Consider the following 115343-nt stretch of genomic DNA (forward strand, 5'->3'; position numbering starts at 1 on the left):
ATGGTTAATCTATGAATAGAGTCAATGCGATCTAGAAATTTGAGAAGTTGCATTGATGTGTAAAGAAAAGGTATCTAAATGGGATGGGAATGCAAAGAAATATAATAGTTAAGTTAGAGAATCGTGTAGGGGCAAACTCATAAAATTTAGGTGCCTTTTAATAATAGAGAAAGGAGGAGTAATTTGAGAAAAGGAGTAAAGCAGCTTGGTAAATTGTGTTTAGTAAGCGGTATTATTTTTACTCAGATCAGTCCTTTGGGTGTTGTATCAACTACTGCTTATGCCGTTACAGATCAAGAGGTATCAACCTTTGTTATACAAGCTGACAAGAATAAAGCAAAAGTAGATGAGGATATCGTATTAAAGGTTGAAAACTTCGGTCCTCAAGCTGAAAAAGTTGAATTGCGATTACCTGATGGAGTGAATTTCAATGAAGAAGCTACAAAAAAATTGAATGAAAACAACAAAGCGATTGAATCTATTCGTTTGGTAGATCATTCAATCATTCAAATTCAAAGAGATTCACAAAGTAAGGAATTAGGTAAAGCCGTTTTATCAATTAAGGCAAATAAACCAGGAGATTTTACATTTGTAGCAAAAGTACAGCGTGAAGGAAATGAGTTAAGGACAAAAGCAGTAAATCTTAATGTTTTGGAAAATGATAAGAAGGTTCTTGATCAGAAAGAAACGAAGCAGTTGGATAACACCTTAAAAGAGAAAAAAGCAAAATTGAAGAAAGAGCCGGAAGAGGTTGGGAAGAAAACCAACACTGAAAGGTTAGACGTTCATCCAAAAGAAGAGGTATCTAGCAAAGTAAAAGAAAAAGCTAACATTGAAGAAAATGTAGAAGATACTTCAAACAAAGAAGTGTCAAATAAAGTGGATGAAAAGGCTGTTAATGGTAAAGGATTAAATGAGAAATCGAATGAAAAGACTGTTAATAGTCAAGATTTAGATAATAACTCAGAGGAGAATCCTGTAGATTCCAATCATATAACGACTGCGGAAGAAGAATCGAATGTTGCAAAGGATAAGAATACAGAAATAGTAGAAAGTGAAAGTCAAGTTGATACTGCTCCGGTAGAATATGCCGTTGGATCTTATCAAAGTATACTTAAGTACCCAGGTGTGAAAGTAATTAATGAAAGAACAGGAGAAGGTCCTTCGATTCCTGGGAAATATGCTTTTCAATTAAGATGGAGTCCAGACGTAAGTTATGAAGTTTCGGGAACTTCGGGCACTTATAGTGCTTATTATAGGTTTCACAATGGTAATGCTAATAAAAGTGCCTATGTACTTATAAAAAATGTTGGGGTATACAATGGAGCATGGATGGATTTACGTATAAATATCTTATCTGTTAATGGTGGTTATATAGATGTATATCGTCCGACTACACGAGGTGCTGCCGATAATTTTTTAAGGATTAATTACCATGGTGCTAAAGGTTCTAGTGCTAATATTTCTTATGAATTTCTAAATCATAAAACTGGAAAACCAACTCCCGTATCTTCGATGTGGAACTTTAAGAGATTAAATAGTTATAAATCAATAGACTTACGAACAGATGGAAACTACTTAACTAACCTATATACGTACGATACAACTGCTATTGCATATCAAGAGAATAGCGATAACACAAGTAACTTTGTTGGGACTGTTGGTGGAGAAAAATTAAATACAAATATGACCATTATATATGATGAGATTGCTGAGCTACCTGTTCGTTTAAATTTAGAAAGAACAGTAGGTTATTTAAAATATGATCGTGATGCAATTTCTAAAGTTGAGATGCCAGCACCAGATGTTGAGGGTGGAACGACTGAAAATGATTCTCGCGAATTTTACTATCATATTTATCAAAATGTACCTTCTCAATCATCCAAATCATATTATGCAAAATCGTTATCTATTGAAAGTGAAGTAGATAAAAGCTTCAAGATTAAAAATGTAGTGGTAACTGATGAAGAGTATAACGATGTTAGTAAATATTTCGATGTAGCAATAATGGGTAATAAAATTATTGCTACAGCAAAATCAAATGTAGTTGGAACAGATCAATTCAATGATAAGTTTTATAGACTTAAGGTAACTGGGGCGATTGTAGAGAATTCGGATTTCATGAAGTACTACAAAAACGGATATCTCGAAATTCCCGTTTCTGCCAAAAACTATGTAGATGGCGATAAAAAGGGACAATTAAGTAACCAGGACATCGCAAAAGTAAAGTACAAAGGTACCCCTACAGGAAAAGCAGTTCCACAAACTGTTAAAGTTGGAACAGATTTATCTAAAATGGATATTTCAAAATTTGTAACAGGCTTATCTGTAGATACAGATGCTGATATTGACAAACCGGTATCTGTGATTAAATTAGAAAATATTCCGAAAACGGATATTCCTGGAGATTATTCTGTTACAGCTGTAATTCGAACTGCGCAAGGAGTAGAAGCAAAAATAAAAGTTCCAGTAAAAGTAATAGAGGGAACTTTGAAGTTAGTAGATGTTCCGAGAACGATTTCTTTTAAGGATTTGACTATTCAATCTAAGCTAACGACTTACAATCCGACTTCAGTGAATGGAAAAGTGACAGTAGCAGATGGAAGAGCAAATAAACAAAAGTGGTATGTATATGTAAAAGAAACAAAACCACTTACGTCTAAAGAGAATGATCAGTTAGTAGGAGCGATGATTTACACAAAAAATGGTACTGACTATACATTAAATAAGGATAATATAGAATCATTTTCACATACTTCCAAAGATGATAATGACTTTGTAGTGAACTGGGCGCAAGATGAAGGGGTTCGACTTCAAGTAGCACCAGGACCAAATGTGAAAGTGAATACAAAATATCAAGGTGAGTTAGAGTGGACATTAACAGATGCTCCTATTTAAGAGGAAATATCTAAAAACAATTTAGATATAAATTTTAAAAAGGGAGAGAATGTGATGATAAAAAGAGGCTTATTCTTGATGGTGTTTATGTTTGCATGGTTAACAAGTTTCTCATGTTATGAAACTGTATTGGCAGATACGATGAGTTCAAAAGCAGGAATTACTTTTTCGAATAGTTATATTCCTTCTACAATCATCGATCCAATCATACCAGATGGTTCTATTTTAATAGACCAAATATCTGATGACCAGGTGAATGAGAAGGTGTTACCAAAAACAGGTGGGCATTCGTCCTTCCCAATTCAATATGTGGGGTTAGGAAGTGTGTTAGCAGCTTTAGGTATTTTCGTAATACTAGTTAGAAACAATAATAGGGAAAATAGAAACAATGTTTCTATTTAATAAATAAACTTACAATAATGGAGGCAAGTTATGAAATTAGCAAAATTAGCATTAGCAGGTGCAGTATCATTAACAACATTAGCAGGAGGAACATCAGCATTCGCAGAAGAAGCTGGAAAAATGAACTCTTTAACGGATGTAACTTTTACAGAAAATAAAGAAGTTACAAAACCAATTAACCCAATCGATGAAGAGGAAGAAGTAACAACACCTGGAAATCCAGATGATCCAAAAGACCCAAAAGATCCCAAAAACCCAGATGACCCAGAAAATCCAGATGATAACAATCATGAAGATGGAACACAAGGTCCATTAAGTATTGACTATGTATCTAACTTCCACTTTGGTAAGCATGACATTTCTGGTAGTGACAAAGTTTACTATGCAAAATTAGATATAGTAAAAGGTAAAGATGGCGGAAATAAAGAGGTTCCAAACTTCGTACAAGTAACAGATAACCGTGGTACGAACAAAGGATGGAAACTAACTGTAAAACAAAACGGTCAATTTAAAGCAGGTAACGAAGAATTAACAGGTGCTGAAATGAAGTTAAGCAATCCATTTGTAAACTCTGCAACGGATAAAAAATATGCTCCAGAAGCAAAAGAGGTAACATTAAATCCAGATGGCTCTACACAAGAAGTAGCAACTGCTGCAGCTGGTAAAGGTATGGGAACATGGACAACTGCTTATGGCCAAAATATTGAAGAAGGTTCAAACAGCATCAGCTTATCTGTACCAGGTACAACTGCAAAAGTAAAAGATGCGAAATATAAAGCATCATTAACTTGGACTTTAGAAGATACACCACAATAAGCTAGAACAAATTAAAATAAAACGAAATAGTAAATAAAAAAGGAGATAAAGAATATGAAATTAACAAAATTAGCGTTAGCAGGCGCAGTATCATTAACAACATTAGCGGGAGGAACATCAGCTTTCGCAGCAGAGAAAGATGGAGGAACGCTAAATTCAAACGCATTTATCAAATTTGAAAAAAATACAACTACTGTAGATCCAACAAATCCAACAGACCCAACTGAAGTAGTAGATCCAGTGGTTGATCCAGAGAATCCAGATGATACTCATGATAAGGGAACGAACGGCCCATTAAGCATTGATTATGTATCAAACTTTAACTTTGAAACACAAAAAGCATCTGGTAACAATGAAGTATACTATGCAAAATTAGATACAGTGCAAAATAAAAAGGGCGAACAAAAAGAAGTACCAAACTTTGTACAAGTAACAGATAACCGTGGTACAAACGCAGGATGGAAATTGTCAGTAACACAAAATGGTCAATTTAAAACTGAAAAGGGTGCTGAATTAACAGGTGCTGCTTTAACATTAAAAAATGGTACATTAAATTCAGCAGCTGGAAGCGATGCTCCAACAGCTGCACAAAATATCGCATTAACTCCAGGTGTAGCATCTGATGTGACAACTGCTGGGGAAGAGCAAGGTATGGGAACATGGACAAACGCTTTTGGTAAGGACGCAACTCAAGGTAAAGAAAGCGTAGAGCTAACTGTACCAGGTAAAACGAAAAAAGAGCAAGATAAATATAAAACAACTCTAACGTGGGAATTAAAAGACGCACCTATGTAATATTGCCTATGTAGGTACAATGAACAAAGAGATAAAGATAGGTTTCCTATCTTTATCTCTTTCGTTTGTATATTAAATGATGAAATATAGGAGGAACATAATATGAAGTCTATGAAAAAAATACTTGTTAGCTTATTAACTATTGTATTTCTTTTTAATATTGCAGGCATGAAGGCACATGCAGCAGAAATGAAATTTGCAGTAACAGCAGTGATTCCAGAAAATCAGGTGGATAAAAATCAGACGTATTTTGATTTAAGAGTGGAGCCAGGGCAAAAACAAACGCTTCAAGTGCAAATGAAAAATGATACGGATAAAGAAGTTGTCGTAGAAACACATGCAAATACAGCTATTACAAATAGTAACGGAATTACTGATTATAGCATGATTGACCCTCAACTCGACTCTACTCTTAAAATCCCATTTTCCAAAATTGCCAAAGTACAAAAAGAGACAAAAATCCCAGCTAAAAGTACAATAACATTAAATGTAAATATTGAAATACCAAATGAATCTTTTGATGGTGTTATTTTAGGTGGATTGTATTTTAAAGAAAAAGAAGATGAAAAAGAAAAGAAAAAGTCTAAAGAGGTACAAATTGAAAATAAATATGCATATGCAATTGGTGTTGTATTAAGAGAAACAGACACCGTTGTAAAACCTGATATGAAATTAAATGACGTAAAGCCAGGACAAGTAAATGCACGTAACGTAGTAACAGCGAATTTACAAAATATCAAACCAGCTATGTTAAAGAATTTAAGTGTAGATGCAAAGGTATATACGGAAAAAGGAAAAGATGTTCTGCATGAAACAAAAAAAGAGAATTTACGTATGGCACCGAATTCCAATTTCGATTACGCAATTAGCTGGGATAATAAGGCATTAGAGCCAGGCACATATCGCTTAGAAATGAAAGCAACTGACGGAGATCAAAAGTGGGAATGGACAAAGAAATTTACGATCGAAGGGAAAGAAGCGAAAAAATTAAATGACAGAGCAGTAGAAGCGAAAAAAGATTATACACTTTACTATATTATTGGAGGAGTGTTGTTACTAATCTTATTACTAGCGTTTGTGTTTTGGTTAGGAAAGCGCTCGAAGAAAAAAGAGGAACAGAAAGAAAAATAAGTTAGAGCTTAAGTAGAGGGAGCTTAATATCTCCTTTACAAACACTGCCTATAATTTAGGTAGTGTTTTTTTGTTTAGGGAGAATTGATGTAGAAAGAGAAATGATACATTGGAGAGGCGAAACAATTGTATTACATAAATGCTAACTTCGGAAATTGCGCAGCTACCCTTCATTGTTGCGAAATAACATTGCGCCCGCGCGAAAAGAGTTTTCGGTGAAATGGTTGCAACCTAACAGTATAATGTAATTAAAGGCAAAACAATCACTCGCGAGAATTAAATTACTTAATTTACTACCTTGAATTAAGTGATTTAGTAACTGTTTTGACGTATCTTTACTTCTCTATCAAAGTGTGAATAGAGTTTACAAGTGTGTTGGGTATCTAGTGCTTTTACTATTTTCAATTTTACCCCTAAATAAATTTAAAATACGAAAACTAGATACCCGAATCTTTCCTGCTTTTATAAACTTTGTAACAAGAACTGACGTTACCCTTGTTATTATTGATAAATATAAGTTAGGAAAATTTTGAGTAAGTGAGTTACTCTAATCTCTTAAATTTCTATACATCGTAGTGATAGAAATTTCTACTTACCTTTTTCATCTGTTGTTAATTTAGAAAAGAGCCTTCTATATGGAAGGCTCTTTTTCGTATTTGTATAGCTATAATAATTGCAGTTTGTACGTGTGTTTTAGTAGTTTGAAATAATAAATAAAATGTAAAGGTTTTCATTTTGTATTGTCAAAATAATGTCAAATTCATATTATTGGAAAAGTAATACATTTATAATATAATAATTAACAAGATATATTACACCATGTTAATTAACTAGGTGTAATATATCTTGTTAAATTACATAATAACTAGCTTTATTGTACACGATTTTGACATAAAGGGATGATTAGTTTGAGTACAGATGTAAAAGCAAGCAACGTGAAAACTAAAACAAAAGGAGCCGATCTTGTTGTCGATTGTTTAACAGAGCAAGGAGTTACGCATGTTTTCGGTATTCCAGGGGCAAAAATTGATTCTGTGTTTGATGTGTTAAAGGAACGTGGACCAGAGTTAATCGTTTGTCGTCATGAACAAAATGCAGCATTTATGGCAGCGGCAGTTGGAAGATTAACAGGAAAACCAGGTGTATGTCTCGTTACATCAGGACCAGGAACATCAAATTTAGCGACAGGTCTTGTTACTGCTACGGCAGAGAGTGATCCCGTTGTTGCTTTAGCGGGTGCAGTGCCGCGTACAGATCGTTTAAAACGTACGCATCAATCTATGGATAATGCTGCACTATTCGAACCAATCACAAAATATAGCGTAGAAGTAGAACACCCTGATAATGTACCAGAAGCACTGACAAATGCATTCCGAAGTGCAACTTCTACTCATCCGGGCGCAACGCTTGTGAGCCTTCCGCAAGATGTGATGACTGCTGAAACGTCTGTTTCATCTATTGGTACGCTTTCTCAGCCGCAACTTGGTATCGCTCCCACACATAAAATTACAGCAGTTGTAGAACAAATTAAATCTGCAAAATTACCAGTTATTTTACTTGGTATGAGAGCGAGCACAAATGAAGTAACAAAAGCAGTTCGTGAATTAATTGCTGATACACAATTGCCTGTTGTTGAAACATATCAAGCAGCTGGAGCAATTTCACGTGAATTAGAAGATCATTTCTTTGGACGCGTTGGATTATTCCGCAATCAACCAGGTGATATTTTATTAGAAGAAGCGGATCTCGTGTTATCTATTGGGTATGATCCAATTGAGTATGATCCGAAGTTTTGGAATAAGTTAGGTGATAGAGAAATTATTCATCTTGATGATCATCAAGCCGATATCGATCATGACTATCAACCAAGTTCTGAATTAATTGGTGATATTGCATTAACTGTAAATAGCATCGCGCAGCAATTACCGAAACTTATTTTAACAACGAAATCAGAAGCGATATTAGATCAATTACGTGCGAAATTATCAGAACAAGCCGAAGTACCAGTTCGCGATTCAGAAGGGCTTACACATCCACTGCAAGTCATTCGTACACTTCGTTCCTTAATTGATGATGAAACAACGGTGGCATGTGACATCGGTTCCCATTACATTTGGATGGCGAGATGTTTCCGTTCATATGAACCACGCCGATTATTATTTAGTAACGGTATGCAAACGTTAGGTGTTGCACTTCCATGGGCAATTGCAGCGACATTAGTGGAACCAGGTAAGAAAGTTGTTTCTGTTTCTGGAGACGGCGGTTTCTTATTCTCTGCAATGGAATTAGAAACAGCGGTACGTCTTAATGCTCCGATTGTTCACCTTGTTTGGAGAGATGGTACATATGATATGGTGGCCTTCCAACAAATGATGAAATACGGCAGAACATCAGCAACGGAATTTGGTGATGTTGATATTGTAAAATATGCAGAAAGCTTCGGTGCTACTGGACTTCGCGTCAATCAGCCAGAAGAGTTAGAAGATGTGTTAAAAGAAGCATTGAAAGCAGAAGGCCCTGTAGTTGTAGATATTCCAATTGATTACCGTGATAACATGAAATTGAGTGAAAAATTACTACCGAACCAATTAAATTAGTGATAAAGGGGTAGAAAAACATGAGTATGGCACAGTTACTAGATATAGATGCCAAAAAAGTGAAAATGAATAATGAAGTATATCAAACATCAACAATGCTAGCTTTATTGGATGGTATATATGATGGGATCATCAATTTTGAACAGTTAAAAGAACACGGTGATTTTGGCATCGGTACATTCGATCAATTAGATGGTGAAATGATTGCTTTTGATGGGGAGTTTTATCATTTACGTTCCGACGGTTCAGCAGAAATGGTAGCGCCGGAAGAGACAACGCCGTTTGCGACTGTAACGCATTTTGAAAAAGAAATGAGCTATACAATTGAACGTCCGATGAATCGTGAAGAAGTAGAAGCTTTATTACAAGAACTGATGCCAAGTAAGAATTTATTTTATGGTATCCGTATGGACGGCACATTTCGTGAAGTAAGAACGAGAACAGTTCCGCGTCAAGCAAAACCATATACACCGCTTGTTGAAGTAACAAAATCACAGCCGATTTTTTCTTTCGTAAATACAAAAGGAACAATGGCCGGATTTTGGACACCAGATTATGCGCAAGGTATTGGGGTAGCGGGTTTCCACTTGCATTATATTGATGATGAGCGAAGCGGGGGCGGACATGTTTTTGATTTTGTTGTAGACAACTGTACCATCCAAATTTGCCAAAAAGCACATATGCATTTAGCACTCCCAGAAACAGCTGATTTTATGGCAGCGAATTTATCGAGAGAAAATCTTGAAAATGATATTGCGACTGCAGAAGGTGCGGAGTAAAAAAGAAAGCGATATTTTGAAAAGATTCTTTTTCATGAAGAACCTTTTTGTGTTATGAGAAATGAGATTTAAGAGTATAACTATGTTTCGTGAGATCATATAAAGAAACTTGTTATATGTGGAATCTGATTGTTTGTTAAAAATTTGATTGGTGGAAATCTTGGATAAGTGTAACCAAAAGCTGTATTCATTAAAGATCTCCTATATTTTGTTGTCTATAAACCCTATATACCGTAGACTCAATAGCGTGAAAAGCGACAAAAAACCTCCTTACGTATAAGGAGGTTTTTTGCTTATTTTTTATTTGAAAGTCACTCTTATATCATATATACGTTTTACTTCGAAATAAATGGATGTTTATCAAAATAAAACCGCCAAGGATAATGAACAGCTTCTTCTGCATAATCAATATTGATACGGGGTCCAGCCATAATCTCATATTGAGAAGATAAGTGTTCTTCTTTAGAGACTAATTCAATATATAATTCATCACCTTGCAGTGATAAGCCGCGTTCTTCTAACGTAATGCCAAGTGCACGGCATAGTTTCCCAGGGCCATTTGTTAAGTTTTTGTATTGTGCTTTCGTAAGCTCTGTTTTACCATAACGCGCCATTTTCATTTCTTCTATTCCATCGACGGGTTCTAGTGCCCGGATCAGAACGCCTTGCGGGGTGCCGACTGGAGCCGTGATGACATTAAAACAATGGTACATGCCATAAATAAGATATACATAAGCATGTCCTGGTGCGCCAAACATAACTTCCGTCCGCTCCGTGCGTCTTCCGCCATAGCTATGTGCCGCTTTATCATCTGGTCCTTTATATGCTTCGACTTCTACAATGAATCCACTTCGCTTTATCCCATCGACTATATGTACAAGCTTATGCCCAAGTAGCTTTTTAGCAACTTCTAATGTATCGCCCTCATAAAAAGAAGGAGGTGCTTTCATATCGGTATCTCCTTTACTAATGATATACGTATATATTAAACCAAATTTGTGTGCGAGATTCTAACTCGTTCTAATTAATAAATTTCTTTCATAAATTAGGGATAGGGTAAAAGCAGCTAAGAGGAGGGAATACGACATGATTTATCGCTTGTTGGCTCTTAATATAGATGGGACACTCGTGCAGAAAAATGGGAAGATACCAAAAGGAACACGAGAAGCTCTTGATTTTGTAAAGCGAAAAGGTGTGTATGTTACGCTGTTTACAAGCAGGCACTTTCAATCTGCTCATAAAATAGCGAAGTCATTAAAACTAGATTCCATATTAGTTACGCATAGCGGCGCTTTTATTTCTGCTTCATTAGATAAACCGCTCGTTCAAAAACGATTATCAGAAGAAAAGACGTTTAATATTGTGCAAGTACTGGAACATTTTGAATGTAATGTCCGGATTTCACATGAACGTTTTTCTATCGGTAACCGTGAGCGCAATACACCGAATTTAATTGCCCGTACTGTATTATCAAGCACAGAACCACTATTTTATCCTGTTCAATTTGTGGATTCATTAGGTGATGCACTTCGCGATCAGCCTGTTGCAGCTCCGAAAATTGATGTTGTGTTTTCAAGTAGAGGAGAAAAAGACCGTGCGCTCAAAACATTGAAAAAAGCATTTGAAAATGTGGAGTATATAGAATCTGGTGGGGGAAGGATAGAAATTCTTCCGCTGCATGTATCAAAATTAAGAGGGTTACAATTATTAGGAGAACACCTTGGAGTAGAACTGAGTGAAATGGTGGCAATTGGAGATAGTTTGGAAGATTTAGATGTCATTGCGAGTGTTGGATTGGGAGTGGCAATGGGGGATGCACCTATTCCAGTGAAGCAAGCAGCAGACTGGATTACGCGTTCCAATGGTGAAAACGGAGTGGAATATATGATTAAGGAACATTTCCGAAAGCAATTTCCAATTCCATTTTTAAAAAATCATTCACAGGTTCATAAACGGTGATAGGGTTTCTAAAAAACGTAGCTTAAAAGCTACGTTTTTTAGTGTCTTTATTCCACAGTTTTGTGAGGCTTTTCCGGGAAAATGAGGTAAAAGCTTCTGTATTGACCTGTACACGCCCTTCAAGTAAACTAAAGAGAGTTTACAAATGAAAAGGTGATAAGTGTTGTTAATTTCAATAAAAACGTTACAAGATGATCGTTTTCTACGTCCGCTGCAAAATATTAGCGGCTTATTTTTTGAAGAAAGCACGATAGGATTTGAGAAAGAAGATGCGAATCTTATTGTTGAAATACAGATAGAAGGAAACGTGACAGCTTCAGCTCGTTTAACAGACGCCCAGACTGGTGATATATATGAAGAAACGTTTTCAAAAGATTTATCTTCTTTTACAGAAGAAAAAGAACGTATGAAACAGGTAAAGCATGTCGTTTCTTATGTGTATCTTTCTGTTTTACAGCAGTTAACTGGAATTGAACAGAGCTGGGGAATTTTAACAGGGGTGCGACCAACGAAACTTCTTCATAAGATGCTTCAAAATGGTATGTCAAAAGAAGAAGCGCATAAAGAACTTCGTGAAAGCTATTTAATTCATGAAGAAAAGATTGAACTTCTGCAGCGTATTGTTGATTGCCAATTAGCAGTTGTTCCGGATTTATATCGTTTAAAAGAAGAGGTAAGTATTTATATCGGTATTCCGTTCTGTCCGACAAAATGTGCATATTGTACATTCCCGGCGTATGCGATTAATGGACGTCAAGGATCAGTGGATTCTTTCTTAGGCGGTTTGCATTATGAAGTTCGTGAAATTGGTAAGTTCCTAAAAGAAAAAGGTGTTAAAGTTACAACGATTTATTACGGCGGCGGTACGCCAACAAGTATTACAGCAGAAGAGATGGACATGTTGTATGAAGAAATGTATCAATCATTCCCAGATGTAACAAAAGTACGTGAAGTAACGGTTGAGGCAGGTCGTCCAGATACGATTACGCCAGAAAAGCTAGAAGTATTAAATAAGTGGAATATTGACCGCATTAGTATTAATCCACAGTCGTATCATCAAGAAACGTTAAAAGCAATCGGGCGCCATCATACGGTGGAAGAAACGATTGAGAAGTATCATCTGGCACGTCAAATGGGAATGAACAATATTAATATGGATTTAATTATTGGTCTTCCTGGTGAAGGATTAGAAATTTTCAAACATACGTTAGATGAGACAGAAAAGTTAATGCCAGAATCATTAACAGTTCACACATTATCATTTAAGCGTGCTTCTGAAATGACGCAAAACAAGCGTAAATATAAAGTGGCAGGCCGCGAAGAAATTACCGCGATGATGCATGAAGCAGAAGAGTGGACGAAGAATCATAATTACGTACCATATTATTTATACCGCCAAAAGAACATTTTAGGTAACTTAGAAAATGTTGGCTATGCAATGCCTTCGCAAGAAAGCATTTATAATATCGTGATTATGGAAGAAGTACAATCGATTATCGGTCTTGGCTGCGGTGCATCAAGTAAATTTGTGCATCCAAAGACAGGGGCAATTACGCATTTCGCAAACCCGAAAGATCCGAAATCATATAATGATGGTTATATCAAATATACAGAAGATAAGCTTGAAATTTTAAAAGAGCTATTTTCTTAAGAGAAGGGACTGGCCTGAAGTTTCGCATGTTGCGAGGCTTTAGGTTTCAGTCTTTTTTTTTATAAAAACCATTTCTTTTGGGTAGGAGAGAGCGTCCGCCCATGCATAGAAGCGGTCAGTGCCTTTTTTAGCGCCATATCAAGTAAAAACAAAGGTGGAAAATGAGTGGAAATCTGCTTTTGTTTTTCAAAGCTGTGATTTGGATGCTAGAAAATCAAAATGAATCTATGTTTGTAAAACAGTGTCGAGAATGATCAGAAAAAGAAGGTAAAAATGTAGAGGAAATGTCAACTTATAGACGAAATGATAGATTTATGAAAGTTAAAAGGGGGTATAGTTTGGCATGTATATGACGATTGGGAGGATTTTTGATTTAACGGTTGGCAAGTATCCGAATAAAGAAGCGTTAGTAGAACCAGAAAGGAATATTCGCTGGACGTATAAAGAATGGGACGAACAGGTAAATAAAACGGCGCATGCTTTGCTTGCAGAAGGTGTGAAAAAGGGAGATACCGTATCTGTTTATTTATATAACTGCCGTGAATTTGTAAACGTTTACCTCGCTTGCGCTAAGATCGGCGCAATCTTCAATCCGATTAATTTCCGCTTAAAAGCAAAAGAAGTAGCTTACATTCTTCAAGATGCGTCTTCAAAAGTTGTTGTATTCGAAAAAGCTGTTGAACAAACAGTTGCGATGATTGAACGAGATTTTCCAAACAGTTCTTTTTGGTACATAGAAGATCATGCACCTTCATATGCTGCTTCTTATCATGAAAAAGTAAATGCAGCGTCATCTGAACCGGTGGATATTGTTATTGAGGAAACAGATTATTGCTCAATGCTTTATACAAGTGGTACAACAGGTCATCCAAAAGGGGTTCTGCATCGTCATCGTGAAATGGCTGAACATAGTATGATTTGTACGTATTTCTTAAAATATAACCGTGATAGCGCCGGTCTTGCTGTAGCACCGATGTACCATTGCGGTGAATTAAATGCTGGTATTATACCAAGGATTCAAGTTGGCGGGAAAAATATTATTTTACACCATTTTGATACAAAGACGGTATTACATACAATTGAAAAAGAAAAAATCACGACATTCTTTGGTGCGCCAACGATGTGGAATATGATGTTACAAGAAGATTTGTCACAGTATGAATTAAGATCGATGAAAATTGGGATATACGGCGGAGCAGCGATGGCACCGGCACTTGTAAAAGAATGTAAAGAACGTTTGCATATTGATCTTGTTCAAATTTACGGAATGACAGAGATGGGTCCGGTTATTGCATTCTTGGTAGAGGAAGATCAAATTACGAAAGCTGGTTCAGCTGGAACACCTTGTTTTAGTCACGAAATTCGAATTGTAAAACCGAACGAAGAGGGACCGGCAGAACCAGATGATGTACTGCCGCCGTATGAAGTCGGAGAAATTATTTCACGTGGACCAACGATGATGGCAGGATATCATAATCGCGCGGAAGCGACAGCAAAGTCTATATATAAAGGGTGGTACCATTCAGGTGATCTCGGTTATTTTGACAAAGATGGTTATCTATATGTAGCAGATCGCGTTGACGATATGGTGATTAGTGGCGGAGTGAATATCTATCCGCGTGAAATTGAAGACTTCTTGCATAGCCATCCTAGCATATTAGATGTGGCTGTACTTGGTGAACCGGATGAGTTGTGGGGGGAACGCGTTGTTGCGGTAGTGGTCAAAAAAGAGGAACATATTACAGCAGAAGATTTAGAAAGGTATTGCAAAGAAAGTGATGAATTAGCTGACTATAAACGTCCGCGTCACTATATATTTGCAGATGAGCTACCTCGTAATGCGAGCGGGAAATTGCAGAAGTTTGTGTTGAGAGAATCACTAAAGGGTGCTAAAAAGTAAAATAATAGCTTTTCAATTTGTTTTATTACAAGTTAAGATATTTTTTGAAATTCTTTGTTAAAGAGAAGATTTATAAAATGTTGCATATTATAAAAAGGATAGAGAAAGCAGAAAATATTTATGCTTTCTCTATCCTTTTTTGTACTACATATAGCTTTATTATCATAACGTTTAGGTTTTACTACACTAGAATTTTTTTAAGAACGTGCAGTGTTTTCTACAAATTCTTTTATTTTCATGCTTAATACTGAATGTGTACTTTAGTATATGAGTTTGTATTCTCCTTTAAGAAAGTTCATTTCACGAACAATTATATAAAAATATTAATATGAGTTATTTTAACGGTAATTATTAGACTTTTATGATATTTTACTTGTTTTTTGTTCGGTTCTTGTTACAATAGTAGTTTGGTTCATATGAAACTAAAAACTACTAAAAGGAGAAGTATTAAGAAATGTTTAAAAAATCTGCATCAATTGTCTTAGCATCTAGTATACTTTTTATTCCTATAAAAGGACTAGCTGAAACCGTACCAACTTACAATACAGCAACTACAACAAATAACACTGTCCCCCCAAAAAAACAATCTGGATGGATTCAACAAAATGGTACATGGTATTACTTCAATCTAGATGGAACTGTAGCAAAAGGTTGGTTACAAAACAGTGATACTTGGTATTTCTTAAATTCAAGCGGAGCTATGCAAACAGGATGGGTATTTGATGGTAGCGCTTGGTATTACCTAAATTCTAGTGGAGCTATGCAAACAGGATGGGTATTTGATAGTGGAGCTTGGTATTATTTAAGCTCAAATGGTGCTATGAAAACAGGGTGGCTTCTCGAAGGTAACCAGTGGTATTACCTAAATTCTAGTGGAGCCATGCAAACAGGATGGGTATCTGATGGTAGCGCTTGGTACTATCTAAACTCAAATGGTGCTATGAAAACAGGATGGCTTCTTGAAGGTAACCAGTGGTACTACTTAAATTCAAATGGCTCGATGAAAACTGGTTGGCTACAGGAAGGAAGTGCATGGTACTATTTACAGTCAAATGGTGTTATGCAAACTGGATTCGCTTCTATTAATGGAGAAACATACTATTTCAATAACAGTGGTACTTGGATTCCTAAAAATAAAATTACCGCTACTTCATACATAAATCTTGATTTAACGTATGCTTCAAATGTTACTGGTAAAGAAATTGATGCCGATATTAAAAAGTATCAACCAGATAGTCCATTAATTGGACATGGAGCTGACTTTGTTGCAGCTCAGGCTAAGTATGGTGTTAACGCGCTTTATTTAGCGGCACATGCTATTTTGGAATCTGGATATGGTAAATCTGAAATCGCATATCGCAAACATAATTTATTTGGTTTGCGCGCTTATGATTGGGATCCGTTTAAATATGCGAAATATTTACCAACTTTCGGTGATAGCATTGCCTATAATGCCGATTATGTAAGAGATAAATATTTAGAGGAAAATGGATCATATTATTATGGGCCTACATTACAAGGGATGAATGTGATGTATTCAACAGATCAGGAATGGTCTACCAAAATCGCAAAAATTATGGAACGTATTAAACCTTTCCAAAAGCAAGATTATTTATATGCAACAAAATTACCTAAAAATCAAAATACATTAAATGTTGACGGACTTTCAAATAACATTCCATATAAAACATATCAACAAGGGGCGACAGCAAAAGCGAAACAAGCTACTTCTTATTACGTGGTGCCATATCCATTTGATGGAGAAATTAAAAGTCAGTCTGTTACAGCAAACGTCCAAGGTACATTAGCATTAGGCAAATCGGTATATGTTTATCGCGAGGATCCAAACGGATGGATTGAATTTTCATTTGAAAAAAATGGGGATAAATACTGGGTATTAAAAACTGGATTAAACATGTAGACGGCACAACTTTTAGGAAAAAGCTACAAGAGCCATAGCTTCTGAGGAAAGTATGATGCATTTTTACTTAAGTAAAGATAGAAACTCCAATCAGCCGAGCGCCTTTTTCAAAAAGGTCTTGGCTTTTTTGTATGCGTTCATTCTTTTTTTGAATAGAACCGGTGCACATAGTGTGAAAAACAATGTACCATTTCTTCTTTCGTACATTCACCTTGTATGTACGAATTTTGCCACCATATTTGATTCTTGTGTATGAAAGCGGGGTGGAAATATGTTTCTTATTACATGAGGCTATGTAGAAGTCTTATCAAATAAAAAAGTACAACACTACATATGAGTGGTGTACTTCTCTATATGATGTACAATATGAAAGACAAGATATCAGGTATATAACCATCATGTACAATCACTTATCTTTCGTTTTTATTTGCGTGAAAAACCTTCTTCATCAAGGTATTCTGCAGCTTCTGGATAAGAATTAAATGTTCCATCTAAATTCACGCCAGCATATACATTCCACATATCATCTTCTTGGATAAGAGTAAGGATGTGTCCATCTTCATTCTGCCATTCTTCTTCTTTAGTAGGTGCAGCTTGTGCTACAACTTCTTCTGGCTCTTGAGATAGAAGTTCAATTGATTTTTCAATTAATGAGCGTAATTCGTCTGCTGAAAATTCACGGATGTTAACCATGCCTTTATCATCTGTTTTATAACCGCTAATACCGCCTGCGTATACAAAGCCATTACCATTTGGATGTAAATGATAAACGACGTTCTTTTTGTCTAAGCGGCTTTCTTCAAAGTGAAAGTTCACACGTTTTAATGATACGTTCTTTCTTTCCAACTCTGGGAAAGATTCGATAATCGATAATTTTTCTTCAAAAGTTAGCATAATGCCTCCAAATATATAGTAAAAGATTTAATCTGTTCATTATAGCACAGTCGCTTATCTTTCCAAAGGTAGAATACATGAATACGGTTACTTCACGAGACTGTAAAGAGTTTCTTCTAAAAGTCACTGACGAATGCGCTTTTCGGACGTTACAATGGTACGTGGACATTACCCGCATTAACTGATAGTAACACTCCCACCTTAGAAGTCGGTGAGAGCAAGGAAGTGAGGTAGGAGATGAACTGCCGGTAAATGCCCGATTGGTGTGGGCTAATAATTAGTGGGGATGAAGAAAACCCCCCACTGATTAAAGTCTCACTTTATATTGCGGTGATTTTTTTATGGTTCAAAAGATAGCAAAGGAGTGCTTAGCAGGTTTTACTGTTGCGATTGCATTCGGGATTGCAGTGACAGGAACATCTATCTGAAGGTGCGTTAGTTGGATTTAGGTGCGAGTGTAACGCTTGAACATGTACAACTACATATTGAACAGACACTGTTTAGCTTGACGAATGATAAGCAAAGAGAAAAGTTGAAAATGGTGAAAGAGCGGTAGAGGTGTAAGAGAAAAAGCGTCTTTCTGAAAGAGAAGAACGCTTTTTTCTTTGAAGAATGATACATTATACACTTTGTGGAACGGTTAAGTACTGTGCAATATATAAGCACATTTCCTTTTCGAAATTACTATATGTATATAAGAAGATTTCAAGACCTTCTCTTTGATAAATATGTATAGGATCTTCCTGTTGATATTGCCGTAATTCGATTGCTTCTTTTAAATTATGCATCGCATCTAAATAATTTGCCCAGTGTTGATCGAGAGAGTGTAAGCCTACTTGTTGTAATGCTTGTTCTAGTTCTGTACGATCATGTAGCGCGCGCACTTGATCCAAATAGCTTGCAATTGTATTTGCTAACAATTTATTGAGCGCTTCAATTGAGTTCACCGTGCTTGCTGACAATGTTGGTAGTTCTTCTATTGGCATAATAGATTGTAATTCTTCTATTAATGCAGTGAAATTCCATTCTTCTGGAATCATTTCTTCCAGAAGGTATTTTTTAGCGGTAGAATCAATTGTATGCTCTATCATTGGAAGTGCTGTTTCGGTTATACTTGTTTCTTCACGTAAGAAACGATTGCGAAGTTTATAGATTACATGTCGATGATCATGAATAACGTCGTCTAACTTTACATGATATTCACGAATGGAAAGGTGAGTGCCCTCACAAATGAGTTGTGTACGATTCACTAAATCATGTATTTTTGGAGTGAGAATGAGTCCGTTATCGTCCGTTTTTAATGATTTCTTTAGTTTTGCTACTTCTTCTTGAGCAAAGCGCTGGAACATATCATCTTCTAATGAAAGGAAAAATTGTGAACTACCAGGGTCACCTTGTCTACCAGCTCGACCTTTTAATTGGTTATCGACACGTCGAGATTCATGACGTTCTGTCCCGATAACATGTAGACCTCCAAGTTCGGGTACACCGTCTTCTAATAAAATATCTGTACCGCGACCAGCCATATTTGTAGCGATTGTAATTTGGCCTTTTTGTCCAGCTTTTGCAATGAAAGCAGCTTCTTGTTCTGTGCTTTTTGCATGTAGTAATTGATAAGATAAATTTGCTTTATCTAAATAACGAGCAGTCACTTCCGATTGCAGGGTGGATCTTGTTTCGATTAAAATAGGCTGACCTTTGGCATGTCGTTTCATAACTTCTTCACGAACTGCATTATACTTATTATCAGCCGTCATATAAACTAGGTCTTTTGCATCTTCACGAATGATAGGACGATTTGTTGGAATTGGTATAATATCCATACCGTATACATGATTAAGCTCTTTTTCCGCTGTACTTGTCATTCCGGATAAAGTCGGGTACATACGAAAGAAATTTTGAAGTGTAATAGACGCTTGTGTCTGATTTTCTTCTGTAATTTTCAAGCCTTCTTTCGCCGCAATTGCTTGATGTAAGCCATTGCTTAATGAACGTCCGTCCAGTACACGTCTTGTAAACATGTCAATCAGCATAATTTTGTTATTGTGCACGATATAATCAATATCTCGTTGGAATGTAACATATGCATACAAAGCTAGTGTCATATAATGATAAAGACGTTGATGTTTCATATTATATAAGTTATCAATATGAAATAAATCTTGTATTTTGGTTATTCCCTTATGTGTAAATTTAGATGACTTTGTCTCTGCATCATATGTATAGTGAATGGTGTCTTGAAATGACTTGATTGCTTTTGCGCATAAGTAATGTAATTTAGAACTGTCAGTTTTTTGTCCAGTAATAATGAATGGAGCTTTAGCTTCATCAATTAAAATGTTATCAATTTCATCAATAATTGCAAAATGATAAGGGCGTTGTACCTGTGAGAGCGATGAAGTTTGCATGTTATCTCGAAGGTAATCAAGGGCAAATTCAGCTCCGGTTCCGTATGTAATATCGGCTCCATATGCATGTTTTTTTTCAAGAGGTTCCATTTCTGGAATGTTTAATTCGACTTGTAATCCAAGAAATTCGTGAATCTGACCGATTAAATTTTTATCACGTTTTGCTAAATATTCATTCACTGTAATAACGTGTACACCTTTTCCTTCTAAGGCACGTACATAGGTTGGCAGGGAAGAAGTGAGTGTTTTTCCCTCTCCGGTTGGCATTTCTACAATATTTCCTTCTAATAATATGAGTCCTCCAATTAACTGAGTATCATAATGGCGTAATCCAAGTACACGCTTTGCCGCTTCACGAACGACAGCAAATGCTTCCACTTTTATATCATGAATTGTTTTTCCTTTTTGAAGAATCCCCTTGAAAATCGTAGTTTTTTCGCGTAATGCCATGTCAGATAGTGTTTCCATTTGCGGTTCAAGTGCATTAATTTCACCAATGAGTAGTTCATATTTCTTGAGCTTGCGTTTTGGTGAGTCCCCCAATATTTTTTTGAACGAATTCAACATGCTATTTACACCCCTCTTACTGACAATAGCCTCATTATAGCACATGTTATTAGGAACAAGTAGAAGTAGTAAGTAGAAGTAAAAGGCGAATGATGATATATGGAAAATTAAATATAAGTCCTTTTGTCCGATTTATCCCGCATTAACGGGCAGTAAGACCCCCACCTCAAGATTCAGAGTGAAAAGAGGAATCTTGAGGTGGGGGATGAAGAAAACCGCCACTGATTAAAGTTTCACTATATAGTTTTTAGAAAATAAAGTGATAGTAGTGCTGTAAAAATGAAAAGTAGCATCCAAATAAATGGATGCTACTTTTGAAGGTTTTTTAGTCTGCTCTTAAATCAACAATGACGTAGGCTAATATGACGACAAAGAAAATACTAACAGCTGGTGCAGTTAATACATGTCCAGCCGTAAAGGCAATACCTAGTGCCAGTACAATCACGCTGGCAAGTAGCATATATCTTACAGTCATAATCGATTTGAAGTTCGTAATGACACGGATGAATAATCGAATTCCAAAATAAACAAAAGGTAACAGATAAAGCAAGAAACCAATGATTCCAAATGCAAAGAATAAATCATGAAAGTCCATTTCAATCAGCTTAATTGTATTTTTATCTGCATAGTTTCCTGAATACCCCATACCGAGTAACTTTTGTGATGTAGGGGCTTCTTTATAGTATTGTTTATACATTTGTAAGAATTTATCACGGTCACTATAAATTAAACTATTCATTTCTCCACTTGTTAATTTTCCTTCTGCATCTTCAGGATCCTCTGTAATTACCTTGCCGTCTTTTCTTGCTTGTTCTTCGCTTGCTAATTTTTTATCTTCATATATTTGTAAATGAATGCCCATATTTTTGGCGATAGGAGTAAGTGGTGTGACTGCCAATAAACCGCCTAGTACAACGAGAGCAACAAGGGCATTAACAAGATGTGCAAACCCTTTACCTACTTTTTTACGATTCATTATATACTCAATAAAAGAAAAGAGAAGTGCAATGCCAAGTGTAAGGACAATTGCGCCATACCCTACTTTTGTTCCAACCATAATACTGGCATACATCGCTAAAATTGTTGGAATCCAGTAGTATATTTTCGAAAAAGAAGTTGTTTTTTGTACAGAGTAGAGTACAACCATTGGGAACGTGATTGCTAAAATAGAACTCAATTCATTTCCCGCAAAGAACCATCCTCTAGAGCCGATTTTGTCGTACGAGTAACTTGAGAAATCTGTTCCGGATGCTATAGATACAACCATAACCATACTTACAATTAGCGCTGCATATAAGAAATATGTAATGAGTTTATCTGAAGCATAGTGTTTATCTTTTAATTCTTTAAATACAAGAATGTATCCAAACAGTAAAACGATTGGATAGGTACTTTTTAAAATAAATTTAATTTCCTCGCCAAAAGAAATTGGTTGTTTGACGATCAGATTGTTTACAAGACCGGCAGCAAGCATGATGCCAAGTAAGACTAGATAGAAAACGTATTTCTTATTACCAGGTTGTTTCCAATTGAAAAGTAGATATCCTAGAGCGAGAGTCATAAAGGCAAATCTTACTACAATTCCGACTGTCGCACTCATGTGTAATGTGTAAATAGAAAAAGATGTTAATAAATCTAAAATTGGTTGCAACACAATGAATAGTAACAGGAAATGTGGGAAGTAGTTATTCGTCTGGTTCAACTTGTTAACCATGGTTTCCTCCATTTCTTCATTTTTACATGATAAGGTTCATACATCAAAATAAGAATACACCATTTTATTATAACGGTAAATAGAAGCGGATATGCGAAAAATATGTTTTAATTCAGTTGCTTTTTTACATGATAATGGTAAGATTCCTAAATTTTCGGGAATATTAGACAGAAAATTACGAAAAAAGAAGGGTTTTCTACCTCTTTTCTTTAATTATACAAGTATAATCTTTAGAGAAGAAAGAGGGATATATAATGGAAGTAAAAAGTAAAGCAGAGTCTGTAGTTGTGAAATATGAAGGACGAGTAGCAACAATTATGATGAATCGCCCAGAAGTATTAAATGCATTAGATGAACCTACGCTCAAAGAATTATTAACAAAACTGAAAGAAGTAGCTGAGAGCTCCGTTCATATTGTCGTACTATGCGGAAATGGACGTGGTTTTTCTGCGGGTGGAGATATTAAATCTATGCTTTCCAGTAATGATGAAAGCAAGTTTGAAAGTATTATGAATACCATTTCTGAAATAGTTGTTACATTATATACGATGCCAAAACTAGTGATCAGCGCAATCCATGGCCCAACTGCGGGACTTGGCTTAAGTATTGCTTTAACAGCTGATTATGTATTGGCAGATATTTCATCGATCATTGCGATGAACTTTATTGGAATCGCTTTAATACCAGACGGCGGAGGGCATTTCTTCTTACAAAAACGTCTCGGTGAAAATACAGCAAAACAAATCATTTGGGAAGGGAAAAAGTTATCTGCAACAGAAGCGCTAGAACTTGGATTAATTGACGAAGTGATCGGAGAAAACTTCCAAGGTGCTGTGAAACAAAAAATCAATGAATGGCTTCAAAAACCAATTAAAGCAATGATTCAAACGAAACAAATTTTATGTGAAGTCAATCGCTCAAACCTAGAACAAACACTGCAACTAGAAAAGCGCGGACAATACGCAATGAGAAAAACAGCTGATCATAGAGAGGGAATTGCTGCATTTTTAGAAAAACGTCCGCCAGCGTTTAAGGGGGAATAAAAGGGAAGAAAGTGTTAACACATTTTAGTATAATTGTGTTAGCACTTTTTTATTGGGAGATATAGATGAGAAAAAGAGTTATTGTGATGATACTTTTATTTGTTATGTACATTACGTTGCATAGCACTCCTAGTTTAGCAGTCCGAACGGCTATTTTTCTTTCGGGACATCCTACTATTGCTTTTCAGGGAGAAATTCAAAAGAGATCGAATCCATATCAAGAAGCGATACCAGAATCACTGCGGGTGATATATGGAGAGGAGCAAGAGGGTTATGATGTATATTATTTCCCTAGTCCATATGCGAAGGAAAAAGAGCGAGGCTGGGGAAGTGCGTACGTAAAGAAAGTATGGTTTATGTACAATGCGGAATTAGGTGAATTGTAAGGAATGAAAGGGGCGATAGAGAGACTATGTCAACTTATAACAAGCTAGTTAGAGATCTTGTTCCAGAAAAGATTTTAATGTCTGGAAAAACATATACGTCGAAGAAATTAACAGGTCAAGCATACATAGAAGCATTAGCGAAAATCGGGACAGAAGAAATCCGTGAATTTGCCTCAATGAAAGAACGAGAGCACGCACTAGACTCACTTGCGGATGCACTAGAAATCATTATTTCGCTAGCGCGTGCAGAAGGAGCAACATTAGAGGATGTTGAACGTCTCCGTAAGCAAAAAGAAGAAGAGCGCGGTGGGTTTGAAAGAGGAATCTATTTGCTGGATGTTTCGGAGGAGTAGTTTGATAGAGGGGATCTATTTTAGACAGGGAGAGAATGACATGGAAAACAGCAAACACTTGTATCAGGTTGGGGACTATCGTCTATGGCTAAACACTGAAACAGGAGCCCTGCAAATGAAACTTGATGGGAATAGAGAATTGTACAATATACCGAAGAATACGAAATTGTACGAGCGGCTATTAAATGACTTTTTCAGCAAGCCAGTAGAGCAGGAAAATAAGTAGTTAAGACAATTGATAGTTGCATATAATAGATGAACAGCTCCCTTTTTAGAAAGAAGGAGCTGTTTATTTTAATTTTTCCGGATTTTTGATTTTAATTGAAGCAACTTCCCGCAATCTAAGCAAACGGTATAGATTTTCTGTGAACCAATACCCATTTTTTTATGTAAAGGACGAAGATTGATATAATTTGTTGCTTGTACAAATGAATTTCCTCCGCAATTTTTGCAATGCATGCTATTCACCCTCTACTATTTATAATATTAAAAAATTTGTAATTCTGAAATGGTTAGGGAAGTATTTTTTGTTTTACTGACATTATATAATTTTAGAAAAGAAATATACAAAGATCCCCAACGTTATTAGTAGTGGTTTCATAACAATTCCGTTATACTGAATATTAGAAAAACGAAGTGGAGGGACCAACATTGGCACATCATGCAAAAGAAACAATGGAACTTATTAAACAGCTTGTTTCCATTCCAAGTCCATCTGGAAACACGGGGAAAATCATTCATTTTATTGAAAACTACGTAAAAGAATGGAATGTAGAAACGAAGCGTAACAATAAAGGTGCGCTTATCTTAACGTTAAAAGGACAAAATGACGAGCAGCATCGCTTACTAACTGCTCACGTTGATACATTAGGCGCAATGGTAAAAGAAATTAAATCTGACGGTCGCCTTCGTTTATCGATGATTGGCGGATTTCGCTGGAACTCTGTTGAAGGAGAATATTGCGAAATTGAAACAGCGAGTGGAAAGACATATACAGGTACAATCTTAATGCACCAAACATCTGTCCACGTTTACAAAGATGCAGGCGAAGCAAAACGCGATGAAAAAAATATAGAAGTTCGCATTGATGAGCGCGTATCTTCAGCGGATGAAGTTCGTGAGCTCGGAATTGAAATAGGGGACTTTGTCTCATTTGACCCACGCGTCCAAATTACAGAGAGCGGCTACATAAAATCGCGTCACTTAGACGATAAAGTAAGCGTGGCAATTCTACTAAAATTAATTAAAAGATTACAAGACGAAAATATCACATTGCCATATACAACACATTTCTTAATCTCTAATAATGAAGAAATTGGCTATGGTGGTAACTCTAACATCCCAGAAGAAACAGTAGAATACTTAGCTGTTGATATGGGGGCACTGGGAGACGGGCAAGCATCAGATGAATACACAGTATCTATTTGCGCGAAAGACTCTAGCGGTCCATACCACTACGGTTTACGCAAACATCTAGTAAATCTTGCAAAAGAAAACAATATTGAATATAAAGTAGACATCTATCCATACTACGGATCAGATGCATCCGCTGCAATCCGCGCTGGCTTTGACGTGAAGCATGCACTAATAGGAGCGGGAATTGATTCTTCTCACGCATTCGAGCGTACACATGAAAGTTCGATTGCGCATACAGAGGCGCTTGTGTTTGCTTATGTGATGTCTGAGTTGATTAGGGAATAATAGAATAGAAATTAGGAAGAGCTAGCTGATTGAAAGTGCTGATGTAAGGGCATTTTCAATCAGCTTTTTGTTTTAAGAGATTAAGAGAGGATAATACTAGTTATTTTAAATTCGAGATAGTATTGTATGTTACGGTTTAATTATTTTTAGAGGGAATAGTATGAAAAAAGTATTGGCGGGAGAAATAGCTGTTAGTTTTTTACTAGCAGGATGCGAAGGTGATGAAAATACTAGAAAATAAGGATATTAATTCTAGTAAAGACAATAAGAACGAAGCAAAAGTGAGCTAGGAAATACAAGGATCACAAGTGAATCCGCAAGTACAGAGCCGTTACACCGTTGCGATGAATCCTTTTGAAGAGGATACTTATACATTGTATGTGTTTGCGAATAATGAAAAACATGAAACACAGGTGGATATATGTGCAGGGGCTACAGCTGGGGATGAGATATGCAAAGGGACATATCAACTTGCACTTCAATCGACGAGTTCCGTATTGTATTTACAAGAAGCACAAATGGAGACAACGTGCTGCAGAAGCAATTTACTCCGGAATTTTAGATTACTATGAGTGGAAAGGGAATGACGTTTCGGCTTACCGTTTATAATAGATAGAGAGGCTCCCGTGATGGGGAGCCTCTTTTTTGTGTGGCACGGTGAAATTTGACGGGCAGTCGATATCGTTTTTATACATGCTTATCTGCCTGATCTAGCAGGTTTGCCAGTATCATGCTATTTTCCTGATCTGCATCATACTGCACAATATCGTCATACTCAAATAGCTCGAATTCTTCACCAAATTCCTGTTTCATGAATTCGATAAATTCGCTAATGTTTTTCTCAATCTCTTTATTGCGGCGAAACTCCATCATAATCGTCCGAAATCTGTGCGGGGGAATATCGCATTTAATATGATAAGACTTGCTAATACTAAAAGAATCCCCTGAATCGTATAAACTGTATGTATACAACAGAAACTCAGCTCCTTTTCTTACATGATATGTATATCGTTCCCGTTTTTATGAGATGCTTATTCGCAAAAAGAGGCTACTCCGTTTGGGTAGCCTCTTTTTGTATGACGGAATTTGTCGGAAGGTCGATATCTTATGTCGAATCGCCGATATATTTGAAAGAACGATCGATATCGTTTTATCGATAAATTATGATGAGTTACTTTTCCTTAAGTTCTTCTTGTTTGGCTGCTAATAAGTTACGTAAAACATGCCCTCGGTAGCTTTCTAGTTTTCTTCCTTCTAAATAACGAACACCTAATTTTTTTAATTCGGCTACGTACCATCCTTTTGATCCAAAATGCATGGAAATCACTTCCTTTTTTCTTTTAAACAGTATATGTCTTAGAATTGATAAATTTCGCTTTTTATAACAGATAACTGACTTTAAAATAAATGTTGAATATTCTGTCAATTTATATTATGATTAGCTTATTATCCGATGACAGCGATTAGCCTCTCTGCATGCCCGGATACAAATTCGTTCAATTTCATAGAAGATAATTGGCTTCTTTCCACTTGAACTTCCTTAGCAGGAAGACGAGCCATAGGGATAGAGACAGTAAAATCCAATGTAACTTTTACATTGTTTTTCTGGCTCTTTTTATTTTTTTCAGAAAGCGTTATCACAAATGGTGATGTTTCAATCGTATGAAGGATTTATGAAAATGAATACTTATAGGTTGGTGATCTTTTTGGCGAAAGAAAAACAGGAATTGCAAAAAGACTTGAAAACCAGACATATCACGATGATTTCAATTGGCGGGGTAATCGGGGGCGGATTATTTGTAGGAAGTGGAGCAATTATTCAATCAACAGGTCCAGCTGCCATTTTGTCTTATATGATTGGGGCTTTAATGGTTGTGCTTGTGATGCGGATGCTTGGAGAGATGGCTGCGGTAAATCCTGATAGTGGTTCTTTTTCAACATACGCCCATAAAGCAATTGGGCCTTGGGCAGGCTACACAATCGGTTGGTTATATTGGTTCAATTGGCTCATTATTATCGCAATTGAAGCAGTGTTGTTAGGGGTGATGATTAACAATTGGTTCCCAGCCATACCAACATGGATTGCGAGTTTGTTCGTGCTGATTATTATGACAATGACAAATATTTATTCAGTGAAGTTATATGGAGAGTTTGAATATTGGTTAGCGTTTATTAAAGTTGTAGCCATTCTAGCATTTTTAGCGTTAGGAATTGCGATGATTTTTGGAGTGGTTCCTGGTGTGGACAGGCCAAGTCTTTCGATTATTACTGAAAACGGAGGCTTTTTTCCAAAAGGGATTATGCCTGTACTACTTAGCGTTGTATTTATTTCTTTCTCTTTATCGGGGAGTGAGGTAGCTGCGATTGCGGCTGGAGAATCTGAAAATCCAGAGAAGAATGTAATCAGGGCGATTAACAGTGTTGTATGGCGCCTTATAATTTTCTTTGTAGGATCTGTATCGATTTTAGTTATTTTTATGCCGTGGAACAACGCAGAATTATTAAAACTGCCGTATGCAAGTTTATTTCAGATGGCAGGAATCCCTGCAGCTGCGGAAATGATGAACGGAGTTGTGTTTCTGTCGCTCCTTTCGGTTATGAATTCCGGCATATACACGAGTTCCCGTATGTTATTTTCGCTTGCGAAAAAGGGAGACGCTCCTTCGGTTTTTTCAAAGTTAAACAGCCGCGGGACACCGGTTTGGGCGATCTATGCAAGTATCACATTTGCCTTCATTTGTGCCATGCTCAAGTTCATCTCTCCTGATAAACTATTTGCTTTTTTAGCGAATAGTTCAGGCGGCGTTACGATGCTCATGTATATGTTCGTTGCCGTTTCTCATATTCGCTTACGAAGAAAAGCGGAACGGGAAGATCCAGGAAAACTAAAGGTGAAAATGTGGCTCTTTCCTTATCTCACTTACGCTACACTTGCGATGATTATTATGATATTTGTTGCACAAGCATTTATCGCGGATATGCGTATGCAATTTTATATGACAATGCTAGCGGCTGCTATCGTAATCGCAATCTATTTCCTCAGAGATAGAAATAAGCGAATACCAATAGAAGAAGAGTTTTCGATTATAAAAGATTCAAAGGTTAGCATAGAGAAGGAGTAAGAAAGGGGTATATTCCATGTTAAAAGAAGAGCAAAATATTGTAACGACAAAATCTAATCAATTACATGAAAGAAGAAATAATGCGGTGCCTGGAGGGTCTTATAATATTACGCAGTTATATGTGAAATCGGCAAAAGGGGCAATCATCACGGATGTAGATGGCAATGAATTAATAGATTTTGCAGGAGGGATTGGTATGCAAAATGTTGGGCATTGTCATCCGAAGGTCGTACAAGCCATTCAAAGCCAAGTGGAATCTTCTATTCATAGTTGTTTTCATGTAGCGCCGTATGAAAGCTATATTGAATTAGCTGAGAGAATGAACGAGTTAACGCCAGGAGATTGTAAGAAAAAAACGATGTTTGCTAATAGCGGGGCAGAAGCGGTAGAAAATGCGATAAAAATCGCAAGAAAAGCGACTGGGCGCAGCGCGATTGTTTCATTTGAGCGTGCGTATCATGGACGTACACTCATGACAATGTCGCTTACGAGTAAAGTAAAACCGTATAAACATGGATTTGGTCCATTTGCATCAGATGTGTACAAACTACCTTATCCATATTATTACCGTGCGGAAAACGATTTGTCGCAAGAAGAAATAGATGCGCAAATCTTAGCGTATTTTGAACGTTTTATGTTAGAGGAAGTAGCAAGTGATAATATCGCTGCCATCATTTTAGAACCGCTTCAAGGTGAAGGTGGATTTATCGTTCCAAGTACTACGTTTATACAAGGCGTCAGAAACCTTTGCGATAAATATGGAATCATTATGATTGCTGATGAAATTCAAACGGGCTTTGCTCGTACAGGAAGTTTGTTTGCAATGGACCATTTTGGCGTGGTGCCTGATTTAATGACATTTTCAAAATCGATTGCTGCCGGGATGCCGCTTAGCGCAGTGACAGGAAGAGCAGAATTGATGGATGCTCCTGAGCCAGGACAACTTGGCGGTACTTTCTCAGGAAGCCCAGTTGCTTGCGCAGCTGCACTCGCTGTTTTAGATGTAATTGAAGAAGAGCAGTTAGTAGAACGCGCGCGAGTAATCGGTAGCCGTATGATGGAAGTGTTCCATAGTTGGAAGGAAAAATACGAATGTATTGGAGATGTGAGAGGTCTTGGGGCTATGGTAGCAATCGAGCTTGTAAAGGATCGAAATACGAAAGAACCGGCAACAGAAGAAGCAAAAGCGATTATGCAAGAAACACATAATAAAGGGGTAATCACAATAAGTGCTGGTATTTATGGAAATGTCCTTCGTTTCTTACCGCCGCTTGTTATAACAGATGAACAACTGGAGGAAGGGCTTCACATTCTTGAAACGGCAATTACGAAACTATCAAAATAGGAAACGATGATGGAGGCAGAGTAATGAGGTTTTTCAATTATATAAACGGTCAGTGGAAAGAGCCATCTACGAATCAATATTCAAAGAACGATAACCCGCATAATGGAGAAGTGTTAGGTGAATTTCCATTAAGCTCAAGAGAGGATACTGGGGCCGCGATTGCGTCAGCGAAAGAAGCGTTTCAAAGTTGGCAAGGGTTATCATTTCATGAGCGAGCGAGTTATTTATGGAAAGCAGCAGCAATTTTAAAAGAACGAGTGACGGAAATCGGTCAAGATTTAACGAGTGAAGAAGGAAAGACACTTGCCGAAGGGATAGGAGAAACGAAGCGAGCAATCAGCATTTTGGAATACTATGCGGGGGAAGCAAATCAGCCGGTAGGAGAAATGATTCCGTCTGCAAACCCGAAAACAATGCTTTATAGTAAACGTGTCGCAGTAGGACCAGTTGGGCTCATTACACCTTGGAATTTCCCGATTGCGATTCCAGCTTGGAAAATGGCGCCGGCACTGATTTATGGAAATACAGTTGTCATTAAACCTGCTGAAATTACACCAAAATCAGTCTATCATCTTGTGAATGCTTTTCATGAGGCGGAAATTCCGGCGGGGGTGATCAATTGTGTATTTGGAAAAGGATCAGTCGTTGGAGCAGAATTAACAGAAAACCCTGATATAAAAGCGATTTCTTTTACAGGTTCGAATGGTGTTGGAAAAACGATTCAACAAACAGCGATTGCAAGTAGAAAGAAAGTGCAGTTAGAAATGGGAGGAAAAAACCCATTAGTCGTATTAAAGGATGCTGATACCCAGAAGGCAGTCGATATTGCGATAAGAGGTGCATTTATGTCAACGGGGCAAAAATGCACAGCGACAAGCAGAGTGATTATTGAAGAGGAAATTTATGAGGAATTTCGAAATGAGCTCCTATTACGTACAGAGGCACTGAAAGTTGGAAATCCATTCGAACAAGATACGTTTATGGGACCATGCGTATCTGAGAACCAACAGCACTCTGTTTTATCGATGATTGAAGTAGGAAAGAAAGAAGCTTCTTTACTTTGCGGAGGCAAAGTACCAGAAGAAGATGCGTTAAAACAAGGATATTATGTCCTGCCGACTATTTTTGAAGATGTACCGCAAGATGCACGAATTGCGAAAGAAGAAATTTTCGGCCCTGTTATTTGTTTGTTTAAGGTGAAGAATTATCAGGAGGCGATTCATTTAGCGAACAATACAGAATATGGATTGAGCGCATCTGTTTGTACAAATAACCTCAGCCTAGCCCAGCAGTTCATTGACGATATGGAAGTTGGAATGGTTCATGTTAATTCAGAAACGGCAGGAGCAGAGCCGCAAGTTCCGTTTGGCGGAATGAAAAATTCGAGTGCGGGACCAAGAGAACAAGGAAAAACAGCTGCAGAATTTTATACGAGAGTAAAAACAGTATATATCGATCAAGTATAAGTTATTAAATGGGGGATGAACATGCGTAAAGGTACTTTTTTCATGGCAGGACACTCAAGACTTCCGAAAGGGATGGCTGTACGCAGTGTCTATGAAACATTAACAATTACAATAGAGGCAGATCACAAATATCACGTTATTATTGAAGCATCATGTACCCTTGCTACAGAACATGGGAGAGATTTTATTGCTCAAATTTTAAGAGGACATAGTTTACGAGATGGGATTGAAGAGATCACGCAAGAAATCTCGCACCATTATCAAGGAAAAGCACAAAATGCGATTATTAGCGCTTTAAAAGACTTGTACCGCCAATATACAAGCTATGTAAACGGAGAAAAGCCACAAGAAGAATATGAAGAAACAAATCTATAACAAACTGCCTAGTTTATTGCACTTTACTTTCTAAAGAGCATTCATAAACAAGAGCCAGTTATATTTCAGCTTATTTAGTGAGCGGAATATAACTGGCTTTTATTTTTATATCATGAGGAGGAAGGAAAATGTCAAAATCAAACCAAGGTGTAAAACAAAAAAGAAGATGTATGGAAAATGGTGTGGTGAAAACTTGTAAGATGTGTAAAGCGTGTGCAGCGATAAAGGAACTACCAAACGAACAAAAATTAAAATTGCGAAAGAAACATATTGACAGTGTAAATATTTTGAATTATCATTTAATTATAAAGTGATAAGATCCATATGAGAAATTAGCCTTCTCTATATCCGATCTTCATATTCTGTTTGCCCATATTTGAATAAAAAAACTGTCTATTATTACTGTACTTTAAGAGATTAAAGAACACTCGTAATGTAAAGCCAGTTGTACGTTTTCTACAATTTGTATTGTAGATGCGTATGACTGGCTTTTTTGCTTACTTAAACTAAAGGAGGAAATAACATGCCAGTGATTACGAAGCAAGAAGTGAAGATGAAGTTTGCAAAGAAATATGAGGGTTATGAAATTGTGCCTCATCCAGAACATAAACGTTTGTATCATATTGTGTTAGACGGGGAATTGCTTCAGCAATTTTTCCAAGAGGTAAAAGACCATTCGGAGCAATCACTGCAATACATTCCGTATTCTCGTTTTATCCTTGCTGATGGAATGAAAAAGCTCTTTGGTGAATCGTTTATGGAGAATGTTCGCGGTATTATTCATGATCGGGAAACAGGCGGATTTACAATTGGTGTACAGGGTGAAACGACAGATGCAGGAGATTATGTGAAGTTTGCAACGGCATTAACACATTTAATCGGTACGTCTAACTTTGATGCGATGACAGGAACATACTACGCAAGATTTAATGTAAAAGATACAGACAGCAGTGATTCGTATCTGCGCCAAGCGTATCGGCTATTCACGCTTCATACAGATGGAACATTTGTTGATGAACCGACAGACTGGCTTCTGATGATGAAAATAGAAGAAAAGAATGCAGTAGGGGGCGAATCACGTTTGCTTCATTTAGATGATTGGGAGGAGCTTGATAAGTTTCGTAAGCATCCACTCGCATCTGTTAAAATCACGTACAAAGCACCGCCAAGTAAAAACACACAAGAAATTGTATACCGTGAAACATTCTTTGATGTAAACAATGCGCCATGCATTTGCTTTATCGATCAATTTGCTTATCCAGATAATATTGAACAGGCAACATATTTGAAGGAATTATCAAGCTCTGTGGAGAATTCACCAGCAACGCACGCATTAAAATTACCAGTTGGTGATCTCGTACTTTTAAACAATCTATTTTGGATGCACGGGCGCGCTCCTTTTGAGAAAAATAAAGATTTATATCGCGAGCTTATGCGTCAACGCGGTTGCTTTTCTAAATAATAGATGTGGCGGGTCTTACAATAAGGCCTGCCTTTCCTAATATATAAGGGGGAAGTTATATGTATGATTTTCTAATTATCGGCGGAGGAATTGTTGGCCTTTCAACTGGAATGGCGTTAACGAAAAGATTTCCTCATGTCAAAATCGCAGTCATCGAAAAAGAAGACGAACTTGCGCATCATCAAACAGGACATAATAGCGGTGTCATCCATTCCGGCATTTACTATAAACCAGGCAGCTATAAAGCAAGATTCGCAAAAGAAGGAAACGCAGCGATGGTAGAGTTCTGCAAAGAAAATGGCATTGCCTATGACATGTGCGGCAAGGTGATTGTAGCGACCGAACAAGAAGAACTTCCTCTTTTACATAACCTGTACGAAAGAGGTCTACAAAATGGACTGAACATTTCTAAAATCAATCAAGGAGAATTAGCGGAAATCGAGCCTCACGTAAAAGGACTGGGAGCCATTCGCGTTCCTTCTTGCGGCATCGCCGATTATAAAGGAGTCAGTCATACATTTGCACGTTTTATAGAGGAGAGCGGAGGAGAAGTGCACTTAGGCACAAAAGCAGAACAAATTTTTGAGCACAAAGACTTCGTGACAATTGAAACAAACAAAGGCGCATTTGAAACGAAATTTCTCATTAACTGCGCTGGACTACATAGCGACCGGATCGCCAAAAAAACAGGAATACTAACAGACATGAAAATCGTCCCGTTCCGAGGCGAATATTACGAACTCGTTCCAGAAAAACGTCACCTCGTCAAACACTTAATTTACCCTGTTCCAAATCCAGACTTTCCGTTTCTTGGTGTTCATTTTACAAGAATGATAAATGGGGACGTACACGCTGGGCCAAATGCAGTCTTAAGCTTCAAACGGGAAGGTTATACAAAAAAAGACTTTGATATAAAAGATTTCATTGAAACAATGACATACGCCGGCTTTTGGAAAATGGCAATGCCAAATATGAAAGAAGGCCTAAAAGAAATGGTCCGCTCTTTCAGCAAACAATCCTTTCTTAAAAGCTTGCAGCGCTTAATACCAGAACTTACAGAGAAAGATATTGTTCCGACTCATGCAGGCGTCAGAGCGCAGGCGATTTTATCGAATGGAAATATGGTAGATGATTTTTGCATTATCCCTGGTATAAATTCCATGCATATTTGTAATGCACCGTCTCCAGCGGCAACAGCGAGTTTGAAAATTGGAGAGGAAATTGTGGGCAAGGTGCCAGATATAATTTTAGACCGGATTTTCTTGTCAAAAGCTACTTTTTGAGGTAGCTTTTTAATTTTTTTTTGGTAAATAACAAAATTTGTTGAATTACGGATATATATTGAGAAACAAGCGATATCTTTGAAAAATAATTAATATAGGAGGGTAATACTCAATATTTCTGTATGAAATAGGATGTATACGGATATTTTCGAAATATTTATGAGGTGTAATTCCTTCTGTGAAAGCGCTTTATTCATTAACATACAATCCATATCGTTAGACAGGGAATTGATTTTATGAAACAATAGTAACAGGTAAGGAGAGGGTGCTTTTCCTTAAGTGCTTCGTATTGAATTTATTCTATAAGAGAAAGTGTGCTTAATGATTTTAAATGAAATAAGGAGCTGTTTTGATTATATGCAACAAAAAAATGATTTAGATTTTGGACCTCAAGATGTAAATGTAGTGAACCCAAAACAAGCCAGGAAAGCCGTTGTCGCTACTGGTATCGGGAATGCGATGGAATGGTTTGACTTTGGATTATATGCGTATTTGGCGGTTATTTTAAGTCAATTATTCTTCTCTGGTGTTCACAATAGTGGCTTACAGCTTGTACTAACATTTGGTACATTTGCTGCTGCCTTCTTAGTGAGGCCGATTGGTGGTATTTTCTTCGGTAGAATTGGTGATAAATATGGCCGAAAGATTGTGCTGAGTACAACGATTATTTTAATGGCACTTTCCACATTATTCATCGCGCTACTACCAACCTACGAACAAATTGGGATTTGGGCACCGATTTTATTATTAGTTGCTCGTATGGTTCAAGGATTTTCCACAGGAGGCGAATATTCAGGAGCGATGGTGTATATCGCTGAATCTTCTCCTGATAAGAAGCGTGGTATACTCGGTAGTGGCCTTGAAATTGGGACGCTTTCTGGTTACATCGCCGCTTCAGTAATTGTTACCGTTTTGACGGTAGTGTTAACAGATGAACAAATGCTTAGCTGGGGATGGCGTATCCCGTTCTTAATTGCTGCACCAATTGGTTTGGTCGGTTTATATTTACGCCGCCATTTAGATGAATCTCCTATATTCCAAGAGATGGAAAAGGCACAAGAGAATTCTGAAGAAGATGAACAATTTTCGTTCATTGATATTTTGAAATATCATAAAAAAGACTTTCTTTTAAGCACAGTAATTGTTGCCTTCTTTAATATTACGAACTATATGATCCTTTCTTATATTCCTTCTTATCTAACACAAGTATTAAAAATCAAAGAAACGACTGGTTTAATCATTATTTCAATTACGATGGCACTCATGATTCCACTGGCGCTTTATTTCGGGAAATTAAGCGATAAAGTTGGTAATAAACGTGTAGTACAATTCGGATTACTCGGTTTGACATTATGTTCAATTCCTGCCTTTTTACTAATCGGCAATGGACATATTGCGGCTATTTTTATAGGTATCTTTATTTTAGGTTTCTTCCTTAGTGTTTATGAAGGAACACTGCCTTCCTTATTACCATCTCTCTTTTTCACAGATGTACGTTATCGTGCACTCTCGATATCATTTAATATCTCCGTATCCATCTTTGGTGGAACAACACCGCTCGTATGTTCATATTTAGTTCATGCTACTGGAAATGCACTAGCACCCGCATTTTATTTAACTGGTGTCAGCTTAATTGGCTTACTTGTATTTAGCCTACTATTTATCACAACGTCAGGTCGCGCACTAAAAGGTTCGTACCCGACTGTAGAAACGAAAAAAGAAGCACACGAAATAGCGAAGCAAGACCCAGAAGAAGCACTTTGGTGGCATGAAGAATCTTTAGGAATTGAAGCAGAGAAACAATCATAATAATGATTGTTTGAATTTTCAATATAAATAGGTTGAAGGTTACTGCATGCAAAATATGAAAGGTGACTATTCGTTCAATTTTGAACGAATAGTCACCTTTTTTTCTTTATTCCTTTTTTATTTGGTTCTGTTGATCAGCTTAAAATTTATACTCTTTTATTAGAAAAATATGGGTATAATCAAATTGTGTAGAAAAATGTGAAACTTGAAAGGGAGGGGATCGTGATGCAGTTAGAACAACAAGATTTGTTCAAAGGGGAAAGAGTTGTTATGGAGCGAAAAGCGAATGCAATGATTGATTTTGAAGAATTTGGTATGAAAAAAATGAAATATAACCCTTTTAGAAAACAGGAAGCAATTGGCGGAAAGTTATATGTAACGAACTATCGGCTTATTTTCAAATCACATGCTATAAATCGTGTAAGAGGGATGTACAGTATCCTACTACCTATGATTCAATCTGTTAAGGATGCGTCTTTTCTTGTGGTTAAGAAAATTGAAGTGTTATCAAAAGATCATACGTACATATTTGTCGTTTGGGGAATTCAAGAGCTTTTAGAGGAAATAGAAAGAGTGAAGAGCAATCTTTCGGTAGAAGAGAAGATGTGGCTAGAAAATATAAGGGAATCTGATGAAGAAAAATGTGGGGAAGGATTAAAGAGATTCAAAGAGATGGAAGAGATTGTGGAAATAATGGAGCACTTGTATTAAAAGTAGTCGGTAAATATACAAAAACAAAAATCCCTCTTATTACAAATATCAAATGTAATAAGAGGGATCTTTTTATGATACAGCTTGCTCTTCTTTTTCTACACGGTGATCTTCCCAACACTCTGTGTTCTGTAAGCCAGGAATAGAATCAGCTTGGAAAACGGGTGTCTTTCCAGCTTTCTTTTGCTTGATATAGTCTGCTAAAGCGGCGTATGCAAATTTACCAAGAAGGGTAATGGCAATTAAATTTGTAAATACCATAAGACCCATAAATAAATCCGCCATATTCCAAACTGTTTGAAGCGTCGCAACGGAGCCGAATACAACCATCGCAACCACCGCAACGCGATAAATCATTAACCATGCTTTACTTTCTTTAATGAATGCAATATTTGTTTCACCATAGTAGTAGTTTCCTAGTAATGAACTAAACGCAAATAAGAAAATAATAATCGCTAAGAAACTGCTTGCCCATGGACCAATTTGTGAACTTAATGCGTTTTGTGTTAACTCAATTCCTTCTAAATTCGCTTGCTTATATACTCCAGAACATAGGACTATAAATGCTGTTGAAGTACATACTAAAAACGTATCAACGAAAACGCCAAGCGCTTGAACAAGTCCTTGTTTTACAGGATGCGAGACATCAGATGTAGCGGCAGCGTTTGGTGAACTACCCATACCCGCTTCCGTGGCGAATAAACCGCGCTGAATACCGAACTTCATTGCTGCCCCAATGCCACCCGCAACTGCTTGATCTAAACCAAATGCACCTTTAAAGATTTCCAAGAACACATCAGGTAATGCATAGAAGTTTTTAATCACAACAAAAACAGCTACGGCGATATAAACAATAGCCATTGGCGGAACAATCGTTTCTGTAATACGTGCAATGCTTTTAATACCACCAAAAATAATAATCGCAACGAGTATAGCCATTGCAATTCCTACGATGTAACGTTCTAACCCAAAAGCATTTTCAAATGCTAATGTTACTGTATTTGCTTGTACAGAGTTGAAAATTAACCCATAAGTAACGGTAATCAGAAGTGAGAACCAAACGCCCATCCAGCGTTTATTTAGCCCCTTTTCCATATAATAAGCGGGACCCCCGCGGAATCCACGCCCGTCTTTTACCTTATAAATTTGTGCAAGCGTACACTCTACAAAACTGGTAGCGGCTCCAATAATCGCGATGAACCACATCCAAAATACTGCACCAGGTCCTCCCATCGAAATCGCTAGTGCTACACCAGCTAAGTTTCCGATACCAATACGAGCTGCTGCACTTAAACAAAATGCTTGGAAAGGAGAGATACTATCCTTCTTCTTTCCTTTTTTGTTAAACCCATTACTGATTAACCGTATCATGTCACCAAAATGGCTAATTTGTACAAATTTTAATTTGAAAGAAAAATAAAGCCCGAGGCCGATTAACATTACAATAAGAATATATGACCATAAAATGTTATTCGTTATCTCAAGAAATCTACTAAAAGTATCGATCATGTAATGCACTTCCTTTTTTAGTTATAAGAAAAGTATATTTTAAAAATATCGTAGAAGCAAATCGAGTGTGGGAGAATGTTGATTTATAAGGGTTTTTAATATTTTTCTGGCTTTTTTGTTTTTTCTGAAATAACTGCATGGATTGGGGGGAGATGGCGAATTTTGTCGTTTGGTCGATATGTTGTGTCGAATCGCTGATATATGATGAGAAACGGTCGATATATTTGGGAAAGCGCTGATATATTTGGGGGAATGGTTGATATCGTTTTATCGATTGATAAAGATGTCTCAGAATTAATAATATCGAAGAATGAACAAAGGATTCTTTGTCTATTCCTTTTCTGTAGAGATGCTGTATAAGTATCGTACGGAAAAAAGGTGTAGAGGGAAATGACTGGGAGAATAAAAAGTTTATTACCTGAACAATCCCTTGATAAACAAGGGATTGTTAGGATGAATTATGATAGTTAAGAGTGCCTTGAACCAGATTTGCGGACAGCTAACGTATCTTTATCAGTCAGCTCAGCTTCAATGTGAGAAGTTTTCGAAGACTCCCCCATGCGCCAATAAGTGATAAAGCTTATCGCAATACAACCAGCTACATAGAAGTAGAAAAGCGATTCGTGTCCAATACTCTTCAGCCATAACGCAATGAACTCAGCCGTTCCGCCGAATACCGCAACAGTGATTGCGTAAGGGAATCCCACGCCAAGGGCACGGATTTCAGTTGGGAAGAGCTCAGCTTTTACAATCGCATTGATAGAAGTATAACCAGTAACAATAATGAGACCGACCATCATAAGTAAGAAAGCAACGATAGGATATGTCGTTTGCTCCATAATTAGGAACAACGGCACTGTCAGTAAAGTTCCCAATATGCCGAAACTAATTAATAGCGGACGGCGTCCAATCCGGTCAGATAACATACCGGCAATCGGTTGAAGTACGACGAATACCAATAGGGCGATAAAGTTAATCCAGCTAACGACTTCCTTAGGAAGACCTACAGTATTCACCATGAACTTTTGTAAATACGTTGTGTACGTATAGAAGGCAACAGTTCCACCGAGCGTTAGCCCGACTACTGTTAATACTGCTTTAGGATGTTTCATTAAAGTTTTAATGGTTCCAGCGCTTTCACGGCTTTTAGAATCCATTTTTGAGAACTGCTCTGATTCATCCATCGTGCGGCGCAGCCACAATACAGCTACTGCTCCCATTGCTCCAATAATGAAGGGAATACGCCAGCCCCAAGATTTCATATCCGGCTCGCTGAGTATTTGCTGGAGAACGATCTGAACACCAAGTGCGACCAGCTGTCCCGCAACAAGTGTTACGTATTGAAAGCTCGAGTAGAAACCACGGCGACCGCTACTAGCCATTTCGGATAAATATGTAGCAGAGGTTCCGTACTCTCCACCTAATGATAATCCTTGAAGTAGACGTGCAAGAACGAGAATAATAGGGGCCATTATACCAATGGTGCTATAACCTGGCGTACAGGCAATGATTAGAGAACCACCAGCCATAATGGTAATAGAAAGCGTCAATGCAGCACGTCGACCATAACGATCCGCATAACGGCCCATCAACAGACTTCCGAGCGGGCGCATCAAGAAGCCAACGGCAAAAATAGCAGCCGTATTAAGCAATTGACTGGTCGGGTCTCCCTTAGGGAAGAACTCGGCCGAGAAATACACGGCGAAAGCAGAATAGACGTACCAGTCGTACCATTCAATCAGATTTCCAACTGAACCTTTGAAGATGTTTCCTGTGATGCGTTTTGTATTTGCGCGATGGGTGGATTGAGCCATGATTAAGATCCTCCTTTGAACAAATTTCTTTTCTACATTTGAAAAACATCATCATGAATTAAAAAAAATGAAAGCGGATTCAATGTAAAAAGAATTATAATATTCTGTCGAATTAATCGCAATATAATGAAAATTTTGTTCTTTTTGTACTTTATGTACATGGACATTTCTATTTTCGAAAAGGCAATTAATTTTTGTTTTTTAGGTATCTAGTTTGTGATAGATACCGTTATTCATGTTCCTTTGATTAAAAAGGAATCCAATTATATCCAAATAAGATTCGTGTTATAAAAAGGTTGATTAATGGTGGATTTTATAATAATAATTAAACAGAAGATTAATATTTTAGAATATTCTTTTAAATAGTAGATGTATATGTCGATAATTTTTTGTTAAAGGGTGTAAACATGAATAAATCGCTTAAATTTTCATTACAAACGAAGATACTCACTTTAATTATTACGCTCATTTTATTTGTTGTTTTTCTTTTGTCAGGAATATTTGTTTACATCCAGTCTGTTGATACGAAACGTCAAGTTGAACAGCTGGCCCTGCAGACGGCTAAATCTATTTCTTTTATGCCAGAGGTTAAAGAAGCATTTCACACTGGTCATTCTAAAAGTTACATCCAACCAATCGCTGAACAAGTTTGTGAGCAATCAGGCGCAGATAATGTAATCGTGGAAGATCGTCATGGCGTTGTCTATTCACACTCCGATCCCGATTGGATTGGTAGAGAAATAGACAATCTGTATAACGATCAAGCACTCAGTTTTGGAGGGTACTATACGCTAGAAGGAACAGGAACAACTGGTCCTGCTTTAATGGCGAAAGCACCGATTATTGTGGATTATGGGGACTATGATCAAGTAGTAGGGGTCGTTACAGTAGAGTTTCTGAAAAAAGGTATCCAGTCCAATATATTGAATCAAACGAAAGAAATTATTCTATTCTCGTTGGCTGTCTTGCTAGTTGGAATAGTTGGAGGGACGCTTTTAGCGCGAAGCATCCGAAAAGATACGCTTGGTCTTGAACCGAATGAAATTGCTTCGTTGTACCGAGAGCGTAATACGATACTGCTATCTATAAAAGAAGGAATCATTGCCATCGACCAAAAAGGGCTCATTACGATGATGAATACTTCTGCGAAGGATATGTTGAGTTTAGATAACGATTATTTACACCGACATATTACGGGAGTTTTTCCAGATTCTCATATGATGAGGGTACTTGAGATGGGGATTATGGAAAACAATCAAGAAATTCAGTTTAAAGATAAAGTGTTCATTTTAAATATGACACCTATAGTGGAAAATAGCCAAACTGTTGGCGTTGTATGTAGCTTCCGAGATAAAACAGAGTTACAAAGATTAATTGATACGATCTCTGAGGTGAGAAAATACTCAGAAGATTTACGTGCTCAAACTCATGAATTCACAAATAAGCTTTTTGTGTTATCAGGTTTACTTCAATTAGGTCATTATGCAGAGGCATTTGAATTTATCCAACAAGAATCTAGCGTTCATCAAAGTCAGAATCATATTTTATTTCATCAAATTCTTGATACAAAAGTACAGGCTATTCTACTCGGGAAATTGGGAACAGCGTCTGAGAAGAAAATTCAGTTCAATATTGAAGGTGATAGCACGCTTAATCCATTGCCAGATCATATTGAAATCTCACATCTTATCACTATCCTTGGAAACATGATTGACAATGCATTTGATGCGGTTAGTAATCAATCGGAAAAATGTGTCTCTTTTTTTGTTACGGATATTGGCAATGATGTTGTCTTTGAAGTGATAGACAGTGGAATAGGTGTGCCAAGTGAAAATATAGATACGATCTTTGAAAAAGGTTTCTCCACGAAAGGAAACAATCGCGGTTACGGATTATCGAATGTGAAAGAAATGGTAGACTCCCTTCAAGGAACGATTGAAATCACTAACTCAAAAAATGGAGGAGCTATTTTTACAATCTATCTTCCTAAGAAATTGGAGGAGAATAGATAAAGTAGGAGGGGGATGTACATATGTTGAAGGTTGCAATTGTAGAAGATGATTTCCGAGTAGCACAAATTCAGGAAGGCTTTTTATCAACAATAAAAGATATAAAAGTGGTAGGGAAAGCATTGAATACCAAAGAAGCAATGGAACTGTTAGAAAAAGAAGAAGTTGATTTACTTTTATTAGATATCTATTTACCAGATGGAAATGGTACAGACTTGTTGCCGAAGATTCACGTAAAGTTTCCAAACGTTGATGTGATTATGGTTACCGCAGCTAATGAAACAAGTATGCTCGAAAAAGCGATTCGAAACGGAGTATGTAATTATTTGATTAAACCTGTTACGCTCGAAAAATTCGTTCGTACTATTGAAGATTATAAGAAAAAGAAGCAACTATTAAATAGCCAGAGTGAAGTCAATCAGCCGTTAGTTGACATGTTTTTTGGTACTGCCCAAACAAACGATACTACTCAGAAAAACTTACCTACAGGTGTTGATCCGCTATCACTGCAAAAGGTAAAAACAATCATACGGGATTTAAAGGGCGGCATTACAATAGAAGAAATGGGAGAACAGATGGGAGCTTCACGAACAACCGCAAGAAGATATTTAGAGTATTTAGTTGCGACGAATGAATGCACAGTAGAGTATACATATGGCATTATCGGGCGTCCAGAACGTAAGTATCGCCTTGTATGAAACGGGGGATAGGAATCATAATCATGAGAAAAAGATCGTTCGCATTCATATGGCTACTTGCAGGGGCGATAGCAGGATGTTCTTTAGAAAAGCCCCAAACTACTAACAAACTAGACATAGACCAAGTGGAATTCGTTGCACCCAATGTTGCAGGTGCAGGGTGGGACTTAACAGCACGAGCGATGCAAAAAACATTGCAAGAAGAGAAAATTTTCACAAAACCAATTGTTGTAACGAACAAAGTAGGCGGCAGCGGTGACGTAGGATGGAAATATACAAAGAAAAAAGGCGGTCATGTACTTGCGATTAATTCGAGCTTACTCATAACGAATCATCTATTAGGTCACAGTAAGCTAACATATAAAGATTTCACACCGATTGCTACTTTAGCGGCCGAATGGGAAGTCGTGGTAGTGTCAAAAGATACTAGCATAAACAACGCAAAAGAGCTAATGGAGAAACTAAAGAAAGGCAAAAATAAGATGAAAATCGGCGTTGCCCCCGGTTTAGGCAATGACGATCACTTATCATTTGTACAAGTAAGTAAAGCATCTGGAATCAACCCTGCGGAGCTTAATTTTTTCGTCTATGAAGATAAAGAGAACGTGATAAATGCTTTAATTGATAAGCAAATTGATGTAGCGACACTAACCTTATCAGAAGCAGAAAAACAATACAAAGCAGGAAAAGTGAAGATATTAGCCGTATCCTCTCCCGAAAGGTTAAAAGAACTACCAGAAGTTCCAACTTGGAAAGAACAAGGGATTGATGTCGTATTTCAACATTGGAAAGGAGTTATGGGACCTCCTGATATGACAGAAGAAGAGGTTGCTTATTGGGATGGGGTTATTGGGAAAATGGTTGGAACAGATACGTGGAAAAGTATTTTGGTGGAGAAGGGATGGGGGAATTTTTATAAGGATAGTGGGGAGACGAGGTTGTTTTTGGAGCAAAAGAGTGAGGTGTATGAGGGATTGATGTATGGTTCGGGGCTGGGGGAATAATGGATAGTATTTCAAATGATAAGGTGTAAAAGTTATTTAATCATACGGTGTAGCGTATGATTTTTCTTTTGTAGATAGTTTGTTAAAATAGTAGTAATTGTAATTAATTGTAACTGTGGGGGTTAAATCCTAAAAATTTGTTTATAAGGTATGAAGAAAACTATATTCTTTTTATAAGTTTGTCCAATTTGTAAAATAGGATATAACTATGTTTGTGTTGTAGAAGAGGAGCGATTGTGTTGAAAAAAATTTGTGAAAAAATTCTAGAATTTCGTGATCAAAGAGATTGGAAACAATACCATAATGAGAAAGATTTGGCCATTTCAATTTCATTGGAAGCAAATGAGTTACTTGAAAATTTTCAATGGAAAAGTAGTGAAGAAGCGCTTGCTACATCTCGACAAAATATAAAGGAAGAGATGGCTGATGTATTTATATATTTAATTCAAATGGCCGACAAAATGAATGTAGATTTGGAGGAAGAAGTTCTTAAAAAGTTAGAGAAGAATGCAAAGAAATATCCGGTTCCTCAAAGAAGAGAAGGAACCGTCAAATAATTATTTATAATATATAAATATAAAACCTAAGCTGGTAACAGCTATCCTTGAATGGAAGACAAATAAGGATTTGGATCTATATTGTTTCTATGTGACAAAGGCTGGAGAAAGTAGGAAAGACCTATTATAGAAATTTAGGATCTTCTAATGTGTCGCTGTATATTGTGTTTGATGGAGATGCACAAGAACCAGTTAAAGAAACGATTCGTATCTATCAACCATAAGAATGAGGAGAATTATGTGAATTATTGTAAATGATGCAATGAAATAAGTTCTTAAAGATATTGTCGAATCTCTAAGAAAATAGTTTTGGACAACATGTGGTGTAGAAACAATGGAGGAGTTGGCTGTGAATTTAAGGAGTAATTTGATGTATACGGTTTAGGGAGAGGAAATAGAAAAATGATTATATATGAAGCAACTAAAAGTGAATTTCTAGAAGATGTATTTCATGATGAATTGGTTACAAATATTTGTAGTAATTATAATGAGAAAATTGGAAAGATAAATGAGAGAGAAGTAAGGGCATGGGATAATTCCATGCAGTATATGTATAGAGTGCTAAGCGATCAAGAAATACCTGATAATGCTGGAGTTGCGATTGAGTTTAAAATTCCCCATACTTCCAAGCGAGTTGATTTTCTTATTACTGGTACTGACAATAATGCTAGTCCATCTGTTGTGATTGTGGAGTTAAAGCAGTGGGGAAGTATTGAAAAAATTGAAGATAAAGAGGCTATTGTTAAAACAGCTATGAATAAGGGGATGGTTGAGACAACTCATCCATCGTACCAAGCCTGGTCTTATGCTGCTTTAATAAAAGACTATAATGAGAATGCACAGCAAGAAAATATGAATCTTTATCCATGTGCATATTTGCATAACTATATTAATTTAGGAGAAGTTGATCCTCTAACTGATTCTATTTATGAGTATTACATTGAAAAAGCTCCTGTTTTTGTTAAAGGTGATTCTGGAAAATTACGTGATTTTATTAAAAGAAATATTGTGTATGGAGATAACAAAGAGAACTTATATAAGATAGAAAAAGGTCGGATAAGACCTTCGAAGTCACTGCAAGATGTGCTCAACAGTATGTTGTTAGGGAATCAAGAATTTATCATGATTGATGGTCAAAAAGTCGTTTATGAAACAGCTCTAAAACTTGCAAATAAGGCAATTCGGACGAATACAAAACAAGTTTTAGTAGTGGAAGGTGGTCCTGGTACAGGGAAATCTGTCTTAGCTATCAATTTATTAGTAGAGGCAACAAATCGTAGCTTAGTAGCTCAGTATGTAACGAAGAATGCAGCACCAAGAAATATATATGCAACGAAGTTAAAACAAAGTTTTCGTAAGGGACATATTGATAATTTATTTAAAGGTTCAGGGAGTTACATAAATGCACCTACAAATGAATTTGATGTTCTTATCGTGGATGAAGCTCATCGACTTAATGAAAAATCTGGCATGTTTAATAATCTAGGAGAGAATCAAATTAAAGAAATTATAAATGCTTCCAAGCTATCTACATTTTTTATAGATGAAAGACAACGAGTTACTTTAAAAGACATAGGTAGTATTAGAGAAATTGAAAATTTCTCACAAGAGATTGGGGCAAATATAACAAAATTAAAACTAGATTCACAATTTCGATGTAACGGATCTGATGGTTATTTGAGTTGGCTTGATGATGTTTTACAAATTCGTGAAACAGCTAATTCTAACTATATCGGTACTAATTATGATTTTCGGGTATATTCAAATCCTAATGACTTAAGAAAAGAAATTGAGTTACTCAATGAAAACAACAATCGCTCCCGATTAGTAGCAGGATATTGCTGGGATTGGATTAAAGAAGGAAAGACAAATACGAATATGCATGACATCGTGTTACCTAATTATAATTTTGGGATGAGTTGGAATTTAAATAATTCTGCAACTTGGGCAATCGATAAAAATTCTATTCATGAGATAGGGTGTATTCATACATGCCAAGGTTTAGAATTTGATTATGTTGGTGTCATTATAGGTGATGATTTAGTCTTTCATGAAGGAGAAGTACTTACAGATTATACGAAACGTGCAAAAACGGACAACTCCTTAAAAGGTTTGAAAAAAATGTTGAAAGAAAAACCCGAGGAAGCTGAAAAACTTGCAGATGAAATTATTAGAAACACATACAGAACTTTAATGACAAGAGGGCAAAAAGGCTGTTTCATTTATTGTACCAATAAAGAATTAGAAGAGTATTTCAAGAAGAGATTTAATGAAATTCAACAAAATTATGGTGTGAATGAATTCTTTAGTAGACCATCTAGCGTGGCGGAGAATAAAGGAGGTTATAAAAAAGAGGGAATAGATCAGTAGACGGAATTGTTTTTTTTATGACTATTTTTAATGTTTTCTTAACTAAAATTGTTTAACCGAAATAGATTAGCAGCTAAATTTGCTGTACTTATCTAGTCTCCATCATCAATCACCCTTTCATTCTATATTTATTTCTATTAGTATAAAGGGGATGAGAATAGTGGGCTAATTAATCTGAAATAGTAAATGAGATAATAACAATGACACAGGTTTGATCCCACTGATTAAAAAACATATTAGTTGTTAAAATATATAGAAGGAATCTTTTGTATGATAGAGTTTCTGTTAAGTCAAGGAGGACGCAATGAAAAAGAATATTTATGTTGTTGGAGCAGTAATTATTGAAGATGAGAAAATTTTATGTGCACAAAGGGGACCATCTAAAGCGCTGCCTCTTAAATGGGAATTTCCAGGTGGGAAAATAGAAGAGGGAGAGTCACCTCAAGAAGCATTGCAACGTGAAATTAATGAAGAAATGCATTGTAAAGTGCAGATTGGTGAAGAAATTGAGTATACTGCTTATGAGTATGATTTTGGTATTGTGCATTTGAAGACTTTTTACTGCAAGCTGATTGAGGGAAGCCCAGTGTTAACTGAGCATGTAGCGATGAAATGGTTATATCCAAATGAACTTGCCTCTTTAGATTGGGCACCTGCTGATATTCCGGCTATTGAGAAGTTATCAAAGGGATCTTTTGTGAAATAATGTTATAAAAAATACATGAAGCTATTCACAGTATGTGGATAGCTTCATGTATTTTTTATAGTAAATTTGCACCCTGAAACAGTGAGTATTACAATTAGTATAAAAATTTGTCAAAAATGGTGATCATATGGAGAATTTTATTCGAAAGTTAGAAGCATCTTTATATAGAGGGTTTATCGATCAAAAATCTAGTCAATCTGGGAATTATAAACCTAAGTTGTTAGTAAACAATGCAAGAAAAAATGAACATGTTTTAACTTCATTGCTGGAAGAGCTTGAAAATAGTACCTCCTTTATTTTTTCAGTCGCTTTTATTACAGAAAGTGGCCTGGCTACTTTAAAATCCCATCTTCTCGATCTGAAGCGAAAAGGAGTTAAAGGGCGAATATTAACATCAACGTTTTTAAATTTTAATCAACCAAAAGTATTTAGAGAACTAATGAAAATAGAAAATGTAGAAGTAAGATTAACAAATTTAGCCGGTTTTCATTCAAAAGGATACATATTTAACCATAAAACTCATTATTCGTTGATTGTTGGAAGTTCTAATTTAACAGCGCATGCGTTAAAAGTAAACTATGAATGGAATGTAAAGCTAACATCGCATGAAAACGGAGAGATTGTTCATCACTTCAAAAGTCAATTTGAAGAAGTGTGGAAAGACGCTCAAACATTAACTACAGAGTGGATTAATAATTACGAAAAAATTTACAAGCAAATTGATAATAAAGTAGCGGATCAAGTTATAGAATTACCTGGTCAATATAGTAATTCTATTGAGGAAGCTTTGAAAGTTGTTCCAAATAAAATGCAACAGGCAGCGCTGCAAGAAATACAGGCTGTTAGAGATGCTGGAAAAGACAAAGGATTGGTTATTTCGGCAACCGGAACGGGTAAAACATACTTGTCAGCATTTGATGTGAGACGTTTTGCACCTAAGCGTATGTTATTTATTGTTCATCGTGAGCAAATATTACTTAAATCAAAATCAGATTTCCAAAAAGTTCTTGGTGGTATTGATAACGATTTTGGAATATTCTCAGGATCGAATAAACAAACAGATGCCAAATATTTATTTGCGACCATTCAGACCATTTCAAAAAAAGATAACTTATCTCAATTTGATCCAGAGGCATTTGATTATATTTTAATAGATGAAGTTCATAAAGCTGGAGCACAGTCTTATCAAGACGTAATTGAGTATTTCAAACCTAAATTTTTAATGGGGATGACCGCTACACCTGAACGGACAGATAACGTCAATATTTATGAGTTATTTGATTACAATGTTGCATATGAAATTCGGTTACAGGAAGCACTTGAAGAAGATATGCTTTGTCCGTTTCATTACTTTGGAGTAACGGATTTTGAATATAATGGGGAAACGATTGATGATACTACAGTTTTATCTAAGCTTGTTACTGAAGAACGCGTAAATCATATAATTGAAAAAGTTCAATACTATGGTTTTTCTGGTGAAAAAGTAACAGGATTGATGTTTTGTAGTCGAAAAGAAGAGGCAGAACAATTATCCCGTGCACTAAACGAAAAGGGTTTCCGCACAGTAGCATTAACAGGGGACCATTCTCAAGAAGAAAGGGCACTTCAAGTAAATCAATTAGAAAACGGAATGCTTGATTATATTTTAACTGTAGATATTTTTAATGAGGGAATTGATATCCCAAGTATTAATCAAGTGGTCATGTTAAGGCAAACTCAATCTAGTATTATTTTTATTCAACAGCTTGGACGGGGACTTCGTAAGCATGATTCCAAAGATTTCGTTACGATCATTGATTTCATTGGTAATTATAAAAACAACTATTTAATTCCAATGGCGCTTTCAGGTGATAAATCACAAAACAAAGACAATATACGTAGACGTACAAATGATACAAGCTATATTAAAGGTATTTCAACGGTTAACTTTGAAGAAATAGCAAAAAAACAAATCTTTAAGGCTATTAATAATAGTAATTTAACTGCATTGAAAATTTTAAAAGAAGCTTATGTTGAGCTAAAAAATAGAATAGGTAGACTCCCATATCTATACGATTTTATATTAAACCACTCTATTGATCCTACTGTACTTGCGGAAGGGTATTCGAACTACTATCAGTTTCTATTAAAAATGAAAGAAGAAGTTCCTGTACTAACAGATTATGAAAATAAAGTTTTAACAATGTTTTCATTAGAAGTATTGAATGGAAAACGTAAACATGAAATTATTTTACTAGATTTGTTATTACGCCAAGAAAAGGTTAACCATGATGAGTATCTTAATTATTTAATAGAATCTAATTGTCAAACAGACGATGCTACCATAGCTTCAGTTCAACGTATTTTTGATTTATCATTCTTTACGCAAAATAGTAAGAAAAAATATGGAGAAAAACCAATTGTTACTTATTCTGAGCATAAAGACTATATGTTTAATGATTCAATCCGTGAGAGTTTAAAGCGAAATAATTATTTTAAAGAAATGATTATTGATATTATTCGAAGTGCAAAAGAAAAAAATGAATTTTATCAATGCGATAAACCGCTTACTTTGTACAAGAAATATTCAAGGAAAGATGCTTGTAAATTATTAAATTGGGATAATGATGAACACTCAACGATGTATGGATATAAAACTAAACATCATACTTGTCCAATATTTATTACGTATCATAAAAAGGATGAGGTAGAGTCTAGTGTGAATTATGGTGATGAGTTTCTCAACCAAGAAGTTCTTAAATGGTATACCAGAAGTAAGAGAACATTGAAGTCCCCAGAAGTCCAAACGATCATTGAGGCAGAAGAAAACAACATTGACATTCACATTTTTGTAAAAAAGGATGATGGTGAGGGGAGTGACTTTTACTATTTAGGTAAAGCAATTCCTGATAAAAAGAGCGTGGAACAAACGGAAATGGAAGATAAGAAGTCTGTTGTTACAATGAATATGATTATGGAGCATGCTGTTGAAAATAAAATTTATTCTTATATTAAGGAAGGACATGCTTTGAGTTGAATTTAAGCGATATGACCATTCATGATAAGAAGCTGCTAAATAATTAATTGATGAAAAGGTCTTCTAACAAATTTATGATAAATTTGTTAGAGGACCTTTTCAAATTTTAGGAATGCTGTATGGATGCGTATAGGAGAATAGGGTTCGTGTTATAATTGAAGAAAAATCCAATCGGAGGAATCCCAATGCCAACCCACAACAAACTAGTCCGCGACCGCATCCCAGAAATAATCAAACACAACGGAAAAACACCAATAACAAGAATACTAAATGATAAAGAATACATAGAAGAAGTAGGCAAGAAAATAGGAGAAGAGTTAACGGAGTATTTAGAAGCAGAAAGTAAAGATCATAAGGTAGAAGAACTAGCCGATCTATTAGAACTCATAAACACACTAGCTCAGCACGAAGGTGTAACACTTGAAGATGTGGAAAAAATACGGGAACAAAAAGCAGAACAACGCGGTGGTTTTCAGGAGCGAATCTTTTTAGTTGAGGTACATGATGACTAAAGTTTAGCTTAACCTTTAAAGCATATATTGGCTTAAAATTGTCCGAATATTTCACAAGCTGTTATAAAATAGATATATAAGATGCGAGAAAGAGCAAGATTTAACGGGGAGGCTTCCAAATGTATACGGACGAAGGAGGAAATTTACAACTAACGAGTCAAGCTCTTCAGATAATGAATAACGGAATTGCGGTTACAAACAATGATGGAACAATCACATTCAGCAATCCAGCATTTTGCAGCATGTTAAACAAAAAGGAAAAAGAAGTAATAGGTAAGCACATATCAATGATTATCCCTAATCGTAAAAAGCTAGTAGTAAATCAAAATGATGGTTTGCATCAGTACGAGTATAAGATTGGCAACCAAGTGTTCATCGCGAATGAATCTCCTGTATATCAGGATGGAAAAGAAGACGGAACAATTGTCATTCTAGAAAACAAGGAAAAAAGCGTGCAGTCCTTAGAAAGGACCATCAGCCGATATGAAAATGCTTTGAATTTACTGTCGGAGTGTATTATAGGGGTGGATGAGCAAGGAATCATCAATTTTTTTAGTGGTGCTTATGCACAATTTTTAGGAATTGATGATCCGAAGGAAGCGATTGGGAAGCATTGTACGGAGGTTGTTGAGAATACGAGGATGCATATTATCGTGAAAACGGGACAGGTGGAAATTGGGCATATTCAGCGAGTTAATAGTCAGAATGTTATTGCAAATCGCATTCCTGTTATGAAGGAAGGGAGGGTTATTGGTGCGATTGGTAAAATCATGTTTCATGATATCCAGCAGTTTAAAGTTTTGGCGGATCAGATTAGCACAATGGAATCGAAGTTATCATACTATCAAACTGAGTTAAAGCGACTGCAAGAAGGAAGGTTTTCGTTTCAAAGTATTGTAGGAGAGAGTGCGAAAATGGAAGAAGTGAAAGCGATGGCTTTGAAGGTTTCGAAAAGCCGGTCTACGGTTTTGATAAGAGGCGAAAGTGGAACGGGAAAGGAGCTTTTTGCTAATGCAGTTCACCATGCGAGCCCGCGTGCTGATGGTGCGTTTATTCGGTTGAATTGTGCTGCGATTCCGAGGGATCTTTTAGAAGCTGAATTGTTCGGGTATGAAGAGGGTGCTTTTACCGGTGCGAAAAAAGGTGGTAAGCCAGGGAAGATTGAGTTGGCTCATAAGGGAACTTTGTTTTTGGACGAGATCGGAGACATGTCTTTGGACATGCAGGTGAAGTTGCTTCGGGTGCTGCAAGAGAAAGAGATTGAAAGAATCGGTGGCACAAAAACTCACAAGATTGATGTCCGCTTTATTGCGGCGACACATCGGAATCTCCGTGAAATGGTGCAAAGGGGAGAGTTTAGAGAGGATTTATATTATAGGCTACATGTGTTTGGAATTGATATTCCTCCGCTAAGAGAGCGAAAGGAAGATATCGTACATTTAACGGAATTTCTAATTCGGAAATTGAATGAGGAGCTTAGTAGTCGTGTTCTTTCATTGGACGGCAGGGTAAGGGACATTTTTATGGAGCATGATTGGCCGGGGAATATTCGGGAGCTAGAGAATGTGCTGGAGAGAGCGATGAATGTTGTGGAAGGAACGGTTATTCAAGTGCAACATCTTCCTGTTTATTTACGGCAAAAGAATTTGGAAGAAGCGCTAAGTTGTGAGGGATATCAAGAGAAGAACGAGATAAGCTATTCACTGCAGGCGGAAGTGGAATCCGCTGAGAAAAGGGTGATTGCGAGGGCTTTGGAAAAGACAGATGGAAATATAAAAGAGGCAGCGGAGCTTTTGGGGATTCATCGGGCCAGCTTATATCGAAAAATAGAAAGATACGGAATGTGATGAAGGGATGTAAAGGGCAAATAGGCCCTTTTTTTGTTTGGTTCACAGTAATACATGCTGTCTCGTTTTTGCGACGCTTTCTTATATATGCGACATGATCGCTACCATTTGTAGCATATATGCGACATGTGAAGGTGGATATGTAAGGGCGATCGGGGAGCTTGTCCTTGAAGGAGTAAGGAAATGGGCAATGAGTCGATTTTTGGCATAACTCTTGCTATATAAAGTGAAACTTTAATCAGTGGGGGTTTTCTTCATCCCCCACTGATTATTAGTTGAACCAATCGGGCTTTTACGGGCAGTTAATCTCCCGCCTATCTTCCTCGCTTCTTTCTAAATCTTGAGGTGGGAGTCTTACTGCCCGTTAATGCGGGATAAATGAAAAGAATTGTAATAGGAAGGGGATGGAATCTAGTGCTAGAGAATCAGAGTTTGCCACATTTTCTTATGCAAAGTATCGACAAGTCGCCTAATAAGGTGTATTTACAATTTGAAGAACAAAGGGTTACGTATGAGGAGCTTTATCACCGAATTACAAGGGCCGCAGCGGGACTTTGTGAACTTGGTATTCAAAAAGGTGACAAGGTTTGTATTATGCTTCATAACAACCCTGAATATCTGGATGTATGGTTTGCTTTATCTTTTATGGGAGCAATTGCGGTGCCTCTTAATGTGCATTTAAAGGGAGAAGGCTTGCGGTATATTGTATCTCACTCTGATTGTAAGTTAATCATCGTTGATAAGGAATTTGTTCCTCAAATTGCTTCTTGTTTACCATTTATACAAAGGGAAATTTGGATTGTTGTTTACGGTAATAATGAAAGCGCAATCATATCGGATAATGGTGAAGAACGACCGGTAATCGGATTGAAAGATGTATTGCATACAAATCATCACTATCTTCCAAATGAATCTGTTTCTTCCTCTTCTATCAACAGTATCCTGTACACCTCTGGAACGACTGGATTACCGAAAGGGGCCATGTTAAGTCATTCTGCTTATGTCCATTCTGCAAAGTCATTCGCTACCTATATGGTTGGCGCAAATTCGCAAGATATTTTATTTACGGCGCTGCCGCTATTTCATATTAATGCTCAAGCTCATACAGTACTCGGTGCGATTTCTTCCAATGCGACGATTGCGCTTGGAAAGAGGTTTAGTGCTTCACGTTTTTGGGATGAAATTCGCAGTCACGGCGCAACGATTTTCAATTCTTTAGGATCTATGATTCCGATTCTTTGTAAGCAACCGGAAAAAGAAAACGATTATGAAAATCCAGCAAGGGTGACAGCTTGTGCCGCTACGCCTAAGGAATTTTGGAAACCGTTTGAGGAGAGGTTTGGCGTTCGGATTGTAGAAGGTTACGGATTAACGGAAACGACAGGGTTTTGCGTAACGAATCCATTGAACGCGAATAAGCCACCTTCTATCGGAAAACCGTATTCCTACGTAGAGACGAAGGTTGTGAATGAAGGTGGAAACGAAGTGCGGACTGGTGAAATCGGAGAGATTTTTATTCGTGCTTTACAAGGAAAAACGTTCATGGACGGTTACTATAAAATGCCGGATAAAACAGAAGAAGCGATGGAAGGAGGATGGTTCCATACTGGGGACCGCGGTTACCAGGACGAGGAAGGCTACTTATACTTTTGCGATCGAATCAAGCAGTGTATTAGAAGGCGCGGAGAAAATATCTCGTCTTGGGAAATTGAAAAGGTCGTGAATAACCATCCGAAAGTGCTTGAATCCGCTGCGATCGGTGTTCCATCAGAAGTGGGAGAAGAGGATGTCAAATTATATGTGATTGTAAAACAAGGGGAAACGCTGTCCCATGAAGAGATTATTGATTGGTGCCAAGAACGCATGGCTTATTTTATGGTGCCACGATACGTTCAGTTCAGTGAGTCTTTCCCAAAAACCGCAACGGAACGGATTCAGAAGTTTAAGCTGCAGGAAGAAGGAATCGGTACTGCGTGGGATCGCGAGCAGGCCGGATATGTCATTAAAAGAACGAGTTAAAGTACCTCATTACATATTGGAAAGAAGGGATTACATTGGAAAATAAGCGAGTTGTTTCATGGTCTAAAGAAAAGGGAATCGCCACTATTATCATTGATAACCCTCCTGTGAATGTACTGAGCTACGCGGTGATTGAGCAAATGACGGAGGTTGTTGATGAAATTGAGAGAGATGATGAAGTCATTGTTGTGCTTCTAACTGGCGCTGGAGAAAAAGCTTTCGTTGCTGGTGGGGACATTAAGTCATTTCCAGAATGGATTGGAAAAGGAAGTGAATATGCAGAGGGAAAAGCATTGTGGCTCCAGAACCCGTTAAATAAAATAGAAAGCCTGCCGAAGCCTGTCATCGCTGCGATTAATGGATTAGCGCTTGGGGGCGGGTGTGAATTAGCCCTATCATGTGATTTACGGATTATGGAAGACCATGCCAAAATCGGTCTTCCGGAAGTGACGCTAGGTTTGTTTCCAGGTGCGGGAGGAACGCAGCGTTTGCCTCGTTTAATAGGAGTTGCGAGGGCAAAAGAAATGATGTTTACTGGTGAACCGCTTAGTGCTGAAGAAGCCCTGCGAGTTGGTTTGGTGAATCATGTTGTTCCGCGCGGCGAAGCGTTGAATAAAGCAAAAGAACTGGCTGCGAAAATGGCTCGATTTTCTCTTCCTGCTTTATCGTTGATGAAGCAATCTATTAATAAGGGATTATCTTATTCTCTTGAAGAAGGATTGAAAGTAGAAGCTGAAAATTTTGGCCATGTCTTTCAAACGAGTGATGTAAAAGAGGGAGTGGGTGCTTTTATAGAAAAGAGAGTACCGCTTTTTCAGCATAAATAAAAAGAATACGATGTCTACCTTTGGTAGGCATCGTAACAACATATGTAAGCGTAAAACAAATTTGGGAGAATTGAGGGGGGACTACAGTTATGGATTTATTGATTGTGTTGTTATCGCTCGGCTTGCTTATATTTGTGGCTTATCGAGGATTCTCGGTCATTTTATTCGCTCCGTTATGTGCTTTGCTAGCGGTGTTTTTGACTGATCCAGCGCACGTTTTACCGTTCTTTTCTAATGTTTTTATGGCGAAGATGGTCGGATTTATAAAATTATACTTTCCTGTGTTTTTGCTTGGAGCGATATTCGGTAAAGTGGTTGAAATCACTGGAATCGCAGAAAAAATCGCGAAAATCATCATCCGTTTTATAGGTGTGAAAAGAGCGATTCTTTCCATCGTGTTAATGGGGGCGATTCTTACATACAGTGGCGTTAGTTTATTTGTCGCAGTATTTGCGATTTATCCATTTGCGGCGCAATTATTTCGTGAAGCAAATATTCCAAAACGTCTTATTCCAGCAACAATTGCATTTAGTGCATTCACGTTCTCTATGGATTCGCTTCCTGGATCACCTCAAATTCAAAATGTGATTCCAACTACGTTCTTTAAAACAGATATTTATGCAGCACCTACATTAGGAATCATTGGAGCATTATTCATTTTTACATGCGGCATGCTGTATTTGGAAAGGTGTAGGAAGAAGGCGGCGGCTAAAGGAGAAGGTTATTTCGGAAAAGGTGATGTCGCTTCTGAAATGGCTGCGACAACTAGCGCGCAAGCGGCACCAACACCGATTGTTTCAGGTGATGCAATTCCAGCTCGTTACTGGTTGGCTTTTCTACCGCTTGTACTAGTTGGAGTGATGAATAAAGTCTTTACAGAATTTATTCCTGTTTGGTATACAAAGGGATTTGATTTTGCGTCCATCGGTTTGAAGGAGTACGGAACAATTGATATGGCACAAGTTGTAGGTATTTGGTCAGTGGAAATCGCACTTCTTATTGGTATACTAAGTGCTATATTATTAAACTTCCAAGCGGTAAAAGAACATTTTCAATCTATTACAAGCGTGGGTGTAAGTGGTTCAATCTTAGCTGCGATGAATACGGCAGCCGAGTATGGATTCGGTGCTGTTATTGCGGCTTTACCTGGCTTTGTTATGATCCAAAATTATTTGACTGGGACATTTTCCAATCCTTTAATCAACGGAGCGGTTATGACAAATATATTATGTGGGCTAACAGGATCAGGATCGGGCGGAATGAGTATAACATTAGGGTTAATGGCAGACAAATATATTGAAGCAGCAGCGAACTTTGGTATTCCATTAGATGTGCTGCATCGCGTCATTGCAATGGCGGCAGGAGGTATGGATACTCTTCCTCATAACGGGGCAGTTATCACTTTACTTGCAGTGACAGGATTAACGCATCGGGAAGCGTATAAAGAGATTTTTGGTATTACGTTAATTAAGACGGCTGCGGTTTTCTTCGTTGTTGGCGTGTATTTGATGTTTTCTATTGTATAAGCGTAAGCAAGCCATCATTTTATGGAGTGATGGCTTGTTTGTGTGTCTATGTATATGAAAAGGCCTTCTTTTAAGCCATTGCCAATATATCATCATAGGAGGCTTAGTTAAGCTGTAATTTTTAAAGTTGTTCCTTTGTTTAATAAGGAAATGGGTTTAACGCAAAGCATGGTAGGTATCATCGCAAACTTTAGTTAATGACGATATAAAAAACAGAATAGATTTAAAATTGGTCTGTAATTTTTGAAAAAATTCCATCTCCCCTCTTGAACTTCCCCTAACGTCACCCTCTACGATAAAAAAAGGGGGGATTCTATGAAAAATACCACAAAAGAAAAAACAAATATCATCATCATGTTACTATTCTCGGCTATTGTAGGCATTTTCTCACCACTACTTATGTACATTACGCTAGCACGTAAAAATGAAGTATACAAATACCATTGTCGAAAAGCTTTCAATTTTCATTTGCTGATATTTCTTTTATTCAATATTAGCTCACGTATAAGCTCAGTTTTATTCTGGATTGTGTTTGTTTTTGAAGTAATCCAAGTAGGAATCGTCGCATGGAAAGTAATCCGTAATGAGCCGTACCGATACCTCATTCGCATTCCGTTATTTAAAGAAGACAAATACGCTATGGAAGGAGAATAAGTGATGAAAACAGAAGTGGAAACAAAGAAAAAGAGAGTTGTTATTGTGATAATGGCTTTTCTTGCTGCTGTTTATTTGATGATGCGAAATAGAAACAATGATCTGTACGATGGTGATGAGGAATATGATAGTTGTGGAAATTCAACTCGAAACAATTTCAAGTTGTTATTGCTTATAGTAATGTTATTCCAGTTTGGGCTGCGACTGAAGAATTATACAGGTATATCGGCAAATGTTTCTGCAATGATTCAACATGCGATTAGAAAACGAAATATTGAGTTGTAAATAAAATTTGAAAAGTAGGTGAAACCATGTCCTGAACTATTAGCGAATTTGCCAGTATAGCTGATGTAACAGTACGAACGCTTCGGTATTATGACAAAATTAATCTATTAAAGGCAGGCGATTATACAGAAGGTGGACACCGTTTATATGTGAAAGATGATTTGTATATATTGCAATAAATTCAAGCGTTGAAGCACTTTGGATTTTCACTAGGAGAGATTCAAAATATCATTTTCCAAAATGATATTCCTAAGGAGAAATTTATGGAGCGAGTCCATTTTCAACGAGAGTTACTTTTGGCAGAACAAGAACGAATTACGAAGGTACTCAAACATATGGATGAAATGGTAGAAGTAGTAGAGAAGGAAGAAAGAATCGATGTATCTTTATTTTGTTCTTTCTTGCAAACATTCATAATGGAAAAGGAAAATAGAGAGTGGTTAGAAGAGCGAGGAATACAAGATGTTGATGATAAGGAACTAAAATTGAAATTCAATCAGCGGTTTATGAGTTTAATTAAGCAGGTAAAGAGATATAAGGAAGAGAAGAAGGATCCATTGCACGCTGATGTTCAAGCGGTTGTGAAAGAGCTTTATCATATAATAGAAGAAATCATTCAAAGTGCAGGTGTATCACAAGCTACCTTTGTAAATATTGCAACACAAGATGATATTCCACTAGCTGAATTCCCTACCCTGTTAACAAAGGAAGAAGAGCAATATTTAAAGGAAGCGATGAAGGGGATTTAGTGATAAAAAGGTACCCTAATGAATCCATACTCCATTTTGAACTGCCCCCCGAATCGTGGACAATAAAAAAGACCATGATTCGGGGGCAGTTCATTTGGTATAGTGATTTTTTAATCATTAACTTGCATAATTCATGTTTTTTATAAATTATCAAACGTCTTAAATATTTTATCTACAACATTATCTGCTGTAATGTCAGTAAGCGGAATACGTTTACTGGTTATTTTTTTTACTCCCCAATAATGCTGATTACTGGCTTCCTGATCTCTTGCAGTGATATGTAAATAGGATTCATTTTCTTGAATATTCATAATATCATTTCGTCGTAGAGGATAATAAAATCTCCAGTGATTAGCTGGAGAGCAGCCAGATTTCCACTCTTGCAGATTATCATATTCGAATTTAGAAAGTCGTATACAAGGAAGGTCCGTTAACCTTTCTAATTCAGATTCTACATTATACAGTTCAATTTCCAGTACATAAATAGGACCATCTCGCCATTCATTTTCCAACTGAATATCATTTTTATTTTGAAATAACACTATGAAGTCTTGAATAAACCAACCCGAAGGACTACTATCCGATTTGTAACGTAAAAATTTATCTACAACATTTATGTAATTACTTTTCTCTGGTCCGATTATTTTACAATAATCTATTAGTTTTTGAACATTTTCATATGACTGATAAACAACATGGAATGCATTCCGAATATTTTCAGCTGAACTCATGATATAATCCCCCATCAATTATTAATTCCGTATGAAACCTAATTTTAACTTTATTATCAATATCGAAAAGGAAATATTCGTCACCATTTATTGATTTCGGAACTTCAATATTCATATTTGTAAAATCTTCGAATCCTTTTCGTTTGAGCAGTGCAATTATATCATTAATAATAACTTGGTAATATGAGTCTGTTACATGTAAGCTTTTTAGCTGAAACAAAATATCCTGCCATGATATATAACCAAACTCAACATTATTCTCTAAAATATTTCGCTTCAAGATATTTTCATAAATTTCTTTACAAGAATGGCGGTCAGCAATAAATAGAAGAATCTTCTTCTTGTGTTTTCCTTTTTGTGACAAAATTCGAGATTCACGGGCTAACTGGTTGATACTTTTTTTCATTTCTTTTTTATTTGTATCTTCGTTATCTTTATTATTTGAAATATCATCATCTGAAGATAATCCACTTATATACTTCACTTCAATCCCTATGATTGTATTTTGAAATTCAATAAGTGCATCAATTTCACCTTCTTGATTATATGGCCAAAATTGTATTTTATCAGCCCAAAATTCACATTTTATATTTCTAATTTTGTCACCAACGAATTTTGGATACACTCCATTTGCAAGTATTTTCCCCATTGCAATAGAAAAAGGGAGGTATCTTAATACCCCAAACACATTTCCAGTCAAATTATCTTCTAGCCGTTCCGTTAAATTTGAACCAGAACGGCTTATTTTTCCTTTTATTTCAGCTATCATTATAATTCCCCTAACATCGTTATTAAACTTCTCTGAATCATATAGAATTCAATAGATAAACAGTTTTTAAAAATATTTTTCATGGATGAGATCCCAATTAAATACATAGTTATTCTTTAATTGAATCAAAGGATTATATGGATTCACTGTATTATATTCTAGTACGGAACTGGCCTTATAAAAAATCCCTAGTGTTTTCAGAATAGCTATCTTGATTTACATAATGTAGATGATTGCTCTCTACTATAAAGAATTCAAAATTATATTGATTAGAATAAACATATTCTTCTAAATTCATAAGATCATTATAAGAAAACTGAAATTGAAAAGATAATCTTTAACTGTTTCGGACATCTCAATCTATTCAATTTTGTTTCTAAATTCTTTCATCTCAAGAGGGAACGTTTTATTAGTATTGAAAATAGGTTTAGTCACCTATATTTTACTAAATAAACGGAATCAAGAGTGTCTTGTCTATAGAAAATATTTGGTCGTTAGGAGCGCATTGATGAAGGTAAACTTTTTGTTTTGTTATCAGCATATATTTCTTAGTCATTATAAAACAATCAACAGTTCTACCTGGTATATTAAGTGTTTTATAATATTCCATTTTTATTTGTTTAAAGCAAGTGCAAATATTTATTTACCATTAAATCCTCGTGATAAGGATCAAATTAATATTATGTTAGAACATGTGAATTTTGTTGCGGATATCAAATTGTTGATTTAAGTAGCATATGAAGAAAGAGAGTAAGGTTTTAGGTTAGTTCCAAGTAGGTTACTGCATATAGTGGGGATTTATAAAATGAATGAAAGAGGGATGAACTCTATGAAAAAGACGTTAATCGTAGAAGAAATATCCCTGTATTTTAGATGAAAAGGTGTTTTCTTTAAACATGGATATTAAGAAAGAAGACAAGGATCTTTTATGCGAATGGACGAAGGAGATTTGTGAGTATCGTCTTCATGTGTATTTTGAAAGAAAAAACATGATATCAAAATGAACTGTTTCCTGAATTGGAAATGTTTATTGGAGGAACAGTATGATTAAGAAAATTTGCTATATACTATTTTAGTGCTAGGAGCATTAATGGGAAGATGAATATTTTTAATCATGTATGAAAGATAGAGTTCAAGAAAAAATAAATTTGTGCAAGTAATTAAAAATTTAAAGGTTTCTAGTCTGAGACATTAATACAAATGAATAGCATATTTCCATCCCCCCCAGTAATCATTACTGGGGTTTCCTATAATAAAACAACCCCTCCCAAGCCCCTTACAACCCCATCCCCACCCCCTCTCAATAAATAAATCACTACAAAGAAACAAAAACAAAACAAAAAAACTACTACAAGCATTCCTTCGAAGTAAAAGTAGTCGTAGTCATTTTTTTTAAAATATAAAATAAACCCGCCAAAATTCCTTCTTCATTCCTATATACATGATGGAACCATCAATTACATATGTTTCATTAAGGGAATGGGAGGCATAAACATGGCAGTATACCGTAATGTACAGGTGAATTTTTGGCAGGATGATTTTGTTTTGGATTTGACGCCGGAGGAGCGGTATTTTTATATTTATTTGCTGACTTGTTCGAAGACGACGCAGTGCGGGATTTATCCGCTTCCGAAGCGTTTGGCGGAGATGGAGACTGGCTATAATCGGGAGACTGTTGAGAAGCTATTGCAGCGCTTTGTTGAGTATGGAAAGATATTATATGATGCGGAGACGAAGGAGTTATGCATCCTAAATTGGCTGCGTTATAACCCGATTACGCATACGAATGTGGAGAAATGTGTATTGCGTGAGCTGAAGACTGTGAAAAGTAAAGAGTTTGTCCAAATGTTTCTTCGGAAGTGTTTGGAGGACGAGATGAGTATTCCGCTACTTTTAGAGCAATTCGGTTCGCCTTATGATGTGTCTGATATTGTTACAGAGGAACTGATTAATCAGTATGGGGCAGAGGAACAATGTGAGGAAGAGGAGGAAGAAACGGGAAACGGTGTATTTCTGTTTTATGAACAGAATTTCGGTAGTTTGTCGCCTTATGTGGCGGAAGAATTAAGTGAGTGGGTGACAGATTTATCGGAGGAGCTAGTTTTAAAAGCACTTCAGATTGCTGTTGAAAATAATAAGCGGACGATTGGTTATGTGAAGGGAATCTTGCGGGAGTGGCATAGAAAAGGCTATATGAAGCTTAGTGAAGTGGAACAAGCAGAAATGAAGTTTCGGAAGAAGGAGCCGCCTGGTATGCAAGAGACGGAGAAGTTTTTGGCGGAGTGTGAAGAGTGGGAGAAGAATACTCCGTCTGAAGAAGAGTTGCAGAAGTTCTTGCAGGAGCATGGGTGGCGGCCATGAGCATTCAAAATATCGAGGCGGAACAGACAGTATTAGGTTCTTTATTGCTTGAGGGAGAACTGATTCAGGAATGTCGTCTCACTGAGCACCATTTTTCTACGGCGGTGCATCAAACGGTATTTCGGTTGATGCGAGAAATAGAGGAAAGTGGACAAAAGGTTGATCTTGTTATGCTCGTTTCTAAGATGAATCCCGACTTTTTGAAGCAAATTGGTGGGATGGAGTATTTTGTAAATATAATTGAAAGCGTTCCTACTACAGCTAACTTCTCATATTATGAGGGGCTTGTTCGGAGTGCGTGGAAAATGAATCAGGCGGGGAGTGCAGCACATAACATGTGTGAACGGCTTCTTGCGGAGAAAGATGAGAAAATAATCGGTGAGACGATTACAGTGCTTTCTAGGCTAGAGGAAGAGGATTGTACGTTAGATTTTGATTTGAAAGATATGTTAGTCGGCCTTTATGAAGAGCTCTATCAAGATACAGAGGAACTAACGGGCATTGAGACAGGTTTTTCAGCACTAAATAAAATGACGTGTGGCTTGCAGGAAGGTGACTTCGTTGTGATTGGGGCACGCCCTTCGATTGGAAAAACGGCGTTTGCCTTAAATATTGCGCTTCATGCGGCGAAATCGGATGCGGCAGTTGGATTGTTTTCTCTAGAGATGAGCAATAAGCAATTGCTGAAACGAATGCTTTCTTGTTTGGGCGGTGTATCAGGAGAACGGCTGAAAAATCCGAAGCATCGTTTTACGATAGACGATTGGGGGAGAATGAGCCGGGTCTTTGCAGAGATTGGGGATCTGCCCATGGAAATCTATGATAAGGCCGGCGTTACAACGCAAGAGATTTGGATGCAAGTGCGCAAGTTAAAACGAAAGTATGAGGATAAAAAGCTGCTTGTGATGATTGATTATTTGCAGCTTATTACAGGTGATTCAAATTATAGAGGAAACAGGTTTCAAGAAATGAGTGAAATTTCCCGTAAACTGAAGTTAATGGCACGTGATTTAAATGTGTGCGTTGTAGCGCTATCGCAACTCTCCCGCGGAGTGGATTCACGTCAAGATAAGCGTCCGTTTTTATCTGACTTAAGAGAGACAGGGCAGATTGAGCAGGATGCGGATTTGATTATGCTTATGTACCGAGAAGATTATTATGATAAAGAGACGGAGCATAAAGATATTACAGAAATTCAAGTTGCGAAGCATCGGAACGGACCGATTGGGACGATGAAACTGAGATTTTTGAAGGAGTTTGGGAAGTTTGTGGAGAGGGAAGGCTAGACTTGTTTTTGAGGTTTTTAACAGTACCCGGAAAGAAGTCCACTTCCTCAAGCACGTGCAGGACATAGTCTGGTGGTAGGGAGGGATGAATGTTAGTCGTGCACAGCGCGAAATTCTCGTCTCCTTTTTCTGTAAATTCATGTATACTAGTGGTAGAAAAAGAACATACATTCGTACGTTTGTTTTTATGAATTTGAAACACAAGTAATGAAAAAGAGGAAGGTGATGACAATGTTGCTAAGCCAAAAATATGAAATATTTCTAACAAAAGGACAGAAAGAAATGTTAGAACGGTGGCTGGAGAAACCGTAAAATGATTGATTTCTATGTACAACTATGCCGTGTTATTTTTAAAAGGTATAAGGGTCTAGTTAAATATATTAGTTAACGTTTAATGAGATTAATATGATTTTACATGCGCCATTCATGGGGGCGGGAATTTATAGTCACAATATTGATAATAAACCGTTCAAAGTCAAGAAGGTAACCATGATTCTAGTAAGTAGTGCAATATCAGCAGCAAATATTTTATCGAATGCCATGGAAATCCTATACTATAAATTAGTAATAGAATAATAGTAATAGAAATAACTAAAAGTATAGTTCCGGAGATACGCCATAAGCTTCTTTTATGAATCTTTCCTGATTTGGCCTTTACTAATTGATAAATAAAGGTTCTGGTGCAAGATTACCATTAAATTCTCTTATATCATTGTTATGATAGAAGGGGTATGTTAATGTATTGAAGGGGGTGGTTTTATGAAGTTTGGTAAAAAAGGATTATTGATTGCAGCAAGTTTAAGTCTTTTTGCTTTATCTGCGTGTGGAAAATCTGCAAAAGAAACAGTCGTTTCTTCAACAGAAAGCATTTTAAATGCAAAACAAATGGAATCAAGCGGTTCAGTTTCTTTTAAATTCGATTCTAATGCGAAAGATATGAAACCAGAAGATAAAGCGGCAATGGATATGTTAAAAAACGTATCAATTACAGTTGATTCAAAAACAGATAAAGATGCAAAAAAAGATGAAATAACAATTGGTGCAAATATTAAAACAGATGGAATGAAAATGGATATATCGATTCCAATGTTTATGGATGAAGGGAAAAAGGCTTTATATGTAAAAGCGAATAATGTAAAATCACTATTACAATTAGCTGGTATTCCTGGTGATAGTTTTTCTACGCTAGAAGGAAAAGTTATCAAAATGGATATGAAAGATTTAGGAGAAGTAGATACAAAAGAATCTATGGAAATCCAAGAGAAAGTACAGAAAGCGTTATTAGATGCAATCAAAGCGCTTCCTGAAGACAAATTTACAGAAGAAAAAGATACATATACTGTGAAATTAACAGGTAAAGATTTAAAAACAGTGATTGAAAAGGTATTTGATGAAATGTCTAAAATGGAAAACTTCACTGGAACAAAACAAGAAATTGCAGACTTTAAGAAAGAATTAAAAAATGCAAATTTTGGTAAATCTTCTGTTTCTTTAATTTATACAATGGATGGAAACACAATTAAAAAGCAGGATGCAGCAGTTCATATCGAAGTGAAAAATCCTAAAGATGAAAATGAAACAATTAAATTTGATATGAATATTCATTCTAATATCAAATCTATCGATAAACCAATCAAATTCACATTCGATACTTCTGAAAAGAACATTGTTCCAATGGATGAGTTGCAAAAAATGATTGGTGAATTTATGAATCAATCCATGATGAATGGTGGAATGGATGGCGGGGAAGTAACTCCTCAACCAGCTCCAACAGAACCTGCAGCATAAAAAAGAGCATTTAAGGGACATAGCCACATCGATATAAGATAAGAAATATAATATTTCATTTTATCACACAAAAATGCGAACGGATTCAATGATGAAGTTTGTTTAAATATTATTGCTGTTCTCAGATAGGTAATTTGTGATATGTTGCGTTTTTTTATGTAGGGAACAAAAACCACTATGCTGTAGCATAGTGGTTTTGTTTTGTTTGAAATATATGTAGCCAAGTAAACAAAAAATTGCTAGATAGGGTATTTTTGCCTATCCTCCGAAAAGGGGGGAGACAAAATATACCCATATTTCTATAACAAATTTGCTATTTTTCTTATAAAGGTATATTCGTCAACGAACATATTATTCTATTTTTCCTGCCTGGCGTAGATGTTCTTCCAGAAGTTCATATAAACTTGGATCACCACATGTACGTGTTGGGTCATTGTTTATACGTGTGAATGTACCACCAACATTCATGTGAATGTTGCCGCTTAATTCATTGAACCATACGTTTAAGGGGACAGGGATTGTTTTCTTTTTCGCTTCTGTTCCTTCCTCCCATTCTGCGATGAATTTTGTGTATGTGTTTTGCATAAGTTGTGGTGTTAAATGTCCGTAAATGTAGTAGTTGTCTTTAATAAAGATATTTTTCTTTTTGCTTCCATTTTTAGCTGTGAAATATGGAAACTTGGAAGTACGGATACCGACAAGTTCAACCGTTTCGATTGTTCGTTGTAAGTCTTTCTCTGTGAAAAACTTCCAGAAGTTACGGAAGATTTGAGCGTGTGATTTTTCCTCCCATTTTATTGTTGCTCCATCTATCGTCATTTCAAAGATTTGCATGTTCATTTTTCATATCTCCTTTATTTAATAGATTGATAGCGGTTACTTATAGGCCGAGTAATTGCTGTTCGATTTGCTGGGCAGTTGTCATATCGTACAGTTTCATTGGTGCTAAAAGGCTAAATGCATGTTGCTTTTCTATTTCGTTTGCTGCAAGTTTTACATCTTGAAATAAGTTCAAATTCATATACATCTCTAGCGTCTTCATTGCTAGAAATTGACTTTTATGCTCCTTGTTATAAAGAAGTTCCTGCAGTGCGTGGATTGCGCTGGCTAAGATTTCTTGTCTCATGTGATTGACTCCTTTTCTATTTTTATATGTAAAAGGGCTTGAGGTCATTATGCAATTTAATCTACTTATATAAATGAATTTATATAATGTATTGGTAAGTGGACATATTGAACTTTTATAGCCCGATTATGTAGTTCTTCGCTAGAGTTAGCAATGTTTATTTGAAATGCTTCTCAAGCATTTTCACTCTTTCTTGTTGCCGTTCTTTCACCTTCTCAGCCTTTATTTCTTCAACTGGATTAGTAGGGAACATGCTAGTCCAAATTGTAAACCATAACAAGAACAACATGCCAAGTACTGATATACATAGCAAAATCATTTGCACACGTTGTGAAGCTATGATGTCTTTTATACGTTTCATTTTATTTCTCGCTTCCGTTTGGCTTGAAATATCATCTCATCTCGGAGATTAATAGCGAGCATATCATGTATTAGTTCTGGTGTTTCTACCATCACATAGACTTGATACTTAGGATTATAGCGGTTTCTCATCGTATGGTGTAAATCATGTCCCATTCTAATCAGTTCCATAGCTAACGATTTCTTATATAGGTTTTTTAATTTTGGCTTTTCCATGTGTAATTCCCCTTTCGTTTTTTGAAGTTGCTGTTTTATCCAATTGATAAAAATGTATAATATAATTTTTATCCTGTCAACGGTAATAATAAAATAAAGATTTTATCCAATTGATTATTTTTTATCCAATCACAAACGATATGTTTTAAAACTAAAATTGATTTTTTCTCCAGTTAATGATAGCATTTGGTTAAACAATGAAATAAAAAATGTATTTCTGGAGAGATTGAAGTGAAAAATGTTTTAGATTATGTTCTGAATTCCAAGAAATTGATGACCGTGAAAGAATTGCGGGAAAAGTTGGACGCATCACAGTCTACTATTTATGCAATGGCGAGGGGGGAAAAGCCAATCCCAGAAAGAATTCAGGAGCGTTTATCCGAAATCTTTAGTATTAGAAAAGAAATGTGGGGAAAAGATTTAATTCCGCCAGCTTTTTATGAATTTATTCTCGAAGATACAGCAAATTTGAATGTACTTGAAAGGGAAATTGTTGCATATGCCCAAAGTGCTTCTAAGCCGAAAAATTATAGCCATCTTGTAGGGGCTCAACCGGCAGGGGATGCAATTACTGAAAAGAACTTCCGGAAAACGATGCGAAAGAGAGTACCTGATAGTATCATTCTGTCTTTTATCAAATCGGATTTGAAAAGAGATTATTTACAAAGAGAAAGCGCTGGCAAAGGGTTTTATGTATGGGGCGTAAGAGCGAGAGTGTATAATCAATGGGTAAAACTGTCTCCGAAAGACGTTATCATGTTTTCAAAAAAGGGGAAATTTTTTCGATGGGGCACAGTTGCGTTGACATTGCATAGCCCTGAGTTATCTCGGACAATTTGGCCGGAGTATGAGGACGAGGATGAACTGTTTGAGTATATGTACTTGCTTAAGGATTTGCATGAAATTGATATAGATGTAAAGGATTATAATAAGCTACTAGGATATTCGTTAAATAATCGTGTGCAAGGTTTCCAAGTTCTTGATATGGAGAAAAGTAGAAAAATCATACAGGCTTATGATTTTAATTCAGAACCTAATGGAAAATCAGTTAAAGAAGAAAATGTAGATAGTAGTGAAAACGAACAAAATTATACAGAGCAAGAAAATGTAAGAGCACATTTATTTGGAAATAGACCAACGGGTGAATGTTGCATGTGTGGAAAACATTTTCCTGTAAAAGGATTAACACCAACTTATATAAAGAAACTTTCCGAATGTGATGCTGAAGAGAAGCAGGATAAAAACGTTGTTGTACCGATGTGCAAGGCGTGTGATGTATGGTTTGAAGAAGGGTATATCACTGTGAATTCTTCGGGACATAAGGATTGCATACAGGATATGAACTTTGAAAAGGTTGTCACAACAGATTTATTAAATGAACTTACGAAAATAAACGGTCAAAAATGTTTTTATTGGAATCAGGAAAATAAGAAGTACTTTGAATGGCACTATCATTATCATAGAATGACAAATTAAACGATATAATAAACTATAACTAACTAGTAAAGAAAATATATTATAAAAAATATTTAGTAGTAAAAAAGGTTCCGTAACGAATGGCCTATCCATTTGTTAGGGGGCCTTTTTTAGTTTTGAGAATGTTGTATGGGAGGTTTGAAGAGAGGGGATATTTTCTTCAGATAGTGTAAGGAATAGACGGGGTACGCAATAGATCATTCACTTTAAGTGGAACTTATATTTATCCCGCATTAACGGGCAGTAATACTCCCACCTCAAAATTCGGCGGGAGCAAAAAAGTTAGGTGGGAGATAAACTGCCCGTAAAAGCCCGATTGGTTCAACTAATAATCAGTGGGGGATGAAGAAAATCCCCACTGATTAAAGTTTCACTTTATATACAAACGAAATAAGATGTAAGGTAGTTCCTACTATTCTTGCACCATAACAATAAAAAAGAGCATTTAAAATGCTCTTTTTTATTTAGGCAAGTGAATGTATATTTTACTCTTTACTTATTTCTGCCTCCCTATCACAACACCACTCACCATATACAAAGCTGAAGCAATATAAAAAATGGTACCAATCGTTAAAAAGTCGACTAGATACCCTGTTAAGATGACGGCTACTGCACCACCAATGGAAGTCCATACATGGTATTTTCCTATTTCATAGCCTGCTTCTTCGCTTTCTACTTTTCGGGCCAGCGATGTCTTTTCTGTGTTTCGTTGCACGGCACCTAAGCAACCCATAATAATTTGTAGAATGTAAACGTGCCAAACTTCTGTAGCAATGGGAAAACAGAGCATTAATACCGCCATAGACCAAGCGTATACAATTAATAATTTTTGATCTCCAAATTTGTCTGAAATCTTCCCAACTAATGGGTATACTAAAGCTGAAGTTAATGCAAATAAACCATATGCCCAGCCGAATTGAGAGAAACTATCTCCAACATTTCGAAGCAGTAGTATGTAAAAGGGGAATACCATACTGCCGGCCATCATGATGATGCTTTGTGAAGTTACAAATCTTTTATAGGTCATTCACGGTACTCCTTATAAAATAAATTTACAAAACGTTCTTGCAGATCGATTTCTTTCTTCTTTTGAAGGAATTCTTCTATACGAGGATATGCCTGCTTAAGTTGCTGCTTCGTTGGATAAGAATAATACGGTAAATAATAACTGCCATTGTGCTTTAAAGTAACATCTATCATCTTTCCTAACACTGCTTTCGTTTTCTTTATTTCACTCTCAGAACGTCCTTGATTAATAAGGAGCACAAGTGCAAACATATCATCTTTTGCATAGGATAAAACAGCATTCTCATTTTTTTCTACATAACGGATTGTAATGTTAAGAAGGTTTAATTCTTCTTTGTTTAATACATTTCGCAAATCATCTATATACGCTGTAAAGTGATTGATAGGTACGAAATATTCTTGTAAAACCTCTGTGCGATTTGGATTTTCGTATTCCATAAAAGTACTATCTGATCGCATCACATTATTTCGCGTTTCATATGTTCCATTTATGCGCTCAATGTAATTCCTTTGTATATCCCAAAATATATTTTTTCCCCAATCACTATACCTTGATAATCCAAGGAAAAGTTTTGGTGCAGCAATAATATTTTCTTCTTTTAATTCGCTGTACTCTTTCCGTTTATTTTGGTTCTCTGCTAAAACATAATTTGTCACATACATTTCTTTTAAAAATGAGGTTGGAGCTACGGAAATACGTGCTAGATGCATTCGAACATTCTCGTCCTTTTTTACCTTTTCTTTAAAATATGATGTATATTCCTTGTAATCTAGCGTTCTCGTTTTCATTTCATATAGTTCGTCTTCGATTAACTTAAGTGTCACATCTAAGATCACGCCGAATAATCCATAACCGCCAATCGCATAAGGAAACAAATCGGCATGTTCTTCTCTGCTTACATTCTGAACCGTACCATCTGCCGTTAACAATCGAAAGGATTCTACCGTATCAATAAGTGCTTCATGACGAATATCGCGTCCATGTACATTTACACTTAATGAACCGCCAACTGTAAAAATATTTTGAGACTGCATCACTTGAACAGCCAGACCATATGGATTTACTTTCCTTTGGATATCATCCCATGTCACACCGCTTTACACGCGAATTCTCTTTTTCTCTGGATCAAACTCTACTATTTGGTGATATCTTTTCATATCAAGCACCGTACCATTTGGATAATAAGTCTGGCCGCCTTGGCTATGCTGCATTCCCGCAATTGAAATTTTCTCACCTGAAGCATTCGCATCTTTCACTAGCGTCTGTAAGGCCTGCTCATCCTCCGCATTTTCAACCCGTGTAATTTTTGTAGGAAGTAATCTGCCCACATCACTTATAACGGGATTGGTTATTCACTTTGTATATGTATATATAGATGTTATGCATAATAATCCGTATACAGTAATACCTATTATTATTGTTCGTTTTTTCAATATACACGCTCCTTTATTTATTATTATATAAGGAATTATAATGTATAAATGAAATTTTTAAATCAAACAATATAGATCAGCTTCTTCTAGCTCTCTAACGCGCAGAATCTTCTTCTATTGGTTTGAGCTGGATTTGAATAATATCATTGGGTGTTAGTCCAAGTGATAGCATTTCCTTTTTAAATGTTTGCCCAGGTTTAACTTTAACAGATATGATACGGTTATCTCTTAATGTATAAAATCGCATGTAATGTGACTTCTGTTCTTTCTCTTGACTCATTCGTGTTTCCTCCAATGGATATACCTTGTGTAATCATTCATATACTAAACCTACAGTATCTATCTTAATATTTTCTTAAATTATGTAATGTTTGTTGATAATTCAAAGGTGAACCTGTAAGGAAAAGAAATACACCTTTTGCTTGCAAAAAACATCTATCTGCACGAAAATAAAAGAGGTAAGAGTTGTAAAAAATGTTATAAAATCCAATCAGTATCTTTTAGTGAAGTTTCCCCTATCAATAAAGTTTAAAACATCCTTGTTCAAAGGAGTTTTTTTATACTTTTCTTGCTTAGGGGAGGTCATATCAGTTCTTGAGGAATGTATGGTAGTCTTTTTACCTTTTAATCTTGTTTTATGAAAGTATTAATATATGAAGACAACAATAGAGTATTCATATATAACGAACCGAAGAGAGGAAACTAAATATGAGGATGAGTACGATGAAAAAAATGGTTGGTTTAATCTTCTTAGGTATAGCATTCGTTATTTTTGTTTTTTACTATCAGAATCATTCTAACTCAGGGCGAAAAGAGAAGATATACGTTGAGGATTTTAAAGGGAAAAATGATTCTGATAAAATTCAATCAGCGATCAATAAAGCAAAGGATAATAAAATAAAAACTGTTTTGCTTGATGACAGAAAGTACAAGATTACTTCCCCTATCGTTGTAAAGCAAGGTGTTAAGTTATTATTCGGGTATGGAACGCAGTTCATTGTTGATGGTAACTTCAGAGTGATTGAAATAGAGAAGAATGCTTCAATTGAAGGGGCCTATATTGCCATTGATGATGCGAATTTTAACTCGGAAGTAATCTATTTAGATGGTAAACACAAATATTATAACACTTGGAACAAAACATATATAAAGGATATAAATATTATCAATTGGTCTGAAACGAACAAGGGAACAGGTATATCGTTATACGCTGGTGGAAGAGAACATGAGATTTCTTTTGTTAATTTTGAAAACGTTAAGGTAGTAGGAATGAAGAATGGAGTAAAGTTAAAAGTAGATAGACCGAATTCTGGAGATGCTTGGATAAATGCGAACCGGTTTTTGAATTTCTCTTTAGAGGATTGTGTAAACATGATTTACATGGATAGTCATTCAACGATACCGAATGAGGCGAGTGGGAATCAATTTACTAATTTACAGATACAACCTTCAAGTAAAACAAAAAGTGTTTTGAAGGTGAGCGGACAACACAATGAGTTTCATGGGATGGTGTGGGATTTGAACCAGATCAAGCATGAGAATGCTATTATTGAGCTTACGGATAAGAGTATGGATACGACTATTGATCTTTCTTCTGTGCCTACGAGCAGAACCTCTGATAGGGGACAAGCAAATAAAGTGAAACAGTAATTGTAATGTTCTCTCAATTGGACATTGCGAGCCCCCTATGAGGCAATTATGACGTATAAGTTGAATGGGGCATGATGATATAAAGTGGAGCGTTTTCGAATCCTCTAAGTGGCAGAAGGTGAATCTTAGTTTGTTGTATTCTTATAGTTTAGACGTGTTAATTTGCCCTTGATCATTTATACTCAATTTCCATTTTGTTCCGTTCGGGGAGGTCAACGTCACGGCATTCCCTTTTTGAAATTCTAAATCTCCATATAATGTGCCGCCAGTAGTTGGAAACCATGAGGAGCCATGCTGTAAAGATGATTTTGCGAATATTCGATTTATACGAAATCTCTTGTGATCTTGTGTATATCCGCTTAGTGTTAGTTTAACTTTATACAACGTAGTTGCTCTTACGTCTGAAATTACGGTGTTTCCAACATTAAACTGGAGATCTTTAGCAACCTCCCATGGTCCGTTTAGGCTCCGCTGATATTCGATTAAAATACGACTTGGACTTTCATTCCATCCAAAATAGATACCAATACAATTCAGCATTTTAATAGGCTGCTTGAAAAAATCTAACTCGATTACAATTGGTTGAGTGCTAGGAACATCTAGGTAATTCACACTTTGTTCATCGAGTAGGTTAAAACAATTATTAATATGTCCCCCATAAGGGGCTTTTCCAGAAAGTTGGCGTATTGTATAGCGGGTATTTGCGTTTACTAAGATATCATCTTGATTTCCAACTAGATGTGCTTTTCCTAATGCAAGGGGAGGGTATATAGGAAGAGATTCTTCATGTGGTGAGGTAAAATGGTTGTATAGGCCACGATCAAGAATAGATGTGGAGGCTTGATTTGAGAATAGATAGTTATGATGAGAAGTGGAAGAAAATTCGATAACGAGAGGAGGAGTATCCATACGAAAGACGTCCCATATTACTCCATCAAACATATTATAGGCACCGGAGCATCGGATTACTTTCTTTGTTTGTTTCCGGCATTGTACTTGGATTCCGGTAAAGGTGTTCCCAGAAATTTCGTAAGGTAATTCACCATTTCCTACAATCTCGATACCGTACTGACAACCATCTATGAAAATAGAATGGAAGGAGTTTGCATTAATCCAGCAAGGATTGTTTATATCCTCGAGCTTTTCTGTTTTTAAATAGATAGCCGTATGAAAGTTTGTGATTTGGATTGAGTGTGCCTTAACGAAACTTATGAAATCCCATGCTTTTGTGCAAGAGAAATGAATTGCGATACCTTGGTAAGTGGTTGTACGGTTTATGATATTCAAATTTGATATAGAAGTGTGATTATGAATTTCTATTTGCTGGGCACCGGAAAGAAAAAGAACGGATGAGTTAAAGCTATTATCCACGATTTCAATTGAACCACCAGAGATTGAAGAGTTTTTTTGAAGCTCGAACACTTGGAAATTCCCTTTGACGATTAATGTTACAGTGGGATCCATTTCAAGGTGTACATTCGATTTCATAACAATAGGAGAGGATATGGTGTATTGTTTCTTCCCGGTGATAACAACTTTGGAATAATTGTTGGTCACGCAATAATCAATGGCTTCTTGAATAGCTTGGGAATTATTTGGTAAATCTGGACTGGCACCAAAACAATCAATATGAACAATACTTTGATTTTGGCAGTCTTCAGCAAAGTTAAGAGGTTCTGTCAATTTATAACACTCCTTATATAGTGGAATATTATATAATATGCATGTTTTAGAAAATGCATATCAATATTAAAAAAACAAACGATGATTTCGTTTGTTTTTTTAATATTGATATGTTTCGAGTGTAGAATGAATCATGTTTGAGAGGGAAAAGGATGTTTCTACTTTTTCTCTTGCCGCTTTTCCTAAACTCTTTCTTAAGTCTTGATTGTTATGAAGTAACTGAATTTTTTTGGCGAATTCTTTTTCAGAGTGATGGGAAATGAGAATGCCGGTTTCCTCATCTATAATCGCCTCTTTGATACCACCAACATCTACAGAAATAATAGGGGTTCCAGAAGCCATTGCTTCAAGGACTACCATCGGAAATACTTCTCTTAGGGACGTTAGAAGCAACATGTCCATACTGCAAATAAATTCATAAGGATTAGATGTATTCCCTAAAAGCTTCACCTTATGATTTAACTTGAAATCACGAATCATTCTTTCGATAAAGTCTCGTTCAGGTCCATCTCCAGCAATATAAAACATTACGTTCCCTATATCTTTTAACTCATTTGCAATTTTTAAAAAAAGTTCGTGGTTTTTCTCTTTTGATAATCGGGCTAAAATTCCAATATTGAGGGTTTCTTTAGGTTGTATTTGTTGAAAAGAAAAGTGTTTTATATCAACACCATTGTAAATCGTTCGAATAAGGTCTTTTCTTATACCAAATTGCAGTAATCTCTCCTTCTCGAAGTTACTCACTGCGATAATTCGATTCACATGTTGATTTAACACTTTTTTAAATAGCGCAGGGAACTTTTTTTCGAGTATTGTAACATTATGTTTTGTATAAACTAGCTTCATTTTTCTTCCCGTGATTTTTTTTATTACGATGGAATACAGTAACATTCTAAGACTATTTGCATGGATCACATTAATGTCCAATTTCATCACTTGTTTACGTAATGTATAGAGGTTAGCAGGGTGATTGTTAAGATGTAAAGGAATAAAATGATGTTTATTATGGATTTGATTATACAACTCACCTGTGGCAGCTGCTGAATAAAACGTCATGTTTTCATCTTTGAGATGGTTTTCTAATTTGCAAAAATACATCTCAGCGCCACCTGTTATGAGTTTGTCGGTTAATAGTAGAATATTGCTCATTTTTTATTTCCTCCCACTGGACATAGAAGTAGGTTGATTTCCTCTGTTTTTTTTATATGCATGATAGGCATATTGACTAAAATAAAAGTTAGCTTTTACAAAGTTTAATTTTTCTTGGTTTCGTAACAGTTTCCAATATCGGTAGGCAGCTTTTAATTTATTCCTTGAAGTAGAATTACTTACAATGCGGTAGTTAGATAAAATCTTTTGTAAACCATGGGCTTGATATCCTAGCCGTAATAATATTAACCATAGAGCAGTATCTTCAGGTTGGATAATGGGCATTTCAATTTGTTTAAATTGATGCCTATCTAACATCACTGTTAAACAGCCAATCGTTGTATTTCCTAGCAGATATTTATAATCTACAACTTTCGGTGCATGAATTTTAATATTCATAGAATTTCCTTGTTCGTCAATTAAAGAGTAAGAGGTAAAAGAAAAAGCAAGATTATCTTTTTGCATAAAAGCGACTTGTTCTTCTAGTTTGGTAGGTAACCAGAGATCATCGCTGTCTAGAAAGGCGATATAATCTCCTTGAGCTTCTTTTAATGCTATATTTCTAGCCCTAGCAGCACCAGCATTTTGATCTAAAGTAATAAGTTTAATTCGTGGGTCTTTTTTTATATATTGTTTGATGACATGGACTGAGTCATCTTTTGACTGGTCATCAACGATAATCATTTCCCAGTTAGCATATGATTGAGTCTGAACGGATTCAATGGTTTCTTTTATAAAAGGAGAGCTGTTATAAGAGGGAGTGATAACAGAAACCAATGATTCATTATTTTTTTGTGTGTATATCATAAAAACCAGCCTCTTTTCTTTCATATACAGAAATATATTTTAAAGCAATTGCTAAAAAGGAGAAAAGTGCTTCATTAATCATGAGAGAAAGGGATATCATCTGTAATAAAAAAGCGAAAAGTGTAAGAATAATAAACGGTTTTTCACGATGCAATTTCGTTTTAAAGATCTTGATTAGGAACAGGAATAAAAAAGAAAGGTAAAGAAGAAAGCCAATAATTCCTGCCTCTACTAAGATTTCTAGATATGTATTATGAACATATAGTCTTTCATTATGTTCAAATGCATAATAATCCGAAAAATTAAAGGCGCCGATTCCCAAAAGGGGATGAGACATAAAATAGTGAATCGCCTGTTTCCATAATTCAAATCGACCACTTCCGTTATCAGAAGAAAAGTCATTGATACGGCTGGAAATAATCTGATTCAAATCGATTTGCATAAAAGAACATGCGACGTAGATGGCAACTAGACATAACAGAGCAACAAGTATCATTTTTACCTTTTTTAGAAAATCCGCTAACAGTATATATAAAATGATAACGAGTATTAGGGCGACAATACCGCCCCTGGAAAAAGTAAGAAGGTTGGTAATAATACATAAGATGAATCCAAATGAGTTTTTAAATCCTTTTAAGTGTGTTAAGTAAAAACAAAAAAATAATGTATTATAAAAAATGAAGATGTTTGGGTCATCAAGTAGTCCAATTAATCTTGGATAATCCCTATCTAATAGTAATCCGTAAGAGGTAATCTCAACGCCTGTTGGGGATCCTCCGGTTATCTGCAGTCCAATTATGTACAATAACAAACTCGTAATGTTAAATAGTATTCCGACATTTGTGATGGAAGATTCAATAGCACGGATTGAAGCTTGCTCCATCATATATCTCATGATGAAGTAGCAAATAAGGACAAGGATTACTCCTAGAATGACGCGAATACTTGATTCAGGATACTGTGAAAAAGCACCGCTTAGGCAATAGGTAAAATAAAATAAAAGCAATAAAATTTCATAATGATAAAGAGGGCGAAAGTAAAAGTTTCGAAAGTAAATACAGAAAAAAATGGCTAGAAAAATCATGTAAATTTTTAATGAAAAACCGATGGACAAATTATATTTACTAAGTGTAATAAAAAATAACAAAAGAAAAACTTCTAAAGTAGAAGTATTTCTTTTAATTTGTAATCTTTCCATTCTCCCGTTGTCCCCCGTCTTTTAAATGATTGATATTCTGTTGTTTTTTCTTTCTTATAAAATCTTCAATCAAGTCCCGGATTGTTCGATCAAATAGTAAAACCATCGTAGACATTAAGATAATGGTAGAGAACATGGCTATAAAAGGAAACTTATATAATAAGTAGTGTAATAGGATAAAACTTATCGAAAAGTAGGTTCCATATGGAATAATGACTTTATTTAATACTGCTCTTCTGATTGGATTAGCTAATATATAACCAATCAATGATACGATTTCCATCGTTAAAACAGAAAAAGCTGCTCCCGCTATTGTATAAGTAAGACTCAGATAATAAAAAGACACTAAGCCAATAGAGATGGTTATAAACTGAACAATAGTACGGCGGTTTTGCAGTCCTCTTGTTGTGAGACCATCAGCTATGGCGATGTTAAATCCTTGTAAGACAATAATAAAGGACAATATTTTTAACGGTTGAACCGCAGATCCCCATTTATCTCCAAATAAAATCGTGATTAAATAGGGAGATAAATAGAATAGAGATATTGTCATGCACATCCCAATCAAGGACATAAATTTCATTTGCAGGATATTTAGTTCTGTATGTTTCTTTACCTCCCCATGACTATAATGTTTAAATAACAGTGGGAAAAATGCACCTGCAATAACCCCTGGAATTTGATAGAGGGCTGAGGGGATCCGGTAAGCTACTGCAAAGAGCCCAACAAGTCCTAAGGGAAGTGTTTTTTCTAATACTAATGGACCTAGTTGCGGAGTTAAGATAATAAATAACCCACTCATTAAGAAAGGACTAATATGGATCAGTAATTTTTTTTGAAAAGGGACTTTCCATTGAAATTCCATGTTTTTTCTGAGTAAATACAGACAGTAAATCCCACCGACTAAATAAGAAAAACCATATAAAAAAGCTGTTACATGTATATCCACCTTGAAGCTTATGCACAAGATGGTAAATATGACTAAGATAATGGATGAGAAGATTTTTATAGATGCGATAAATTGCATTCTTTCAGCTAATTGAAAGTAGGTTATTCCGATGCTTTGCAGCACGAGTCCGATGATTAAAGGAATCATTAAACTATACATCATATAAAGAATTTGTTGTTCATGGTAAAAGATATGGATACCGAAAGAAAAAATAATAAATGTTAACAGTAAACATACTACTCGAACTTTTATATAAGAAAAAAATGTAGCATGGAGGTTTTCCTGTTTTGATCCGTCACGAAGGAACGTATTACTAACTCCTAAATCTGTAAAAAAATGCATGACCATGGAAAGAGCTAGTGCTACACTAAATATTCCATAGTTCTTTGAGTTAAAGTAATTTGCCAACAGTATGAGCGTACTTGCATTTAAAACATTAGCTAAAATTGTACTGTAAAGTAAGTGGAATATATTTTTAATAATTGAGTTTGTTTTCTTATTCACTTATTTCTCTCCCAATTTACAACTGTAAAGTTACTTAAGTACAGATGTAGGTTCTTTTCCACTAGATAAAATAGGGTCTTTTTGCTTAAGGTAATAATCATATGTATTCGCAAGACCCTTTTCCAATGAATATATAGGTTGCCAGTCTAATTTTTGAATGCTCTTTTTATTGCAGAGCAAGCTTTCTTTGAGATCACCATCTTTTGCAGGTTGATAAATGGGGGATACATTTTGTTTTCCAATTGATTGAATCATCGAGAATACTTCATTGATACTTGTACAAGTGGATGATGATATATTGAAAGTACCGCTCCCATTATATTTCAATGCTTGAAGATTGGCGCTTGCTACATCGTCTACATAGATAAAATCTCTTGTTTGTAAGCCATCCCCGTAAATAACAGATTGCTCCTTTTGAATTACATGGTTGATGAAAATTGAAATAACTCCGCCCTCGCCGTTTACAGTCTGCCTTGGACCATAAACATTGCTGTATCGAAGAATGACATAGTCTATATCATATAATTCTTTTGCGAGCTTTAAATATTCCTCTGCTGTTTGTTTAGAGACGCCATAAGGTGATAAGGGATGAGTAGGGTGTGAGACTGGAATAGGCATGATTTTCGAATTGCCATATACTGCTGCTGAAGAAGCAAATATAATCTTTTTAACACCATATTTCTGAGAGAGCTTTATGATATTTGTTGAACCTATTATATTGATTCTTGCATCATTTGTTATATTTGAAACGGAGTTTTGTACGCTAATTTGTGCAGCTTGATGAATTACAAAGTCAGGCTTAAATGTTTTCATCGCTTTTTCTAATGCTCCTTCATCTTCTACGCTATCAAAGAAAGCGATCCCTTTTGAATGAACATTATTTATGGATCCGGTGGATAAGTTATCATACACAGCAACTTCATAATTATGATGAACTAATTTTTCTACAATATGGGATCCGATAAATCCGAAGCCCCCCGTTACTAGCACTTTCTCCATTTTTTCTTCGCCCCTTCAATATTTATCTAGCTCCATTTCCAGTAAATACAATGGCCAATGTTTGACATAAAATCTTGATTTCCATAGTGAATGATCGATGCTGGATATAATATAAGTCAAATGCTAATTTTTCTTCGGGAGTTAAATCATATCCACCATTTACTTGTGCCAACCCTGTTATTCCAGGTGTTACAAGTAAACGATGTTTAAAATTAGGTAATAACTTATCAAACTCTTTATAGAAATATTCTCTTTCAGGTCTAGGGCCAATGAGAGACATATCTCCTTTTAACACGTTAATAAATTGAGGGATTTCATCAATTCTTGTTCTTCTTATAAACGCACCTATTCTTGTAACCCTAGGGTCCTCTTTAGTTGCCCACTGAGGGCCGTTTTTTTCAGCGTCTAAAAACATGGAGCGCAATTTTATTAATTTAAAGCCTCTGCCATCTTTTCCTAGACGCCATTGATAAAAGAAGGGAGAGCCGGTTGATTCAATTGGGATAAGGATGCAAAAAAGAATTAAAATGGGTGATAAAAGTAACAGCATGAATAATGAGACAACAAAATCTACCAGCCGTTTAACAAGAAGGTAAGATGAAGTTGATAGAGGTTTTACTTGTATTTCTACCTGTCTATCAATCTTTATTTTTGGATCCAAAAGTTACCCCCCTTTATGAAATAATGACTGCACCGATTATTTCATGTTTGCTATGTTCGAGTTGTTTTCTTACACTCGCAATTTTTTCTAACTTATCACGACCTTCCTGTATCATTAAAACAACGCCATCACAATGTTTTGCGAGGATTTGTGCATCTGGAGTGTTTAGGAAATCGGATGTGTGAAATAGAATGATATCAAAATGCTCTTTCCACTCCTCAATTAGGATTGGGAAGGTCTCTAATGTTAACAATGTCATTGGCTCATAAAGGTCTTCACCTGTAGATAAACAAGATAGATAATCCGTTATTTCTATTGCAGTATCCTTATTTTGCTCTCTTAAAAGTAAGTTGCTTAGGCCAAATGAATGATCGATATGAAACACATGGTGTAAAGAAGGTTGACGCAGATTCGCATCCACTACCAATACTCGTTTTCGTTGTTCTGAAAAAGCTAGGGCCAAATAAGCAGTAGCATTGGTCATCTTTTGTGTTTGTGCAAGGGAAGTAATCATTAATATTGACTTTTCCTTTTGAAAGCTCGGTTCAATCTGGTTACATATACTATAAAATCGTTCTTTGATGGCGATGTCATGTGGATTAAACAAATATTTCCGCTTAAATTTGATGGTCATTATGTTCACCTCGTTTCATAGAAGGTAAGATTTTATAAGCTGTTTTTTGTTTGTTTTTTCTTTTTTTTGTATGTAAATTCACCCTTCCTAATAACGGGATTCCAAGATGTTCGAGTTCTCGATTGTTGTAAGTGGAATCATCAAAGTGTTCTCGCAGCATTGCCATGCCAATTCCGGCAAAAAAGCTGATTATGATGGAAATAGCTATAATGAATTTGGGCTTTGGAAAAAGTAGTTCAGCTTCTTCTGTCATCTCGGAATTATTAAGAATATTAAGTTGATTTGCATTTGCATAGTTTTTAAATTTAGATATGGATTGATTTACGACAGATTGTGCAATTTTTTTAGCTAATTGTGGATTGGAATCTTTCACTGAAATTGTAATAATCTGTGAATCATTTCTATTCGTAACGGAAACCTGTTTAAGCAAATCATAGCTTGAACGAGTCAGGTTTAACTCTTTTTTTACGCCTATCATGATATATGGGCTTTTTATAATATCCATGTATGACAGAGCGAGCTGCTTGTTATCTTGCACTCTATTTACTGGATTTTCCTCTTTTTCTACGCCTAAAGATCCGGCAAGAACTTGGGTGGAGTACTGATAGATTGGTTTCATAAGGTACATGGATGAAATAATAATGAACCCGTTAGTACAAATTGTCGTAAGTATAATGATTAAGAATCGCCTTTTTAAAACTTGTATAAACTCTTTTATTTTTACTTTTTCATTCATTTAGTTCACCACTTTTTCAATTTAATAGTAGAGTTTTGGCGTAATTTTCCGAATGGGAATTATCACCTTTGATTTTGAAAAGGTCCTTAGCACATTTATACTAGGGCGAAGAATTTTAAACCTAGCATCTGAACAAAAACTGAACAGAATTCTTCTTCTCGAATTTTTACTATGCAGGGCATAGCCACATCGTCATCAAGTTAAGAGTGACAAGGGGTATATGTGAGTGTGTGTTGGAAGTTTCTATGACTACACGAAAGGTGTGCCTAACAAATAAATCAATCAAATGGATACTGGAATAAAAAAGTTCATCATTATGATATTGCATCTTATAAATCTAAATAATAAATGATTTTTCTGAATATTTATGGTAAGATTTTGATATAAATTGTATTTTTTTGAAATTAATAGAATTTTTTAGTGTAATTTCACTCTTCACAATGTATTTATCAATCCATAAATGTAGTACATAAATGTTTGGTTTTTTATATGAAGCTTTATTATCTTATCTAGTTAAAAGGAGAATATAATGAATCATTCTATGGATATACAATATTTGTGTGATATCTTATATCAAACATTTCAAGTATCTATTCAATTTGTATCTACAGATGAAAAAATCTTATATAAATCTACTTCTAATGATATTTGCAGTCCTTTTTATTCTTCTAAGGAAGAACAACTTAGTGAACTTTTTCAAGAAAATGACCCCTATAATTTTCCGCTTATGAGAGGAAACAGTTATCTAGAAAATTTCGTTTTCATTCACGTAGTAGACCATGAATCTATAAAAGGAACCTTTGTTATTGGACCTTCTGCATATCCCAAGGTATCAGAAGATATGGCCATTAGACTTATGAATGAATTTGGAAAAAATGCTAGCATACAAGACGGAATTGACTACTATCATTCCATACCTGTAATAAAAAAAATAACTTTAATTGATATAGGAATTTTATTGCATTACATGATTTTTAAAGAAAAGTTAGATGTCGGTGCTGTTTGGAGTGAAAATAAATTATTGGAGAAAACTTCCTATGAAATTGCGAATCCTGATTTATATATTTCAGCCCGTCGTCAAAATAGTCCTAATCATTACGATATAGCATTGGAACGGAAATTTTTCACATGTATTAAAGAAGGGAACAAAGAAAAATTAATACAATATGCATATGCATTTCCGCAAGAAGATGCTGCAATTTCATCAAAAACAAATCAACTAAGAAATCAAAAAAATAATGGCATTATGGCCATTACTCTAGCTACTCGTTATGCGATAGAGGGAAATCTCCCATCAGAAATTGCTTTTTCGCTTAGTTCTCTCTATATGGAGACGATTGAACAGCTAGATAATATGTATTCAGTCAATAGATTAATTGAGGATGCTTTATGCGCTTTTGCTGATCGTGTTAAAGAATATAGTATTCAAAGATATTCGCATACAATTACTACATGTTTAAATCATATTAGCAAAAACATTTATCATGAAATATCTCTCAATAATCTCGCTACGCTGCTTGATATGAATCCTACTTATTTATCTAAATTGTTTAAACAAGAAGTGGGAATCCCTTTTAGTGAATATATTCAAAGGGAACGAGTAGAAGAAGCGAAAAAACTATTAACATTAACTACATATCCACTATCAGATATTTGTGCTTGGCTTAACTTTTACGATCAAAGTTATTTTACAAGAGTGTTCAAAAAAATATGTAATATGACTCCTAGGCAATACCGTGAAAGACATACAGTGGTATAGGATACACTAACTTAATTTACCTCTTCATTTATAAGTAATAATACTTTTGTTTTGAATTTTTTCCATGTGTTAAAAATATATGATCTATTTTTTTATGATTTTGCTAACCATATGAATATAGTAGGGAAATGGATTTTAAATAAAGAATTTATTTGAATAAGTATAAGAATAGAACAAAATAGTTAAGAGATGTTTGCTTTTTCATGTTCGTCCCTTTTAACGTGGATTAAATAAATGTTTGAAATAAAAAAGAATCCCATATTTCTTGTGGGACTCTTTTTTATTTTGTATAGAATTTGTTGACTTTATTATGAAGATTAGTCAAAGGTATAGTTTGAATTGTTTTACCTAACAAAGATATGTCATGTGATTTGCATTTTCTCGTTTCCCTTATATTAAATTCCTTGTGTCATATTTGAAAGATTTTAAAAATTTTTAATCATCGAGTGTTCAATAGTATTTTCATTTATTGTCAAAGCGTGTTATATTTTGTAGCAATAGATAGTTAGAGGAGGCTGGTTTGTGTTCGTATATACCAAAGTGAAATGAGTACATATTAGAAATTTATAATTATTCTGAAATATTAAACACTGTGATAATTCTATGAACAGGAAAATGGAAGGCAAACTATATTTTAATAAAAATCTTTTTGGTAGGAGTAATATGATGAAAAGATATGAGGAGTTTGACTCTCTCAGAGGATTAGCAGCACTTCTTGTAATAATCGGGCATCATATGATGTTATTGCCTGCGTATGAAAATTATCAATATAAGTTAAACAGCCCCTTCATCATTTATTTATTCAAGGAAACTCCTTTACGTCTTGTCTTTAGTAGCGGCAACGAATCTGTTATTCTCTTTTTTGTATTGAGTGGTTTTGTTTTGTATTTATCCATTCATAATGAGAAATTTCATTATGATACATACATAATAAAACGGATTTGCCGAATTTATATACCATATTTAGTAGCAATCAGCATTTCTATTATTGCTAAAATGCTTTTTAGTCATAATGATATGCCATTTATTAGCGATTGGTTTAGTAAATCATGGACGGCTGAAGATACACTCGTTTTATTCTTACAACATCTTGTTTTTATCGGTGAATATAACACGGACGCATATAATAATGTTATATGGTCTCTTGTTCATGAAATGAGAATTTCGATTGTATTTCCATTTCTGACTTTCTTTTTTGTTCGAAAAAAGCTCAGATATTCCTTATTGTGGTTTATAATTTTAAGTCTTTTTTCGACTCTTGGTCTGTATTTGTTTGATTCTGGTAGAAGCATAACTAGTAGTTTTTTAAGCTTTCACTACATCACTCTTTTTTTTATGGGAGCTCTATTAGCCAAGTATCGTTATTTTATTTTTCATTATGCATTAAAGATGAAAAAAACAGTGAAAATCATATTACTGCTGACCGCAATTATTTGTTTTATGTATGAAGGAATGATTGGCGAAGTGGATTTTTTGAATAACTATATATTGAGAGACTACGTTGTCTCGTTCGGGGTTTGTATAGTGATGATTATGAGTATCTCTTCATGGACATTTAGTGCGTTATTAAGAAGAAAAGTATTTATTTTTCTTGGAAAGATTTCTTACAGTCTTTATTTATATCATCTTGTTTCTTTATTCACAGTTATGTATTTATTTTATGATCAACTACCTACCATATTAGTAGTCTTTCTTTCTTTTTTTCTTTCTTTTTTACTGTCTTCATTAGGATATTTATTTGTTGAAAAACCCTGCATAAAACTTGGGCGGTATTTAACTAGGAGAGGATGAACAGTCCAAAGTTTTCGATTTCCTAAATGGTGTTGAAATTAAATCACAAGAGGAATTAAATGTTATGAAAAAAGCATTAGGTGATTTTCCTAATGATTTTATGAATGCTAAGTTTGTGTATGAGGAACAAATGAAGGCAAAGAGTAAGCAGGAATAATGAGTGATAAAAAGGTTCCTTAACAAACGAAGTGTAAATGTTAAGGAACCTTTTTATATATCCGGAACCCCGTAAGTAAGAGGGGAGGAAATCAACCTCCACTAATTAAAGTTTCGTTCTATTGTACCCCACTCTCCAAAATCGAAAACGTCTTCCTCTCACAATCAATCTCTGCCGTTGCGCCGTAAGGCAAAATAAACTTAGGTTCCGTATGACCGAAGTTTAAATTATAAAGAATCGGCAAATCTTCTAAACGATATTCTTTCATAACTGTTAGAATTTCCTGTTTGTATTCTTCATAATACTTCTCGTCTTTCGGTTTGCCGAAAATGATTCCGTTTAGGTTTTGTAAAATGCCTTGCGCAGCATAATTACGTAACCAATATGTTACGTAATTTGGATCTGGTTTGTCTTCAGATGTTTCAAAAAACAGGATGCTGTTTTCCCAATATTTTTTCTCAGGCCAAAGAATTGTCCCTTTTGTGAACTCGAGTACTTCTATACACCCTCCGATTAAACGACCTTGTTTGATACCTGATCCTTGAAGGAGTTCGTATCCCGTATTTTTTTGCATGGTACGACGTGTATTTTTGTTTGATTCAATCCATTCTAAACGTTCACTCGTCCATTCTGTAGCTGGCACGATTTCCCCAATCGGTTCATTTGAAAAAAGAGTTCGATTTACCATTTCAATTGTATACGGATCCATTTCAACATTTTCAGCAAAATCGGTTAAAATGGCTGGGCCGTAAAAGGAAGAAAGGCCCGCTTTATGACAAAAAAGATGTGAAATGGTCACATCTGAATAGCCCATAAAAATCTTTGGGTTTTCACGTATAATGTCAAAATCAATATAAGGAAGTAAGCGAATGCTATCGGATCCGCCAATATTTGCAATGATGCCTTTAATACTTTCATCTTGAAATGCCGCCATTAAATCTTGTGCACGAGCCTGTGGGTTTTCGTAAGTATATGCCGAACCTTTCAAACTATTTGGCATGGGTATAACCTCAAGGCCAAATACTTCTTCTAATCTTTTTACCCCTTGTTCATAACGCCACCTAAGTTCTGGATCGCCTGCGCCTCCCCAAGAAGGACTAATGGTTGCGACGCGATCACCTCGTTGTAATTTCTTTGGTTTTCTTAACACAGTAACTCCCACCCTTAATCATTCGATTCACTATACAATTCGTATAGCATATGACTCTTTTCGACACTATCCCAAAATCCCCTGCTGTTATTCAAGGACATACCCCGTTTGCTGACTAAGAGTAAATGAAAATCTTAGTTTTAAATTCATCGTTGTAAATCTATTGAACAAGAGCGATTAGAATGCCACCTTTATGGACAACTCATTAGTATTCTATTATGTTCTTCCACTATGTTTAAAATACGAGTCAGGGGTTACTTGATATGCCTACATTTATAAAATTTATAAAAAATAATAAAAAAACTATGTGAAAAGACCGCGTTTTACATAAAAATATACTTTAAGTTGATGGCTGTGTAGTGATACTTGAAATGTAACTGAAAAGTAATAATAATTACATTTTAAGTGGGTTTATTTCATTTAAATAAAAAAGATTACATTTTCGTTACAAAAACTATTGATTATATTTAAATACCATAATATGATTCTGTTTGTGGAAATAAAAACTAAAATTATTCATTATTTGGGGGAAATGGAAAATGAAGAAAACTATTTTACCAGTTTTAATGTCTGCAATGTTTGTAGTTCCTGCAGTATCTCATGCAGAAGAACATGTAGTTTCACAAAATAATACGTATAAAGTTGAGCAAGCTCAAGAAAAGAGTGGCTGGGTTCGAGATAAAGGAGACTGGTATTACTATAATGAAGATGGAACTATGGCTAAAGATTGGAAAAAAATCAATGGCCTTTGGTATTACTTTAATCAAGATGGAATTATGGCTAAATATATGAAAAATATCCAAGGAAATACATATTACTTTAATGATGATGGTGCTATGCAGATAGGATGGAAGAAACTTCAAGGTTCCTTTGGCGGAAAATGGTATTACTTTAACGAAGATGGAGCTATGACTAAAGATTGGAAAAAAATCAATGGCTCTTGGTATTATTTTGAAGAAAATGGTGCCATGGCGACAGGTCAAAAAACTGTTAAGGGAAATACATATTACTTGAATGAAGATGGGGCTATGCAAATAGGATGGAAGAAGCTTCAAGGTTCCTTTGGCGGAAAATGGTATTACTACAATGAAGATGGCTCAATGGCAACAGGTTGGGTAAAAGTGAATGATACATGGTACTACATGAATAAAGATGGTGCAATGCAAACAGGTTGGTTACAAAAAGATGGGGATTGGTATTATTTACAATCTAACGGTGCAATGGCAGTAGGAAAACATTTCATTGATGGAAGATGGTATTCATTCAAAGATAATGGCGTTATGATGTAACAAAAGGTCTTTTAAATTGAATATAGGACACCAGATATGTATTTTAAGATATTTCTATAATAAGAAAAGACACCTAACAGTCTGAAAGCTTGCCTTTTTGGCAAGCTTTTTGTTTAAGTTACTCTTTTTCACCTGGGTTATGAAATGGAAAAAGATTATGTAATTCAAGTAAAAGTCGCCCTGTAGGTTTTACATTCATTGGATTTCCGCTTTGCGCTGTATATTCTGCTAGTCGCCAAGACGGCAAGTCTTCCCCTTCATTTGGTAAATTGTAATCTCCGCCACCTGCATCAGAGAGGCGATATAAAATTTCATTCATAGCGGACCGAGCTATCCAGTACGCGAACAATCCGATCTTTTCAGGTGGGATCTCTGCTTGCACCATTTCTTTTATAATCAAGTCGTTTGTATGAGGTGTTGCTAGTTCATTCGCACGTTGAATCGATCTTTGAACCCAGCTGTCATTATGATATAAGTACATATCTAATGTTTCTTGTAACGGTCTTAAAAAGCGAAAGCTGGCAAGAACAGCTTCTTTTCCTTCAATCTCATCTTTCGCCCAATATTCAGAGGACTCCATGCCAAATTCTTTTAATATTTCGGTTATAGTTTCTTTCGTGGGCTCCTTTTTTAAGTCTTCTAAAAGGGGGATTAAATTATCCTTCATATCATCCATATCCATTCTCCTTTTTATATATTTATTGCACAATTGTTTCACCTTGAATGATCGTTTCTCATTTTCTATTATTCTTAATCTTTACATATATTTTACCATTTCTTGTTCGTTTGGCGGTAATGTGGTGATACATATCGTATTGGTGTGTAGTGTTTAAAGAAATGGAAGTATTATTTGAATAGATGCGATCTTATAAAATTTTGTAGTGAACTTTGGGGGTTCTGACTATTAACTGAACTGGGGCTATTTATTGTTCATAGACCTCTAATATTGATGTGGGGCACTCCACATGAAATCAAATATAAAACAACGGATTACCTGTCAATTTCGACAGGTTTTTTATTGTTTTAGAAGGAATATTATGGTTAATGTCGAATGCTCCTGTTTAGTAGATTGCATAGATAGATTTTAATTCTGATAGCGCAAGGATTACAGAATTTTTAAAGGAGACATATATATGGGATATATTATGGATTTGCGTAATTTAGTTGGAAGTAGACCTTTAATTATGGTCGGAGCGTGTGTACTTGTTATAGATTATGAGCAACGAGTTTTATTGCAACTTCGAAAAGATAATGGATGTTGGGGACTGATTGGGGGAGCGATGGAGTTAGGAGAAACACTTGAACAAGTAGCGCATAGAGAATTGTTTGAAGAAACAGGACTAACGGCTGAGAATCTTAAATTGATTCATACATATTCAGGGGAAGCTTTTTATTATCAATATCCTCATGGTGATGAAGTCTATAATGTTGTGACGGCTTTTGAATGTAAAGAATATAACGGTTATTTAAGTCATGATAAGAATGAGTCAACAAACCTTCAATTTTTTTCTTTATATGATTTGCCAAAAAATATAAGCCCACCAGATAGACCTGTACTCGAAGATTATAAATTAAAATATACTTTATCCCGCATGAACGGGCAGTAAGATCTCTACTTCAAAATTCAGCGAGAGCAAAGAATTTGGGTGCATGTAAAAGCTAGATTGGTGAAGAAAAAGGTTTGATAGTTCAATTCAATAATGTTGGAATAGAAGGTGATTCTAATGGGGATTTTTATTCTTAATCGTTTTAATGGAGTTGAGAAATATGAAATTTCTGAAGCGAAAATCTATGCGGTTAAAAAAGACGAGAATGACATAATGGTATGGCTTGAAGTAGAAACAAAGGAAGAGCCAATCCAATCACTACCCGATACAGCGGATTGTAAAATGAATCCAAGTGGAGAGATAACAATTTATCTGGATCACTTAAATCTTGAAAATTTTGAAGAACAACAATTTACTATTTCAAAAGGGTATGATAAAGACAGCAACGATTTGGTAGCAAGACTATATTATTTTGAACATCAAGGTGTTAATAGTAATATGTTGAAAATGAAATACAAAGGAAACGGAATTTTTGATATCCATTGGACAGGTGTAACCACGGATATCTCTTATTATGATGGAAGTAAGCCAGATACTACTATTGAAGTTGTGGGAGAATTTATTTTTGAAGAATATAAGGAATGGTTATAAAGGGATAATCACAAATATATTAGGGGAATTCGGAAACGGATTCTCTTTTATTTTTCTCTGAATATGTAACGGAATTTTATAAAAAAGACACTCTTATGAGTTTCTAAAATAATGATTGTTTTAAATCAAAATGATTAGTTGGTGAGGCGGAATCGGCCCTCTTATACGTCTTTTTCAAACTATGAAAAGCAATGATTCTACCTCTATCGTATGCTAAGGTATGGTGATGCAGCACTGCTACCTTGTTGTGGTAAATAGAAATTCAAAATTTGCTTTATACAATCAAGTCGATTATCAAGCAATTGTTAACGAACCTGTCATATTATATCAAAATGAAAAAGATTGAGAAAACTTTCGTTGATTAAAGTTTCACTTTATAAACATTTGGTATACTATTATTATATTAATATGATAATACATTTTTAGATTTGTATATATATCCAACTTGATTTTCCGACATATATATCCATTTTGATTTTCAAGCACCTAAGTCGCGGCTATGAAAACAAAAGAAGATCTCCACTCGCTTTCTCCTTTTGTTCTCACTTGGCATGGGGCTAAAAAAGGCACTGACCGCTTCTATGCATGGTCGGATGCTCTCTCCCATCTAAAAAGAATGGTTTGATGTTGGTTTTTTAATTTTGATTTATATACATAACAGTTTAATACTCATGAAAGAAAAGGGGACAAAATGATGAGTACGAAAAAAACAGTCGCAATCTCTACAATAGCTTTAGCGATGATGGCAGGGGCTAATACAAGTTATGCCGAAGTTAATGAGGCCGCTCCAACACATGATTCGATTCAGCAACATGCAGAGGAGAAGTTATCAGAACTTAAGCAGGCGTGGCAGCGTGCAGAAGAGCGAGCAGCGGAATTAAAACAAGCAAAGCAACATGTAGAAGAGCGAGCATCAGAGTTAAAACAAGCGAAACAAAATGCGGAAGAAAAAGTAACGGAAGCGAAGCAACATGTAGAAGAACGAGTATCGGAATTGCAACAGACGAAACAGCATGTAGAAGAAAAAGTAGCGGAAGCAAAACAACATAGAGAAGAGCGAGTATCGGAATTGCAACAGACGAAACAACATGTAGAAGAAAAAGTAGCGGAAGTGAAACAACATAGAGAAGAGCGAATATCGGAATTACAACAGGTGAAACAAACTGCAGAAGCGAAATTAACAGAATTACAACAGGCGAAACAAACTGCAGAAGCGAAATTGGCAGAATTAAAACAGACGAAACAAAATGTGGAAGAGAAACTAGCAGAGTTAAAGCAGATTAGGAAAGACGCGGAAGCGAAAATTTCTGAAGCGAAGCAACATAAAGAAGAGGTAGCATCAGACTTAAAACAAATACACGAGACAATCGAAAGTAAATTAGCAGAATTACTCCAGGCGAAACAAGCGATAGAGGGAAAAGTAGTAGAGTTAAAACAAATGAAACAAACGCTGGAAGAGAAAATAGCAGAATTACTCCGTACAAAACACACTGTAGAGGAAGAGAAAATAGCAGATGTGAAACAGACGAAGAAAAAGATAGAAGAGAAATTAAATGAATTAACACGTACGAAACAAGATGTAGAAGCAGAGATAGCGGAATTAAAACAGGCGAAGCAAAATGTAGAAAATAAAGGAAACGAAATAAAACAAACGAGTACGCCTCTTAAAGTGGAAAACGATAAGAGAGAACTTCCTAAAGCTGGGGGAACAGAATCTAATACAACCACTCTAGGAATGTTATCAATTTTAGGTGGAATTTTATTAGCAATGCGAAATAGAATGAAAAAGATGTTTTAATAAAGTGTATGAAAACTGTTTTTTTGCAATAATTTATATTCCTAAGGAGTGTCTCATAAGTCAAATTTTTGACTATGAAACACTCTTTTTTGTTGTTTTATAGATGGATAGGTTAAATTATTCTAGTTTGATGAATCAGAACTATCACCGCCAGTGTCCGAGTCATGACCAACACTTTCGTTTTCACTAGCACTTTTCATAGATGCAGTAACAAAAGTTGCTGTCATCACAGCGTCCATCCACTCTGCTTCGGCATCTTTCGTAGTTATATTAGCGTTTTTATGTCCTGCTGTATCCGTTGTAGAGGAATGTTTTTTAGTTCTTTTCTTCAACTAAGAGTGCGGATTCATACAGTAAGAATTATTTTTTCAATTATTAAATAAGAAAAAATGGACCCATATTATAACTGACAGAGGTATGTTATTATCAGAATAAGGGTTTTACCCTTATTTACTTTTTATAGGAGAGTGTTTAACATGATTATCAAGTTCATTCGTTTACGTTAATTTTAAACACAATTCGTTATGCCCAGCTATTTTTTTCAAAACATGTGGGTTTATTCGAGTGTGTCTTTTTTTATTAACTAAATACGAATGAAATGAGGAGTTAATCATGACTGAAAAGATTATTAAAATTAATGAAATTGATATATGTACAGAGAGCTTTGGTAATTCAGCAGATCCAGCAGTTTTACTGATTATGGGAGCAATGTGTTCAATGGTTTATTGGGATGAGGAATTTTGTCAACAATTAGCTGATACGGGCCGATATGTTATTCGTTATGATAATAGAGATGTCGGACGGTCAACTACTTATGAACCGGGGAGTTCCCACTATACTGTGGTAGATATGGCTGATGATGCGATTGGGGTACTCGATGCATATCATATTGACGAAGCCCATATTGTTGGAATGTCATTAGGTGGAATGATTGCTCAAATTGTAGCCTTAAGGAACCCTCAGAGAGTTCTAAGTATAACTTTGATTGCATCAGGTATTTTTGGTTCTGAAGACAACAACCGGAATTTGCCTCCGATCGATGAGAAGATACTCGCTTACCATGCTAATGCGGCCAAACTAAATTGGTCGGATGAAGAATCTGTTGCAAATTACTTGGTTGCAGGATCAGCTTTACTCTGTGGTTCAAAGCATAAATTCGATGAGAAGAGGGCTAATAAGCAGGTAGAAAAAGAAATAAATAGAGCAAATAATCTACTGAGTATGTTTAATCACTCCCTTCTTAAAGGCGATGATTCTTATGAGGGGAAGTTAAAAGGAATCAATATACCTACTTTGGTTATCCATGGTACAGAAGATACAGTGCTTCCATACGAGCATGGTCTTGCTCTTGTTAATGAAATTCCGCATGCTTTGCTACTAACCCTAGAGGGATCGGGACATGAGATTCACTGCGATGATTGGGATCATATAATCAACGCTATTTCGAACCATACTTCAGTCCTGTAATCATTATAGGAATCGTATAAAACAAAAAACATTTGGAAAAAGGGCTACAATTGAATTTGTAACCCTTTTTTTCTATTAAAAATCAGTTTTGGAACTGTTACTCAGTTAAAGAATACTAATTGCTTCGTTTTCCTGGTTCAATTTCCACATCAGAAAATTTTCCACTCAACAAGTCATGCTCTAGTTGAATCTTCACACCAGCTGTATGACTACATCCTCCGGCACTAGGATAAGTAGTTGCGAATCAATCTGGAACTTGGAAGGTTGTAGAATCATAGGAAAGGATAACGTTTTTTGTAATAAAGTTTAACCGTTTGAAAAATGATTAACCTGAGCATTAAGCTTGCGAAATGAATAACCAAATAACCTGCTCCCTTTATTTTTTGATGGAAGGTTATTTGGTTTTATATTGGTATGAGTAAATTAAGGGTTTCTTAAGAACCTATTAAGAAATAAGTGAGTTTTAGGAACTAGAATAAATTTATCTTAACAGTAAATAAGAGAATTAATGGTTTAAACGGAAGTCCTTAGAGCATGTCAAAAAACTAATAAATAAGTATTTCAGGAGGTTTTTATGAAAAAGAAAATGATTATTGCAATTGGTGCTTCTGCTATAATACTGACTAATTTTGTAGGAAGTATTTATGCAGATTCGAAAACAGAAGTTTCTGTTACAGCTCCCTACAATACAAATCAAATAGCGGAATGGTTAGAAGCGCATGCAAAGCCTTTAAAAACAACTAATCCAACTGCATCTCTTAATGATTTAAAACCACTTAAGAATATGGTAGGATCAGCTTCAATTGTAGTTTAGGTGAAGCTACGCACGGGGCCCATGAAGTTTTTACAATGAAACACCGAATTGTAAATTATTTAGTATCTGAAAAGGGCTTTATCAACTTAGTTTTAGAAGAGGGATGGGATAGAGCTTTGGAACTTGATCGATATGTTCTTACTGGTAAGGGAAACCCAAGCCAACATCTATCACCTGCATTTAACACGAAAGAAATATTAAATCTACTTAGTTGGATTCAGCAATATAATGCTAATCCGAAACATAAATCTAAAGTGCGTGTCATTGGGATGGATATTCAATCAGTAAACGAAAATGTTTATAATAATATAATAGAATATTTAAAAAGAAATAATTCAGATCTTGTGCCTAGAGTAGAAGAGAAGATAAAAGACCTTATTCCTGTAACAAAGGATATGGATACCTTTGGCAGCCTTACGAAAGAAGATAAAGAAAAGTATATTTCAGATGCTAAACAAATCAGTGCTTTATTAGAACAAAATAAAAGTTATCTAAATGGAAAATCCAAAGAGTTCGCATGGATAAAACAAAATGCCCGTATTATTGAACAGTTTACTACAATGTTAGCGTCACCTTCTGATAAACCATCGGATTTTTATTTGAAACATGATATTGCAATGTATGAAAATGCGAAGTGGACTGAAGAACATTTAGGAAAAACCATTGTATGGGGACATAATGGACACGTTTCGAAAACAAATATGATTCCTTTTATATACCCTAAAGTAGCTGGGTAGCGTTTGTCGGAATATTATGGAAAACGGTATGTATCTATTGGAACATCTGTTTATGAAGGACGATATAATGTATATAATAGTAACGGTGAATTTGGCCCATATGGAACATTAAAATCAGATGATCCAAACAGTTATAACTACATCTTTGGACAAGTCAAAAAAGATCAATTTTTTATTGATTTACGTAAGGCAAACGGCGTGACAAAAACTTGGTTAAACGAACAACATCCAATTTTCTCTGGAATAACTACCGAAGGCCCTGATATACCAAAAACTGTTGATATATCATTAGGTAAATCGTTTGATATACTTGTTCAAATTCAAAAAGTGAGTCCATCTCAACTACATCAATAAATTTGTAATAATGTGGCTCAACGAAGTGTAGTATTGATGGTAGTGTTAAGTGTCAAAAGAGTTGTTTAAAAACACTTATTCCATTAAAGGGTCATTTAAAAACCAATAAGGACTTTTCTTTTATTATCAAACTCATTTAGGTACCTAGTATTTTCGTAGCCAGGCTTTTTATGTTTTACGGTTCTTTGATATTAGGGAGAGGAGATGTTTTAGAGTTTATCAACCTGTTCCATAGATAAGGGGAAAAATACCTTTCTTCAAATAACCTGTCAGTTAGTTAAGTAATTACACAAACTCATTTTAACATAATACCCCATTTTCGAATCGTAATTTTCTGAATAGTTGATGTTTAATGGGAATGATAAAAGCCGATTTCCATCGTTAATAGGAGAACGGCTTTTTTTGCGTGGTATTTGTGGTTAAAGTATCCCTAAACGAGTTTATACATCAGAATATCATCTACATATTCATTATCCTTCATTTTAAATTCTTTTATTTTACGGCCTTCTTCAATGAACCCCATTTGTTTGTATAAAGAGATTGCATGATGATTTGTTGAGAAAACTGCTAAACTTACTTTTTCAATGAGTGGATTTTTCTCTGCCCAGTCTAATAAAGCTTGTAGGAGCATTTTTCCAATTCCGAGTCCTCGGTAACTTTTACTGATCATGATTCCAAAGGAACCTGTATGAGACAATCGCTCTTTATTCTCGTTCATAAATACGATCCAGCCCACAACTTCACCATCTTTTTCAGCGACAAGTAAGGTTTCTCTCTCATTCTTCAATACGTTCTGTACCCATTCTCTTTGCTCGGATGATGTTTTTTTAAACTCTTCAGGTAACGAAATGAGAAAGTGGCCTTCAGAAACAACCGATTTCTGGATGTCTAAAGTTGCTTCGGAATCTTCTATTGTTCCTGTACGAATCATGTAACTAACAGTCTCTTTTGAAATTGACAATGATATTCCCCCTTATAAAAATATTTTGTTAATATTCTCTGCCACCCTGATAATCTCCTACTTACATTTTAGAAGGAAGTTTTGAAGTATTGTCGTATCTATTAAGTTGTCATCGGGTTTTAGAAACCTTGGCGATGGAAGGCACAGGTATTTACTTAATATAAGGGAGTGGGAAGATCTATGATTCATAGAGTTGGCCAAATTATGTTGTATGTAAATAACCAAGATAAGGCAGTGGAGTTTTGGACAGAAAAAGTAGGGTTTCGTGTCGTTGCTGAAGAAGATAACGGGCAAGGGATGAGATGGATTGAAATTGCTCCAGCAAAGGGCGCAGAAACAAGCATTATTTTGCAGAATAAGGAATTCATTGCTAAAATGTCACCTGGATTAAATCTTGGGACACCTTCTTTAATGTTTTTCACGGACAATCTCGATGAATTACGTAACGACCTATTAAATAAAAATATTACAGTCGGAAAAATTGTGAATATGCCTTTTGGCAGAGTATTTAACTTTGCTGATTATGAAGAGAATTACTTTGCTGTGATGGAGAAGAAATAAAGTGAAACTTCCATCAGTGGAGGGGCTTTATCCCCCACTGATTATTAGACTTCACGAATCGGGCTTTTACGGGTAGTTATCCTCACCTATCTTCCTCGTTGCTCTCTGAAGCTTGAAGTGGTAGTCTTACTGCCCGTTCATGCGGGATAAATTATCAAAACCTCCTGCTTATTGAACAAAAAGCAGGAGGTTTTCTATGTTTCAGAATCGAAAGGTGTCTTCGGACTCTATAATGATGCCGCCTACGAGTCCACGCCATCGAATGAATCACCGTGACCTGCTGCATCAGAACTATCGCTGTCAGTTCCTGAGTCATGGTCGGTATTTGAATGTTCATTGGCACTTTTCATAGAAGCAGTAAGAAAAGATGCTGTCATCACTGCATTCATCCAATTCGCTTCCGCATCTTTCGTCGCTAGATTAGCATCTTTATGTCCTGCTGAATCTGTTGTGGAAGAATGTTTTTTCAGGTCTTTTTCAACAGCACGATGTTTATTCATTGGTTTTCCAAAAATCTTCATGAGTATCATTAAGATGAAACAGATTACGGATAGGGTGAGGATAAACAAGATGAAGTATAAAGATAAATCTAGTATCTCTGTCATATGTATACCTTCCTTCATTTACTAAGTAAAGTATAAGAATAACAAAAAATTCGGCACTATGAAACAGTGAGTGTATATAGAAACACAAAGAGTAATGGAATTGATCCTGAATCAAGTATTAATTTCCATCTTGAATTAGGGGGGAACATATCTCTGTCGAGTTAGTGAAAATAGCTATATTTGCAAAATACAAAAATCCTCAGATGTGTTTATAGGTTCACACCTGAGGCTAATCTCAGCTACCAGCTAGCCACCTCAACATTCGCTTTTAACCATTTCTCCCAAAGGGGATCTTCTATTTTCAAAAAGCTTAATGACGTGCCTTGCATATCTAAAGAAGTTAGATGGGTACCAACTTTTACAAATCGAATATTCAATCCTTCCAGTTCACATAAACGGCGAATGTCGTTTGCAAATATATATTGTTCCATTAATGGAGTAGCACCTAATCCATTAATCAAGATGGCAAACTTATCACCTTTTTTCCAGCGGTAAATACTTTTGAGTTTATTCATCAGTTCGATCGCCAATTTTTCAGAAGAAGATAAGACTTCTCTCCGGTACCCTTTTTCTCCGTGGATGCCGACTCCATAGAAAACTTCATTGTCTTGCAGTGTAAAAGAAACGTTGTCTTGAGTAGGATTGGTTGCTGGAGAGAGCGCGACTCCTAATGTATGCAGATTACGGATAACAGAATGGCCGATGTCTGTTAATTGTTGTAGTGAATGGCCTTCAAGAGCTGCTGCTCCGAGTATTTTATGAACGAAAATTGTGCCAGCTACTCCTCGTCTTCTTTTATTGAAGGAAGCGTCATCTTCAATGGAAACATCATCATTTACAATGACATGATCAATCAGTCTTCCTTCTTGCTTTGCTAAAGATTCAGCAGTTAGAAAGCTTTCTACGTCAGCTTCGAAGTTTTTAATAATGAATAGGATACTTTTGTCTTTGGGCACAGAGCGAACTGCCGCTACGATTTGTTCTGGTGTAGGGGGAGTGAATATCTCACCGTTGACTGCTGCTGAAAGCATGCCTTTTCCTACATAACCAATATCAGCTGGCTCATGCCCGCTACCACCACCGCTTATGATGACAACATCTTGCTCGATTGCGGCAAGGTCTTTCTGATAAATGATGTTGTATTCTCTGTTATAAGATATTCTATCGCTATGTTCAAAATAAAAGCCATGTAACATATCCTCAACAATATTTTGAACATCATTCATAATTTTTTTCATTGTCTTTCCACCTTATGATTTGTTTGCTGATTGCTTTAGTAACAGGACTAATTGATTGTTTATCATATTTTTCATCATCGAAGACATGATAGACGGATCAATAGCGCAATGATTCTCAATCCAATCTTTTACTGTTCCAACAAAGCCATGACTATAAAAAGAGGCCAGTGTATCTTTTTTTACTTCAGAAATGTCTAATTTACAGCCAATTAATAGCTCATCGATAATTTTGATATATAAGTTTTTCGTATGTTCAAAGAGATAGTAATTAAATGAATTTTGCTCGATTACTTTAAATGCATTTCGGTAGAACCCTTGATTTTGATAAAAGTAATGGAATAATAGGTCGAAAATATTCTCCCATTTTTCATAATCGAGAAAATCTATAATATTTTCTTTCGTTTCTTCTCTATAAATCCAACTTAGCAATTCGAATTTATCTTTAAAATGATAATAAAACGTCTGCCTGCGCATCTGACAATTTACCATAATATCACTCACAGATATTTTATGAAATGGTTCTGTTTCCATTAATTGTTTTAGCGAGTTCGCTATGATTTTTTTGGAAATGATAGAAGAGCTCATGATAATCATCCCTACAAATTTATTCTTTTAATAATAACATCCTATCTCTAAATGAAGAGGGTGTCTTTGGACAAATCGTTCATTTTGTCCGTTTACCATAAAACGCTTTCATTTTACTATAGTTAATAAGAAGGCGCTTTCAAATATATCATAATTCAAAAGAGAATGTATTGTGAGCATGAATAGGTTAACGAAGAATATAACAAAGCTTATAGAGGAGGAATAATAAATGAAAAAAATTATAAATCAACCTGAAACGCTCGTTATGGAGATGTGCAATGGGATGGTTATGGCTCATCCGGAACTAGAGCTTTTGAAAAAGTATAAAGTAATCAAGAAAAAAGAAATGAACGAAGATAAGGTCACTTTAATTAGCGGTGGCGGCAGTGGACATGAACCGGCACATGCGGGGTTAGTAGGAAAAGGAATGCTGGATGCGGCGGTATGCGGAGATGTGTTTGCTTCTCCATCACAAATCCAGGTATATCAAGCAATTAAAGCAACTGCTAGCAAAAAAGGTACGCTGCTAATTATTAAAAATTACAGCGGAGATATTATGAACTTTAAAAATGGAGCTCATTTAGCTACTGAAGACGGAATTCAAGTTGAATATGTCCGCGTAGATGATGATATTGCGGTAGAAGATAGTCTTTATACAGTAGGACGTCGCGGCGTTGCAGGAGTTGTGTTCGTGCATAAGATTGCCGGTGCCGCAGCGGAAGCAGGCATGGATTTAATGCAGGTGAAAGCTGTAGCGGAAAAAGCAGCGGCAAATGTTCGAACAATTGGTCTCGCATTAACTTCCTGCACGGTTCCGGCTAGTGGATCGCCTACTTTTAAACTCGGTGAAGATGAGATGGAATATGGCGTTGGTATCCACGGAGAGCCAGGCAGAAAACGTGAAAAAATTATGACTGCAGATGAACTCGCTTTACGTATGACAAATGATCTTGTGAAAGATTTAGGCCTGGATGATGATGCTGAAATTGCTGTTTTAGTAAATGGTTTTGGCGGCACACCGCTTCAAGAACTATATCTGTTTAACAATGCAGTTACGAGAGAGTTAAGCAAAAGAAATATACGAATTAATAGAGCGTTTGTCGGTAATTACATGACGAGTATTGATATGGCCGGAATTTCTCTAACGGTGATGAAACTGGACGATGAGCTGAAAACATTGCTATCGAAAGAGTGTAATACACCGGCATTTAAAGTAGATGGACCAGTTGAGAGCGTAGAATACATTGATATTGAAGAAAAAGGAGGAGAAAAACCTGTTTCCTTTGAGACGGAAACAGCGGAAGAACACGCGGTCATCAAGAATGAGGTTATCACATTAAATAATATGATGTATCTTGTTGATAAAATGAGCGAAATCATTATTAAGAATGAAGTACCATTCTGCGAGTTGGATACGCATGCAGGTGATGGTGATTTTGGGATGAGTGTTGCGAAAGGATTTAAGCAATTAAAGAGAGAATGGAGCTCGATTTTAAACCAAGAACGTTTAAATATAGGAACATTTTTAGATGCGTGTTCTATGGTAATTATGGAACATTGCGGAGGAGCTTCTGGCCCAATTTGGGGCGGTGCTTTCCGAGCGGCAGGTAAGGCGATAGATGGAAAGATAGAATTAACAGTCCGAGAGTTTGCTGAAATGCTGGAAGCTTCACTAAAAGGGATACAGTCTATTGGTGAGCGCTCTTTCGGAAGAGGAGCAGAGGTAGGCGATAAAACGCTAGTAGATGCACTTGCACCTTGTGTAAATGCTTGGAAAGAAAGTGCTACAACGGGTGCGGATTTTAAAACTGCTTTTGAAAAAGGAGCAGAGGCCGCTGTTAAGGGAGCAGAATATACAAAAGAAATCGTAGCTCGAATGGGCCGCGCTGGTACAGTTGGTGAAAGAAGCTTAGGGTATCCGGATGCTGGTGCTTATGCGCTAGGGGTTATTTTTACGGAGCTTTCTCGTAGCCTAAAATAGTGGCAGTTTGTGTTTCTGGATACTGGAAATTCCAAAGTATGTAGATAAATAGAAGGAAAATAAGAAAGAGAAAACGCTAAAAAGGTACCTGATGAAGCAACAGGTACCTTTTTTATTATTATTCTTTTCTATGTAGATATCTTTAATGGATTCTATATTGTCCCATTAGTTTTTCTTGACCCATTCGAACTAAACGCTTTGTAATTTCTCCACCAACAGAACCATTCGCACGTGCAGATGTCTCTGGACCAAGTGTAACCCCAAATTCGCTTGCAATTTCATATTTCATTTGCTCAATTGCTCCTGCTGCACCAGTTATAAGAATCTCATTTGAATTATCGTTATATCCTTGGATATTCAATTTCAACACCTCCATTTAATTTGTATATAATGTTCTTCTAACTGTAGATAAGTATGTATACCAATATCAGGAAGTTTTATGATTTCATTTGATAACGATGTCTCCGGATTTCTTGTAAGCTCTAAATGAAAGGTCTTACCCAAAGTTGAGAAAAATCCACATATCCAAAATATTTCATCTTAATATTTGTTAAATCTGATGAAAAAGGAATCTGGCGTTTATCATAGTATAAGGGAATCATAATAGAGGATTCTATCAGTTCTTTTTCAATCTTTTTATTTAATGTGGCCCACTTCTCAAAATGTGTATGTTTGTATGTAGCGAGTTGCTTTTTTAATGTTTTATTTGTTTTTAAAATCTTAGCCAATGGTGAATATCTAGCCGTTAGAAAATAATAAAATGATATCTCTTGATTCATTTCAAATACTTCACCATGAATAAAGAGATCAACTTGTTCATTAAGTTTTTCATCCCTAAGGTAGTTTTCGAAAGGAACCCACTTCACTTGAAAAGGTATATTTTCCTTTTCGAAGACATTCATTAACCATTTTGTTGTTGTTTCTGTATACTGAGTAGCTTTTATAATAAGCGGTTCTGTAAATTCGGGACGTTTTCTTTTTGGAATATTGATTTGATGATCTGTGTCTTTTAAGCAACTTTTTATATTTGAGGTTTTCTGAGAATCATATTCGTGAATATGATTCATATTGTTAACGATAATATAATGCAAGTAATTACGAACATCTTTATGTTGAATTGATGAATTGCGCCAAGCGTTCATAATTATAACACCGAACCCTGAATTTCTTTCTACTTGAAACGTAGAATTACTTTCATGGTGTTTGGAAGATTGATAAATAGTATCAAATTCTAGAGGAACCTGAATGAATTCTACTGTATCTAGCAAAGGTCTTTCTTGAAAATAATCATGAAATGCTATTAATGATGTTTTCTCCTGGTTATTGTCTCCTATATAAAAACCACCTGTCCCTATAATTAGACCGTTATTTTCTTTATAAATACTTGTATTGATCATACATAACATTTGTAAACAATAGCTACACCCATCTGGATAATTTATATCAATAATTAATGGTGATACAATGTCGATTTTTTCTATAGGTGCCCATAAGTCTTTATAGTATTTATGACTACGTAGTTTTGAGAGACATCGTTTCACGTCATCCGCTGTTAAGATGGATCCATCATGAAATTTTATAGACTTTTTTAAATATAGTCTAAGCTTAGATTGAGTTAAATCCCAACTGTGAGCTATTTCAGGAAATATGTGCCCCTTTTCATCCATATAAACAAGTCGATTGAAAACGTTCGCGACAATATGTGCACTATGTACATCGGCAGCTTCTAGCGGATGTATTGTTAAAAAGGGCTTTCTTCTAGGAATAATTAATTTATCATTCGAATTATGTATATAACCAAATTTAGAATGAAACTTAGTCATCAAGCGTAGTTTACTGTTTGGAGACCAATTATATAGTAAATATTTACTGCTTTTTTCAACAGGTTGTTGATCCATCATTTCCATTACTTGTGACTCATAGATTTGTTCTATATGTTTCAACCATTGCAGGGAGGAGGCATTTCCTCTGCCTTTTCCAGAAGTAAAAATCAGCCAACCTTCATCCATCCATTTATGTAAGTAACGCACAGTTTGCTTTGTACTTAAATTTAAAAAATCTGCTAGGTCGTTTATTTTTATATTTCCTGAAGAAAATGATTGCCATAGATTCAATAAATTTTTATCCATTTTCCTATCTCCTTCTATAAGTGGACATGTTTTTCTGAATGTGTCCATTTTTAGTTTGATAAGTCTAGTTTAATATAACATTAGATAAAAGGGGGAGATGCGATGAATTGGAAAGAATTTGAGCAAAATATAAAAGTACGCTTAATTACATCGTTTTTTAATCGTGCTGTTACATCAGCAGTAATGCCTTTCATGGCATTGTTTTTTGCTCAAGAAATAAATAAAATATGGGCCGGATTATTTTTAATCTTAACGGTTATTTTAAGTTTTTTTTCAAGTTTAATAGGGGGGTACATTTCAGATCGCTTTCAACGAAAGAAAATCTTATTGTTAACTTCTTTTTCTAGTACTGTAATGTTTTTATTCATGACCTTAAGCTTATATCCTACAGATAAAATGATTTGGTTATTTGCAATCGCTTATGTAGGATTTGTAATATTTAGCAGTCTTGGTCGCCCATCCATGCATGCTATTATCATAGACTCAACTACACCAGAAAATCGAAAAGCTATTTATACAATTGACTATTGGCTTATGAATCTTTCTATGGCAATTGGTGCAGCATTAGGTGGACTTTTATATACCAATCACCAAAAAGAATTGTTTATATTACTGACTTTTGTTTCTGCTACATTACCAATTGCTTATAAAATTTGGCTAGTTGCAGAAGTGAAAGAGTGCTTAGAAAAAAAGCATGAAAATATCGTGCTTGATCTCATTCAAAACTATAAAGTTGCGATTCAAGATAGAGCATTTTTAAAAGTTGTAATAGGGTCTACCTGCATATTTGCGGCAGAGTTCACTTTAAATAGTTATATTGGTGTACGACTTTCCGAAACATTTCATCCAATAAGCCTTGGGAACTTTGAAATAGTAGGGGTAAGGATGCTCAGTATTCTTAACATACAAAATATGCTGTTAGTAGTATGTTTAACGTTTGTTGTAAATAAATTTACCGATCGTTTAAGTGGAAAAAAAGCGTTACTTTTCGGACTTGTGCTCTATGGTATAGGCTATGTGACAGTAACATCTGCAAACACTTGGTACGTATTGGTTATTTTCAATTTTATTGCTACTGTTGGTGAACTTGTCTACTCTCCAATCAGAAATGCACAACAAGCTAATATGATTCCTGCTGATAAAAGAGGGTCGTATTCAGCTTTTGCAGGTCTATCAGATATTGGCGCGGATTTACTTGCAAGAATGACTATTATCGTTGGTGCATTTTTGGCTCCTACGATGATGTCCGTTTACATTGGTATCATTGTAATAATGGGGACATTCCTTTTATACACTGGACTGTTTGTTAGAACTAATAGTCAGTCTCAGGAAAGCTTAAATAAAATGTCATCGTAATAGCGTGTAAGGTGAAAAAATGGCTTCGATATTGCATCGAAGCCATTTTTTCTAGGGAATTCCATCTATTTTTGATACATTAATAGTTGAGAAATATAAATAAGGGGTAGAGATGCGGAAATGGAATTATTTGATTATTATAAGCGGAAAGGGAGATTTAAGCTTCTGATTGGAGCAGGTATTTTTCTATTTGCACTATGGGATGTATATGGAACTTGGGGAATGGTGAATTGGGGACAGACTATCTTTATTATGACCGTTTCTTCTGTTTTCCTCGGAATTGGATTTTGGCAACTGCGAAAAGGGAATGTGATTCAGAAGAATGCGGTGAAAAGTGATGTAACGTTTTGGGATGTTGATACGTTTGTCGTATTGGAATTGCCGAAACGAAATGCACAATTTGGTTTATACCATCCTGATGGAAGGTATATTGCTGGAACAAAAATCATTTCATCCAACATTCTGTTTTCCGTGATCCCTTTTTTAGGGAATCGAGATGTGTATGGATTAGAAACGAACAACGGGGAAATTCTTGCCTATTTTCATACGGAAGTTGATGGGTATGATTGGGTAATCTATGATTCGAATTATAACCAGATTGGTATGTTTAAGGAAAAGATGATACAAGGATTTACCATAGTACGTGGTTCTTTAATGGCGGATAAAGAAACGAAGTTGTCCGATGTAGAAGTGGAGTTTGATTTTATCCAAAGTACGCTCCGTACAATAGACGGACGCACACTAGCGATCGGTAAGCAAGGGTATATGCCGATAGAATGGAGCGAAAGATTTATGGGGCTTAATGTACCTACTATTACATTCGGTTCCAATGCATCTAACAATGAAAAAATGTTAGGTCTAGCGGTGTTCCTTTATAGTTTACGTATAATTGAGATTCGAAAAGCTAGAGCGAGTGTTTAATAGGAAAGTACTTTTAATCTGTTTATTTATATATCTTACAAAGATGTCACTTTTCTGTAAGGTTATTAGATAGTTACTTTATAGTTTCAATGTCATAATAAATGTATAAGAAATATAAGTACATAAGGAGAGTGTCAGTTATGATTGTAACAACAACTTCAGGAATTCAAGGAAAAGAAATTACCCAGTATGTGGATATTGTAAATGGTGAAGCAATTATGGGTGCAAATATTGTTCGTGATTTATTTGCTTCTGTTCGTGACGTTGTCGGTGGCCGTGCAGGTGCATATGAAAGTAAATTAAAAGAAGCACGTGATATTGCGATGGAAGAAATGAAACAACTTGCGCAGCAAAAAGGAGCAAACGCTATTGTTGGTGTTGATGTAGACTATGAGGTTGTTCGCGACGGTATGTTAATGGTTGCGGTAAGTGGTACTGCTGTACGTATATAAAATAAAAAACCCTTTAGAGTAGATATACTTTAAAGGGTTTTTTTATATTTTTTAATTTTCTCAATATTTTATAGGCGTAAATGTGATAGAGTAGTAAGTGGATGGGAGTCCAATTACATATTATTAAAATTAAAGTGGTTATCAAGTCGGAGAGGGGCACTCATGAGAGTGTCTTTTCTTTTTTATAAAAGGTTCTATTAAAAATATAGTTGTTTAATTTTTGATATAAGATACTTCACTACACTAAAAAATATAACAATAAAGTCGTTTGGAAATCTAAGCTTTATTCAACGATAGCGCCCTTTTATGAAATAAAGGAATAGATGTATTTATACAAAGATTGAATATTTTACAGGATTTCCGAATCCTAATTTTTCTCAAAATCATAACTGCTGGAGTGAACTCCAGCAGTTATGATTTAAATTTTCCTTCACCTTCCTACCCGTTAGTTCAGTAACTTCAACAAAAAGAGTGTCAATCTTTCTTGGATCAACACTCCGATACTAAGCTAATTTTTAACATCTTACATATTTACGTTTGAAACCAAGTCTTCCTTTATCAATTTCTTTATGAATACTTTCGTAAGCATTTAGAAAACTGCTTTTTTTCTTGTCCTGTTTTACTTCTACTGTACCTACTTCCTTTGCGGTCTCGACTGCCTTTTCATGTAGCGGCACATATGAAATTCCTACGGTGTATAGAAAATTATTCATAGCGGATTTCGTTCGTTCTGGCGAATCATGAATCGTATTTTTCACCATTTCAAGCATATTGGAAATCTTGCTTTCGGAAAATTCATTGTCTAGGCGATTCCCTAAAAGCCAGCAGTAGCAACTCCAGCCCGCTGACATTCTCAGCTCGTCACCGCTTGCAATCCATTTATCAGCAACGTCTTGCGCAAAATCTGACTCTGATAAAGTTACTGCCACCACATAATCGGACAGCATATAAAAATACGCCCCATCTATCCAACGATCAAAATCCGACTCACTCATAGCTTTTGGGTTTGCAATAATGCCTGCAAAGTACATTGCATCGTAGTTACCTGTGGAATAAAGCTCTTCAGCTAAATGTTGATTTATTTTTATTTTCTTTGCGATTGGTTTCATAGCACCTGTAGCTACGCCAAAAAGCGGCTCGTGCGCACCATTGGATATGTATATTTTTTTCGTTCGTTCCTTACCGAGGGCTTCAAGCTCCTGCATAACTGTTTCGAAATCCATAGTTTTGCACTTCCTCCTTTAATATTAAGCAATTGTAACCAATTAGTTTATATTCTTAATCAAGTCTTCCATACTTCTCAATTTTACCATTAATCTTATCCAAGTAGGATGTCTACTGTCTATGTATGGCTTTGTATGAAAGTTTGAGAAAAACAATGGCTTAGAATTAATTTTTTATTAAACAGCTTAACAATTTCTGTAACGAATAGAGTCGTCATAATCGGACTTTGTTTACTTTTTTTAATGCCTCCAAGGAATCTGGTAATAGTTTGGCTATCGCTTTTAAAGGATCTGTTGATTTTTGCGTTAAACAAAGCATCATCGCACCTTCAATTGAAGCTGTCATCAACACTGCAATATCGGAAGCCGTTTCATTCGAAAAGCCTTCCGTTACAAGTTTTGCATAGTAAATGTGCTGAATGTTTTCATATAGCGCACTACATGCGTTGCGGACAGGTTCCTTCACCGTGACCATTTCACTGATAATGCTGCTAAATGTATAGCCGGTAATGGTACCCTCTGATTCTAAAATGCGAATCAACGTATCAATCAGTGATTGGGTGGCTTCCTTAGCTGATAGGTGCTCTTTGAAAATAGCCTTAATATCTGTAGTGATTGCTTCGTTTAAAGTTTGTAAACAAGTAATTAATAGCTCTTCTTTACCATTTGGAAAATGATGATAGAGCGCTCCTTTTGTCACGTTACAAGCTTTTAAGATCTCATTGAGTCCGACACTTTTATAGCCTTTCTGCTGAAAAAGGCTTGTAGCAGTATCGATTATGAGTGATTTTGTATCCATGTTTCTTCCCTTAACATACCAACTGGTACATTTGTTAGTGTAGCAAAATAAATCCTCATGATGTAAGTGTTTTATATTATTTTAACCGAGAAGCCTCCTTCCTTTAAACGAAGTGAAGGTGGGAGATGAATCATTTTTTTCTCAAAAAAACGTCTCTTTTTTGTAGAACATATGTTTGTTTTGGTGTATAATAATCTTATCAAATAAAATGAGGTAAAAACAGGTGAAGAAAGCGTATTTTTCGAAACGGATCTATAAGACAGATTGACCCCATGAGATGGTAGATGCAGTCACATAGACAATCGAAACATGTAATCGGGCGAAACGATTTGTATTTCAAATGATTGTTCGGGAAAAACGTTGGAACCGTAAGATGCATGACAAAGTGTTCTGCCCTCGATATAAGAAAAAATAGCTGTACCTGTTTTGTTTTCCTTTCGTTGGAAAATAGAGTGGGTCGTCTCACATAAAGTGAAACTTTAATCAGTGGGGGTTTTCTTCATCCCCCACTGATTATTAGCCCTCACCAATCGGGCATTAACGAGCAGTTGATCCCCCACCTAACTTCTTCGGTTTTCTCTGAATCTTGAGGTGGGGGTCTTACTGCTCGTTAATGCGGGATAAAGACACTACTGAAATCTATATCGTTTCATCCCCTTTGTTGAACGTGAGGGACTGTTTTTGCCTTAGCAGAAACAGGAGAATCCCCCAACGCAAGCTCGTTTAGAGGTAGGTGGGGGTAGTTCAATCAATAAAAGAAGGTTAATTTTGTGACGGTTATTTTGGCTTCCTTTCAATTGCATAAGGATGGATTTATTCTCCTTTACTCTGAATCACAGGCTGATTACCTGTGATTTTCTAATTTGAAAGGAAGCGGTATTGTGGTTGAAAAATAAAAAGTGCAGAGAACGTGATGGATTGATAATTAAGGTTGTGCCTTGTTCTAATTATTTGAAAGAAGGAAGAGAAGGAGTTGGGGTAAATAAGGAATGATGTAAAATATTTTTACGTTTTATAAGGAATTAGAAAGATATATTATCTGTAAAATAAACAAGCTGTGGCAAATGAGACGATTTCAGAAGGCATTTTAAATAATGGATTACCGCTCATTATATTTGTTTATGGTGGAAATATCGGAGGAACTTTATGGAAAATAAGATTAATTCTAGAGTAATATTAATAACTTTCATCATTGGTGCATTTTTCGTAATATTAAACGAAACCTTATTGAATATTGCTTTAACTAAGTTAATGACTGTATTCAACGTTGATGCTCCAACTGTCCAGTGGCTGGCAACTGGATTTATGCTTGTTATGGGTGTTTTAATGCCAATTTCCGCATCATTAATTCAATGGTTCACTACAAGACAATTGTTTATAGGTGTTATGACTATTTTTTTAATTGGAACAATGATTGCTGCTTGTGCAGTGAATTTTCCAATGTTGTTAATCGGTCGTATGGTACAAGCTATTGGTACAGGGGTGTTAATCCCTGTTATTATGAATGCTTTGCTCTTACTTTATCCTCCTGAAGTGCGTGGGAAAATTATGGGGACCTTTGGCTTGGTTATCATGTTTGCACCTGCACTGGGGCCTACTATATCGGGGATAATTGTTGATCTATTCGGTTGGCGATGGTTATTCTTATTTGTTATACCTTTCGTGTTATTTTCAATTGTATTTGCGTTAAAATATTTACAAAATGTCGGAGAGGTTACACGTCCTAAGATAGATATGATATCAATTATTCTCTCAACGATTGGTATTGGTGGAATGATTTATGGTTTTAGTAGTGCTGGAGAACATGCAAGAGGTTTCTTATCAACAACAAGCATTTCTATTATCGTGATTAGCATCATTAGCTTAGTCCTATTTGTTCTACGCCAGTTGAAATTAGAGCAACCACTATTGGATGTTCGTGTATTCAAATACAAAAATTACACAAGAGGCGTCAGTCTTTTTGTTATTGTGATTATGGCGATGTTTGCATCTGAAATTGTAATGCCAATGTATTTACAAGGACCTCTCGGATACACTGCGAAGGTAGCTGGATTATTGTTATTGCCAGGTGCGTTATTAAACGGATTAATGTCGCCAGTAATGGGTACTTTATTTGATAAATATGGTCCTAGAAAATTAATCATTCCTGGTACAATTATGTTGGTTGGGGTCATGATATTCTTTAGTAATATCACGCCTTCTATACCGATATGGTCTTTCATAATGGTATATATCATATTGATGCTATCTATTTCAGCAATTATGATGCCAGCTCAAACAAATGGATTAAATGAATTACCGAAGCATCTATATCCACACGGCACAGCGATTGCAAATACTTTGCAGCCAATTGCAGGAGCACTTGGAGTCTCTATCTTTGTAAGTATTATGACCCAAAGTACTCAGAGTCATATTGAAAAACAATCAACTCCAGTAACCGAACAATTAATGAATGAAGCCATGACAATCGGCGTGCACCATGCCTACTGGTTTGCTTTATTCTTATGTTGTATTGCTTTCGTTATTGCGTTATTTATCAAAAAGGCAATGGCTCCAGAGTCTGATACGGAGTCTTGAAAGTAAGGTTTTCATTCGATAAGTGAATAGATTTATCATATATTGTTGAATCATTAGATCCTCATTTTTTAGTGGCATCACTAAAAAATTAATATTAATAATTTTTCATATCAATAAAGTAACGTAAAAAAGCATCCAAAACGGTTGCTTTTTTCTTTGTTATGATAGAAATTATATGTAGAGTTATATGTTAATGAACAATGCTAGGATAATTAATCCAAATAGAAATAATAAGAATCCTAAAATAAGCCACATTCCATTGAAATTAAACATAGTTGAGTTCTCCTTGTGATATAGGATTAGTTTAATATATGATAGCACCAATTGAAAAGGACAAGCATATATTATAGTGTAGGACAAGCTAGCTTAGTCTTATACTAGGGAAACTCCACTCCCAAAAGAGCATCCACTGGCACAGGGTGCTCTTTTTTATTGAATAAAATGGACATTTTAACGGTAGTGGTAACAGTTAAGAATGATACCCTGCAGGATGTTGTAAGGTTAATTTATAGTATAATCTAATGGTGGAGGTCGAATATGAAGAAATTAAATGCAAATATAGATTTGAATACAAATTTATTAGAAGCGATGTTTATCCCGAGGAGATTTATCGTTTTATGGATAACACTCGTATATATAGCTTCGATGCTTTTAGAATTCCGTAACAACATTTTTTCCATTGATAGCTTGTTTTTTACAATTGTAATTGTTATACATACTATTTTTCATTGGTACGCTAGTTTATTAAAGAATAGCCAGTTGCTTTACTTTTTTTTCATACAGCTTTTTATTGTGTTTTTCGCTGCATTTATGGTGCCGCATGCCTCGATAGCGGTTTTGGTTGGGTTAACTCCTATTTTAATTGCACAAAGTTTATATATGTATAATAAAATATTTAAAGTAATTGCAGTTTTTACGATTATGTATGCAATATTTTGTGTTGCCAGTAGTATCAATTATGGTGGCAATAAATTAGCTATTCTTATTTCTATGTTCCTTTTGATATTAGCTATTATTATTCCTTTTTCTTATATTAATAAGCAGCAATTTGAGGCGCGTAATCGCATTCAGAGGTACATTCAAGAGTTAGAATTTGCATATATGAGAGTGGAAGAATTGACATTAGCTAATGAGAGGCAGCGAATGGCAAGAGATTTACATGATACATTAGCCCAAGGTTTAGCAAGCTTAATTATGCAATTGGAAGCAATAGATGCCCATATGCAAAGAGGGAATACAGAGCGTTCGCAAGAAATTATTCAACAAACGATGGTAAGAGCGAGGGAAACTTTACATGATGCAAGGTTGGTTATAGATGATTTGCGCTATACCACCAATCCATTTCATAAAGCAGTAGAGGAAGAAATAAAGCGTTTTTCTGAGGCTACATCTATACATGTAAGATTTCATATTCAAAGTACCCCTCATATTTCAAGCTTAGTAAAGGAACACTGTTTATATTTAATAAGTGAATGCTTAACGAATATCGCCAAACATTCACAAGCAACAGATGTAAATATAAAAGTCGATTATATAGATGATCTTAGAATACTAACGATCCAAATTCAAGATAACGGAATTGGTTTTGACACTGGGTATATCGGTAAGGTTCCTGGGCATTATGGTTTAATTGGTTTAAATGAACGTGTTCGTTTGATTGAGGGGAAAATACAAATAGTAAGTGACAAGATGAAAGGTACGAAAGTATACATTCAAGTACCGATAAATAAAGAAGGAGATGTCTTTTAGTTAATTAAAATGTTTTCCCACATAATCATAAGGAGCTGATTATGTGGGAAAACATTATAAACCGAAAGAATTCTCTGAATTATTAAATGTCTCCGTGTTGACTTTACAACGTTAGGATAATCAAGGGAAATTAAAAGCTTTTCGTTCTCCTAGTAACAGAAGATATTATACACATGAACAATATTTAGAATATATAGGAGTTCACAAAACAAACGAACAAAGAAAAATTGTTATTTATGCACGAGTTTCCACTTCCAATCAAAAAGATGATTTAAAGAATCAAGTTGAATTTCTTAGGGATTTTGTAAATGCAAAAGGAATGATTGAGGATGAAGTCATAGAAGATTACGGTAGCGGTCTGAAGTATAACCGTAAAAACTGGAACGGTTTAATCAATACATACATGACAAATGAGATAGATACAATTGTGATTGCGCATAAAGATAGATTGATCCCTTTTGGTTATGATTGGTTCGAAAGACTCTTACATTCATTCAACGTAAATATAATTGTTGTAAATAATGAAAGCCTTTCTCCGCAAGAAGAACTTGTTCAAGATATGATTTCTATTCTTCATATTTTTAGTTGTAGAATTTACGGTTTAAGAAAATATAAAAAGAAAATCAAAGAGGATGAGGATGTTGAAAAAAGCATACAAAACAGAAATCAAACTCACTGATATTCAAAAAAACAAAGTTATTCAAACGATTGGAGTAAGTCGATATATTTACAACTTCTATATCGCCCATAATAAAGAAATATACGAAAAAGAAAAGAAATTCATCAGTGGAATGGACTTTTCTAAGTGGTTGAATAACGAATATATTCCGAATCATAGAGATAAAATGCGGATCAAAGAAGTGTCTTCTAAAGCAATGAAAAAAGCTATTATGAATGGAGAAAAAGCATTTCAAAATTTTTTCAAAGGAAAAACAAAATTTCCCCGTTTCAAAAAGAAACGCGACCAAGATGTAAAATGCTATTTTCCGAAAAATAACAAAACAGATTGGATGGTCGAACGACATCGCATTAAAATACCTACCATTGGATGGGTACGATTAAAAGAATTTGGTTACATCCCCACGAATGCTAAGGTAAGTAGTGGAACTGTTTCTCAAAAAGCAGGTAAATTCTTTGTATCTGTACTTTGTGAAGTGGATACAAAGAATACGCAAATAAACACACAAGATGGTATAGGTGTAGATATTGGAATTAAAGATTTTGCAATTTGTAGTCATGACGTTACTTTTAAAAATATCAATAGAACACAGAAAATAAAAAGATTAGAAAAATCTTTAAAACGACAACAAAAATCTTTAAGTCGTAAATATGAATATTTGAAAAAGAGAGGTGAAAAATCTGCCACTAAAAAGAATATCAATAGATAAATCTTAGTGATACAAAAACTTCATAATCACCTTGCGAACATCCGCGAGGAATATATTAGATATGTTGTAAATACTTTAGTGAAAGCCAAACCGAAGTATATAACAATTGAAGATTTGCATGTTAAAGGGATGATGAAAAATCGTCATTTGTCTCGTGCAGTATTTTTGCAG

The 115343-nt window shown here is 35.6% G+C and carries 94 protein-coding genes and 9 pseudogenes (1 of these 103 only partly in view); 66 read left to right on the forward strand and 37 right to left on the reverse strand.

Going from position 1 to position 115343, the window contains the following annotated elements:
* The first annotated feature begins 183 nt into the window (after positions 1-183).
* The 7 genes from KFD70_RS06620 (at position 184) to budA (ending at position 9418) form a co-directional block, all read left to right on the forward strand.
* Positions 184-2898, forward strand: a complete 2715-nt coding sequence (locus KFD70_RS06620) for an adhesive domain-containing protein (RefSeq protein WP_336450750.1) — start codon at positions 184-186, stop codon at positions 2896-2898.
* Between the two features lie 54 nt (positions 2899-2952).
* The gene (locus KFD70_RS06625; protein WP_336450751.1) at positions 2953-3300 is read left to right on the forward strand and encodes an LPXTG cell wall anchor domain-containing protein; all 348 of its coding nucleotides are present in this window, start codon (positions 2953-2955) and stop codon (positions 3298-3300) included.
* A gap of 30 nt (positions 3301-3330) precedes the next feature.
* Positions 3331-4116: a WxL domain-containing protein gene (locus KFD70_RS06630; protein ID WP_336450752.1), complete on the forward strand. Its 786-nt coding sequence runs from the start codon at positions 3331-3333 to the stop codon at positions 4114-4116.
* A gap of 54 nt (positions 4117-4170) precedes the next feature.
* On the forward strand, positions 4171-4911 hold the full coding sequence (locus KFD70_RS06635) for a WxL domain-containing protein (RefSeq protein WP_336450753.1): 741 nt from the start codon (positions 4171-4173) through the stop codon (positions 4909-4911).
* A 102-nt stretch (positions 4912-5013) separates the two neighbouring features.
* The gene (locus tag KFD70_RS06640; protein ID WP_431613035.1) at positions 5014-6042 is read left to right on the forward strand and encodes a WxLIP family cell surface protein; all 1029 of its coding nucleotides are present in this window, start codon (positions 5014-5016) and stop codon (positions 6040-6042) included.
* 908 nt (positions 6043-6950) lie between these two features.
* Complete coding sequence (alsS, locus tag KFD70_RS06645; protein ID WP_336450755.1) at positions 6951-8639, forward strand: acetolactate synthase AlsS; 1689 nt, start codon at positions 6951-6953, stop codon at positions 8637-8639.
* Between the two features lie 20 nt (positions 8640-8659).
* Positions 8660-9418, forward strand: coding sequence for an acetolactate decarboxylase (budA, locus tag KFD70_RS06650; protein WP_336450756.1), 759 nt, complete (start codon positions 8660-8662; stop codon positions 9416-9418).
* A 335-nt stretch (positions 9419-9753) separates the two neighbouring features.
* Here the strand turns inward: budA and KFD70_RS06655 are convergent, their stop codons facing one another.
* Positions 9754-10368 (reverse strand): DNA-3-methyladenine glycosylase, encoded by a 615-nt coding sequence (locus KFD70_RS06655; protein WP_336450757.1) that lies wholly within the window; start codon positions 10366-10368, stop codon positions 9754-9756.
* A gap of 136 nt (positions 10369-10504) precedes the next feature.
* Here KFD70_RS06655 and KFD70_RS06660 point away from each other — a divergent pair, with 136 nt between their 5' ends.
* The 4 genes from KFD70_RS06660 to KFD70_RS06675 all read left to right on the forward strand — a co-directional run bounded on the left by KFD70_RS06660 (position 10505) and on the right by KFD70_RS06675 (position 16849).
* Positions 10505-11377, forward strand: a complete 873-nt coding sequence (locus tag KFD70_RS06660) for a Cof-type HAD-IIB family hydrolase (RefSeq protein ID WP_336450758.1) — start codon at positions 10505-10507, stop codon at positions 11375-11377.
* A gap of 160 nt (positions 11378-11537) precedes the next feature.
* The gene (locus KFD70_RS06665; RefSeq protein ID WP_336450759.1) at positions 11538-13028 is read left to right on the forward strand and encodes a coproporphyrinogen III oxidase; all 1491 of its coding nucleotides are present in this window, start codon (positions 11538-11540) and stop codon (positions 13026-13028) included.
* 343 nt (positions 13029-13371) lie between these two features.
* Complete coding sequence (locus tag KFD70_RS06670) at positions 13372-14928, forward strand: fatty acid--CoA ligase (RefSeq protein WP_336450760.1); 1557 nt, start codon at positions 13372-13374, stop codon at positions 14926-14928.
* Positions 14929-15382: 454 nt separating this feature from the next.
* Positions 15383-16849, forward strand: a complete 1467-nt coding sequence (locus KFD70_RS06675) for a glucosaminidase domain-containing protein (RefSeq protein WP_336450761.1) — start codon at positions 15383-15385, stop codon at positions 16847-16849.
* Positions 16850-17272: 423 nt separating this feature from the next.
* Here KFD70_RS06675 and KFD70_RS06680 read toward each other — a convergent pair whose 3' ends face one another.
* The 3 genes from KFD70_RS06680 to KFD70_RS06690 form a co-directional block, all read right to left on the reverse strand.
* Complete coding sequence (locus tag KFD70_RS06680) at positions 17273-17743, reverse strand: hypothetical protein (RefSeq protein ID WP_336450762.1); 471 nt, start codon at positions 17741-17743, stop codon at positions 17273-17275.
* Between the two features lie 620 nt (positions 17744-18363).
* On the reverse strand, positions 18364-20718 hold the full coding sequence (gene secA2 / locus KFD70_RS06685) for an accessory Sec system translocase SecA2 (RefSeq protein ID WP_336450763.1): 2355 nt from the start codon (positions 20716-20718) through the stop codon (positions 18364-18366).
* 325 nt (positions 20719-21043) lie between these two features.
* Positions 21044-22432, reverse strand: coding sequence for an O-antigen ligase family protein (locus KFD70_RS06690; protein WP_431613039.1), 1389 nt, complete (start codon positions 22430-22432; stop codon positions 21044-21046).
* A gap of 254 nt (positions 22433-22686) precedes the next feature.
* On the opposite strand from KFD70_RS06690, the gene KFD70_RS06695 reads away from it, so the two are divergent.
* From KFD70_RS06695 to KFD70_RS06720, 6 genes are all read left to right on the forward strand, one after another.
* Complete coding sequence (locus KFD70_RS06695; protein ID WP_336450765.1) at positions 22687-23475, forward strand: enoyl-CoA hydratase; 789 nt, start codon at positions 22687-22689, stop codon at positions 23473-23475.
* A gap of 65 nt (positions 23476-23540) precedes the next feature.
* On the forward strand, positions 23541-23861 hold the full coding sequence (locus KFD70_RS06700; RefSeq protein WP_336450766.1) for a hypothetical protein: 321 nt from the start codon (positions 23541-23543) through the stop codon (positions 23859-23861).
* A 26-nt stretch (positions 23862-23887) separates the two neighbouring features.
* A complete protein-coding gene (locus KFD70_RS06705; RefSeq protein ID WP_336450767.1) occupies positions 23888-24214 on the forward strand; it encodes a nucleoside triphosphate pyrophosphohydrolase in 327 nt (108 codons plus the stop codon).
* A gap of 40 nt (positions 24215-24254) precedes the next feature.
* On the forward strand, positions 24255-24440 hold the full coding sequence (locus tag KFD70_RS06710; protein ID WP_098359332.1) for a hypothetical protein: 186 nt from the start codon (positions 24255-24257) through the stop codon (positions 24438-24440).
* A gap of 425 nt (positions 24441-24865) precedes the next feature.
* A complete protein-coding gene (locus KFD70_RS06715; RefSeq protein ID WP_336450768.1) occupies positions 24866-25915 on the forward strand; it encodes a M42 family metallopeptidase in 1050 nt (349 codons plus the stop codon).
* Between the two features lie 308 nt (positions 25916-26223).
* Positions 26224-26487: a hypothetical protein gene (locus KFD70_RS06720; protein ID WP_336451018.1), complete on the forward strand. Its 264-nt coding sequence runs from the start codon at positions 26224-26226 to the stop codon at positions 26485-26487.
* 115 nt (positions 26488-26602) lie between these two features.
* On the opposite strand, the gene KFD70_RS06725 is transcribed toward KFD70_RS06720, so the two are convergent.
* Together KFD70_RS06725 and KFD70_RS06730 are read right to left on the reverse strand one after the other, a co-directional pair.
* A complete protein-coding gene (locus KFD70_RS06725) occupies positions 26603-26887 on the reverse strand; it encodes a hypothetical protein (RefSeq protein ID WP_336450769.1) in 285 nt (94 codons plus the stop codon).
* A 199-nt stretch (positions 26888-27086) separates the two neighbouring features.
* Positions 27087-27233 (reverse strand): YflJ family protein, encoded by a 147-nt coding sequence (locus KFD70_RS06730; RefSeq protein WP_336450770.1) that lies wholly within the window; start codon positions 27231-27233, stop codon positions 27087-27089.
* 361 nt (positions 27234-27594) lie between these two features.
* Between KFD70_RS06730 and KFD70_RS06735 the strand changes: the two genes are divergently transcribed.
* The 9 genes from KFD70_RS06735 to KFD70_RS06775 all read left to right on the forward strand — a co-directional run bounded on the left by KFD70_RS06735 (position 27595) and on the right by KFD70_RS06775 (position 37488).
* Positions 27595-29037, forward strand: a complete 1443-nt coding sequence (locus tag KFD70_RS06735) for an amino acid permease (protein WP_420792326.1) — start codon at positions 27595-27597, stop codon at positions 29035-29037.
* A 16-nt stretch (positions 29038-29053) separates the two neighbouring features.
* Complete coding sequence (gene gabT, locus KFD70_RS06740; RefSeq protein WP_336450771.1) at positions 29054-30382, forward strand: 4-aminobutyrate--2-oxoglutarate transaminase; 1329 nt, start codon at positions 29054-29056, stop codon at positions 30380-30382.
* Between the two features lie 23 nt (positions 30383-30405).
* A complete protein-coding gene (locus KFD70_RS06745) occupies positions 30406-31848 on the forward strand; it encodes an aldehyde dehydrogenase family protein (RefSeq protein WP_336450772.1) in 1443 nt (480 codons plus the stop codon).
* Between the two features lie 21 nt (positions 31849-31869).
* Positions 31870-32223 (forward strand): DUF3870 domain-containing protein, encoded by a 354-nt coding sequence (locus tag KFD70_RS06750; RefSeq protein ID WP_336450773.1) that lies wholly within the window; start codon positions 31870-31872, stop codon positions 32221-32223.
* Between the two features lie 128 nt (positions 32224-32351).
* Complete coding sequence (locus tag KFD70_RS06755; protein WP_336450774.1) at positions 32352-32537, forward strand: hypothetical protein; 186 nt, start codon at positions 32352-32354, stop codon at positions 32535-32537.
* A gap of 209 nt (positions 32538-32746) precedes the next feature.
* Positions 32747-33685 (forward strand): glutarate dioxygenase GlaH, encoded by a 939-nt coding sequence (gene glaH, locus KFD70_RS06760; protein WP_336450775.1) that lies wholly within the window; start codon positions 32747-32749, stop codon positions 33683-33685.
* A 59-nt stretch (positions 33686-33744) separates the two neighbouring features.
* Positions 33745-34968, forward strand: a complete 1224-nt coding sequence (gene lhgO / locus KFD70_RS06765) for an L-2-hydroxyglutarate oxidase (RefSeq protein ID WP_336450776.1) — start codon at positions 33745-33747, stop codon at positions 34966-34968.
* A 357-nt stretch (positions 34969-35325) separates the two neighbouring features.
* Entirely contained in the window at positions 35326-36777 is a 1452-nt protein-coding gene (locus KFD70_RS06770; protein ID WP_336450777.1) for an MFS transporter, read from the forward strand.
* A gap of 225 nt (positions 36778-37002) precedes the next feature.
* A complete protein-coding gene (locus tag KFD70_RS06775; RefSeq protein ID WP_336450778.1) occupies positions 37003-37488 on the forward strand; it encodes a PH domain-containing protein in 486 nt (161 codons plus the stop codon).
* Between the two features lie 72 nt (positions 37489-37560).
* Here KFD70_RS06775 and KFD70_RS06780 read toward each other — a convergent pair whose 3' ends face one another.
* Together KFD70_RS06780 and KFD70_RS06785 are read right to left on the reverse strand one after the other, a co-directional pair.
* Positions 37561-38997, reverse strand: coding sequence for an alanine/glycine:cation symporter family protein (locus tag KFD70_RS06780; protein ID WP_431613042.1), 1437 nt, complete (start codon positions 38995-38997; stop codon positions 37561-37563).
* Between the two features lie 467 nt (positions 38998-39464).
* Positions 39465-40811, reverse strand: a complete 1347-nt coding sequence (locus tag KFD70_RS06785) for an MFS transporter (protein ID WP_431613043.1) — start codon at positions 40809-40811, stop codon at positions 39465-39467.
* A 407-nt stretch (positions 40812-41218) separates the two neighbouring features.
* Between KFD70_RS06785 and KFD70_RS06790 the strand changes: the two genes are divergently transcribed.
* The 16 genes and pseudogenes from KFD70_RS06790 to KFD70_RS06865 all read left to right on the forward strand — a co-directional run bounded on the left by KFD70_RS06790 (position 41219) and on the right by KFD70_RS06865 (position 59590).
* The gene (locus KFD70_RS06790; RefSeq protein ID WP_431613044.1) at positions 41219-42823 is read left to right on the forward strand and encodes an ATP-binding protein; all 1605 of its coding nucleotides are present in this window, start codon (positions 41219-41221) and stop codon (positions 42821-42823) included.
* Positions 42824-42843: 20 nt separating this feature from the next.
* On the forward strand, positions 42844-43518 hold the full coding sequence (locus tag KFD70_RS06795) for a response regulator (RefSeq protein WP_336450782.1): 675 nt from the start codon (positions 42844-42846) through the stop codon (positions 43516-43518).
* Positions 43519-43541: 23 nt separating this feature from the next.
* Complete coding sequence (locus KFD70_RS06800; RefSeq protein WP_431613045.1) at positions 43542-44522, forward strand: tripartite tricarboxylate transporter substrate binding protein; 981 nt, start codon at positions 43542-43544, stop codon at positions 44520-44522.
* A 236-nt stretch (positions 44523-44758) separates the two neighbouring features.
* A complete protein-coding gene (locus tag KFD70_RS06805; protein WP_431613046.1) occupies positions 44759-45079 on the forward strand; it encodes a nucleotide pyrophosphohydrolase in 321 nt (106 codons plus the stop codon).
* Positions 45080-45092: 13 nt separating this feature from the next.
* Positions 45093-45300: pseudogene (locus KFD70_RS06810) on the forward strand (TerD family protein); the annotation flags it as partial.
* A 181-nt stretch (positions 45301-45481) separates the two neighbouring features.
* Positions 45482-47449, forward strand: a complete 1968-nt coding sequence (locus KFD70_RS06815) for a DNA/RNA helicase domain-containing protein (RefSeq protein ID WP_431613047.1) — start codon at positions 45482-45484, stop codon at positions 47447-47449.
* 304 nt (positions 47450-47753) lie between these two features.
* Positions 47754-48155 (forward strand): (deoxy)nucleoside triphosphate pyrophosphohydrolase, encoded by a 402-nt coding sequence (locus KFD70_RS06820; protein WP_431613048.1) that lies wholly within the window; start codon positions 47754-47756, stop codon positions 48153-48155.
* A 127-nt stretch (positions 48156-48282) separates the two neighbouring features.
* The gene (locus KFD70_RS06825) at positions 48283-51171 is read left to right on the forward strand and encodes a DEAD/DEAH box helicase (protein ID WP_431613049.1); all 2889 of its coding nucleotides are present in this window, start codon (positions 48283-48285) and stop codon (positions 51169-51171) included.
* A gap of 185 nt (positions 51172-51356) precedes the next feature.
* Positions 51357-51683 (forward strand): pyrophosphohydrolase domain-containing protein, encoded by a 327-nt coding sequence (locus KFD70_RS06830; protein WP_336450788.1) that lies wholly within the window; start codon positions 51357-51359, stop codon positions 51681-51683.
* A gap of 119 nt (positions 51684-51802) precedes the next feature.
* Positions 51803-53530, forward strand: coding sequence for a sigma 54-interacting transcriptional regulator (locus tag KFD70_RS06835; RefSeq protein WP_336450789.1), 1728 nt, complete (start codon positions 51803-51805; stop codon positions 53528-53530).
* A 414-nt stretch (positions 53531-53944) separates the two neighbouring features.
* Positions 53945-55549, forward strand: a complete 1605-nt coding sequence (locus KFD70_RS06840; RefSeq protein ID WP_336450790.1) for an ATP-dependent acyl-CoA ligase — start codon at positions 53945-53947, stop codon at positions 55547-55549.
* Between the two features lie 35 nt (positions 55550-55584).
* Positions 55585-56376, forward strand: a complete 792-nt coding sequence (locus KFD70_RS06845; RefSeq protein ID WP_336450791.1) for an enoyl-CoA hydratase — start codon at positions 55585-55587, stop codon at positions 56374-56376.
* Positions 56377-56465: 89 nt separating this feature from the next.
* Positions 56466-57902, forward strand: coding sequence for a GntP family permease (locus tag KFD70_RS06850; RefSeq protein ID WP_431613050.1), 1437 nt, complete (start codon positions 56466-56468; stop codon positions 57900-57902).
* 315 nt (positions 57903-58217) lie between these two features.
* Positions 58218-58556 carry a magnetosome magnetite crystal formation protein family gene (locus tag KFD70_RS06855; protein ID WP_431613051.1) on the forward strand — a complete coding sequence of 113 codons (339 nt, stop codon included), beginning with the start codon at positions 58218-58220 and terminating at the stop codon, positions 58554-58556.
* 3 nt (positions 58557-58559) lie between these two features.
* Entirely contained in the window at positions 58560-58841 is a 282-nt protein-coding gene (locus KFD70_RS06860) for a hypothetical protein (protein ID WP_336450794.1), read from the forward strand.
* Positions 58842-58879: 38 nt separating this feature from the next.
* Positions 58880-59590, forward strand: a pseudogene (locus KFD70_RS06865) (MerR family transcriptional regulator).
* Between the two features lie 140 nt (positions 59591-59730).
* Here the strand turns inward: KFD70_RS06865 and KFD70_RS06870 are convergent.
* Entirely contained in the window at positions 59731-60321 is a 591-nt protein-coding gene (locus KFD70_RS06870; RefSeq protein ID WP_336450795.1) for a hypothetical protein, read from the reverse strand.
* Positions 60308-61090, reverse strand: a complete 783-nt coding sequence (locus KFD70_RS06875; RefSeq protein WP_336450796.1) for an NERD domain-containing protein — start codon at positions 61088-61090, stop codon at positions 60308-60310. Before KFD70_RS06875 ends, KFD70_RS06870 begins: the two co-directional genes overlap by 14 nt.
* Before the next feature lie 1494 nt (positions 61091-62584).
* Between KFD70_RS06875 and KFD70_RS06880 the strand changes: the two genes are divergently transcribed.
* The 4 genes and pseudogenes from KFD70_RS06880 to KFD70_RS06895 all read left to right on the forward strand — a co-directional run bounded on the left by KFD70_RS06880 (position 62585) and on the right by KFD70_RS06895 (position 66525).
* On the forward strand, positions 62585-63451 hold the full coding sequence (locus KFD70_RS06880) for a DnaD domain-containing protein (RefSeq protein WP_431613052.1): 867 nt from the start codon (positions 62585-62587) through the stop codon (positions 63449-63451).
* Positions 63448-64737, forward strand: coding sequence for a replicative DNA helicase (gene dnaB, locus KFD70_RS06885; protein WP_431613053.1), 1290 nt, complete (start codon positions 63448-63450; stop codon positions 64735-64737). The genes KFD70_RS06880 and dnaB overlap by 4 nt, the downstream gene beginning before the upstream one ends.
* Positions 64738-65029: 292 nt before the next feature.
* Positions 65030-65202, forward strand: a pseudogene (locus KFD70_RS06890) (family 1 glycosylhydrolase); the annotation flags it as partial.
* Between the two features lie 294 nt (positions 65203-65496).
* A complete protein-coding gene (locus KFD70_RS06895; protein WP_336450799.1) occupies positions 65497-66525 on the forward strand; it encodes a hypothetical protein in 1029 nt (342 codons plus the stop codon).
* 351 nt (positions 66526-66876) lie between these two features.
* Here the strand turns inward: KFD70_RS06895 and KFD70_RS06900 are convergent, their stop codons facing one another.
* From KFD70_RS06900 to KFD70_RS06915, 4 genes are all read right to left on the reverse strand, one after another.
* Complete coding sequence (locus tag KFD70_RS06900; protein WP_336450800.1) at positions 66877-67365, reverse strand: hypothetical protein; 489 nt, start codon at positions 67363-67365, stop codon at positions 66877-66879.
* 40 nt (positions 67366-67405) lie between these two features.
* The gene (locus KFD70_RS06905) at positions 67406-67651 is read right to left on the reverse strand and encodes a hypothetical protein (protein WP_336450801.1); all 246 of its coding nucleotides are present in this window, start codon (positions 67649-67651) and stop codon (positions 67406-67408) included.
* Positions 67652-67808: 157 nt separating this feature from the next.
* Positions 67809-68012 (reverse strand): hypothetical protein, encoded by a 204-nt coding sequence (locus tag KFD70_RS06910; RefSeq protein ID WP_336450802.1) that lies wholly within the window; start codon positions 68010-68012, stop codon positions 67809-67811.
* Positions 68009-68227, reverse strand: a complete 219-nt coding sequence (locus tag KFD70_RS06915) for a hypothetical protein (RefSeq protein WP_336450803.1) — start codon at positions 68225-68227, stop codon at positions 68009-68011. The genes KFD70_RS06910 and KFD70_RS06915 overlap by 4 nt, the downstream gene beginning before the upstream one ends.
* A gap of 231 nt (positions 68228-68458) precedes the next feature.
* Here KFD70_RS06915 and KFD70_RS06920 point away from each other — a divergent pair, with 231 nt between their 5' ends.
* Complete coding sequence (locus KFD70_RS06920; RefSeq protein ID WP_336450804.1) at positions 68459-69703, forward strand: hypothetical protein; 1245 nt, start codon at positions 68459-68461, stop codon at positions 69701-69703.
* A gap of 496 nt (positions 69704-70199) precedes the next feature.
* On the opposite strand, the gene KFD70_RS06925 is transcribed toward KFD70_RS06920, so the two are convergent.
* The 3 genes and pseudogenes from KFD70_RS06925 to KFD70_RS06935 form a co-directional block, all read right to left on the reverse strand.
* Positions 70200-70730 carry an MFS transporter gene (locus tag KFD70_RS06925; RefSeq protein ID WP_336450805.1) on the reverse strand — a complete coding sequence of 177 codons (531 nt, stop codon included), beginning with the start codon at positions 70728-70730 and terminating at the stop codon, positions 70200-70202.
* Positions 70727-72082, reverse strand: a pseudogene (locus tag KFD70_RS06930) (FAD-binding oxidoreductase). Before KFD70_RS06930 ends, KFD70_RS06925 begins: the two are co-directional and overlap by 4 nt.
* Before the next feature lie 175 nt (positions 72083-72257).
* A complete protein-coding gene (locus KFD70_RS06935) occupies positions 72258-72443 on the reverse strand; it encodes a hypothetical protein (RefSeq protein ID WP_336450806.1) in 186 nt (61 codons plus the stop codon).
* 443 nt (positions 72444-72886) lie between these two features.
* Here KFD70_RS06935 and KFD70_RS06940 point away from each other — a divergent pair, with 443 nt between their 5' ends.
* Complete coding sequence (locus KFD70_RS06940) at positions 72887-73813, forward strand: hypothetical protein (RefSeq protein ID WP_420792327.1); 927 nt, start codon at positions 72887-72889, stop codon at positions 73811-73813.
* Between the two features lie 141 nt (positions 73814-73954).
* Here KFD70_RS06940 and KFD70_RS06945 read toward each other — a convergent pair whose 3' ends face one another.
* The 9 genes from KFD70_RS06945 to KFD70_RS06985 form a co-directional block, all read right to left on the reverse strand.
* The gene (locus KFD70_RS06945) at positions 73955-75496 is read right to left on the reverse strand and encodes a hypothetical protein (RefSeq protein WP_336450808.1); all 1542 of its coding nucleotides are present in this window, start codon (positions 75494-75496) and stop codon (positions 73955-73957) included.
* A 99-nt stretch (positions 75497-75595) separates the two neighbouring features.
* A complete protein-coding gene (locus tag KFD70_RS06950) occupies positions 75596-76645 on the reverse strand; it encodes a glycosyltransferase family 4 protein (protein WP_336450809.1) in 1050 nt (349 codons plus the stop codon).
* Positions 76646-76648: 3 nt separating this feature from the next.
* Positions 76649-77452 (reverse strand): glycosyltransferase family 2 protein, encoded by an 804-nt coding sequence (locus tag KFD70_RS06955; RefSeq protein WP_336450810.1) that lies wholly within the window; start codon positions 77450-77452, stop codon positions 76649-76651.
* A complete protein-coding gene (locus tag KFD70_RS06960; protein WP_336450811.1) occupies positions 77430-78650 on the reverse strand; it encodes an O-antigen ligase family protein in 1221 nt (406 codons plus the stop codon). Before KFD70_RS06960 ends, KFD70_RS06955 begins: the two co-directional genes overlap by 23 nt.
* Positions 78631-80103 (reverse strand): oligosaccharide flippase family protein, encoded by a 1473-nt coding sequence (locus KFD70_RS06965; protein ID WP_336450812.1) that lies wholly within the window; start codon positions 80101-80103, stop codon positions 78631-78633. Before KFD70_RS06965 ends, KFD70_RS06960 begins: the two co-directional genes overlap by 20 nt.
* Positions 80104-80133: 30 nt before the next feature.
* On the reverse strand, positions 80134-81102 hold the full coding sequence (locus KFD70_RS06970; protein ID WP_336450813.1) for an NAD-dependent epimerase/dehydratase family protein: 969 nt from the start codon (positions 81100-81102) through the stop codon (positions 80134-80136).
* Between the two features lie 22 nt (positions 81103-81124).
* Positions 81125-81763: a sugar transferase gene (locus KFD70_RS06975; RefSeq protein ID WP_336450814.1), complete on the reverse strand. Its 639-nt coding sequence runs from the start codon at positions 81761-81763 to the stop codon at positions 81125-81127.
* A gap of 13 nt (positions 81764-81776) precedes the next feature.
* Entirely contained in the window at positions 81777-82397 is a 621-nt protein-coding gene (locus KFD70_RS06980; RefSeq protein ID WP_336450815.1) for a CpsD/CapB family tyrosine-protein kinase, read from the reverse strand.
* A complete protein-coding gene (locus KFD70_RS06985; protein ID WP_431613054.1) occupies positions 82381-83133 on the reverse strand; it encodes a YveK family protein in 753 nt (250 codons plus the stop codon). The genes KFD70_RS06980 and KFD70_RS06985 overlap by 17 nt, the downstream gene beginning before the upstream one ends.
* Positions 83134-83662: 529 nt before the next feature.
* Here KFD70_RS06985 and KFD70_RS06990 point away from each other — a divergent pair.
* Together KFD70_RS06990 and KFD70_RS06995 are read left to right on the forward strand one after the other, a co-directional pair.
* On the forward strand, positions 83663-84892 hold the full coding sequence (locus KFD70_RS06990) for a helix-turn-helix domain-containing protein (protein ID WP_336450817.1): 1230 nt from the start codon (positions 83663-83665) through the stop codon (positions 84890-84892).
* A gap of 663 nt (positions 84893-85555) precedes the next feature.
* The gene (locus tag KFD70_RS06995) at positions 85556-86683 is read left to right on the forward strand and encodes an acyltransferase family protein (RefSeq protein ID WP_336450818.1); all 1128 of its coding nucleotides are present in this window, start codon (positions 85556-85558) and stop codon (positions 86681-86683) included.
* Between the two features lie 275 nt (positions 86684-86958).
* On the opposite strand, the gene KFD70_RS07000 is transcribed toward KFD70_RS06995, so the two are convergent.
* Positions 86959-87990: a S66 family peptidase gene (locus KFD70_RS07000; protein ID WP_336450819.1), complete on the reverse strand. Its 1032-nt coding sequence runs from the start codon at positions 87988-87990 to the stop codon at positions 86959-86961.
* Positions 87991-88529: 539 nt separating this feature from the next.
* Between KFD70_RS07000 and KFD70_RS07005 the strand changes: the two genes are divergently transcribed.
* Positions 88530-89279 (forward strand): cell wall-binding repeat-containing protein, encoded by a 750-nt coding sequence (locus KFD70_RS07005; protein ID WP_336450820.1) that lies wholly within the window; start codon positions 88530-88532, stop codon positions 89277-89279.
* Positions 89280-89397: 118 nt separating this feature from the next.
* Here KFD70_RS07005 and KFD70_RS07010 read toward each other — a convergent pair whose 3' ends face one another.
* Positions 89398-89955 carry a hypothetical protein gene (locus KFD70_RS07010; RefSeq protein ID WP_431613055.1) on the reverse strand — a complete coding sequence of 186 codons (558 nt, stop codon included), beginning with the start codon at positions 89953-89955 and terminating at the stop codon, positions 89398-89400.
* Between the two features lie 457 nt (positions 89956-90412).
* On the opposite strand from KFD70_RS07010, the gene KFD70_RS07015 reads away from it, so the two are divergent.
* The 4 genes from KFD70_RS07015 (at position 90413) to mle (ending at position 94742) form a co-directional block, all read left to right on the forward strand.
* The gene (locus KFD70_RS07015) at positions 90413-90886 is read left to right on the forward strand and encodes an NUDIX hydrolase (RefSeq protein ID WP_431613056.1); all 474 of its coding nucleotides are present in this window, start codon (positions 90413-90415) and stop codon (positions 90884-90886) included.
* Positions 90887-91003: 117 nt separating this feature from the next.
* The gene (locus KFD70_RS07020; RefSeq protein ID WP_336450823.1) at positions 91004-91477 is read left to right on the forward strand and encodes a hypothetical protein; all 474 of its coding nucleotides are present in this window, start codon (positions 91004-91006) and stop codon (positions 91475-91477) included.
* A 694-nt stretch (positions 91478-92171) separates the two neighbouring features.
* Positions 92172-93275 (forward strand): LPXTG cell wall anchor domain-containing protein, encoded by a 1104-nt coding sequence (locus KFD70_RS07025; protein WP_336450824.1) that lies wholly within the window; start codon positions 92172-92174, stop codon positions 93273-93275.
* A 612-nt stretch (positions 93276-93887) separates the two neighbouring features.
* Entirely contained in the window at positions 93888-94742 is an 855-nt protein-coding gene (mle, locus tag KFD70_RS07030; protein WP_431613057.1) for an alpha/beta fold macrolide esterase, read from the forward strand.
* 124 nt (positions 94743-94866) lie between these two features.
* On the opposite strand, the pseudogene KFD70_RS07035 reads toward mle, so the two are convergent.
* Positions 94867-95067 (reverse strand): annotated as a pseudogene (locus KFD70_RS07035) (hypothetical protein); the annotation flags it as partial.
* A 249-nt stretch (positions 95068-95316) separates the two neighbouring features.
* Here KFD70_RS07035 and KFD70_RS07040 point away from each other — a divergent pair.
* Positions 95317-96647 (forward strand): annotated as a pseudogene (locus tag KFD70_RS07040) (erythromycin esterase family protein).
* A gap of 430 nt (positions 96648-97077) precedes the next feature.
* Here the strand turns inward: KFD70_RS07040 and KFD70_RS07045 are convergent.
* Complete coding sequence (locus KFD70_RS07045) at positions 97078-97608, reverse strand: GNAT family N-acetyltransferase (RefSeq protein WP_336450826.1); 531 nt, start codon at positions 97606-97608, stop codon at positions 97078-97080.
* A 180-nt stretch (positions 97609-97788) separates the two neighbouring features.
* Between KFD70_RS07045 and KFD70_RS07050 the strand changes: the two genes are divergently transcribed.
* On the forward strand, positions 97789-98169 hold the full coding sequence (locus KFD70_RS07050; protein ID WP_431613058.1) for a VOC family protein: 381 nt from the start codon (positions 97789-97791) through the stop codon (positions 98167-98169).
* Positions 98170-98411: 242 nt separating this feature from the next.
* On the opposite strand, the gene KFD70_RS07055 is transcribed toward KFD70_RS07050, so the two are convergent.
* The 3 genes from KFD70_RS07055 to dhaS form a co-directional block, all read right to left on the reverse strand.
* Positions 98412-98774 (reverse strand): hypothetical protein, encoded by a 363-nt coding sequence (locus tag KFD70_RS07055; protein ID WP_431613059.1) that lies wholly within the window; start codon positions 98772-98774, stop codon positions 98412-98414.
* 239 nt (positions 98775-99013) lie between these two features.
* Positions 99014-100012 carry a DhaKLM operon coactivator DhaQ gene (gene dhaQ / locus KFD70_RS07060; protein WP_431613060.1) on the reverse strand — a complete coding sequence of 333 codons (999 nt, stop codon included), beginning with the start codon at positions 100010-100012 and terminating at the stop codon, positions 99014-99016.
* Between the two features lie 12 nt (positions 100013-100024).
* Complete coding sequence (dhaS, locus tag KFD70_RS07065; RefSeq protein ID WP_431613061.1) at positions 100025-100597, reverse strand: dihydroxyacetone kinase transcriptional activator DhaS; 573 nt, start codon at positions 100595-100597, stop codon at positions 100025-100027.
* 229 nt (positions 100598-100826) lie between these two features.
* Here dhaS and dhaK point away from each other — a divergent pair, with 229 nt between their 5' ends.
* The gene (dhaK, locus tag KFD70_RS07070; RefSeq protein WP_431613062.1) at positions 100827-102578 is read left to right on the forward strand and encodes a dihydroxyacetone kinase subunit DhaK; all 1752 of its coding nucleotides are present in this window, start codon (positions 100827-100829) and stop codon (positions 102576-102578) included.
* A 142-nt stretch (positions 102579-102720) separates the two neighbouring features.
* On the opposite strand, the gene KFD70_RS07075 is transcribed toward dhaK, so the two are convergent.
* Positions 102721-102939: an alpha/beta-type small acid-soluble spore protein gene (locus KFD70_RS07075; protein WP_336450832.1), complete on the reverse strand. Its 219-nt coding sequence runs from the start codon at positions 102937-102939 to the stop codon at positions 102721-102723.
* A gap of 121 nt (positions 102940-103060) precedes the next feature.
* Complete coding sequence (locus KFD70_RS07080) at positions 103061-104707, reverse strand: ABC transporter substrate-binding protein (RefSeq protein ID WP_336450833.1); 1647 nt, start codon at positions 104705-104707, stop codon at positions 103061-103063.
* 102 nt (positions 104708-104809) lie between these two features.
* Here KFD70_RS07080 and KFD70_RS07085 point away from each other — a divergent pair, with 102 nt between their 5' ends.
* The 3 genes from KFD70_RS07085 (at position 104810) to KFD70_RS07095 (ending at position 107436) form a co-directional block, all read left to right on the forward strand.
* A complete protein-coding gene (locus tag KFD70_RS07085; RefSeq protein WP_431613063.1) occupies positions 104810-106063 on the forward strand; it encodes an MDR family MFS transporter in 1254 nt (417 codons plus the stop codon).
* A 120-nt stretch (positions 106064-106183) separates the two neighbouring features.
* Positions 106184-106984, forward strand: a complete 801-nt coding sequence (locus KFD70_RS07090; protein ID WP_336450835.1) for an ABC transporter ATP-binding protein — start codon at positions 106184-106186, stop codon at positions 106982-106984.
* A 140-nt stretch (positions 106985-107124) separates the two neighbouring features.
* On the forward strand, positions 107125-107436 hold the full coding sequence (locus KFD70_RS07095; protein WP_336450836.1) for a heavy metal-binding domain-containing protein: 312 nt from the start codon (positions 107125-107127) through the stop codon (positions 107434-107436).
* 515 nt (positions 107437-107951) lie between these two features.
* Here the strand turns inward: KFD70_RS07095 and KFD70_RS07100 are convergent.
* Both KFD70_RS07100 and KFD70_RS07105 read right to left on the reverse strand, forming a co-directional pair.
* Positions 107952-108659, reverse strand: coding sequence for a DNA alkylation repair protein (locus KFD70_RS07100; RefSeq protein WP_431613064.1), 708 nt, complete (start codon positions 108657-108659; stop codon positions 107952-107954).
* Positions 108660-108873: 214 nt separating this feature from the next.
* Complete coding sequence (locus tag KFD70_RS07105; RefSeq protein ID WP_336450838.1) at positions 108874-109458, reverse strand: TetR/AcrR family transcriptional regulator; 585 nt, start codon at positions 109456-109458, stop codon at positions 108874-108876.
* A 223-nt stretch (positions 109459-109681) separates the two neighbouring features.
* Between KFD70_RS07105 and KFD70_RS07110 the strand changes: the two are divergent.
* The 5 genes and pseudogenes from KFD70_RS07110 to KFD70_RS07130 form a co-directional block, all read left to right on the forward strand.
* Positions 109682-109837: pseudogene (locus tag KFD70_RS07110) on the forward strand (IS200/IS605 family accessory protein TnpB-related protein); the annotation flags it as partial.
* Positions 109838-110604: 767 nt separating this feature from the next.
* Positions 110605-112035, forward strand: a complete 1431-nt coding sequence (locus KFD70_RS07115; protein ID WP_336450839.1) for an MDR family MFS transporter — start codon at positions 110605-110607, stop codon at positions 112033-112035.
* 537 nt (positions 112036-112572) lie between these two features.
* Positions 112573-113784: a sensor histidine kinase gene (locus tag KFD70_RS07120; RefSeq protein WP_336450840.1), complete on the forward strand. Its 1212-nt coding sequence runs from the start codon at positions 112573-112575 to the stop codon at positions 113782-113784.
* Positions 113785-113827: 43 nt separating this feature from the next.
* Positions 113828-114463 (forward strand): annotated as a pseudogene (locus tag KFD70_RS07125) (IS607 family transposase).
* Positions 114426-115343: pseudogene (locus KFD70_RS07130) on the forward strand (RNA-guided endonuclease InsQ/TnpB family protein) (it continues 246 nt past the right edge of the window). Before KFD70_RS07125 ends, KFD70_RS07130 begins: the two co-directional pseudogenes overlap by 38 nt.

Source organism: Bacillus pfraonensis, from assembly GCF_050768835.1.
Classification (GTDB): Bacteria; Bacillota; Bacilli; order Bacillales; family Bacillaceae_G; genus Bacillus_A; species Bacillus_A pfraonensis.

Coding starts and splice junctions, on each gene's coding strand:
- KFD70_RS06625 (WP_336450751.1), top strand. CDS start 2,953: ATGATAAAAAGAGGCTTATTCTTGATGGTGTTTATGTTTGCATGGTTA.
- KFD70_RS06630 (WP_336450752.1), top strand. CDS start 3,331: ATGAAATTAGCAAAATTAGCATTAGCAGGTGCAGTATCATTAACAACA.
- KFD70_RS06635 (WP_336450753.1), top strand. CDS start 4,171: ATGAAATTAACAAAATTAGCGTTAGCAGGCGCAGTATCATTAACAACA.
- KFD70_RS06640 (WP_431613035.1), top strand. CDS start 5,014: ATGAAGTCTATGAAAAAAATACTTGTTAGCTTATTAACTATTGTATTT.
- budA (WP_336450756.1), top strand. CDS start 8,660: ATGAGTATGGCACAGTTACTAGATATAGATGCCAAAAAAGTGAAAATG.
- KFD70_RS06655 (WP_336450757.1), bottom strand. CDS start 10,368: ATGAAAGCACCTCCTTCTTTTTATGAGGGCGATACATTAGAAGTTGCT.
- KFD70_RS06660 (WP_336450758.1), top strand. CDS start 10,505: ATGATTTATCGCTTGTTGGCTCTTAATATAGATGGGACACTCGTGCAG.
- KFD70_RS06670 (WP_336450760.1), top strand. CDS start 13,372: ATGTATATGACGATTGGGAGGATTTTTGATTTAACGGTTGGCAAGTAT.
- KFD70_RS06675 (WP_336450761.1), top strand. CDS start 15,383: ATGTTTAAAAAATCTGCATCAATTGTCTTAGCATCTAGTATACTTTTT.
- KFD70_RS06680 (WP_336450762.1), bottom strand. CDS start 17,743: ATGCTAACTTTTGAAGAAAAATTATCGATTATCGAATCTTTCCCAGAG.
- secA2 (WP_336450763.1), bottom strand. CDS start 20,718: ATGTTGAATTCGTTCAAAAAAATATTGGGGGACTCACCAAAACGCAAG.
- KFD70_RS06690 (WP_431613039.1), bottom strand. CDS start 22,432: ATGGTTAACAAGTTGAACCAGACGAATAACTACTTCCCACATTTCCTG.
- KFD70_RS06695 (WP_336450765.1), top strand. CDS start 22,687: ATGGAAGTAAAAAGTAAAGCAGAGTCTGTAGTTGTGAAATATGAAGGA.
- KFD70_RS06700 (WP_336450766.1), top strand. CDS start 23,541: ATGAGAAAAAGAGTTATTGTGATGATACTTTTATTTGTTATGTACATT.
- KFD70_RS06705 (WP_336450767.1), top strand. CDS start 23,888: ATGTCAACTTATAACAAGCTAGTTAGAGATCTTGTTCCAGAAAAGATT.
- KFD70_RS06710 (WP_098359332.1), top strand. CDS start 24,255: ATGGAAAACAGCAAACACTTGTATCAGGTTGGGGACTATCGTCTATGG.
- KFD70_RS06730 (WP_336450770.1), bottom strand. CDS start 27,233: ATGCATTTTGGATCAAAAGGATGGTACGTAGCCGAATTAAAAAAATTA.
- KFD70_RS06735 (WP_420792326.1), top strand. CDS start 27,595: ATGAATACTTATAGGTTGGTGATCTTTTTGGCGAAAGAAAAACAGGAA.
- gabT (WP_336450771.1), top strand. CDS start 29,054: ATGTTAAAAGAAGAGCAAAATATTGTAACGACAAAATCTAATCAATTA.
- KFD70_RS06745 (WP_336450772.1), top strand. CDS start 30,406: ATGAGGTTTTTCAATTATATAAACGGTCAGTGGAAAGAGCCATCTACG.
- KFD70_RS06750 (WP_336450773.1), top strand. CDS start 31,870: ATGCGTAAAGGTACTTTTTTCATGGCAGGACACTCAAGACTTCCGAAA.
- KFD70_RS06755 (WP_336450774.1), top strand. CDS start 32,352: ATGTCAAAATCAAACCAAGGTGTAAAACAAAAAAGAAGATGTATGGAA.
- glaH (WP_336450775.1), top strand. CDS start 32,747: ATGCCAGTGATTACGAAGCAAGAAGTGAAGATGAAGTTTGCAAAGAAA.
- lhgO (WP_336450776.1), top strand. CDS start 33,745: ATGTATGATTTTCTAATTATCGGCGGAGGAATTGTTGGCCTTTCAACT.
- KFD70_RS06770 (WP_336450777.1), top strand. CDS start 35,326: ATGCAACAAAAAAATGATTTAGATTTTGGACCTCAAGATGTAAATGTA.
- KFD70_RS06775 (WP_336450778.1), top strand. CDS start 37,003: ATGCAGTTAGAACAACAAGATTTGTTCAAAGGGGAAAGAGTTGTTATG.
- KFD70_RS06780 (WP_431613042.1), bottom strand. CDS start 38,997: ATGATCGATACTTTTAGTAGATTTCTTGAGATAACGAATAACATTTTA.
- KFD70_RS06785 (WP_431613043.1), bottom strand. CDS start 40,811: ATGGCTCAATCCACCCATCGCGCAAATACAAAACGCATCACAGGAAAC.
- KFD70_RS06790 (WP_431613044.1), top strand. CDS start 41,219: ATGAATAAATCGCTTAAATTTTCATTACAAACGAAGATACTCACTTTA.
- KFD70_RS06795 (WP_336450782.1), top strand. CDS start 42,844: ATGTTGAAGGTTGCAATTGTAGAAGATGATTTCCGAGTAGCACAAATT.
- KFD70_RS06800 (WP_431613045.1), top strand. CDS start 43,542: ATGAGAAAAAGATCGTTCGCATTCATATGGCTACTTGCAGGGGCGATA.
- KFD70_RS06815 (WP_431613047.1), top strand. CDS start 45,482: ATGATTATATATGAAGCAACTAAAAGTGAATTTCTAGAAGATGTATTT.
- KFD70_RS06820 (WP_431613048.1), top strand. CDS start 47,754: ATGAAAAAGAATATTTATGTTGTTGGAGCAGTAATTATTGAAGATGAG.
- KFD70_RS06825 (WP_431613049.1), top strand. CDS start 48,283: ATGGAGAATTTTATTCGAAAGTTAGAAGCATCTTTATATAGAGGGTTT.
- KFD70_RS06830 (WP_336450788.1), top strand. CDS start 51,357: ATGCCAACCCACAACAAACTAGTCCGCGACCGCATCCCAGAAATAATC.
- KFD70_RS06835 (WP_336450789.1), top strand. CDS start 51,803: ATGTATACGGACGAAGGAGGAAATTTACAACTAACGAGTCAAGCTCTT.
- KFD70_RS06850 (WP_431613050.1), top strand. CDS start 56,466: ATGGATTTATTGATTGTGTTGTTATCGCTCGGCTTGCTTATATTTGTG.
- KFD70_RS06855 (WP_431613051.1), top strand. CDS start 58,218: ATGAAAAATACCACAAAAGAAAAAACAAATATCATCATCATGTTACTA.
- KFD70_RS06860 (WP_336450794.1), top strand. CDS start 58,560: ATGAAAACAGAAGTGGAAACAAAGAAAAAGAGAGTTGTTATTGTGATA.
- KFD70_RS06870 (WP_336450795.1), bottom strand. CDS start 60,321: ATGAGTTCAGCTGAAAATATTCGGAATGCATTCCATGTTGTTTATCAG.
- KFD70_RS06875 (WP_336450796.1), bottom strand. CDS start 61,090: ATGATAGCTGAAATAAAAGGAAAAATAAGCCGTTCTGGTTCAAATTTA.
- KFD70_RS06880 (WP_431613052.1), top strand. CDS start 62,585: ATGGCAGTATACCGTAATGTACAGGTGAATTTTTGGCAGGATGATTTT.
- dnaB (WP_431613053.1), top strand. CDS start 63,448: ATGAGCATTCAAAATATCGAGGCGGAACAGACAGTATTAGGTTCTTTA.
- KFD70_RS06895 (WP_336450799.1), top strand. CDS start 65,497: ATGAAGTTTGGTAAAAAAGGATTATTGATTGCAGCAAGTTTAAGTCTT.
- KFD70_RS06900 (WP_336450800.1), bottom strand. CDS start 67,365: ATGAACATGCAAATCTTTGAAATGACGATAGATGGAGCAACAATAAAA.
- KFD70_RS06905 (WP_336450801.1), bottom strand. CDS start 67,651: ATGAGACAAGAAATCTTAGCCAGCGCAATCCACGCACTGCAGGAACTT.
- KFD70_RS06910 (WP_336450802.1), bottom strand. CDS start 68,012: ATGAAACGTATAAAAGACATCATAGCTTCACAACGTGTGCAAATGATT.
- KFD70_RS06915 (WP_336450803.1), bottom strand. CDS start 68,227: ATGGAAAAGCCAAAATTAAAAAACCTATATAAGAAATCGTTAGCTATG.
- KFD70_RS06925 (WP_336450805.1), bottom strand. CDS start 70,730: ATGACCTATAAAAGATTTGTAACTTCACAAAGCATCATCATGATGGCC.
- KFD70_RS06935 (WP_336450806.1), bottom strand. CDS start 72,443: ATGAGTCAAGAGAAAGAACAGAAGTCACATTACATGCGATTTTATACA.
- KFD70_RS06940 (WP_420792327.1), top strand. CDS start 72,887: ATGAAAAAAATGGTTGGTTTAATCTTCTTAGGTATAGCATTCGTTATT.
- KFD70_RS06950 (WP_336450809.1), bottom strand. CDS start 76,645: ATGAGCAATATTCTACTATTAACCGACAAACTCATAACAGGTGGCGCT.
- KFD70_RS06955 (WP_336450810.1), bottom strand. CDS start 77,452: ATGATATACACACAAAAAAATAATGAATCATTGGTTTCTGTTATCACT.
- KFD70_RS06960 (WP_336450811.1), bottom strand. CDS start 78,650: ATGGAAAGATTACAAATTAAAAGAAATACTTCTACTTTAGAAGTTTTT.
- KFD70_RS06970 (WP_336450813.1), bottom strand. CDS start 81,102: ATGGAGAAAGTGCTAGTAACGGGGGGCTTCGGATTTATCGGATCCCAT.
- KFD70_RS06980 (WP_336450815.1), bottom strand. CDS start 82,397: ATGACCATCAAATTTAAGCGGAAATATTTGTTTAATCCACATGACATC.
- KFD70_RS06985 (WP_431613054.1), bottom strand. CDS start 83,133: ATGAATGAAAAAGTAAAAATAAAAGAGTTTATACAAGTTTTAAAAAGG.
- KFD70_RS06990 (WP_336450817.1), top strand. CDS start 83,663: ATGAATCATTCTATGGATATACAATATTTGTGTGATATCTTATATCAA.
- KFD70_RS06995 (WP_336450818.1), top strand. CDS start 85,556: ATGATGAAAAGATATGAGGAGTTTGACTCTCTCAGAGGATTAGCAGCA.
- KFD70_RS07005 (WP_336450820.1), top strand. CDS start 88,530: ATGAAGAAAACTATTTTACCAGTTTTAATGTCTGCAATGTTTGTAGTT.
- KFD70_RS07010 (WP_431613055.1), bottom strand. CDS start 89,955: ATGGATGATATGAAGGATAATTTAATCCCCCTTTTAGAAGACTTAAAA.
- KFD70_RS07015 (WP_431613056.1), top strand. CDS start 90,413: ATGGGATATATTATGGATTTGCGTAATTTAGTTGGAAGTAGACCTTTA.
- KFD70_RS07020 (WP_336450823.1), top strand. CDS start 91,004: ATGGGGATTTTTATTCTTAATCGTTTTAATGGAGTTGAGAAATATGAA.
- KFD70_RS07025 (WP_336450824.1), top strand. CDS start 92,172: ATGAGTACGAAAAAAACAGTCGCAATCTCTACAATAGCTTTAGCGATG.
- mle (WP_431613057.1), top strand. CDS start 93,888: ATGACTGAAAAGATTATTAAAATTAATGAAATTGATATATGTACAGAG.
- KFD70_RS07050 (WP_431613058.1), top strand. CDS start 97,789: ATGATTCATAGAGTTGGCCAAATTATGTTGTATGTAAATAACCAAGAT.
- KFD70_RS07055 (WP_431613059.1), bottom strand. CDS start 98,774: ATGACAGAGATACTAGATTTATCTTTATACTTCATCTTGTTTATCCTC.
- dhaQ (WP_431613060.1), bottom strand. CDS start 100,012: ATGAAAAAAATTATGAATGATGTTCAAAATATTGTTGAGGATATGTTA.
- dhaS (WP_431613061.1), bottom strand. CDS start 100,597: ATGAGCTCTTCTATCATTTCCAAAAAAATCATAGCGAACTCGCTAAAA.
- dhaK (WP_431613062.1), top strand. CDS start 100,827: ATGAAAAAAATTATAAATCAACCTGAAACGCTCGTTATGGAGATGTGC.
- KFD70_RS07080 (WP_336450833.1), bottom strand. CDS start 104,707: ATGGATAAAAATTTATTGAATCTATGGCAATCATTTTCTTCAGGAAAT.
- KFD70_RS07085 (WP_431613063.1), top strand. CDS start 104,810: ATGAATTGGAAAGAATTTGAGCAAAATATAAAAGTACGCTTAATTACA.
- KFD70_RS07090 (WP_336450835.1), top strand. CDS start 106,184: ATGGAATTATTTGATTATTATAAGCGGAAAGGGAGATTTAAGCTTCTG.
- KFD70_RS07095 (WP_336450836.1), top strand. CDS start 107,125: ATGATTGTAACAACAACTTCAGGAATTCAAGGAAAAGAAATTACCCAG.
- KFD70_RS07100 (WP_431613064.1), bottom strand. CDS start 108,659: ATGGATTTCGAAACAGTTATGCAGGAGCTTGAAGCCCTCGGTAAGGAA.
- KFD70_RS07105 (WP_336450838.1), bottom strand. CDS start 109,458: ATGGATACAAAATCACTCATAATCGATACTGCTACAAGCCTTTTTCAG.
- KFD70_RS07115 (WP_336450839.1), top strand. CDS start 110,605: ATGGAAAATAAGATTAATTCTAGAGTAATATTAATAACTTTCATCATT.
- KFD70_RS07120 (WP_336450840.1), top strand. CDS start 112,573: ATGAAGAAATTAAATGCAAATATAGATTTGAATACAAATTTATTAGAA.